Raw genomic sequence first — 115343 nt, forward strand, 5'->3', positions numbered from 1 at the left:
TGGTGCAAGGCCTGGCCGCACAAGTACAGTCATGTGTATTGATAGTGACTATCGAAACAGCCGTGGTGTTCGATTCAGGTCAGCGCCGTCATCACCGCAGCCTGGTAGGCCGGGCGTGCCTTGAGGCGTGCGTACCAGGCTTCCAGATGCTGCATGGCCGGGCGCTCAATGGGCAGCTCGAACCAGGCGTAGGCGAAGCACCCCAGTGGGATGTCGCCCATGCCGATCTGGTCACCGGAAAGATACGGCTGCTGGGCCAGGGCTGCATCGGCCATCGCCAGCAGCTCGGCACAGCGCTTGTGCGCAGCGTTGATCGCCACCCAGTCGCGCTGGTCTTCCGGGGTACGCAGCAGGCCCCAGAACAGTGGGCGGAAGGGGGTTGCCAAGGCTGAGGTGGTCCAGTCCATCCACTTGTCGGCCAGGGCGCGCTGGCGCGGGTCTTCCAGGTACCAGCCTTGCTCGGCGCCGTACTCGGCGCACAGGTAGCGGACGATGGCGTTGGATTCCCACAGGACCAGGTCGCCGTCCTCCAGCAGGGGCACCAGGCCATTGGGATTGCGCGCGCGGTAGTGCGGCTCGTTGACCACGCCGAAAGCGCCGCCGGCGTCGATGGACTCGAAGTCCAGGCCCAGTTCGTGGGCGATCCACAGCGCCTTGCGCACATTGCTCGAATTCTTGCGGCCCCAGATCTTCAGCATGGCAACGTCCTTATGAATGTGGAGGGCTGCACAGTCTACTCCAGAGTTTTCTCGCCTGTACCGGCCTCTTCGCGGGCGCGCCCGCTCCCACAGGTGTCTCACCCGTCTCGAACCCTGTGATATCCCTGTGGGAGCGGGCGTGCCCGCGAAGAGGCCGGCACAGGCTGAAAATATCCTGAAACTCCCACCGCCACACCCTGTCACTGTTCTGACCCTGCCGTTCACGGCGTTACGTCTAAGCTGTCTGGGACGGTTCAAGCTCCCCTGGTTCCAAGGAGGACCGATTATGTTGCTGTTATGGTTGGTAGTGCTGGTGATCGGCGCGGCATACCTCACGCACCGGCGCCTGGCGCCCCTGCAGATTCTCGGCATCGTGGCGGCCTACGTCCTGCTGATGAGCATTTTCAGCAGCGCCCCCGGCTGGCTGCTGGCGCTGATCTGGATCGTGCTGGCGTTCAAGGTGGCCGTGGTGGCGCTGCCCGACTGGCGCCGCAGGGTATTTACCGGCCGGGTGTTCAGCTGGTTCCAGCGCACCCTGCCGCCCATGTCGCAAACCGAGCGCGAAGCGATCGACGCAGGCACCGTCTGGTGGGACGGCGAACTGTTCAGCGGCCGCCCCGACTGGCGCACCCTGCTCGCCTACCCGGCACCGACGCTGACCGAGGAGGAACAGGCCTTCATCGACGGCCCCACCGAAGCGCTCTGCGCAATGGTCAGCGACTGGCAGATCGGCCAGGACCTGGACCTGCCGCCCGAAGCGTGGGCGCATATCAAGTCGAACGGTTTCTTTGCCCTGATCATCCCCAAGGAATATGGCGGTAAAGGTTTCTCCGCCTATGCCCACTCCCAGGTGGCGATGAAGCTGGCCACCCGCAGCGGCGACCTGGCCTCGACCGTGATGGTGCCCAACTCCCTGGGGCCCGCTGAGTTGCTGCTGCACTACGGCACCGATGAGCAACGCAACCACTACCTGCCGCGCCTGGCCCGTGGCGAAGAAATCCCTTGCTTCGCCCTCACCGGCCCACTGGCCGGCTCCGACGCTGGCGCCATGCCCGACACCGGCGTCATCTGCAAAGGCCAATGGCAAGGCGAAGAAGTCCTCGGCCTGCGCCTGAACTGGGAAAAGCGCTATATCACCCTCGGCCCGGTCGCGACCCTGCTGGGCCTGGCCTTCAAGGCCTACGACCCGGACCATTTGCTGGGCGAGCAGGAAGAACTGGGCATCAGCCTGGCCCTGATCCCTACCGACACCCCCGGCGTCGAAATCGGCAAGCGCCACCTGCCGCTGGGCGCTGCCTTCATGAACGGCCCCAACAGCGGCAAGGACGTGTTCGTGCCGCTGAGCTTCCTGATCGGTGGCCAGGCCATGCTCGGCAAGGGCTGGATGATGCTGATGAACTGCCTGTCGGTGGGCCGCTCGATTTCCCTACCCGCCGTCGGCACGGGGGCGGCCAAGTACACCAGCCTGGTCACCGGCCAGTACGCCACTATCCGTGAACAGTTCAACGTGCCGCTTGCCGCGTTCGAGGGCATCCAGGAATCCCTGGCACGCATCGGCGGCAACGCCTGGCTGATGGACAGCGCCCGCCTGCTCACCGCCAAGGCCGTGGACCTGGGCGAAAAGCCCTCGGTGCTGTCGGCGATTCTCAAGTACCACCTCACCGAGCGCGGCCGTGAATGCATCCAGCATGCCATGGACGTGCACGGCGGCAAGGGCATCATCATGGGCCCGAACAACTACCTGGGCCGGAACTGGCAGGGGGCGCCGATCTTCATCACCGTCGAGGGCGCCAATATCCTCTCGCGCAACCTGATGATCTTCGGCCAGGGCGCCATCCGTTGCCACCCGTTCGTGCTCAAGGAAATGGCCCTGGCAAGCCGTGAAGACCGCGACCAGGCCCTGAAGGAATTCGACGACCTGCTGATGAAGCACATCATGTTCGCTGCCGGCAACGCGGCAAGCACACTCGTATTCAACCTTGGGCTGGGTCGATTGGAGAATGTGCCCGGTGATGCCTTGAGCCAAGGCTACTTCCGCGCCCTCAACCGCCAGGCATCAGCCTTTGCTCTGCTGGCCGACCTGTCGATGATGCTACTGGGCGGCGCGCTCAAACGTCGCGAACGCCTGAGCGCGCGGCTGGGCGACGTCTTGAGCTACCTGTACTTGGCCAGCGCCGCGCTCAAGCGCTATCACGACCTCGGCTCACCCAAGCACATGCAGCCGCTGCTGCGCTGGGCCATGGAAGAAAGCCTGGGCCAGGCGGAAACAGCCCTGGATCGGCTGCTGGACAATTTCCCCAACCGCTTCATTGGCTGCGCCCTGCGCGTGCTTGTGTTCCCCTTTGGCCGTCGTCACACCGGGCCCAGCGATGAACTGGACGCCGAAGTGGCAGCGCTGATTGGGCGTAGCAAAGGTGACCCGGCGCTGGAAGAGCTGCTTTCCGGTTGCTTCAGGCCCAAAACCGATGGAGATCCAGTGGCGGCGCTGCAACGGGCCTGCGAGTTGCTGGAGGAAGCTGCACCCTTGCACAAGGCGCTGCATCAGGCGATCAAGGGTGGCAAGGTACAGCCGACCCCTGGGCAATCGGCAATTGATGCAGCGGTACAGGCCGGTGCGCTTCAGCCAGGTGAAGGCCTACAGCTGCATGAGGCTGAAAAAGCCCGCAGAACCGTGATTGATGTGGACGCGTTCGACAAAGCGCAGTTGCTGCCCGAGCACGGCAAGGTACGCTGAAACCAGGGGCCGTTTTGCGGCCCCCTCCCTACCGGCGTATACTCCGCGCCCGTTTGACCTACCTCGAGGACCATGCCCATGGCCACCCCCCACCTGCAATACCACCTGCAACTGCTGAACCACCTGCGCACCATCTTGGTGGCCCTGGGTGACGCCGAGCAGGTATCGGAGGAAAGCCACGCCCTGTTCCTGGAGCGCTTCGACGAACTCCTGACCCTACTGCCGCAGGACCCACTGCAAAGCCAGTATCTGGGCCAGGACCTGACCTGTCAGGTGATCCAGCGCTACCCACAGATCGCTCATCTGGTACCCCGCGATTTGCTGTGGTTCTTCGGTGGTGACTGCCTGCATTTCATGCCTGACGAAGAGTTGGACCTGTACCAGCAACTCGAGGAGCGTCGCTACGAAGCCGAGCGCAACGACGAGCCGTTCGACTGGCACCAGGAAAAGCAGTTGCTCGCCCAGACGCCTCCATCGACCCACCACTGAACGGGCCATTGCTCAACGCGAGTAGTAGTCGACCAGCGTGTCAATATCGAGCATCGGCATCGCAATGATCGTCAGCCCCCAGCGCCATTCATCCACAGCGAAGGTGTCCTCCCCCATGACGACAGAGTAAGGGCTCGGGTTGCTCACATCTGGCCTGAAAACGCCAGCAATAACCGAGCCATTACCCGCAAGAACCCGCCACGATACCTGCGAGTCCGCAACCGCTTTTTCCTCTTGACGTCCGTTTAAGTAAAACAGTGAAAGTTTAAGGCCCAGGGCGTGCCGGGCAACCCGGATAAAGTGCGTGGGATGTACCCAACGAATCACAAACGTAGCATAGGCCTCCTGCCACGTGTCTGTTACTTTAATGATATCTGTCTCGGTCGGAGTAACCAGGGACGCGCGGCAGGCGGCAGGTATGAATGTGTCTCCCCCCGTATTGAAACGCACCGCCGCTGGCAGTGATTGCGGCGGTTTGTAGTAGTGCTTGCCGTTCTGCAGGAGCAACTCGCCATGCAGCGTGCCCTCCGCGCCCCAGACTGGCTGCGCACCCGCTGACATCAGCTGGATCTCTTCCAGATCGCCTCCATAGTCGCAAAGACTAATCAGCGGAGAGCATTTCAGCGCCTGCGCCTGGGTAGTTACTTTGGTTTGCGCCGTCTCAGAGCCAGAAAGAGCGTATACGCCAAAATAAAAATTTCCCGGCGGTATGTACCCTCCCATGGTCCACTTCATTGACCAGCTGGGCGCGAACAGGCCAACTACCCAGTCTTTGTCCACTGGCGGCAGCTGGGTCAGGGTGATTGGGAATGCCCCGACCTCAAAGGCGATAGCGACGTCTTCGGATGCTGGCACCAGAATCGGATCTGATCGGGCGGCTACCTGACCCGGCCCGTTGAAGACGTTGATCCGCATTGGTGACTCGCCATATTCGAAATAAACCCATACGTCGTCAAGCGCAACAGAAACTGGCTTTGACAAGGACGCGATCTTCATGCGCTTCAAGGGCTCGAAGTGCTGCTTGAACCGGTCGGCGCTCAATCGGTCATTTGCTATCACGTAAGTGGCAGGTTGCTCCCAGTGCACCACCGCCTCACTGCCTTTCCATTTATGGTATTCGATATGGCTGCTGTTGAGACCGAGGGTCACCTCAAGTACCTTGCCCGCGCTGCCGTCCGACTGCTCGATTCTCACAGCCTGGCGCGCATTCATGCCAATAGGTGTATTCAACGATAGCCGCAGGTCGGTCAGCAGGTTCTTGTCCAGTTTCAATGTTCGCCTTGACGTATCGAACTGCAACTTTGGGTAACCCAGATGCACCAAGCTCAGCTCCCAAGTCGTTCTGTTCATCTCGCGCTCGGAAACCACCAACTCACCCCCGTCCACATCGTGACCAATGAGTGTATGGCGCTTTGCCCATAAACCGTTCAGCTGCGTTTCATCGTTAAGGGCATAGAGGAGCAATATCGCAGGCTCTGCGGCAGCCGATGGGTCCGAGGCTGCTTTTGCCACAAGCTTATTGCCATCTTTGTCTTTCTGGGTGCTCATGTTCCCACTCCCATCAACAAAGCATTGATATGCCCATAATCACGCAGCATTGAAAACTGGCATTTTTACCAGTTGTCGTGCGGTAAGAAGCGACCCAATCTTGAAGCAGAATCACGCATTAGGCTTTTACCAGGCGCCAATCAGTATTTTCCTACATGCGACCATTATCAAACGACCTAATCTCTTCTCCCCCTGCCGTCAAGTTGTTCGGCAGAAATCCAGAGGCCGAAATGCCCTGCCTACAACGGGTCCACAGTGGAGTACAACATGAAGAAGAAGCTTATCCCGCTTGCCATCTTGCTTGGCCTTGCCAGCAATGCAGCATTCGCCAATACCGGCTCGATCAATTTCTACGGCCAGGTGCACGCCGGTACTTGTCCGATCGAACTCATCGACCCGTCGACCGGCCTGCCGCTATCGCGTATCAACATGGGCAACGTCAGCGTTTCGCAGTTCGCAGCCATAGGCGATGAAGCTGCATCGCGGGCCTTCGGCATGCGCGTCACCCCAGGTAATGGCTGCGTCGTAACCCCTAGCACCAGTGCCCAGGTGACCTTCACTGCCGCCTATGGCGGTGCCGGTACTGGTGGTGCGCTGTATGCACTGGAGCCAGGCGGGGCAGCCGACCTAGCCTTGATCATCAAGGACAACGCCGGTACACCGATAAACAACGGCTCGCCTTCCAAGGATTACCCATTGGACGACACGAACCCCACCACGATGATTTTCTCTGCGGCCTATAAGTCCATTGGCACCGGGGTCACCGCCGGCACCGCCAATACCGATGTGCAATTTCTTGTCGACATCCCATGAGAAAGCACCTCAGGCGAACTGACGTCGCCTGAGGTGTCTTCATACCATTCAAAAGGTATCGCCAGATGAAGATTCACCTGCGCCGCCTTGCCTTGGGTATTTGCTTCGCGAGCATGATGCAGACCGCTCAGGCAGCGCTAACCGTCAATACCACGCGAATCGTGTTCGACAGCGACAACAGCAGCACCTCTGTAGTGATCGCCAACCCCAGCCCCCGCCCCTATGCGGTGCAAACCTGGGTCAACACCGCGAAGGACGACACCGATACTGCCGTCCCTCTGGCGACTTCGCCCGGGTTGTTCCGCCTGGACCCCGGCAAGGAGCAAATGGTGCAGATCAGCCGCCTGCCCAACAAGTTGCCCAAGGATCGGGAAACGCTGTTCTACCTCAATGTTCAGGAGATCCCCGAAGCAACGCCGGGGGATGTCAACGTACTCAATATTGCACTGCGCACGCGCCTGAAGCTTTTCTATCGCCCCAAGGAATTGAAAGACCGGCCCGCAGAGCGCATCGGTGAGCTGGAGTGGTCCGTGCGCCAACGCGCTGGGCGTGTCGAACTCGTGGTACACAACCCAACGCCCTACCATTACACATTCGGCCGCCTGGAAGTCAGCAGTGCAGGCAAAACAGAGGCAATCCAGGCCATGGCCATGGCGCGGCCATTTGATCTGCAGGTTTATGACCTGACCCAAATCAAAACGCTCACTGGCTTGCAACTGACCTTTACCACCATCAATGACTACGGGGTCGCCACCACGCCGATGCAAAAAGCACTGTCGAGCCTGCCCTGAGCCCCCTTGTGTCACCTCCAATCGAGCCCTTTGGGCTCGTTTGCTATTCCGACTTACCTGTAACAGGACAGCTTATATGAAGCCCTTAGTCGTAGCCTTTGGACTGGCAATATCCAGCCAACAAGCGCTTGCAAACACGGGTTCAATCAACTTCTTTGGTCAGGTCCACAGCGGGACCTGTGCAGTTGAAATCATCGACCCTTCAACCGGCCTGCCCGCCAGCAGGATCTACATGGGCGAAGTATCCACTGCCCAGTTCAAGCAGCCAGATGATGAGGCCGCAAACCGCGCCTTCGGTTTGCGCCTTACCCCCGGAGGCGGCTGCATACTGCTCCCCGGTGCCAATGCCAGCGTAACCTTCACCGGAAGTTACGGCGGCGCCGGCGCCAGCGGCACGTTGTACGCCCTGGAGCCAGGTGGCGCCACGGGGTTGGCCTTGATCATCAAGGACAATGTGGGTACACCGGTAGACAATGGAATCGCCTCCAAGCAATATCCCCTGCATGACAGCAAACCTACTGACATGTTGTTTTCTGCGGCTTACAAAGCGATCGATACACAGGTAACCGCTGGTTCCGCCAACAGTGATGTGCAGTTCACGGTGGCCATACCGTAAGGGTTGAAAAATCGGGCCTCACGGCCCGATGCCGGTCAGCTAAGCCTTGGTGGCAGCCCATCGCCGGCAAGCCAGCTCCCACAGGGATCGCCTTAGGGCTGACAGGTGTTTGCCACAAGGTATGGCAGCGCCTGTTAGAGCGAGCGCCGCCCGCGCGGCGCAATCGCGAGCTGCGCTCGCTCCTACGTTTGTTTCGGGCCAATTATTCCTGTGCGATTCGCGCGCGAACGCCTTGGTGCATGCCTCAATATCGCGCCGTACAAACAAGGCGGCCGCGCGCGCCTGTCACAGGCGTTACTGGCCCGAAACAAACGTAGGAGCGAGCGCAGCTCGCGATTGCGCCGCGCGGGCGGCGCTCGATCTCACAGGCGCTGAAGATGCTCCGGCTACCCTTGCCAGGAACCATAGAATCTCCCACAGGGATCGCATCAGGGCTGACAGGCGCTGAAGATGCTGCAGCTATCCTTGCCAGAAACCATAGAATCTCCCACAGGGGCCGGGCAAAACTGAGGTCTGCCCTGCTCCTGTGGAAGCCCGGCTTGCCGGCGATCGGCTGCAAAGGGGTCTCAAGCGTTTGAGTGCTCGACATTAGCTTTACACCCCGATCTTCACAGCAGCTGCTTCATGCCTCCTGGCCTGACAGCCTGTCCAGAGGGTCGTAGCTGTAACCGCCACCATCGTAGCTGCTCAGACGCCCCAAGGCGTCATATGTCAACACCTTGCCCCTGTCATCGACCTTCATGTTGCCGTCCTCATCATATTCCAGGGTGAAGTCGGCATAGTCTGCATGCGTGTTAGTCACACCCGTCAGCTGGGCAGGGTCGTCATTTTCAAACAGGTACGTGGCCTCATTTGAGTCTTTACTACCGTCCTCTTCTTCGAAATCAGTCAGTACCCAGGTGATATTGTCGAGCGCATCAAAATTGAAGTACTGCTGACGAATGGTTTTACCAGCCGGGTCTTTCGGGCTGTGGGAAAGCAATCCGTCACAGGCATACTCCTCGAGGCGACCACGCCGGTCATATCTGTAACTCTCCTCACGCAAGGCACTACCATTTTCGGACAGGCGTTTGAACGTGATCTGGTCAAGCAGGCTGTATTCCTGCTCCAGCTCCTGAATCCCTTGCACCAGCAGCCCCGCTGTGTCCACCAGCGCCTGCACACCATCATTGGCAAACTGGAAACCTTCGATCGGTGCCTCGACCACGGTATTCAGGAACACGAATCTGCGCAGGCACTCCCGCCCCTGGTGGTCATACTCAAGTTCCGTGGCCAACCCTTGTGTACCGTCGAGCGTGAGAATGCATTGGGTATTGCTCAGCCCATCGTAGAAGAACCGGCTGCTGGTAGACCCCAGCGCAGTCTGCTCCAGCAGGCCACTTGCGTAGTAGGCATAAGTCTGCGTCTGACCGAGAACATCTTTATAGAACAACTGGCGCCCCAACAGGCTGGTGCCATATTCCATTGACCAGGTCTCGTTTCCGATCGTGCGGGTTTCCTGCTTGATCTGGCCTGTACTGAAATAGGCGCGGGCAAGCTCTTCGCCCTCCTCTTTACACCAGGTGAGCCGCGCGTTATGCGGGTCGAATTCATAATCCGCCTGGCGGCCCGGAATGCGCCGCACTTGAGGCTCCTCACCCAACTGCGGAAGGTACTGGTACTCGATGACATTGCCGGCGGCCGTCTTCACTTTGCTTGGTTTGGTCTGGCCTGGCTCGTACTGCATGTGGCGAGCCCGCCCCCCGGTAATGGAGGTAATCATTCGGTTAAGGCCGTCGAAAACCTGCTCACCCAGCACGATGCCACCGACGCTGATACTGATCGGCAGGTCTTCACTGCTGTGCAAGGCATAGTCGCGATGCACCACAGACCTGTCTGCCAGGGTCTGGTCCACCAAACGCCCGAACACGTCATAACTGGAGCGGGTGGTGGTGTCGCGTGCATCGATTTCGCGCACATTTCGCCCCAGCCCGTCATAGAAATACTCATGTTTGGCATACAGCTTGTTCGCCAGGTCGAATCGCCGAACCAGGGCAGGTTGCTCAAACAAATTCAGCCAGGTAGTGGTTTTGCCCAGGCTCATTGTGCCATCGGCAGATTCACTCCACACGGTCTGGGTAGGCAGGTTGCCATTGGGGTCCGCACCGAAAGGGTTAGACCCGATCAGGTCTTGCTCTTGGTACCGCTTGACACCATCCGGACCGATTTCGCACCGCTGCTGCCCCCAGTCGTCGTATTCATACCGGGTCGCCAACGGCATTTGCTCGGCGCCTTTCCAATCGTATTCGACTGCTTCGGTCAACTGGTCAAGCTCATCGTAGGTAAACGCATTAATCGGGCGGAAGACTTGGCGCAGAAGGGCATCCCCACCGTCGACGTCGGCATCATGACGCTCCTCCCTGGCCACTCGCCCCAGGCCATCGATGTACGAGCGGACAGCAACTCCTTTAACATCCACTCGGCTCTGCAATGCCTGGCCACCGACCCCGCTCACAAGCCCGTATGCGTAGGTACGGGACGCCTTGTACTTATCGTCATTGGGCGACACTGTTTCCCGAATCACACGGCGCAGAGCGTCGTAGGCGTACTCGATCTCAATATCGTTGTCATCGCGATTCAGAATGGGCTCGCCAATCAGTATCGAATCCTTCAGCGTGATTACCTTGCAAACATTGCGCGGCAGGCCGGTCACTGGGTCGATCTCGCCATTATCGAAACCCGTCACCTGCTGCTCGGTCACCAATACAGGGTGCCCATCAAGGTCATCCGTGCTGTAAGTAAAAGCGGTATTGGTGCTTTTACCGCCCATGGTCAAGGTTTGCAGCAACGGGCGCCCATGGCGCAGCAGGTCGGTGGCAACATTGACCGGGCGCGTGGTAGTGACCTGCAAAGGCGCCTGCTCTACCCCGTCAACCACTTCCAACAGGCTTTCCTGCGTCAGCACCAACCAATCGGACGCGGGCAGTTTGGCGGAGCCAGCCGGGTAGACCACGCGGGGGAGCGTTTCAAACTCGAAGCGTCGACGCAATACCGGTGCAGGCTCGTCGCCACCCTCTGCAGGGTATTGTGTCACGCTCTTCGGGTTGCGCACGAAACCGTCCGGATCATCTTCGGCCGGGTAGTACTCGGTAACGGTACGCTGCCCGGTGGGCAAGGTCTGAGCGATCAGATTGCCGTGCAGGTCATACTCGGTTCTGGTGGCAGGCTCCTCGCGCACCCGGGAGGCGTCCCCCTGCACTGACCATCTGCTGCGTTGTTCCAGCGGTAGCTGGAAGTTGCTCGGCTGATTGTCGAATTCAGTTGCCGGATTGCCGTGGTACGTGGTGCTACTGGCGAGTTGGTTCTTGCCCTGCACAACGACCTCACTCACCTGCAAGTGGAAACGGTTGTAAGTACGCTCGGTGGTACGCAACACCTGATCCGTGCCATCCGCGCCCTTGCCCCATTGGTGGGCCGTACTTGCATACCGGTAATTGGACCTGGCGCGATAAAGGTTGTCTTCGCCATCGTCACGCCAGGTGACATTGCTGCCATTACCTACAAAATTGTGCGGGGCCTGAATACCCTCATGCAAGATGGTATAGGTGTAGGTGGTTTTCATCGACGGCTGGGCGGCGCCAGGGTTGACTGCATGAGAGGTTACCCGCGGTATCGCTGCCCGCGTCCCTCCCCCTGGCAGCAGGTGGCCGGTATCGCCATTCTCCCCATAGCGAATATCTTCCACACTACCGTAGGGTGTCGAAACCTTGGCCAGGCAAGTCAGCCCATTGGCGAGGGTGTATTCAAAACGCCAGTTGCCACCAGCCTCACCTGGCAAGTCAACTTGGCGCAACTCCCCATCGACCAGGCCGAGCTTGTACTCTGCGACCGGCTTGCCATCATTGGCATAGGGATGCAATTTGAGGTTTACCGTGCTGCCATAGCTGATTTCCAGCAATACCAGGTCCGTGCCGTCGATAATCCGCTCCAGCCGTTGATTATTGTCATACTTCAACAGGATACGATGGCCCGATGCCGCGCGAACTTCTGAAGGCAATGCAACTAGATTATCCCTGGTACCGTACTCGCTCAGGATTTCTTCCATGTGGGATTTGTGAACCACACGATACTGTTTCTTGCCTTCTACACTCTCCTCGAAAAAGCGGAACGTTTCGAGCTTTCTTTCTTTAATGCCTGGCTCGTTGCCAGACCCAGTCACCCGGAAACTTTCGCCGGTATGAAGCCGCAACATACGAGTTGCCGGAATGTATTGGGTAAGTTCGATATACCAACCCTGGCCAAAGCCAGTATTTTTGTCGCTGAATGGATTGAATACCAGGCGAATCGGCAGGTCTGGGCCAGCTTGATAGTTACCGACAAGGGGGGGCAGGTTGATACTCATCGCATACTGGCCAGTGCGCGGATCGACCGCATTCTGGACAAAACCCGACGCATTGAATGCATTGGAATGAACTACTGTTTCAATAGCCATATTATTAATCATCCGAAGGAGGTTGTGTCGCAGCTCACCCCAGTGCCCATGTGCGCTGAGGTGAGCCATTGCTCAACGAATCGAGAGTTTCAGGACGTCGCGATGGGTAATGCCCGCCCTTTCTTCTTCCGCCGTGACGGCAAACGTAAACTTCAATGGATGCGTATTACCCTCCACATCCAGCAGGGTAAACTCCAAGTCCCGTTCCAATGCCTTGCGATAACCTGGATCTTCAAGACCACAGGACAGCACAAACCCTGAATCCCGCTGCAGGGTGATCATCAATTGCCCGGCACCCGGCTTTGCGCCTAGCACACTATCTGGCAATGCATAGGCCCGATTCTTGGCCATGCGGTAGAGCAGCCCGTCGAACAACAGTTCGTCCTTTATCTGGCCATTACTCGACTCGAATGAGAACCCGGTAAAGCTGACAAAGTCGTCGTCTTGGACAGGGGGGGTAGGCGAGTCCGGCTGCCACGACCAACGCACAGCCGATTTTCTATCGGAATCCTTGATAAACAGTCGTGCAAACTTGGTTATCCGGCCTTCTTTGATAACGTGCTCAAGCAACCAGTTGTCTGTACTGGTGTCGATGTAAGCGAACTCATCCCCTTCAGACGGTGACGTATCCCCCGCCACACGCGTGCGCTTGAAAGAGTACAGCTCCTGGGTAAAGGACGGAATGTCCTGCCCGCGCAATTCCAGTTTACCCTTTTCGCCAAGGTTTTCAGACGTAACCACTTTCCCTGTCAGGGTGTTCTGTATCGAGGCAATCACCCCGATCACCCCCGGCTTACGTGAATGCAGGAAAAACCGGCGAGTTCTGGCCCGCAAAGGCGCGCTACCTCCAACTTGCAATCCAGGTTGACGCTGGATATCGTTGGCAACCCTGTTGACCGCCCAGTCTGGCGCGTCATCATCTCCGGCAGCCAAGGCTTCCTCCAGCGGCGCCAGGAACGGCAGATCGTTGTTGTTATCAGCATTCAAGAACTTCAATGTGGCCAGATCGGCGTCGGAGATCTCGACCGGGTTACCATTGCTATCATCGGCAGCAGCAACGGTGACCTCGACTTCGACTTGCTGCCAACCATTGGCGTAGCACTGCGGTGCACCGATGGCTCTAAGTTCGAAATTGGCAATGGTCTCCCATGACAATAGACCGGCTATTTTGTCCTGCCGGCTTTGGCTGAACTCCACGATGGCGTAGCCGGTGCGCTCAATGCCGTCAAACCCAGTCACCACCGCTATCGGCAACTGCGGGCTTTGCGGGGGGAGGTATACGCTGTCGTGGAATTCACCTTCCCCATGTACCGTCCAGGTCACAGCGCGACCGAGGTTTTGCTCGAACTCCCGAGACATTATCGTGAACGGTGTAGGCTGCATCGACAGCCCCTGTGCGACGTGAAACGGAACCACGTTAAGGTCCGCCTCCCAGCCAATCACTACCACCGCACCTTCGGCGCTATCCCCGGTAAGCCGGTTGGTGCAACGGATCCGCTGGACCTCGAAATCGCGGCCGCTGCTAGGCGGATAGGGCGTGAAAATGGCCCGACCATTACCTTTGTCGTCCAGCTCCCCTAGCGGCTGATCGAGCGGTTGAACCCGATTAGTGCCGTTGGACAGAAGCACCGCCTCGACCAGGCTCCACTGCAGGCTACCGCCGTCGGCACTAGAGGCGCGGAGCTCGATCGGGGCGTCCCCTGTCACCCACGTGGCAACACGCGGTGCTACATGTACCGTACGGGCGCTTTCCACTACCAACGCGTGGCTAAGCACCGGATCAGGGCCATCAGGCGAAGTCGCGGTTACCAGCACCATCTGCTGGTCCTGCACAAAACTGTCTGCAGGGGTTGGGCTGTAGCTGGCGCCATTGAATGTGCCAACCGCCTTGGGGCGCATCAGGTTGGTGGCCGACCACAGTACCTGGCCCGTTGCGCCATCAGCAGTGAACGCGATGGGCTGCCCAGTTACCACATTCGCGAAGGCAGGCTCGACCGCTAACGCGCCCGCTTTTTTTTGCCAGTTTCCGGTCAAGACAAGATCTGCGTCTGAGCTTGATGCCCGCATCACGAACTCATGGCCACTGGGCAGGCTGAAGGTACTCAGCACATCCTTTACCTCCCCCGCCCCCAGCTCCGCAATGTCCGGTACAAGGATCAGCGTACCCGGCAGATCGCTCGCACCCTCGGCAATCGGGTAAGGGAAGTCGGTGCCTGGGGGTAGCTGCCCGCCTGGGCGCAAGTCGATGCCCAACTTCATGAAAACCAGCACAGCACCGTCCCCGTACCGAGGGCTGCCTTCGCTTTGCCCCCAAGGTGCGGCCATGGTATTGACCATGAACTGCTCCGGGCTCAGCGGGTAGTAGTCGTCCATGACGAAACTGCCCAGGGAATAGGTGTGCTGGTAAGCCCGCATATAGCTGATCGATTGCTGCAGGCGCCGGCCAAGCATGGCCTGGGCATAGGGGGTTGGCCCAAGGTTGGTAGAGTAGCTGTCCGCGCTGGCAAGGTTCAGTTGCAGTTGGGTGTACCGGCTCCCCTTGGGTCGGCCGACTCGCACTTCCAGCGGCGCTTCGACGCGATAGCCCATGGCTTCGGTAAGGGTAAAGCTTTCCACCACGCGCTTGGGTCTGCCAGGAAGCCCCAGGACCCGCATGTACTCCCCGGCGATAATGTTCATCCGCAGCGTCAGGCCCGAGCCGACCCCTGTTGCATGTTCAAAGCTGACTTGGGGCCCCCCCAGCACCAGCCCTTGCAGGGTAACGCCGATTCGCTCGCCCTCATCGAGGTAGGCCTCGAGATGGATAGGGTCCATCGCACCGAAGTTAGCGAGTGCTTCCAGGTATTGTTCACGAAGTACCAGGTCAAGCAAGCTGCGGTCCAGGGCAAGCACGCCCCCCCAATCGTGCCGTACAGAGGTTTTCTGTTCTTCCGGCGAAGCAAGCCTACGTTCCATCTCACACCTCCTCCAGACCATGGGAAATCTTGACGCCATTAAGGATATTGGTGTAAGCCGGCCCGGGGACGAACGGCAGTGGCAAGATAACGTAGTCGTGGGAGTCGAACCAATCATCGTTGACATGGAAGGCCGATATGATTACGTACTGGTCGTTCCCATCGTTGCCAGGCGTATACACTTGGGTATCCTGGTCGACGGACCCACCGCCGCGAAGCACAGTCCATTCGATTGGCTCAGGAACCTTGACCTTCTCCTTATATTTGTTCAACTTGTAGAACGGAAGCGCCACCTTGCCATCGTCTCTGACTTCTGGCTCCATCCAGTAATTGGAGCTCTTGGAGCCAACGACCAGCATGTCAATCTTCGCCGAGTGGCCTCCCACAGATCGAACGGTGACCTCGTCCAGGCGCAGCTCGCCGTAGTGCCCCGGCTTGGTCCCGTCGCCAATTGGCAGTTCTAACGGTGCGGTATATTTGTAACCCCCGGGGTTCACCGGATCGTCATCCGGGCCGACTGTGCCCAGTTCGGGAGTATCCCAAGTCACTGCAGCACCGTCGGGAGTACCCGCGGACACCGCAAAGGATCTGCCTACACCCACCACCGCCACCAAGGGGCTGACCGTGATGTGGTTTGGTACTACACTAACCAGTGCTTTACTGACCAGCTCGCCACTGGTGGCCGTTACGATCAACCGGCGTTGTCCTTCTTTCAGCAACGCGGCATCGGAGGGGGCCGTATACCGCCCTACCGAGGGGTCTTTGAACGACCCTGTGTCGCCGGTTTCGCCAGGGAGGTTACTCACGGTCCAGTTGACACCGGTCGACGCAGGCGAAACGCTGAATTCGATGACCCCACCCCTTGCCACGATCGGCTCCGAAGGGCTTATCACCATCGTGGTGCGCTTGGGCGCCAGGTTGCCCAGCAGGGTCAGGTCGGTCGGCATGGACACGTCGCGCGGGTCGACAACGTTCTCGCCACGGAAGAGCAAGTTATTCAGACGCAAAGCGTCGATTTCAAACCTAATGTTTTGGAGGGCATCAAATTGCTCCTGATACCGAGGTTTCAATAGGTCCGGCAGCTCAGCTTCTATTTCTTTTGCCATCTCACGCCAACTTTTGGCTCCTTGGTCGGCAGGGATATCGACACGATAGCTTACAGATGAACTGTATTGATCCAATTCAAAAACCAGTTTCGCCCGCCCATCCACTACAGCAATATTGAACTTATACGCCAGCTCAATCGTCAGATCCGCATAGATCTCCCAAAAAGCTTGCCCCGGTCTCCATGTACTCCACCAGCTGGCGTTAACGTAACCCACGCGTCCAGACGAACGAAGGTGCCCCTTGAGCATCCTTTGTTCGAATATGAGTTCACTGCCCTCTGCAAAAACCTCTGGATAAAGATCAGTTACTTCCATATTATTTGTCCACGCTTCCGACCCCAGCCCGCCTGATCTAGTTTTAAATATCTCAAGCGTCGTACTGAAGGTGGGGCCTGAATTGGCGACCAGTTTGAAGCGTTCACCAGGCAGTGCTTCTACATTAAATCGCCCTTTCGTAATTTCATTCTGCTCAAAGCCCAACTGAAAAATCTGGCTGGCCATAAACTTGTTAGATAGTATCAGGTTACTCGTATACGGCTCTACCGCAGCGGGCAACATGTATGGCATTGCGCTATCGTCATGGGGGTACTCACCAGTCTCACTGCCTTGCATGGCAACAAGCACAAGCACCGCGCCTTCACCAAAATTCTCGGAGCCGAGCAAAGCGCCTCCCGGCGCCGCGTGAGTGCGAAGACCAAAAACCCCTGGGTTTATAGGCGAGTTAGCATCAACCACCATCTCGCTGAGCGGGAACTGCGTAATCTCCTCACTCCAGCTGTCCAATTGGCCCTTGAAATAAACACCCAACCGTATCCTCTCAGGCCCAGTCGCCCCTCCACTGAACTCATGATCTTCGCCCTCCTTCAAGTCAAGCAACACCTTGCCGCTATCATTGACGGAACCTTGTACTGCGCTCAGCTCAATGTTCATGTCCAGTATGCCGCGGGTAGCGGCATTATAGATAATCAAGGCGGTTACGCTATTGAACCTCTGGCCATTGTGAAGCGACTCAATCACTTCAAGATGCTTTCCGCCCACCAGGCGCATCTGCAACTTACCCTTGGAATACCCGATAGTTGCGTTCTCGAAAGACAGCCGAGGCTTGTCGAGTACCAGGCCATTTAGAAAATGTTTGATACCGTTACCTGAGTCAACCACGCCGTCCTTCAGCTCGGGGAAAAACCCTTCCTTGATATCGATACGATCAATGTACTCTTGCGTCAGGAGGGCATTGGTCGCCGCCCTGTCAAACACCAGCAGCGCATCCCACTTGCGGGTTTGCGCGCCCTCTTCCATTTTACGCAGAAATTCTTCAAGCGATTGAATACCCACGGCTTGAGCCCGCACAGGTGCTTTACTGTTCATTTATATTTAACTCCATGTGACACGCGTTAATCAGCGCAACGGCACATCGCCCTTAACTTGGCCAGCGCGGCCAGTTGCACCAGCCATTTATTTAGAGTGCTTGGGAATCAGGCGCAGCGAGCGAAGCTTGTGCCAACTATCACCCTGATCGAAACTGACTTCCCCATAAACGGTGTATTGTTTGTCTTCTTCCAACCCGTCATAGGTCGCAATACTTAACCACTGTTGTATACGCGCATTGCTGAGTTCGCCGGCAGTGACCGGCGCTCGATCACGTAATACGGCGCCGCTTTGAATGGCCAGCGTGAACAGTTGACCGGTTGCCGCGAAAGGCCAGAGCAGCACCCCATACACCTCAAGCATTGCACCGTTGGCCGAGAGTTTGCTCCGCCAAAGTTCACCGTTGGCCTGGGCTTGATCGCATTTGACGTTGTTGTCGATGACCAGCGGCTGGACACGCAAGTCCACCGCATCAGAGGGTGCCGAGCGCACACCGTTTTCATCGACGATGTGGTAGAACACCTTGAAACGCCTGCTGTGGTCATCGCCAGGCTGATGCATGTTCGCGGCGACTACACCAGGGTCGATCTTGAACTTGCGGCCGTCACCTACCTCCGGTGTGTCGACCACTTGCTTGCCGTTGTGCTCATAACCATCCCAGTGAACCTCGAAGCGTTCGCCTGGGCGCAGGGGCACATCCGGTACCGTTACATAGGCCCCAAGAATCGCGCTGTCCGCCAACAGCTTTTGCCTGCCGAGGCCGTCCTCTTCTGCGCGCTCGATACGTGGCGCTGCAAGGGTGCGTGCTGTTTCAAACGCTACGTCCAGGCTATGCGAAGTCAACGCGTGCCCCGCGCGGGCAACCTGGTAGAACACTTTATGATCACCCGGTTCAAGCAAAGCCGGGTCAACCCGGAATACGGTCTCATCGCTTTGCAGGCTGCTCGCATCCATGCGCGCAAACTGCACTTCAGGCTCGAGCGCCTGGGGGCTTTTCCAGTGCAGCAAATAGTGGTCACCTACTTGAACACTTGGCGCTGTAGGCACCCGAACGATCAAGCCATCGGGGAACATACCAGGGTCAAGCGGCACCCCCGTGAAGCCATCGATAGTGACAGCAGGCAACAAGTCAGCCGGGCTGGGCGCCTCTGTTACAGTCATTTCCTGCACAGGGGATGGCACTTTTTCGTCGTTAGCGGACAGCGTAATCGTGTATTGAAACGCTACCCGGCCATTGCGCACGCGGCTGAAGTCTGACTTGGCGATCTGCCATTGCAGCGGCTCACCGACATTGGCCTCGGTCACTTCATGTCGCTCAGTTGCCGGTGGCGTAATTTCGTCCCCTGCAGCGTTGAGCTTGCGCGCCACCAGCTCGATGCTGTCGCCGACCTGCATGGCCCGGTAGCTTGGCGCCAGCAGGCGCACGCCTTCAGACTCAAGGTCTGAAAGGACAATTACACGATCATGCGACTCCCGCGCCTGCGCCACCGCCAATGTTTCGGCAACCCCACCACGGTCGCGCAAACCCAGGTAACAAAAGATACGCATTGAATCCGGCGTGGCCTCATCTGCGTTTTCAACCTTGTAGGATAAAAAGGCCCACCCACCATCGTAAGGCTCGACAAAACGTTTGCCCACCTTGGCGGTCATGGTTCTTGTAGTGTCGTAATCCGCGGGCACCTCAACCACGGCATCAAGTTGATCAAACGGCGTACCGTCTGCGGCAATCCCGCGCCAGACCGGATATATGCTCTGACCGAACCGGATATCCGCGTCCTTGATAAGAAATTCCAAATGGTCGCCATTCAGGTTTTTTACGTCAATTTCCCCCCATGCGTTTCGCGCCGGGATTTCAGGAGCGGGGTTTAACTGGGGCTGATCGACCCCGCCATCGAATGGGCGTCGCATCACCATGAACATTCTCCTGGTGGGTTGAAGATGCCCTTAGTTTCACGGCGCACCGCTGCGATTGGCTACTGACAGAAATAACAGGTGGCACAGGGTACGCGGGCAAAAACCAGACCTGATAAATCTGCCAGGTGACAAAACAAAAAAACAGGTATGCCCTTGAAGCCTCCACTGATTATCCCGGCGCACCTGTTAATTCTGCCAGGTGCGGCGGTGCGGCGAGTTCAATAAGCTCCAGACAGACAAAACGCCTTGTTTGGCCCTGCAATGCAAACACCTGTCTTCTTTTATCTGTTCATACACCCTGAACAGGGAGCTTTGAGAAATGAATCAACTCAATGACCGCCGCCCCACGCTTCCGTCGGCCCTTATACAGGCGATGCTGACGATGCCGTTGTTGTTAAGCAGTGTGGCCGCCGATGCAGCCGATACCACCCGTTCGAACCTGGCGGATCCCACCCCCCTTCTCTCCCTCTACCAAACCGTGGACAACAACACCGAACCTGCTTGCGGGTTCGAGCTGCCGGAAGCGGGCAGCGGCACTACCGTGAAACTGCTCCCCAAAAAAGAGTGCCCGTCAGAAGCCAGGGAGCCTCACTCCATCCGCATTCGAAACGTGCCGATCAAATCGACGTTTCTGCTGACTGATAATGAGCGCTGTGAAAAGCTCGACAGTTCCTGGGTTGAGCTCGATACCAGCCGCGCCAATGCTTCGCTGGAAAAAATGGGCATCGACAAGATCTGGACCTACGCGGGCCGCCCGGAAAAACCGGGCTACCTGACCAACAGCGGCCTGGACAACAATGTGCCAAGCCGAGGCTTCCGAGTAATTGGTAAAGGTGACCCGATCAAGCAAGGAGATCTTACCTGCATCGTGGTCACCATCGCCCCGCGGAGCATCTGATCATGGCTGACACTCCCGGGGTACACAGCAACGCCAGCAACTTCCAGAGTTTCGTGCAAAACAATGTCGACCAACGTACGGGCCAGTACAACCTGGCCATTGACTTGCCAGTGCCGGCCGGTAACGACCTGACCGGCCCTGGGCTGCCCTTGCGCCTGTCGTACAGCCCGTTCAGCAATGAAGACTCAGGTTTCGGCACCGGCTGGCGCCTGGCAATGACCCGCTACGAGCCCGCTACCCGCATGCTTACCCTGCACACGGGGGAAAGCTACAAGGTGACAGGTACCGGGGCGCAACCCACCATTCGCGAAAAGAAAATTCACAGCTTTCATTTTTACGATGACGGCACTGCCGCCGATGAAGACAAGGGCCCCTACCGCGTGGTCCACAAGTCCGGCCTGGTGGAAATACTGACCCTGCACGATAAGCTCAACCCCATCGCCCTGCCGAGTAAAGTCCGGGCGCCTTCCGGCCAGGGGTTAACGCTCCACTACATTCCCGAGAGCCGCCGACTGGCCAGGATCGTCGATGACAATGGCACGCTGCTGCTGGAGCTGCAGTACACCGATGGCGCGGTCACCGTTGATACGCATCCAGGTGCAGGGGCTAACGGCCTGCCGTTCCTGCGCTACAGGCTCGAGCTGAAAAACCGGGCTTTGGTGGAAGTCAAACTGCCAGCTGACATCGGCGGTAACTGGCGCTTCGGCTATACCCGCGCCCATGGCCTGACCTGCCTTGCGAAAGTATCCACCCCCATGGGGGCTGTAGAAGAAATTCGCTACGGCGAGAACGGCGACCCGGGCCACGTACTGCCAAATACACAGCCGCAAAGAGTCTTGCCACGGGTAACCAGCCACGAAGTGAAGCCCCGCGCCGATCAGCCAACGCTGAAAACGACCTACACCTACAAGCACTTCGATGAGGACAACAACGTCGAGGTGGAGCACAGTTATGTAGGTAGCAACAGCAATGTCAGTTGGCGTGACGACGGCGAGGACAACCTGTACCGGGCAAGTGCTAACTACCGCTACAGCGTCACCGCCCATTACTGGAAAGCGGGCAAGGTCGCCCGCACACAGACCCAGACGTTCAACCGCTATCACCTGCTGACCCGGCAAATATTGGAAGAAGACGGCCATATCGAAGAAACCGAAACCGAGTTCCACGAACGCGCCGGCGTCAGTTTCGACGATCAACCACGCTACTTCCAGCTGCCCAAGACCGTCACCAAACGCTATAAATTACGTGCTGACGCCAGCAAGCTTCGCCTGGAAACCGCGACTACCCTGTATGACGATTATGGCAACACCACTGAAGAGGTAGCCCCCACCGGCGTACGCACCACTTACGCGTACTACGACAAGGATGGCGAAAAACAGCACGGCGATGAAGGTGGCGATAACTGGGCCTGCCCGCCCGACCCCCAGGGTTTTGTGCGCAACCTCAAATGCAAGACCGTCTACCCCCTGCCAGGGTTGCCCGGCGGCGCCCCCATTTTCCGGAGCCGGTTGACCTACAAGGCCTACCCGGCGCTGTCCAGCCTGGGCCAAGCTAGCGAATGGCTTGCGCTTTGCGCAGAACAAACCGTGCAAGTATTCGATGTTCAACAGCCCGACGAGCGCGAAGTGCTACTGCTAAACGTGGAACGGGCTTACCTGAACATGCCAGACAATGCCTTCCTGCATGGTCGGCCGAGTTATCAGGTGACCACCCGTTACGGTGACGACAGCGCCAACCCAGTGCGCCGGGCCATCGAAAGCCGCACTTCACGTGTCGACTGGAGCTACTGCAAGGTCACCGACAAGGAGCACGGCCTGGAATACTGGACCGATGAAACCGTGTGCGGCTTTGACCTGGTGCAGAAAACGACCCGTTCAGCCGCATCTGGCCTGCATGGTCAAACGGTGTACGAAGAGGATGACACCGGCAACAGCATTCGCCGCATCTACGACCCGCTCGCACGCCTGAAGGAAGAAATTATTGCACCCGGCCAAGGCGAGGACGAGAGTAAGGTCATCCACCAGTACGGGCTGGTCAGCCATCCCGAGGAGGGCGCAGCCGGGCTGGCCTCGCAGTCGTCCACCGGCAGCACGGGCGTGAGCACCATCGTCACCTTCGATGGCTGCAGCCGGGTGGTGACCGAAGAGCGCGAAACGCAAGTTACGGATACCCCGCCAGGCGCTAGACCTTTGCGGCAACGTAAAATCGTTGCTCGGCGCACGTACGATGAACTTGGCCAACTAAGCGAAGAAACCACCTTTGACTATTACGACGACAAGACCCTGGAACTGACCTCCACCTTCGAATACGATGCCTGGAGCCAACTGTGCAAGACCACGCTGCCCAATGGCGCGACGCAACACAGTGAGTTTTCGCCGTTTGGTGAATCAGGCGACATCATTACCCGCTGGGTCGAGACAGCAGACAAACCGGGGGTTCGTCAACAGCAGCAGGTTACCGAAAGCAATAACTTCGACAAGCCGGCCTATCAATACCGGTTGGACGAAGCAGGCCAGATCGTTGGCCGCCAAGACTTCAGCTACGACGGCCTGGCGCGCTGCACCCGTGAAGAACACACCTTTAACCGAAACGGCAGGCCAGTCAGCCGAGTCAATCAGTACAGCTACGATTCTGAAGGCCGGGTAACCCGTAACGAGCGGCCCGACCAATCGGCTGTGCTCAGCCGTTTCGCGCTACACAGCGCTGCCCCGCTGGCCGAGCAACTGCTGGTCGAGCGACGCAAAGGCGCCCAACCCACCCTGGCCTGGCAGCGGGAGTACGATGGTCTCGAACGCCTGAAGACGCTGGCGGCCGGTTTGCAGCAAGAAGCCTACACCTACAAGGAAAACACCTCGCTGTTAGAAAGCCGCACCACGGCGCAGCGCACGTTCACCTACCACTATCGCCCCACCCGCTCAGCCCAGCCCAGCCAGATCGATGTGGGCACAGTGCCGAGCACAACGTTCGATTACGACAGCAAAACCTCAGCCATCAGTACAGCCAGCGATGCACAAGGCAAGCACAGCTATAGCTACACCGATCAAGGCTACCTGCTGAAAGCCCAATGGGAAGATCAGGATGCCAAGGGCTACCACTGCGACTACCGCCACTCGTTCCAAGGCTTGCCATTGGGCTACACCGAAAGTGACGGCGTTGCGGTAACCCACGCCTACAACGACCTGGGCCAACTGCTACAGACCCGTCAAGGTGACCTGGTTGCCTCCTTCGAGTACGACACGCTGGGGCGGCTCTGGAAAACTACAACGCAGGACTTGATCAACAAACAGAGGCTTGTGTGCGAGCAAACTTACGACCTTCTAGGCCGCGAGCACAAACGCGAACAAACCCTCACCCGGCAGGATGGCTCCACCCTCACCCTGCACATCGTACTGACGTGGCAGGAGGATGACCAACTAAGTAGCCGCGCACTTATCCGTAGTGGCGAACAACTGTTGCTGGAAACCTTCAACTACGATGCACTCGACCGGCTGGAGGAACACCGTTGCACTGGCACCGCCCTGCCGAAAAACGCGGCTGGGCGCGCTATCAAAAATCAGTTTTTCGTCTACGACGAGCTGAATAACCTCACAGAGTGCTACACCGATTTTGCCGACGGTGCAGCAGACGAAGCTTTCTATACCTACGACGGCTTCATCCTGACACGAGCGGAGCATTCCCTGCAGCCCGACTACCCGGCCAGCCAGGGGTTTGACTCCGATGCCGAAGGCAACCTGCTGAACGACGAGCAGGGTAACCGGCTGGTGTACGACGACCGTGGCCGCCTGAGCGAAGTCAAACGGGCGAGCGACGGGCAGCCTCTGTACCGCTACCGCTATGACGGCCACAACGACCTGATCGGCGTGCGCCAGGCGCAGGAGCCGGAAGTGTTGCGCCGCTACCAGGGCTACCGGTTGAGCAGCACACGCGAAGCAGACCTGCTGACCGAGTACCTGTACGCCGGCGAGCGCCCTTTGGGCTTGCAACGCCCGGCTCAAACCGCCGATAACCGGCTATTCGTAACCGACGCGGCCAACAGCGTGCTAGGTGAATGCAGCAGTGATGAACTGCACGACAACACGTATACCGCCTACGGCGATTCACCGGACAACGACCAGTTGGTGGGCTTGCTTGGCTTCAACGGTGAAGCCCGCGAACATGCGTTGGGCTGGTCACTGCTGGGGCGTGGCTACCGTGCCTACAACCCCGGGCTGATGCGCTTCCACAGCCCGGATCTCGCGGCGCCTGAGGTTGCAGGCATCAACCCGTATGTGTACTGCGGCGGCAACCCGGTCAACTGGCACGACCCGAGTGGCCATTACGGCATGCGACACAGCATGGAGCAGCCCTACATCCCACCCAAACCCGTGAAGCCCAAAGGCGACTGGCAATCCTGGCTTGGCGTGGCGCTGAGCGCTGTGTTTGCGGCGGTCAGCATCATGCTTCTGCCGCCGGTAGGCTGGACCCTGCGCTTCCTGCTCGGCTCAGTCAGCGCTGGCATCGACATTGCCGCCCTGGAGGAGAGTATGAGGGCACTGTTGACGGGGGACGAGAAGGCCTATAACTCATCGTTTTGGCTCGGATTTATTGGTGGGGTATTCACGATGGGGACGATTTGGGAAAGGCTCATGAAGCAGGGGGGGAGCAAGGCCGCCGTTCGCCGCACGCTGCCCGGCCCTGCACCGGACCCCAGTGAAGGAGATGTTTTCTTCAGGCTGCGTGTCCCTAGAAAAGCTCCATCACGACAGCTAAATCTCAAACGCAAAATATGGCTGCCAGGCAATCCAGACGCCTCCACTCAAACAATGGCTACTGGCGTGGGCTTCGACGTGGCGACTCAGACGACCAAAAAAGTAACTTTCGGTGATGTAGCCACATCCACCTTGCCACAAAGCTCGATCAGTAGCACGAGTTCCACTGCTTCAAGTTCTTCAATTGGCTCTTACCGCTTGGAAGAGCTTTTTGCCGAACCTGCTATTCCCGCTGTTACCCCGCCTGTATCTCCTACCACTTATAAACCCAGTGTCGGCTCCATGCTGGGCTATAGAAAAGAAGAGGGCTCCCTTAACTGGACACCTTCAGGTAGATCAACCTATATACCCTTTAACTAACAGCGAAGGGTGGCCGACTTACATCCCGGCCACCCTTACATACAATAAATTATAAAGCCGGGAATTATCTGTACCTCAAATCAGGATTTTCCTACATGAATCATTCATTCAGGACCGTAATGTGCCTCCTGATTTTTCTCCCAAAGAAGCCATTAAGTTCATTCTCTAACAGAGAAAAGGCCCTCACGCTACATACACCTACGGTGCCTGAGTATGCAACAACACACACAGTATCGGCAGTTGCCGATTCGCCTTGGTGCATCCCTATGTTTCTCCATGGCAGGTTACGGCCTTTTGTTTTTGCTTACGGAAATGGCCCTTGCAGAGGACCGCCCGCTGCAATTCAACCCCAACTTCATGCGCCAAGCCCCTGGGCAATCCAGCGACGCCAGCATAGCCGCCCTGAACACCCTGGCTGCTCAAGCCTCCCTGGCGCCCGGCCGCTATCAGGTTGAAGTGCTGGTCAACCTGGCCCCTGCGGGCAAGCATGAAATCGAGTTTCGTGAAGGCAGCGACGGCAAGGGCCTGGAGCCCTGCCTGAGCGCCAGCCTGCTGCGCGAGCTTGGCCTGCGTGAGCAGGCGCTGGCCGAGCCTTTGCCCACCGACGCGCGCTGTGTAGACCTAACTACGCTGGTGCCTGATGCCACCTACGACCTCAACCCTGGCCAGCTGCAACTGGCGTTGTCCATCCCGCAAGCGGCCCTGCGCCGCGATGTGGCCGGCAGCGTAGCACCTGAGCGCTGGGATGACGGCATCAATGCCGCCTTCGTCAGCTACCAGGCCTCTGCACAGCATTTCAGCGGCCGTACCGGCACCTCCAGCAGCCAGGACCTGTACCTCAATGGCGGTATCAACCTAGGCGGCTGGCGCCTGCGCAGCAGCCAGAGCTGGCGCGACGACGGCGAAGGCCAGGATTGGGTGCATTTCAACACCTATGCCCAGCACGACCTGCCCGGGCAGTGGGGTACGCTCACCCTGGGCGAAACATTCAGCAGTGGCGACGTGTTCCGCAGCCTGCCCATCAAAGGGGTACAGCTGGCCACCGACATGGGCATGCTGCCCGACGTGATGCAAAGCTACGCACCCGTCATTCGCGGCGTAGCCCAGACCCGGGCCAAGCTCGAAGTGCTGCAGAACGGCTACCCGATCTATTCCACTTACGTTGCCCCCGGCCCATACGAAATCAACGATCTGGGCATTGGTGGCAGCAGCGGCGACCTGGAAATCGTCCTCACCGAAGCCGACGGCCAGGTGCGCCGCTTCATCCAGCCTTATTCCACCCTCAGCAACCTGCTGCGCGAAGGCGTGTGGCGCTACAACCTGGTGGCCGGGCGCTATGACGGCGCCGACGGCATCGACAACCCCGCACTCTGGCAAGCCACCCTGGCCCGTGGCGGCCAGTGGGGCACCACCCTGTATGGTGGGCTACTGGGCAGCGAGTACTACGACGCTGCCAACCTTGGCATCGCCCGCGACTTTGGTACCTTTGGCGCAGTATCGCTGGACGTGACTCAGGCCCGTACCGATCTTGGCGAGCAAGGCGGCCAGGTACAGGGGCAGAGTTATTCAGTGCGCTATGGTAAAGCCTTCCAGACCGGCACCAGCCTGCGCTTTGCCGGTTACCGCTACTCCACAGAAGGCTATCGTGAGTTCGACGAAGCCGTGCAGCAGCGCAACGCCTCCAGCCGCTACCAGGGCAACCGCCGCAGCCGCCTGGAAAGCTCGATCTACCAGTCGTTCAACAACCGCAACTCGCTGAGCCTGACCTTGTCGCAGGACGATTACTGGCACACCAACCGCCAGCGACGCCAGTACCAGTTCCAGTTCAATACTCAGTATCGCCGGGTCAGCATCAACCTGTATGCCTCGCAGTCGTTGAGCGACGACAACGGCAGCGACCGCATCGTAGGCTTGGGGGTCACCATCCCGCTGGACTGGGGCACGTCAACGACTGCCAGTTTCGACGTGCAGGAAAGCAACGGCCACTTCAGCGAACGCGCCAGCTTGAACGGCGGCTCGCAGGACAACCGCCTGAGCTACCTGGCATCGCTGGCCAACGACGAACAGCAGCGCAAGACGGCGTCGGTATCGATGGGTTACCAGACGCAAAAGGTGAACGTAGGTGCCGGCTACACCGAAGCGGACGACTTCCGCAGTGTTTCGGTCAATGCCAGTGGCGCGGTGCTGGCACATGCCGGCGGCATCGTGCTGGGGCAATACCTGGGCGAGACCACGGCGTTGGTGCATGTACCCGATGTGCCCGGCGTAGGTGTCGACAATGTGCCTGGCGGCAGCACCGACAGCAGTGGCTACATTCTTGCCCCCCACATGCGCCCCTACAGGGTCAACCAAGTCACCTTGCAAACCGACCAGCTCGGCCCTGGTGTTGAAATCGAAAACGGCGTTACGCAGGTTGTGCCCCGCCGAGGGGCGGTCGCCCTGGCGGCATTCAAGGCGCAGCAGGTAAACCGCCTGATCCTGACCCTGCAGCATGCCGACGGCCGCCCGTTGCCCTTCGGCACCCAACTCAATGACAAGCAGGGCAAGCACCTGGCCGTAGTGGGCCAGGCGGGCCAGGCGCTGATTGCAACAGATGCCCAGGCGCAAACCCTGGAAGCGCGCTGGGGCGAGCGCGCCGGACAGCGCTGCTTGTTCAGCATCGACCCTGCAACCATGCCAGAAGAGCAAGGCTATCGCCTGCAGACTTTGCGCTGCCCCACTCCATGATCCAGCCCGTGCGCGCTGCCGCACGCTTGCAACAGGAACCGACCATGCCCCTTGTTTCGCGTTTGTTCATTGGCATCGCCGCTGCTGCGACGATGCTGACACTGCCAAGCCAGGCCCATGCCCTGGGATGCGAATGGCCAACGACCACAGGCCCGATGCAGTTCACGCACAACATCTCTGGCATGAGGTGGGTGGCCCGTGATGCCCCGGTGGGTAGCAAGATCTACTCCGCGACAAGCACCGGGATAGCAGGCCCCGGTTTTGCGTTGAACTGCGACAACGACGGGAGTTTGGCACTGACGGCGAACATGGGCACGCCACTCCCTGTAGCCCCGGGGACCTTCCCTCCCGTTGACGGGAAGGATGTGACGGGCAAAGTGCTGCAAACCAGTATCCCGGGTGTAGGTCTGTACCTGGAACTGGGCGGTTTCCTCAACGGCACGGCCAGCAATACGTTCCAGGCAAACGACGGAGGTATTGGCGCTGTTCCTTATGTGGGTGAAAACCAGAGAAATATGGCACCTACACCGCTGGTGATGAGGAATCTCATCATCAAGTACATGGCCTTGATCAAGACAGGCCCCATCCCGGCTGGCATCAGCTCATTCAGTCAGGAAGTCGTCAGGGGCGTGGTCAGTGATGTCGGGGATGCCGTAAGGCTTACATTGGGCGGGCAAGTCCAGCTGGCCCAGTGCACGGTCAAGGCTGACGCGGTCAGCGCCAATCCGGTACAACTCGGTACTCACGACATCGCCGACTTCACAGGCCAGGGCAGCTCAACCAACCCAGTGGATTTCTTCATCACACTCAGCGACTGCGAGGACGACCCGGCCGGCAGCGTTGCCCGCGCGTTCATGCGCCTGGACGGCGTAGACGGTTCAGTGCCGGTGGACCGGGACCTGGGCCTGTTCACCCTGACCACCGACTCGACCGCCGCTGGCATTGGCATTCAAGTACTGCGTAGTGACAACACGCCAGTTAAGCTGGAAGAGTACGTGGATATGGTGGGCCTTACCCCCGGCATCACGCGCCTGGACCTTCGCGCCCGGTATTACCAGACCGCAGCAACGGTTACCCCAGGCGAGGCCAAGGGCGCATTGAACTTCACCATCGAATATCGCTAGCCGGCCCTGCCATGGCTTGATCGCCATGGCCAGGGTTTTGATCAGGTAAAAAAAAACGCACCAAAGGAACGTTAAAATTCCTTGGTGCGTTTCATATTGGAGCGGGAAACGAGACTCGAACTCGCGACCCCGACCTTGGCAAGGTCGTGCTCTACCAACTGAGCTATTCCCGCGTTTGATACTTTTACAACCTACTACACCGTCATGAACGCCATAGTTTTGGAAACTGGAGCGGGAAACGAGACTCGAACTCGCGACCCCGACCTTGGCAAGGTCGTGCTCTACCAACTGAGCTATTCCCGCAAATGGCGTCCCCTAGGGGACTCGAACCCCTGTTACCGCCGTGAAAGGGCGGTGTCCTAGGCCACTAGACGAAGGGGACACACGACACTTTTCAGTGCACCAGAACATGAACCTCACGATTCAGCCTGGATTTTCTTTTCCTGCCCCGCCATCAGCGTTGCCGGAGAAACTGGAGCGGGAAACGAGACTCGAACTCGCGACCCCGACCTTGGCAAGGTCGTGCTCTACCAACTGAGCTATTCCCGCAATTTGGCGTCCCCTAGGGGACTCGAACCCCTGTTACCGCCGTGAAAGGGCGGTGTCCTAGGCCACTAGACGAAGGGGACACGCTGCTGGCATCGCTGCCTGCTTTCACTCCCTGCCGCGTTTCACTGTGTGCTTTACGCTGCAAGTGGCGCGCATTCTATGGATGCTTGATACAGGCGTCAACCCCTTTGTAGAAATTTATTTAAATCAATGACTTCCGGGTGGGTCGGGGTGCAGATGCGGGCTGGCTTGTCGATATAGAGAACGGGTTTGCCTGTGCCGCTATTCGCTCCGAGGCAAACTCACTACACTCAACGCTGTAATTCTTCTTCAATGAGGCATTAACGGTGACACCACTTCTGATCACCCTGCTCATCGTAGCGGGTATCGCGTTGCTGATCGTGATCGGCTACCTCAACAATGTGGTCGAGAACGGCAAGCTGGAGCGCGCCCGCCTGAAGATCGAACTGGCCGACCGCCTGCGCCGCTGCGGCGAAATCACCGAGACCTTCCCAGGCCAGTTCATGACCCCGGCGCTGAAGCTGCTGCTGACCCGCCTGGAGCTCAACCTCAACCAGCGCCAGCTGGCGGTGGACAAGCACAATGCCCAGTTGAAGGCACGCATGGCCGAACTGGAAGGGCTGATCGCCCTGGGTGAAAAGATCCCGGTGAACAACCCGCCCAACCCGATCCAGACCGAGGTCAAGGCCAAGGATGTGCGCTTCTTGCTGGAAGCACTGCACAACCAGGTGACCCGGGCCGCGCATGAGGGCTTCCTGCCTGCGCCGGAGGCCAAGCACTGGGTCAAGGAGATCCGCCACATTCTGGTGCTGCTGCATATCGAGTTCTTCAACAACCTCGGCCAGCAGGCCCTGCAGAAAGGCCAGCCAGGCCAAGCCCGCCTGGCATTCGAACGGGGGGTGCAGTACCTGCGCAAGCAGCCGGAGCCGAAGGTGTATGAAGAGCAGCTGACGTACCTGGAGAAACTGCTGGGCCGGGCCAACGCCCAGGTGCTGGACCAGATGGAACCGGCCGAGGACGAACACAACGAACTGACCCAGGGCCTCAAGACCGATGAGGACGAGACCTGGAAGAAGAAGGTGATGTACGACTGATCCGGAATTTGTTGTGGATTTGATGGCCCTATCGCCGGCAAGCCAGCTCCCACAGGGATCGCATCAGGGCTGACAGGTGTTTGCCACAACGTATGCAGCGCCTGTTAGAGCGAGCGCCGCCCGCGCGGCGCATCGCGAGCTGCGCTCGCTCCTACGTTTGTTTCGGGCCAATTATTCCTGTGGGATTCGCGCGCGAACGCCTTGGTGCATGCCTCAATATCGCGCCGTACAAACAAGGCGGCCGCGCGCGCCTGTCACAGGCGTTACTGGCCCGAAACAAACGTAGGAGCGAGCGCAGCTCGCGATTGCGCCGCGCGGGCGGCGCCCGATCTCACAGGCGCTGAAGATGCTCCGGCTACCCTTGCCAGGAACCATAGAATCTCCCACAGGTTACTGCACAGGTCTTCGAGCCTGCGGTTACCTTGTGGGAGCTGGCTTGCCGGCGATAGGGCCAGCCCGGGCAACACGACAATCAGCAGTCAGTCAGCTCCAGGAAGATCGCCGCCAGGCGCTCCAGCCCCACCTGGTCCGCCTCGCTGAATCGCGCCAGCTTCGGGCTGTCCAGGTCCAGCACACCAATCAGCCTGCCCTCCTTCACCAGCGGTATCACCAGCTCGCTGTTCGACGCACTGTCGCAGGCAATGTGCCCCGGGAACGCATGCACGTCCTCGACCCGCTGGGTCTTGCCGGTGGCAGCCGCCGCGCCGCACACGCCTTTGCCGAACGGAATGCGCACGCACGCCACCTGGCCCTGGAACGGGCCCAGCACCAGTTGCCCGTTACGGTTGAGGTAGAAGCCCGCCCAGTTCAGGTCGCCTACCTGGTGGTAGAGAAATGCCGAAAACTGCGCGGCATTGGCGATGAAATCACGTTCGTCGGCAAACAGCGCCTGCACTTGCGCCGCCAGCAGGTGGTAGCCGTCGAGGCCGACGCCACTGGCATTGAGGTCGATCATTTACTTTTGCTCCAGCAATTGCAGCCCGACCCAGTAGCGAGCGAACTGATAGGCACAACGGCCATTACGGTTACCGCGGCCGGTAGCCCAGCGCACGGCGAGAATTTCCAGCGCTTCGTCACGCTGCCAGGCCAGCCCGGCCGGGGCCGCCAGCTGGCCGATCCAGTGCTCGACCACGTCAAGGAAGTGCGCCTGGGTGAACGGGTAGAACGACAGCCACAGGCCAAAGCGGTCGGACAGCGCGATCTTGTCCTCCACCGCTTCACTGGGGTGCAGCTCGCCGTCGACCCTTTTCCAGTTTTCGTTGTCGCTCTCCTTTTCCGGCACCAGGTGGCGGCGGTTGGAAGTGGCGTACAGCAGGACATTGTCCGGTGCCTGCTCCAGCGAGCCATCGAGCACGCTCTTGAGCACACGGTAGTCGCCCTCACCGGCCTCGAACGACAAGTCGTCGCAGAACAGGATGAAACGCTGCGGCAGCTTCTGCAGTTGCTCGACCACGCGCGGCAGGTCGGCCAGGTGGTCGCGTTCGATTTCGATCAGGCGCAAACCGGCGCTGGCGTGCTCGGCCAGCAGCGCACGCACCAGCGACGACTTGCCGGTGCCGCGCGAACCCCACAGCAAGGCGTGGTTGGCGGGCATGCCCTTGATGAACTGGTGGGTGTTGCGGCCCAGCTGGTCACGCTGTTTGTCGACGCCAATCAGGTCGGTCAGGCGGATGTCCAGGCTGACTTCCAGCGGCAGCAGGTAGCCGCTGCGGCCATCGCGCTGCCAGCGGGCAGCCAGGGTGGTGGCCCAGTCGATGTGCGGGCGCGGGGCCGGCAGCAGGGGTTCGAGGCGCGCCAGTACCGATTCGGCGCGGTCCAGGAAAGCGATCAAGCGAGCGTCCATGACGACTCCTAGCAATTTCAGTTTTTTGGGGCCGCTGCGCGCCCCTTCGCGGGCTTGCCCGCTCCTACAGGGATTGTGTTAGGCCTGGGGGCCCGCGAAGGGGCGCAAAGCGGCCCCCGCTTGGCGATCAACTGAAATGAACAGACAGACCCACCAGCAGCCGGGGATGATCGGCTATGCTTGCGCAGCGCAAGGAATGGGAAACCAGCTCGGAACTCATGGATATCAAGTTCACCAATCGCCTGTCATACAAGCAAGCCCGGTTGACAGTCCTGGTCGGCTTCATCCTGGGAACATTGCTCAGTCTCATCCAGATCGGCATCGATTATGCCAGCGTAGACGCATCCATCAACCGTGAAGTGCGGGCCTTGCTGCAAATCAGCCACAACCCGGCCTCGCGTATCGCCTACAACATCGACTCGGAACTGGCCCTGGAACTGACCCGCGGCCTGCTGCAGTCGCCGGCGGTGATCCGCGCACGGCTGATCGACAACAACCAGACGGTCCTGGCCGATGTCGAGCGCCCACGCCTGCAAGACCGTCTGCGGCCGCTGAGCGACTTCCTGTTCGGCGAACAGCGCCAGTTGAGCGAAAGCCTGTACCTTACCCATATGCCCGAGGAATACCTTGGCACCCTGTACCTGGACGTCGACACCTTCGCCTTCGGCAGCCGCTTTCTCGACCGTGCCGGCATCACCCTGCTCAACGGTTTTGCCCGCAGCCTGGTGCTGACAGGCCTGCTGCTGGCACTGTTCTACCTGATGCTGACCAAGCCACTGGTCACCGTTATCAGTGCGCTCAGCGGCAGCGACCCGCGCAAACCCCGGCAAACCCGCCTGGAATGCCCGCACGGCCACGAACTTGATGAAATCGGCGTGCTGGTGAAAGTGGCCAACCAGCAGTTCGTCAGCATGGCCACCGAAATCGAGCAGCGGCGCACCGCGGAAAACCGCCTGACCCAGTACCTCAACGAGCTGGAAGACATCGTCTCGGCACGCACCAACGAGCTGAAGGCCAGCAACAGCAGCCTGAGCCTGACCAACCAGGAGCTGGAACAGGCCCGCCGGCGGGCGCTGGACATGGCCCAGGCCCGCGCCGCCTTCCTTGCCAACATGAGCCACGAAATCCGCACCCCGCTCAACGGCATGCTCGGCATGATCGCCCTGGCGCTGGATAACCCGTTGCCCAGCGAGCAACGCCAGCAGCTGGCGATTGCCCACGACTCGGGCAAGGTACTGGTCGAACTGCTGAACGATATTCTCGACCTGTCCAAGTTCGACGCCGGCCAGCTGGAACTGGAGCGCATTGCCTTCGACATGGGCTCGATGGTCGAAGACACCGCCAACCTGCTGTCGCAGAACACCGCACAGAGCGTGGAGCTGACCTGCCTGATCGCCGGCGACTTCCCCAGCAGCGTGTTGGGCGACCCCACGCGGGTGCGGCAGATCGTCAGCAACCTGCTGTCCAATGCCTTGAAGTTCACCCGCTTCGGCCGCGTCGATATGCGCCTTGAGCGCATTGCCGGCGGCGTGCGCCTGCAAGTGCGTGACACGGGCATCGGCATCCCTGAAGAGGCCCAGGTGCGCATCTTCCAGCCCTTCACCCAGGCCGGCGCCGGCATCACCCGCCAGTACGGCGGCACCGGCCTTGGCCTGGCCCTGACCCGCAACCTGTGCAAAGCCATGCAGGGGCACCTGCAGATAAGCTCCGAAGCGGGCTTTGGCAGTTGCTTCACCGCCGAGCTGCCGCTGGCTGCGCACACTGAAGCCATCCCGCCACAGCCCCTGCAAGGCCGCGTGGCCGCCCTCAGTGCGGCGGGCAGCGGGCTGCACGAGCTCCTGCAGCGCGTGTTGCCCGCCTGGGGCTTGAGCTACCAGCGGCACGACAGCCGCATGGCCCTGCAGGCCACCGCGTTCGACCTGTTGATAACCGATGACGTGGACCATCTATTCGAACTGCGCCCGGCCCTGCAAGCGCCGATCCTGCTGGTTACCGCCTACGGCAACTTCCTTTCCCAAGAGCAGTCGCTGGCTTTGGCACCGCTGCACCAGCTGGCCCGCCCGCTGGCGCGCAACGCCTTGTACCAGACGCTGCGCCGAACCTTGCAAGGCCATGAGCCGGAACACCCGCTGGCCACGCCGCCCGTGACCCAGGGCGAAGGCCGCGCGCGCATCTTGTTGGTAGAAGACAACCCGGTGAACCAGCTGGTGGCCAAGGGGATGCTGGCCAAGCTCGGTTGCCAGGTCGAACTGGCAACCCAGGGCGCCGAGGCCCTGGCGGCGCTGGAACGGCAACCCTTCGACCTGGTGCTGATGGACTGCAACATGCCGGTGATGGACGGCTACGAGGCCAGCCGGCGCATTCGCCAGAGCGGCCGCTGGCCGCACCTGCCCATCGTCGCCCTCACCGCCAACGCCATGCCCGAAGAGCGCGAGCGCTGCCGGGCCGCGGGCATGAACGACTACCTGGCCAAACCGTTCCGCCGCGAAGAGCTGCTGGCGCTGGTCGACCACTGGGTGCCGCTCAGCGGCTGAGCAGGCGCTCGATGTCCGCTTCCAGTGCCTGCGGCTTGGTGAAAGGCGCATAACGCGTGACCTGGCCACTGGCCGGGTCGAGCAGGAACTTGGTGAAGTTCCACTTGACCTTCTGCGAGCCAAGCAAGCCTGGGGCACGCTGCTTCAGTTCGACATACAACGGGTGGGTGCCGGGGCCGTTGACGTCCACCTTGCGGAACAGCGGGAAGCTCACGCCGAAATTGCGTTCGCAGAACTGCGCAATTTCCCGCGCCTCGCCCGGCTCCTGCTGGCCGAACTGGTTGCACGGAAAGCCCAGCACTACCAGGCCACGCCCGCGGTAGGCCTGCCACAGTTGCTCCAGCCCCTTGTACTGGGGGGTAAAGCCGCACTGGCTGGCGGTATTGACCACCAGCAACGCCTTGCCGGGGTAGTCGCCGAGGGTCTTGTGCTCGCCGCCCAGGGTCACGCAGGGAATGTCCAGTATCGATCCAGCCATGGTCGGGCTCCGGTCAGTCGCGCGGGCGCAAGTCGATGCACACCGAGTTGATGCAGTAGCGCAGGCCAGTCGGTGGCGGGCCGTCGGGGAACACGTGGCCCAGGTGCGCATCGCAGCGGGCACAGGTGACTTCGGTACGGATCATGCCATGGGAGGTGTCGCGGATCTCGATCATCGCGCTGTCTTCGATCGGCGCGTAGAAGCTCGGCCAGCCACAGCCGGAATCGAACTTGGTCTGGGCGTCGAACAACGGCAGGCTGCAGCAGATGCAATGGTAAATGCCGTCGCGGCGCTCGCTGTTGTACTTGCCGCTGAACGGCCGTTCGGTGCCCTTCAGGCGGCAAACCTGGTACTGCTCGGGGTCGAGCATCGACCGCCATTCTTCCAGGGTTTTCTCGATCTTTTTCATGCAGGAACCTCGGCAGGCTGAAATTCACCCCACGCCGTCTTTTCCAGGGCGCGGGCGGCACGTATATTAGGTGGCTTCGTGTGCCAGGCGTTCAGTCTGTCACCCGCTTCCTGCCCTTTCAAACCTTTCGGCGGGGCGTAGCGCGTATTCTCAATCGGGATCCCATCATGCAGTTCAGCAAATCGAACAAGCTCGCCAATGTCTGCTATGACATTCGCGGCCCAGTGCTCAAGCACGCCAAGCGCCTGGAAGAGGAAGGCCACCGCATCCTCAAGCTGAACATCGGCAACCCAGCGCCCTTCGGCTTCGAGGCGCCCGACGAAATTCTCCAGGATGTGATCCGCAACCTGCCCACCGCGCAGGGCTACAGCGACTCCAAGGGCCTGTTCAGTGCACGCAAGGCGGTGATGCAGTACTGCCAGCAGAAAGAGATCGAAGGCGTCACCATCGAGGACATCTACCTCGGCAACGGTGTCTCCGAGCTGATCGTGATGTCGATGCAGGCGTTGCTCAACAACGGTGACGAGGTGCTGATCCCGGCGCCCGATTACCCACTGTGGACCGCTGCCGTGAGCCTGGCCGGCGGCAAGCCGGTGCACTACCTGTGCGACGAGCAGGCCGACTGGTTCCCCGACCTGGAGGACATCAAGGCCAAGATCACCCCGAACACCAAGGCCCTGGTGATCATCAACCCGAACAACCCGACGGGCGCGGTGTATTCCAGGGAGTTGCTGCTGGGCATGCTGGCGCTGGCCCGCCAGCACAACCTGGTGGTGTTCTCCGACGAGATCTACGACAAGATCCTGTACGACGAAGCCGTGCACATCAGCACCGCCTCGCTGGCGCCAGACCTGCTGTGCCTGACCTTCAACGGCCTGTCCAAGTCGTACCGGGTGGCGGGCTTCCGCTCTGGCTGGCTGATCATTTCCGGGCCCAAGCACCATGCGCAAAGCTACATCGAAGGCATCGACATGCTGGCCAACATGCGCCTGTGTGCCAACGTGCCGGCGCAGCATGCCATCCAGACTGCGCTGGGTGGTTACCAGAGCATCAATGACCTGGTGCTGCCACCCGGGCGCCTGCTGGAGCAGCGCAACCGCACCTATGAACTACTGAATGACATCCCTGGGGTAAGCTGCGTGAAGCCGATGGGTGCGCTGTATGCGTTCCCGCGGATCGACCCGAAGGTGTGCCCGATCCTCAATGACGAGAAGTTCGCCCTTGACCTGCTGCTGTCGGAGAAGCTGCTGATCGTTCAGGGTACCGCGTTCAACTGGCCGTGGCCGGACCACTTCCGCGTGGTGACCTTGCCGCGGGTCGATGACCTGGAAGCGGCGATTGGCCGGATCGGCAATTTCCTGCGCACTTACTCGCAGTAAGTAACGGCCTCATCGCCGGCAAGCCAGCTCCCACAGGGATCGCCTTAGGGCTGACAGGTGTTTGCCACAAGGTATGGCAGCGCCTGTTAGAGCGAGCGCCGCCCGCGCGGCGCAATCGCGAGCTGCGCTCGCTCCTACGTTTGTTTCGGGCCAATTATTCCTGTGGGATTTGCGCGCGAACGTCTTGGTGCATGCCTCAAAATCGCGCCGTACAAACAAGGCGGCCGCGCGCGCCTGTCACAGGCGTTACTGGCCCGAAACAAACGTAGGAGCGAGCGCAGCTCGCGATTGCGCCGCGCGGGCGGCGCTCGATCTCACAGGCGCTGAAGATGCTCCGGCTACCCTTGCCAGGAACCATAGAATCTCCCACAGGATCACCACAGGCCTGAGGATTGAGGAGTGCTTATGGGAGCCAGCCACAGGGTTATCACAGGCCTGAATTTTGTGAGGTCCCTGTGGGAGCTGGCTTGCCGGCGATGGGCTGCAAAGCAGCCCGGTTATCTGCGCCACCTGTTTCTTACATCCTGCAACGCTCTATCCCACTGCCCACGCGTCATCCTCTGCCATACTCCGCCGTACACAGTTTGAAATAGTCCCCCGATTGAAACGGCACCCCAGGCCCCTTATATACCCCGCAGTAAGCGACAATTCATCCGTCAGGAGAACGTAACAACCATGATGCGCATTCTGTTGTTTGTAGCCACCAACCTCGCGGTGGTGCTGGTTGCAAGCATTACCCTGAGCCTGTTCGGTTTCAACGGGTTCATGGCCGCCAACGGGGTCGACCTGAACCTCAGCAGCCTGCTGGTGTTCTGCGCCGTGTTCGGCTTCGCCGGCTCCCTCGTCTCGCTGTTCATCTCCAAGTGGATGGCGAAGATGACCACCGGCACCCAGATCATCACCCAGCCGCGCACCCGCCACGAGCAGTGGCTGTTGCAAACGGTCGAGGAGCTGTCCCGGGAAGCGGGCATCAAAATGCCTGAAGTGGGCATTTTCCCGGCCTACGAGGCAAACGCCTTCGCCACCGGCTGGAACCGTAACGACGCACTGGTAGCGGTGTCCCAGGGCTTGCTGGAGCGTTTCTCGCCCGACGAAGTGCGTGCGGTACTGGCCCACGAAATCGGCCACGTGGCCAACGGCGACATGGTTACCCTGGCGCTGGTTCAAGGCGTGGTGAACACCTTCGTGATGTTCTTCGCCCGGATCATCGGTAATTTCGTCGACAAGGTCATCTTCAAGAACGAAGAAGGCCAGGGCATCGCCTACTACGTGGCAACCATCGTTGCCGAGTTGGTATTGGGCATCCTGGCCAGCATGATCGTCATGTGGTTCTCGCGCCGCCGCGAATACCGCGCCGACGAAGCCGGTGCACAACTGGCCGGCACTTCGGCGATGATCGGCGCTCTGCAGCGCCTGCGGGTGGAACAAGGCCTGCCGGTGCACATGCCGGACACGCTCAAGGCCTTCGGCATCAACGGCGGCCTCAAGCATGGCCTGGCCGGCTTGCTGATGAGCCACCCGCCGCTGGAAGACCGTATCGAGGCCCTGCGCCGTCGCGGTTGATCCAACAGGCAAGCAAGGGCGACTTCGGTCGCCCTTTTTTGTGCCTGCCTGTGCAGGCTTACCCGCGCTAGCGCCGGCAGACCCGGTAGACCCGCTCCAACACACTGGATGCCCCGGCCTGCAGAAACTTCGGACTTTCCCCGAGCACCTGCGCCTGCTCCAGTTCATCCACCTGCCAGCCCGCAAAGCCCTGCCTCAGCTCCTGATCCGCCACCGAAAACGGCGGCCCGGCCAGCAGCGACTGGTCGTAATCCAACGTCACCACCACGCCAAGGCACCCGGCTGGCAACAACGCCGACAGGGCCTGCGCGTAGCGCGCACGCATGGGCGGCGGCAGGGCAATCAGCGCCGCGCGGTCGTACAGGCCCGCGCAGTCGCCGACATCTTCTGCCTGCAGGGCAAAGAAGTCCCCACACCACAGCTCCACGTCGCCACTGCGCCATACTTCAAAGTCGCCACGCTGCCGCACCTCGGCCTCAAGCCCATGCTCGCGGAAGAAACCCTCCACGGCCCGCCGCGAAAGCTCCACGCCCAATACCCGGTGCCCCTGCCCGGCCAACCAGGCCAGATCGAGGCTTTTGCCGCACAGTGGCACCAGCACGCGGCTGCCGGGCACCTGCTGCAATGTTGGCCAGTACCGCTGCAGATACGGGTTCACCTGCGCCTGGTGGAAGCCGATCTGGTTGTCGGCCCACCGTTGCTGCCAGAACGCTGGTTCCATGAACACTCCCGATTTTTAGATGGTTTGCCAGTAAAAGTTGGTTTGGATTTCGATCTTTAGTTGATCGAAGATGAGTGCATCTTAACCTTCAGGACCCCGCCATGCTGCCCAGCCTGTTCATTTCCCACGGCTCCCCCATGCTTGCCCTGCAACCTGGCGCCAGCGGCCCGGCGCTGGCAGGGCTCGCCAACGCACTGCCGCGGCCGCAAGCCATTGTGGTGGTGTCGGCGCACTGGGAAAGCCGCGAGCTGCTGATCACCGGTGGCGCACACCCAGAAACCTGGCATGACTTCTACGGCTTCCCACCGGCCTTGTATGCGGTGCAGTACCCTGCGCCCGGTGACCCTGCCCTCGCCGGCCGGGTCGGCGAGCTGCTGCAGGGCGCCGGGCTGGCCGCGCGCCTCGACCCGCAGCGGCCGTTCGACCATGGCGCCTGGGTGCCGTTGTCGTTGATGTACCCCGATGCGAGCATCCCAGTGGTGCAGGTTTCGCTGCCCACCCAGATGGGCCCGGCGCTGCAAGTGAAGGTTGGCCAGGCACTGGCGGGGCTACGCCAGGAGGGCGTGCTGCTGGTGGGTTCGGGCAGCATTACCCATAACCTTGGCGAGCTGGACTGGCATGCCGGGCCCGACGTGATCGAGCCGTGGGCGTTGGCGTTTCGAGATTGGGTAGTGGAAAAACTGCGGGCTGATGACCGGGAGGGGTTGCTGGCTTATCGGCAACAGGCGCCGTTTGCAGTGCGCAACCACCCGAGCGATGAGCATTTGTTGCCGCTGTTTTTTGCCCTTGGGGCGGGGGGGCAGTTTGGCGTTGTGCACCAAGGCTTCACCTTGGGGGCGCTGGGGATGGACATCTACCGGTTCGACTGACGATTGCGGGGGGCTGCCGCGCAACCCCACCATGGCACAGGCAAAAAAATCCCCAGCCAAGGCCGGGGATTTTTCATTGCGCCAGGATCAATCCTCGCGGTAGCGGCGCAGCTTCAGCTGCTTGCCGGCCACGCGGGTGTCCTTGAGCTTGGACAGCAGCTTCTCGAGGCCATCTTCCGGCAGCTCGACCAGGCTGAAGCTGTCGCGCACCTGGATACGACCGATCGCGTCACGCGCCAGGCCACCCTCGTTGAGGATAGCGCCCAGCAGGTTCTTGGCGGCGATGCCGTCACGGGCACCCAGGGCGGTACGGCAACGCACGCGGCCTTCGGCCAGCGGCAGCGGCGCACGACGCTCGCGGTCGCCGCGGTCAGGGCGCTCGCTGCGCTCACCACGTTCGGTACGCTCACCACGCGGGGCGAAGCTCGGCACCAGCGGCTGCTCACGCTCTACCGCCGCCAGGTCCAGCGCCTGGCCGTTGGTGGCCTTGCGCAGCAGGGCCGAGGCCAGGGCACGGGCGCTGCAACCCAGGTCGTTGGTCAGGCGGTCGAACAGGTCACCGTGGGTGGCTTCAGCCTCGGCAACCAGTGGCGCCAGGCTGTTGGTCAGCTTCTTGATGCGCGCATCGAGCACCGCCTGGGCGTTCGGCAGGCGCGCTTCGGCAACCTTCTGCCCGGTTACACGCTCGATTACCTGCAGCATGCGGCGCTCACGTGGCGTGACCAGCAGCAGCGCACGGCCTTCGCGACCGGCACGGCCGGTACGGCCGATACGGTGCACGTAGGACTCCGGGTCGTACGGCATGTCAACGTTGAATACGTGAGTGATGCGCGGTACGTCCAGGCCACGGGCCGCCACGTCGGTGGCGACAACGATGTCCAGGCGGCCATCCTTGAGCGAGTCGATCACGCGCTCACGCTGGTTCTGGGCGATGTCGCCGTTCAGCGCAGCAGCCTTGTAGCCCTTGGCTTCCAGCGCGGCGGCCAGGTCCAGGGTGGCTTGCTTGGTGCGCACGAAGGCGATCAGCGCGTCGAACTCTTCCACTTCCAGCAGACGCAGTACAGCCGGGATCTTCTGGTCGGCGTGGACCATCAGGTGGGCCTGATCGATCGCGGTAACGGTCTGGGTCTTGCTCTGGATCTTGACGTGCTTGGGTTCGCGCAGGTGGCGCTCGGCGATCGAACGGATCGACGACGGCAGGGTGGCGGAGAACAGCACGGTCTGGCGGGTAGCAGGGATGGCGTCGAAGATCACTTCGAGGTCGTCCATGAAGCCCAGCTTGAGCATCTCGTCGGCTTCGTCCAGTACCAGGTACTGCACGGTCGACAGGACTTTTTCGTCGCGACGCAGGTGGTCGCACAGACGGCCCGGGGTGGCGACGACGATTTGCGCGCCGTTGCGGATGGCGCGCAGCTGTGGGCCCATTGGGGCACCACCGTACACAGCAACCACGTTCACGCCTGGCATCTGCTTGGCGTAGGTTTCGAAAGCGGTAGCAACTTGCAGCGCCAACTCACGGGTTGGCGCCAGGATCAGGGCTTGCGGTTCGCGCTTGCTCACATCGATCTTGTTGAGGATCGGCAGGGCGAAGGCAGCGGTCTTGCCGGTGCCAGTCTGCGCCTGGCCGATCATGTCATGACCGGCGAGGATGATCGGGATAGATTGCTGCTGAATGGCGGACGGCTCTTCATAGCCGGTAGCCACTACGGCAGCAACGATATTCGGGTTGAGATCGAGAGCGGCGAAGCCGCCGGTTTCCTGGGTCATGGGTCTGCCTCTAGGTGCATCCGCAAAGACCCATGCTCCAAAGCTGCACATGCCTTGAAAGACCGTCAGGTCACCCAGGCAGCTTTGGCGGCGGGGATTTGCGAAAACGATTGAAAAAGAAAACTTGGGAAGGTCCGCCTAGCGGACGTGCAGCCGAAGCTGGACTCGGAGGATTTGCACCACCTGATTTTGAGGTCCGCTAAAAGACCGGCGCGTACTATACCTGAAATGTACGGTTAGGTGAGGAATATTTTCAGGGGCTGAAACGATAATCCCTGACGCTGCCACGATCCCCGTAGGAGCGGCCTTGTGTCGCGAAAGGGGCGCGCAGCGGCCCCGGCAATATCCGCAGCGAAGCTGAAAATGTGGGGCCGCTGCGCGCCCCTTTCGCGACACAAGGCCGCTCCTGCAGGGATCGCGACGGCTACGGCCGCACCTGCCATTCAGGTAGCCGGCCGAATCTCGCGGATCAAACCCTCGAGGCTGTAGCCCAATCGTGGCGCCAGCGCCTGCGCCCGGGCCCGCAAGCCTTCCATGTCCAGGGTCTGCTCCAGATCCGCCGGCACCAGCAGAATCACATTGCCCTCCTTCACCGGCAGTTCCCAGTAATGGCGGTGGTACAAGCCACGCAGCAACGCTGCACCCAGCGGCTTGCCATCATCGGTGGCCCACTGGTTGATCACCAGCCAGCCGCCCGGGTTGAGTTGCTGCTGGCAGCTCGCCAGGAAGTTCCACGCCAGGTGCCCTACCCCCGGCCCATGGTCGGTGTACAGGTCAACGAACAACAGGTCGGCCTTTTCTGCGCTGGGTAGCAGCTCCAGCGCATCGCCAATGCGCACGTACAGCCGCGGGTCGTCGTCCAGGCCCAGGTACTGCATGGCCAGGCGCGGGACGTCCGGGCGCAGCTCGATGGCTTCGATATCGTCCAGCGGCAGGAACTTCATGCAGGCCTGGGTCAGCGTGCCCGCGCCAAGGCCCAGGAACAGCGCGCTTTCCGGCTGTTCATGGCACAACGCGCCAACCAGCATGGCGCGGGTATAGTCGTACTCCAACCAGCTGGGGTCGGCAGTGAACACACAGCTTTGCTCGATGGCATCGCCGAATTCCAGAAAGCGGTAGTCGTCCACTTCGTACACGCTGATGACGCCAAAGGCATCCTCCACCCGCGCCAGTAGCCGCTCTTGCCGTTCCGTCGCCATGCCTGCACCCGCCCGCACAAAAACGCGCATTGTCCGCCAACGCCCCCGATGCAACAAGCGCAGCGCCAACTGTTACCATGGCCGCCAGCCGACAACCGACCAGACCGAGCCTGACATGAACCAACCGTGGAGCCCCGACAGCTGGCGCGCCCTGCCGATCCAGCAGCAACCGACCTATCCCGATGCCGCGCACCTGCTGAAGGTCGAACAGACCCTGGCCAGCTACCCGCCGCTGGTGTTCGCCGGGGAAGCGCGCGAACTGCGCCGGCAGTTTGCCGAAGTGACCGAAGGCCGCGCGTTCCTGCTGCAAGGCGGCGACTGCGCCGAGAGCTTCGCCGAGTTTTCAGCGGCAAAAATCCGCGACACCTTCAAGGTGCTGCTGCAAATGGCCATCGTCATGACATTTGCCGCGGGCTGCCCGGTGGTCAAGGTCGGGCGCATGGCCGGGCAGTTCGCCAAGCCACGCTCGGCGGGCGATGAAACCATCGGCACCGTCACCCTGCCCGCTTACCGGGGCGACATCGTCAACGGCATCGGCTTCGACGCCAAGAGCCGCATCCCCGACCCGGAGCGCCTGCTGCAGGCCTACCACCAGGCCACCGCCAGCCTCAACCTGTTGCGGGCCTTCGCCCAGGGCGGTTTTGCCGACCTGCACCAGGTGCACAAGTGGAACCTGGACTTCATCGCCAACTCGGCGCTGGCCGACAAGTACCACCAGTTGGCCAACCGCATCGACGAAACCCTGGCGTTCATGCGTGCCTGTGGCCTGGACAGCGCGCCGCAGCTGCGTGAAACCAGCTTCTTCACCGCCCACGAAGCGCTGCTGCTGAACTATGAAGAGGCCTTCGTGCGCCAGGACAGCCTGACCGGCGACTACTACGACTGCTCGGCGCACATGCTGTGGATCGGCGACCGCACTCGCCAGCTGGACGGCGCCCATGTCGAGTTCCTGCGTGGGGTGCACAACCCGATCGGGGTCAAGGTCGGCCCCAGCATGAACCCCGAGGAACTGCTCCGCCTGATCGACACCCTCAACCCGGCCAACGACCCAGGGCGCCTGAACCTGATCGTACGCATGGGCGCGGGCAAGGTCGGCGACCACCTGCCAGGGCTGATCCGCTGCGTAGAGCGCGAGGGGCGCAAGGTGCTGTGGAGCTCCGACCCCATGCACGGCAATACCATCAAGGCCAGCAGTGGCTACAAGACCCGGGATTTTGCGCAGATCCTCGACGAGGTGAAGCAGTTCTTCCAGGTGCACCAGGCCGAAGGCAGTCATGCCGGCGGCATTCATATCGAGATGACCGGGCAGAATGTGACCGAGTGCATCGGTGGCGCACGGCCGATCACCGAAGATGCCCTGTCAGACCGCTACCACACTCACTGCGACCCACGGATGAATGCCGACCAGTCGCTGGAGCTGGCGTTCCTGATTGCCGAAACACTGAAGCAAGTGCGGCGCTGACCCTCGGCGCCATACCCCCTCGGCCTGGTGCCGCGAAGCGCCGCCTGCGCGGCGCTCGCCCCCACCGGCGCGGTCAAACGCTCAAAGCTCGAACCCGAGCATCACCGCACACACCACCAGGAACACGCAGAACATCGCCCGTAGCACCTTCTCTGGCAGCGCATGGGCCAGCTTCACCCCCCAGCTGATACTGAGCAGGCCGCCCACCGCCAACGGCAACCCTACCCCCCAGTCAACACTGTGATGCACGCCATAGGTCACCAGAGTCACCAGGGTGCTCGGCGCCGCCAATGCCAGTGACAGCCCTTGGGCCACCACCTGGGTAGTGCCGAACACACTGGTCAGGATCGGTGTGGCTACCACGGCGCCACCCACCCCGAACAGCCCGCCCATGGTACCGGCAAAGCTGCCCAGCACCCCCAGCCAAGGCCAGGCATAACGCAGTTCGGCACTGGCTGGCGCCACTTTCATGAACATCCGCGCCACGTTCCACACCGCCAGCGCCACCAAAAAGCCGACAAAGCCCAGGCGCATGGAATGCGCATCCAGCCCCACGGCCCAGATCGAACCCAGCCAGGCGAACACGAAACTGCACAACGACAGCGGCACGGCGTGGCGCAACTCGATGCGGTTGCGCTGGTGATAACGCCACAACGCCAGCAACACATTCGGCACCACCATGACCAGTGCAGTGCCCTGTGCCAGTTGCTGATCCAGGCCGAACAGCACGCCCAGCGCCGGGATCGCGATCAGCCCACCGCCTATGCCGAACAGGCCCCCCATGGTGCCCAGGGCAGCGCCCAGCACGATATACAGCAACCACTCGATCATCAGGGCCTCGTTCGCCAGCAAAGTTGATAGCGGCATGCTAACCAGTGTGCGCTGGCGGGGAAACGCACAGCAGCGCACAATGGCTGTGCGTATTGTGCAAAAGCAAGGCAACCATGAGCCCCGATACTCTCACCGAGCAGCTAAGCCTGTTCCTGGACGTGCTGCAAAGCGGCAGTTTTTCTGCCGCCGCCCGCCGCTACCCGCTGACCCCGTCTGCGGTGGCGCGGCGCATTGACGCCCTCGAAGCCGCCGTGGGCAGCCGCCTGTTTACCCGCAGCACCCATGCCGTGCGCGCCACCCCGGCGGGCCACGCCTTTGCCGAGCGGGCCAAGCGCATCATCGAGGAACTGCGCCTGGCCCGTGCCGAGGCAGTGTCGCTGAGCAATGCTCCGGAAGGGCTGATCCGCATCGACGCCCCCGCCGCGTTCGGCCGCCGCCACCTGGCCCCGGCCATTGCCGACTTCCTGCTGGCCTACCCGGGCCTGGACGTGCAGCTGCGCCTGATCGACAGCTTTGTCGACCTGCATGGCAGCCACCTGGGCGAAGTGGACCTGGTGTTGCGTGCCGGCCCGTTGGCCGATACCCGCCTGGTCGCCACGCCACTGGCCTACATGGTGCGCATTGCCTGCGCCAGCCCCACCTACCTGGCCAGCCGCGGCATGCCCAGCTGCCCCAGCGAACTGCCCGGCCATGATGGCCTGGATTGGGACGGCCTGGCACCCCCGTACGCGTGGCGTTTCGAGGTCGCCGGGCAAACCCGCCTTTACCGCCCGGCCCGCATGCGCATGGCCGCCAACAACGCCGAAACCCTGTTGTTCGGTGCGCTGGCGGGCCTGGGCATCGCCCATTTGCCCACCTGGCTGATCAGCGAGTACCTGCTGCGCGGCGAACTGGTGCCACTGTTTTGTGACGCAGGCCTGCCCCAGGCTGAAAGCAGCGGCATTTACGCGCTACGCCTGGAACATGAAACGAACTCTCGCAGCCGTTTGCTGCTCGAATTTCTCAAGAGCCGCTTCAGTCCGATTCCACCCTGGGACCTGGCCCTGCGCAGCGGACTGCGCGAGTGATGCGTGCAGTGACGCTCAACGTGCCAGGATTTCCCATTGATTACCTTCAAGGACGTGCATGAACGCCGACACCCAAGCTTCCTGTGACGAGCTGCTGCTGGACAACCAGGTCTGTTTCGCCCTGCATTCCACCTCGTTGCTGATGACCAAGGTCTATAAACCGCTGCTGCAGGCCCTGGGTCTGACCTACCCGCAATACCTGGCCATGCTCGTGCTGTGGGAGCATGACGGCCTGACCGTGGGTGAAATCAGCCAGCACCTGCTGACCGACCCGGGCTCACTGACCCCGCTGCTCAAGCGCCTGGAAAGCGAAGGCCTGTTACAGCGCAACCGCAGCCGCGAGGACGAACGGGTGGTACTGGTGCAACTCACCGACAAAGGCCGCGCCCTGCAGCAGCGGGCAAAGGAAGTGCCGCAGTGCATCCTCAAGGCCAGCGGTCGCAGCCTTGAGCAGTTGCAGCAGTTGCAGGCCGAGTTGCTGGACCTGCGCGAGAACCTGCAGAAAAACCTTTAGCGGCTATGCTGGGCAATGGCCGTTCGGCTGAGCGGTGAATATTTATCTTGCGCGCTAACTAATTGCGCGCTAATTTAAATTCCACACCAACCCGCGTCCTCCCGCTAACGGGAGCGCACAGCGCATTAGCGAGGCTCAAGATGCAAAAGGTCACTCCGCTGTACATCGCAGAAGCTACCTCCACCGGTGGGCGCGACGGTAAATCCCGTTCCAGCGACGGCAAGCTGGACGTCAAGCTGAGCACCCCGAAAGAGCTGGGTGGGGCTGGCGGTGACGGCACCAACCCTGAGCAGATGTTTGCCGCCGGCTACTCGGCGTGCTTCATCGGCGCCTTGAAGTTCGTGGCAGGGCAAGAGAAAAAAGCTTTGCCGGCCGATGCTTCGATCACCGCCAAGGTGGGGATTGGCCAGATTCCGGGCGGTTTCGGCCTGGACATCGATCTGCACATCAACCTGCCCGGCCTGGCCCAGGCCGACGCCGAAGCGCTGGTGGAAAAGGCGCACAAGGTGTGCCCGTACTCCAACGCCACCCGCGGTAATGTGGATGTACGGCTGCACGTAGCCGTCTAAACCTGCCCTGCAGGTGCAGTGATGCACACTTGGCAGACACAAAAAAACCCGGCCGAAGCCGGGTTTTTTGCCTTTCACAAGAAGCATTACTTCTTGGAACGGCCCTTGAAGCTGTTGTCGCGGGTGTCGATGTCGATCCACTCGTCGATCTGGATGAAGTCAGCAACCGAAATCTCGGTACCGTTCTTCAATTTGGCAGGCTTCATGACCTTGCCCGAGGTGTCGCCGCGCGCAGCGTTCTCGGTGTAGACAACCTGACGGCTGATGGTGGTCGGCAGTTCAACCGATACCAGGCGGCCTTCGAAGAACACGGCTTCGCAGACGTCTTCCATGCCTTCTTCGATGTAAGGCAGAACAGCTTCGATGTCTTCTTCGTTCAGCTCGTACATGGTGTAGTCGCTGGTGTCCATGAAGGTGTACGAATCACCGCTGATGAACGACAGGGTCGCTTCTTTGCGGTCCAGGATCACGTCGTCCAGCTTGTCGTCTGCACCGTATACGGTTTCGGTCTTGTAGCCGGTCAGCAGGTTCTTCAGCTTGGTCTTCATGATCGCGCTGTTACGGCCCGACTTGGTGAACTCAGCTTTTTGAACCAGCCACGGGTCGTTGTCGATGCGCAGCACGGTACCGGGTTTCAGTTCTTTACCAGTTTTCATTACGAAGTATCCGAATCTGGATGGATTTATAAAAATCGAGGCCGCATATCATAGCGAATTTCCATAAAAGTGTACTAGCGCCGTGGCAAGGTCCGGCTGAGCGGCCTGTTGCGCCGCCCAGCACCGGGCGTGCTGCTGCAGTTCCGGCCAATGCCGGCGGGCTGCCTGCCAGGCCTGGCCCATGTCCTGGTCCATGTTCCAGGCCCGCCACAGGCCCAGCAACGCGGCGCCGGCATCGGTTGACAAGCCGCGTCGATAAAGCGCCAGAAACGCTTCGAGCTTTTCCCAGTGAGCATTCTCGTCCTGCACGTAGATGTGCCACAGCATGGGCTGCCCGGCCCACTGCGCCCGCACGAACGAATCCTCGCCCCGCACCGCATTGAAGTCGCAGCACCACAGCAGCCGATCGAAATCATCCTGGCTGACGAACGGCAACACCTGCACGGTCAGCGCACCACGCGTGCGCACCTGCCCGACCTGCAGCGGCGCCTCGCCGAGCCAGTGGCTGAGGCCGGCGACCACACGGCCTTGCGGCACCAGCAGGTGGCAGGCTTGGTCACCGGCAGCCAAGGCATCGAGCCAGTTGCCCAGTTGCGGGTTTTCATAGGCGAACAGGCTAATCAGCAGAGCCCCGGGCGCTGGGCTTACAGCCAACCCCTGCAGGAACGCCTGCCGGGCAGCAGCCGACTGTTGCAACGCGTCGCGCCGGGCCAGCAGCTCAGCCTCGCGCAGCAGGCCACCGGTGTTTTCGGTGAAGCCGGGGAAGAAGAACACTTTGCGCAACCCATTTGCCTGCGGCGACGGCAGACCATGGCAACCCGCTACCCAATCCTCGGCACTGAGGTATTCAAGGTTCAACCACAGGGGTGGCCGGGGGCAGACCCGCATGGCCTCGACATAAGCCGCTGGCAACTGGCAGGCGAAGGCACCGATCACCACATCGGCAGGCGCTACCGGCAACCAGGCCGCCGGCCACTGGCGTACCTCCACACCCTGCTGCCACTGCTGCGCCGCGTTGGCGTCGGCGCCGGGGCACATCGGCGTGAAGGCGTTGAGATCATCCACCCACAGGCGCACCGCCAGGCCATGCTCGGCCACCAACTGCCGGGCCAGGCGCCAGGTCACGCCAATATCGCCGTAGTTGTCGACCACGCTGCAGAAGATGTCCCAGGTGGCTTTCATGCGCCGTTCCCTTTAACTTGCGTAAAAACGCGGATTCTGCCCGACAGCATGCGACAATGCACCCCGCCCACTTTGCCAAGGAGGCCGCCATGCCCCGCCGCCGTGAATTGACCATCACCCTGAAGCCGTTGCAGTTGATACTGTGCGTGGCTTTGGGCCTATGGCTTGGCGCAATGGCGATTGCCCTTAGCCTGTGGCTGGCGCAGCAACTGTGGCCGCTCCCGCCCGAGCGGCAAGCCGCGGCCCCGGCCGTGGCACCAGCACCGGCACCGGCACCGGTGCAACCGGCCGACGCGCAAGCTGAAATGTTCGAGCGCTACAAGCACATGCTGCAGCAACAGGAACAACAACAGGCCGCTGAGGCTGCGCAGGGTAACCCGCGCAACCTGAACAGCCCCAAGTGCCAGTTCTGGCTGCAACAGAATCGCACTGCACCTACCGACAAAAGCCAGGCCAACGTGCTGGAGTTCTGTTATTGACCACGCGCAAGCACCACCTGCTGGCACAGATCGTCGCCACCCTGGAACATGACCTGGACGTGCTGACCCGTGCGGCCCAAACCGCCTATGAAGCCGCCACGGCGGAAGAGAACATCGCCGAGAACAAGTACGACACCCTGGGCCTGGAGGCCTCGTACCTGGCCACCGGGCAAGCCCGACGCAGTGCGCAAATCCGCCAGGCGCTGCTGATCTACCAGCAACTGCTGCTGCGCGACTACGACCCAGCGCGCGGGGTGCAGGTGAGCAACCTGGTGACCCTGGAGGATGAAACTGGCGAACAACGCCGGGTGTTTCTGGGGCCTGAGGCTGCCGGCCTGAAGATTGCCGCAGCAGACGGGCTGGTGACAGTGATCACGCCGCGCTCGCCGCTGGGGCAAGTATTGCTGGGTAAGCGGGTGGATGATGAGGTGAGCCTGGGGGCGCAGGTACTGTTCATCGTTGATGTTGCCTGAACAGGCCGCGCACGCCTACAAACGGTGCAGGGCATCGAAACGCCCGGCAAGACCCTGCTCAGTGAACTGCTCGACGATGAAATCGACGAATGCACGGGTCTTGCCCGGCAACAGCTTGTGCTCGGCGAAATACAGGCTGATATGCCCATCGTCCACATACCAGTCCGGCAACACCCGCTGCAACCGACCGGCCTGCAGGTAGGGCACCGCGAACGGCAAACTCACCAGCGCAATCCCCAGCCCCTGCTCGGCCACCGCGCAGGCAGCGTCCGAATCGCTCATGGTCATGGCCTGGCGCAACAGCAATGGCTGCTGTACCTGCCAGCGGCTGGTCAACGGCCACGAGCGCACCCGCCCGGTCTGCGGCGAGCGGATAAGAATGCCGTCATGGCGCTGCAACACGGGCGGCTCAGCAATCTGCGCATGCCGCTGCAGGTACGCCGGCGCGGCCACCAGCACCCGGTGCGCCGGGGTCAACTTGCGCGCCACCACCCCCGGCGGCAGTTCAAAACCACCACCAATGGCCGCATCGAAGCCCTGGCCGATCAGGTCGACCTGGCGGTTATCGAAATGCCAGTCCGGGGTAATGGCGGGGTAGCGGCGCAGAAATTCGCCCAGCAAGGGCAGCACGTACAAACGCCCGAACACCGTGCCCATGCTGACCCGCAGCAGCCCGGCCGGTTGCCCTTCGGCACTGGCCAGGTTAGCCACCGCATACTGGATGGTGCGAAAGCTGTCGCTCACCTCGCCAAGAAAACGCTGCCCTGCTTCGGTCAAGGTCAGCTTGCGGGTACTACGCTGGAACAACCGCACCCCCAGGCGCGCCTCCAACTGCGCAACGTGCTTGCCCACGGCAGCGGGCGTAATGCGCAAGCCCCTGGCCGCTTCGGCAAAGCTGCCCACCTCGGCACTGCGGATGAAGCATTCCAACGCGTTGAACGATTCCATGGCCATGATTGGCAACCAAAGGTTTACTCTGCTTATAGTGATTGCCATCTTATCAGCAGGTAATCGAGCGCCGATACTGCGCCTATCCAAGGCATTCCAGCCTGGCTTACAGCAGGAGATCAACATGTCCAAGCAACTTACACTCGAAGGCAAGGTGGCCCTGGTACAGGGCGGTTCCCGGGGTATTGGCGCGGCTATCGTGCGGCGCCTGGCCCGCGAGGGTGCGCAAGTGGCCTTCACCTATGTCAGCTCTGCCGGGCCGGCAGAAGACCTGGCACGGGAAATCGGCGACAACGGCGGCAAGGCCCTGGCCCTGCGCGCCGACAGCGCCGATGCCGCCGCCGTGCAGCTGGCCGTGGACGACACCGTGAAGGCCTTCGGCCGGCTGGATATCCTGGTCAACAATGCCGGGGTACTGACGGTCGCGCCGCTGACCGAATTCGACCTCGCCGATTTCGATCGCACGTTGGCGGTGAACGTACGCAGTGTCTTTGTCGCCAGCCAGGCCGCAGCGCGGTACATGCGCCAGGGCGGGCGCATCATCAACATTGGCAGCACCAATGCCGAGCGCATGCCGTTTGCCGGCGGCGCGCCTTATGCCATGAGCAAGTCGGCGCTGGTCGGCCTGACCCGCGGCATGGCGCGCGACCTGGGGCCGCAGGGCATTACCGTGAACAACGTGCAACCAGGGCCGGTGGACACCGACATGAACCCGGCCAGCGGCGAATTCGCCGAAAGCCTGATCCCGCTGATGGCAATCGGGCGGTATGGCGAAGCGGACGAGATTGCCAGCTTCGTGGCCTACCTGGCCGGGCCTGAAGCGGGGTATATCACGGGGGCCAGCTTGACGGTGGACGGTGGCTTTGCCGCCTGATTGCGCCGTTGGTGTGGCGGCACCCTGTAGATCGAGCGCCACCCGCCCCCGCAAATGCATTGGTGCCGTGCCCTGTGCTTGCCGATAATCCCCCTCTTGCTCCTGCCCGCTACGAGAAACACATGCCCGCCCCTACTCTCAGCCGCACCCTGATCCTGCTGATGGCCACCGCCACCGGCCTGGCCGTGGCCAGCAACTACTATGCCCAGCCGCTGTTGCACAGCATTGCCCAGCAATTCGGCCTGAGCACCGCCAGCGCCGGCAGCATCGTGATTGCCGCGCAGCTCAGCTATGGCGCCGGCCTGTTGCTGCTGGCACCGCTAGGCGACCTGTTCGAGCAGCGTCGGCTGATCACCGTGATGACCGTCATCGCCACCCTCGGCCTGGTCATCAGCGCCTGTGCCCCTGGCCTGCCATGGCTGATCCTCGGTACGGCGTTGACCGGCCTGTTCTCGGTAGTGGCACAAATTCTGGTGCCCATGGCTGCCTCGCTGAGCGAGCCGCAGCAGCGCGGCCGTGCGGTCGGCACACTGATGAGCGGGCTGCTGCTGGGCATTCTGCTGGCGCGCACCGCGGCCGGCTTCATGGCCGAACTGGGCGGCTGGCGCAGCATCTATGTGCTGGCCGCCGTGCTGATGGCGATCACCGCCGTGGCGCTGTACCGCAGCCTGCCGCAACACCACAGCCATGCCGGGCTGAAGTACCCGGCGCTGATCGGCTCGGTGTTCCGCCTGTTCCTGGAAGAGCCGGTACTGCGCCTGCGCTCGCTGCTGGGCCTGCTGGCATTCAGCCTGTTCGCCCTGTTCTGGACACCGTTGGCATTCCTGCTGGCAAACCCTCCTTACCATTATTCAGATGCGGTGATCGGCCTGTTCGGCCTGGCGGGTGCAGCCGGTGCACTGTCGGCCAACTGGGCCGGGCGCCTGGCCGACCGGGGCAAGGGCCAGCTGGGCACCACCGTGGGCCTGGTGGTACTGCTGCTGTCGTGGGTGCCGCTGGGGTTTGCCCAACAGTCACTGCTGGCCTTGCTGCTGGGCGTGCTGATGCTCGACCTGGCGGTGCAACTGGTCCACGTGAGCAACCAGAACGCCGTGATCGCCCTGCGGCCCGAAGCGCGTACCCGGCTCAACGCCGGGTATATCACCTGCTACTTCATTGGCGGGGCGCTAGGCTCTTTGTTAGGCACGCAGCTGTACCAGCGCCAAGGCTGGCTGGGCATCGTCGCGGCAGGGTTGGTCATCGGCGCCCTGGCATTGCTGGCATGGCTGCTTGCCGCGCGTAAAACCGAAGCTCGCACCTCCGCCGGGGCGGCCTAGGCGCCTGTTACAGGCAGCGATACCTGGTCGACAATCGACGGCAACTGGCGCCAGCACAACGGCCAGGCGCATCTGCCTGACAGCGTGGCGCAACGCGTGAATCGTCTTGGGGTCAAGGCGGCTGGTAAGATGCCGCCTTTTTGCCGGCCTGTCGCGCCTTCAGGAGCCCCCGCATGCCCCCGCGTCCTCCCCGCCTGCCCCTGAGCCTGCTCGGCCTGGGCCTGGCCTTGCAGTGCCCTGTCGTGCTCGCCCAGGGCAGCGTGCTGCTGGCCCCGGTGCAGGTCGTCGATACCTACGCCAACGACGGCTACCAGGCCAGCGAGGCTGCAGTGGGTGGCTTCCAGCCCGCCCCTCTGCTCGACACCCCGGCTTCGATCAGTGTGTTCAGCCAGCCACTGCTGGAAGACCGCCAGGTGCGCATGCTCAGCCAGGTGCTGCAAAGCGACGCGTCGGTTGGCGAAAGCTATGCCCCCATCGGTTACTACGAAAACTTCAATGTGCGGGGCTTTGCGCTGAACGCGGCCAGCAGCTACCGCATCAACGGCCAGACCATCGCCGGCGAACAGAGCGTGGCCCTGGAGAACAAGCAGCAGGTGGAACTGCTCAAGGGGCTGTCCGGGCTTCAGAGCGGCGTAGCGGCCCCCGGCGGCTTGATCAACTACGTGACCAAGCGCGCTGAAGCGGTGCGCAGCCTTACGCTGTCGACCAACGAACAGGGCGAGCGCTACCTGGCCACCGACCTTGGCGGCTGGTTTGGCAGCGAACAGCAGTTCGGCCTGCGCGCCAACCTGGCCCATGAAGACCTGCGCTCGTACGTCGACCATGCTGATGGCCAGCGCGACTTCGCCTCGCTGGCCTTCGACTGGCAGATCAGCCCCGACGCCACCCTGCAGCTGGACGCTGAATACCAGCACCGCGAACAGCGCTCGGTGCCCGGTTACCAGTTGCTCGGCGGCAGCGCATTGCCGCACGGCATCGACCCGGATGATCGGCTGGCCTACCAGCACTGGGCAAAGCCGGTGCAGACCGACTCGCTGAACCTGAGCGGGCGCTTCGAGTACCGCTTCAACGACAACTGGACCGGCACCCTGAGCGCTTCGCGCAGCAAAGTGGTGATCGATGACTACAGTGCGTTTGCCTGGGGCTCGAGTGAAGGCGCGTACTTCGGCAGCACGGGTGATTACGACATCTACGACTACCGCAGCCCAGACGACACCCGCCGCACCGACGAGGCCCAGGCCTTGCTCACCGGGCGCTTCGATGGCTTGGGGGTGGGCCACGAACTGACCGTGGGCAGCAGCGCCCAGCGGCGTACGCTGGACCAGCGCCCGTATTACAACGCGTGGCTGGGTACCGGCAACATCGACACCGGGGCCCCGGCTTTCGAGCCGTCCGACCAGCCGCTTGGCGCCAGCCAGCGCCGCCTGGACAGCCGCCAGTACGGCCTGTTCGTCAGCGACAGCATCCGTTTCAACGAGCATTGGCAAACCGTGCTGGGTGCCCGTGAGGTACGCCTGGACGAACAGACCTGGGACGAGACCGGCGTTGCCGGGCGCCATACCCGCCAATACCAGCTGCTGCCCAATGCTGCGCTCATCTACAAGCCGCAGCCGGAGACCACCGTGTATGCCAGCTACGCCAAGGGGTTGTCTGCTGGCGGGACGGCGCCCTGGTTCGCCAGCAACGCCGCCGAAATCCTCGCGCCGACAACGTCACACCAGCTGGAGCTGGGCCTCAAGCACGACTGGCAGGCGCTGAGCCTCAGCGCCGCGCTGTTTCAGATTCGCCAGGCCTACCAGTATGCGCGCCCCGACGGCGCCGGCAGCTTCACTTACGTGCCGCAAGGCCAGCAGAAGAACATCGGCCTGGAACTGGGTGCCAGCGGCTGGCTGACCCGCAGGCTGCAGGTGCAAGCCAGCGCAGCGGCCATTCGGGCGCGGGTGCAGGACAGCGGCACGCCCGACTATGAAGGGCACCAGGCGATCAACGTGCCACGCTTGCGCGCAGCCCTGCACGCCGAATACACCCTGCCGGTCGCAGGGCTGGCGTTGCTGGGCGGCGCACGCTACAGCGCCAGCAAGTATGCGAGCCAGGCGGGGAATGTGGCGGTTGGTGGGTACACGGTATTCGATGTAGGCAGCCGCTACCGCACGCGGGTCGGCGGGTATGACACTGTCCTGCGGCTGACGGTGGACAACCTGTTCGACAAGCGTTACTGGCGTGATGTGGGCGACTACCTGGGGGACAACTACCTGTTCCAGGGCGCGCCGCGCACTGCCCGGCTGTCAGCTTCGGTCAGCTTCTGATATTCAGGGCCGCTTGCGGCCCATCGCCGGCATGCCCGCTGCCACAGGGGCTGTGCAGCCGGCCCTGTGGGCCTTGAAACAAAAAGCCCCCGGGCTGTTCAGCGCGGGGGCTTTTCGTAGAATGTGGCGGTGAAGAAGGGATTTGAACCCTGTAAGGTTCCTTCCCAGGCCGCTCCAGACCGCTAAATTCGGGAGGAGGCCCTGAAATAAATGGTCTGCAGCGGCCCAAACCGGCCTGGGTTTTGTACTAATTTTGTCCTAAACCTCAGGTCACCTACTCATGAATCGCCCCTGGTTTCCTAGACACTCTCCAAGCTCAGGAAATAGCGTTTCTCATATTCTATTGGAGACAGCTGCATAGCACTGCTGTGTCGGCGTTTAGGGTTATAGAACATTTCGATGTAATCGAAAATATCACTTCGGGCTTCTTCACGGGTTGTGTAGATCTTTCGTCGGATTCGCTCCCGCTTCAAAAGCTGGAAAAAGCTCTCGGCTACGGCATTGTCGTGGCAGTTTCCCCGCCGGCTCATGCTGCTGATTACATTGTTAGCCTTCAAGAAGCTTTGCCAATCTGAGCTACTGAACTGACTACCTTGATCTGAGTGAATCATCACTTGCTGCTGTGGCTTGCGTCGCCACACAGCCATCAACATTGCGTCGATAGCCAGGTCGCTGCACATCCTTGGCTTCATTGACCAACCAATTACTTGGCGTGAGAACAGATCCAGCACTACCGCCAGATAGAGCCATCCTTCATAGGTGCGGATGTAAGTGATATCTGTCACCCAGACCTTGTTCGGCTCACTGACCTTGAACTGCCGCGCGAGGTGGTTGGGCGAGGCCACTGTTGGTTTTCCACCGTAAAACCCTGGACGCCGCCGATAGCCCGTTTGCGAACGCAGCCCCTCCGCCTGCATCAAGCGCCCGACTCGATTTCGTCCGCATTCCTCTCCCAGCTCACGTAGGTCATCGTGAATTTTGCGGTAGCCGTATACACCTCCGCTTTCTAGCCAAGCGTGTTTGATCAAGCCAAGCAGACGTTGATCTTCTTTTGCTCGGGCAGATTGAGGCTCGGCCAGCCAGGCGTAGTAGCCGCTGGGGTGCACCTTGAGGGTTTGGCAAAGGCGCCGCACCGGGTAATCAGTCGAGTGCTTCTTGATGAAGGCGTACTTCAGCCGCACTCCTTGGCAAAGTACGCGGCGGCCTTTTTTAAGATGTCTCGCTCTTCCGTCACGCGCTTGAGTTCAGCGCGCAGCTTGCGCAGTTCGGCCTGCTGATCGTCGTCTTGCTGACGCTGCTCTTGGGGCTTGCTGTAGACCTTGATCCAGGCGTAAAGGCTATGCACGGACACGCCCAGGCGCTGGGCGACATCGGCGACGGGTTTGCCTTTCTCGGTCACTTGCTTGACCGCTTCGATCTTGAATTCTTCGGGGTAACGCTGACGACTCATGGCACCTCCTATTTGGGCCTCATTATGAGGCTTGGAGGTGTCTACGAAACCAGGGGCGATTCAATGGTAGTGAATAATCCTGCGTCGCTGCCTGCCTGAGCATGGGCTGGGTCAGTGGAAAATCACTGTCCAAATGCTCGTGGAATCAGTGTCCAAGTGACCGTGGAATGAGTGTCCAAGTCAGCGTGGAATCACTGTCCAAGTGTTCGTGGAATGGGTGTCCAAGTGCGCGTGGAATCCGCAGCCGCCTGACTGCAGTACGAAACCGTGCACCATGGAGAGCCCTAATCCGGTGCCCTGGCCCTGCGGCTTGGTGGTGAAGAACGGGTCAAATATCCGCTTGATGTTCTCTTGGGAGATTCCGCTTCCAGAGTCAGTAACAGATATAGCGATGTATTCTCCAGCAGGTAGGTCGGCACGAGTTGCCATCAGGTCGTTGAGCTCGATTGTCTGCGTGGTGATGGAGATCGCACCACGACCCTCGGGCATCGCATCACGAGCGTTGATCGCCAAGTTGAGCAGCGAACTCTCCAACTGGGCGGGGTCAATCCGGGCCAACCCAAGATTCGGCTCTAGCTGCGTGATGACCGTAATGGCCGGCCCAACCGAGCGGTTGATCAGGTCGACCAGATCGCCGATGAGTACATTGATGTCCGTAGGGTGAGGATCAAGCGTCTGCCGTCGCGAGAATGCGAGCAGGCGCTGGGTCAGCGACGCTGCTCGCTTGGCGCTTACTTGAATACCCTCAAGCAGGCGCTCGGTACCCTCCCACTTACCCTGTTTCAATCGTCGGGACAGCAGATCAGCGCTTCCCAGTATCGCTGCCAGAATATTGTTGAAGTCGTGGGCAATTCCGCCCGTCAACTGCCCCAGCGCTTCCATTTTCTGCGCCTGACGCAGGGCTTCGTTCGCCTCCGAGAGCTCGTCTGTGCGTTGAGCGACCCGCTCTTCCAAGGTGGCCTTGGCATGCTGCACCTGGCGATAAAGTTGCGCGTTGTCGATAGCCACTGCGGCCTGGGCGGCAAGGGCAACTACCAGCCGTTCATGCCGCTCTGTAAATTTTCCCGGTTCGGGATGACCAAAAAACAGCCCCCCTAAGACATCGCCTGTTCTCGATACGACTGAAATTGCGAGGTAACTGCGCACTGGCAAATGCCCTTTGGGCATCCCACGATGCGGCTCGAATTGGCCGTAGCGAGGGTCGGCCAGGATGTCCAAGGATCGAACGACGCCCTCGTTTCGAAACGTGGGTGCAAATACGGGGTGGCGCGAGGATGGCCCAATTTTTCGAAGACCGAGCGTTCAGCTCCCGACAACGTATACAGTCTCAGATGCGCGCCGCTCTCGTCGACCTCATTGGCAAAGTACGAGCCATAAGCTGCCCCTGTAAGCGATGTTGCCGCATCCGTGAGGTCTTGCACGATCCGCTCAAGATCGAGGTCACTGGCGAACGCCGCGTTGATATCTCGGAGGATCTCAAGCGTTCGGCTTTCCTCTCGGAGCGCCCGCTCGGTTTCCACTCGCTTGGTAACGTCAAAACCCTCGCAAAAAATACCGGTCACACCCCCTGTATCGTCGAAGACTGGCTCATAGACGAAATCCAGATAACGAGTTTCAACTATCCCTGATTCACAGAGCAGCGAGATAGGCGTGCCTGTAGCAACGAACCGCTCGCCCGACTTGAACACCTCATCCAGCCAGGAGAAATAACCCTGCTCTTCAAGATCAGGGAACATCTCTTGTACAGAGCGGTTGAGGTAATCTCGATCACCAAAGCTACGCCTGAAAGCCTCATTGACGAATTCGAAAATGTGATCGGGCCCTCTGAGAATGGTGATGAACCCAGGCGCCTGTTCGAACATGCGACGATCTCGACCTAGGGTAATGTGCGAGGGCACTGGTTCCAGAACTGACGGCTGTACTTCTTGCCCTTGCACCAGGACAGCAACGATGTGTCCCTCTGGGGCTCGCAAAGGACTCAGGCTGAACGCCCACGGCTTTTCACGATCCAGGCGAACCGGAAACTCCGAATCGGAGAGTAACAGCAGGCTTGCCTTTTCCATGACAGCATCGAGCTGCAAACTGACCCGTCCCCAAACTGCCACCCAGACCTCATGCGCAGGCTTACCCAACCCCCCGGGATGACGACGCCCCATGACAGGAATCCAAGTGTCGTTGTAGAGCAGCGTTCTGTGGGCGCCCCAAAGAATTGCAGTTGGCAGATCTGAGCCAAGCAAGAAGCCTACTGCTTGCTGCAGCGGAACCGGCCAATGCCCAGGGTCACCTAGGTTGGTACCAGCCCAGTCCACTTGCCGCATCTGGGTGGCAATCTGTCCGTCGTGCGTCACGACCGATTCGATTGCTGAACGCTGATCACCGCAAGTCATATGAAAATCATCACCGGGGAAGGCCTATAACTCTAACGCAGGATCATCGTATTGGCGTGCTTATCTGACAAAACCCGCAGGGTGTGAGGGGTCATGCCAACGCTTAGCATGAACTTTCACCGTGATTTTCAGGCCTTCCGTACACAGAGGAGGGCTTACCATGACCAGCCTACGAGAAATGCATTCCACCGTGATCTGCTTGCAGAAAGGAAAGATCCTGTTAGTCCGCAAGGAAGCTCCCGAATGGTCACTGCCAGGCGGCAAAATCGATCCTGGAGAAGGACATGTTGATGCGGCAAAGCGAGAGCTGAAGGAGGAGACAAACCTGCCATTCAACGACGCTCAGTTCCTAGGTCATTACGTCTTTGATGACGAAGAGCACTATCTCTACAAGATGTCCGTTGAAACCTCGGTGCTGCCTAGCGCAGGTCACGAAATTATGGAATGCCGGTGGTTCAGCGGGCATGAATTGACGGGGATCATATTGAAGCCCACCAACATAAAACTGCTGGAGCGAGAGGGCTTGATCTTTCACGGGTAACGAAGCGCTCTGATGCTGCCCTGTCTCGTTCCGAGATGAATAGCTGTGGTTTGTAAAGGCGGTGGCCGCTGCCCCTGACGCGAAGCGACCACCCAAAGCCGAAGTTTAAGCCACCTGTTTTACGGCAGGTCGCTGATCTGTAGCAAGACGCCTTGCCCGCCCTACCCCCCAAGCCAGAGCTCGGGTCATTGATTCTCCGGGTCGCGAATCGAAGGCTTCTTCGTGTAATGCCATCCCAGAACAAGCGTACACGCCGATAAACATTTGAGTCTGACCGGTGCGCGAAAGCCTGACCTGAACGTCGATTGTAGTGCCATCGTCCAGCTCTTCGTCATGAGTCCGGTGATGAAGCGCTGGATCAGCCCAATTCCAAAAAACCTCACCGCGAATACGCATGTCGCCCTCCTTCGACTTTGGTTTCATACAGAATTCCTACCATAGCAAACAGGGAGGGCTATTCAATGACAGCGAAGGCTAGATGCTGGCTACCTGACAAGTGGACTCGATTCTTATACGTGCTCGATTTTTTGCATAAGAAATCTACCGCTCACGAAGCACGTCGAACTGGGGATGTCAGATATTCATTGTCGGAGTTTCTCCGATCGGGGATCAGAAGGCAGAGAGATGGATAATGGACGCAGGCATTAACCCGGTGAGCTGATCTCGCGTCGCAGGGCGGCTCAAACAGCGTGGGACAGCAGCTACGGATTCTCCGATCAAGTCAGCACAGACAAACTCGACATGTGCTGAAAAGTCCGCCATTCAGCCCCAGCAAGCCTTCCCCATGAGTCAGATGAGCTTCTCCGATTACGAGTACACCGGTAAGCGCAAACAGACCCGCCGTAAGCGTTTCCTGGCCGAAATGGAGCAGGTCGTGTCGTGGAGAGGGTGGTCGCGTTGTTCGAACCGCACTATCCAAAGGCCGGAGGTGGTCGTAAGCCTTAGCGGCTGCCCAGACGCTTGCCGATCAGCCCTTCATTTTCATCCGGCAGGCGCTGTTCATCAGGGCATCGACATCCTCGGTGAAGTCCTCGGAGAACCTCAGTGTCGGGTCGATGGGGTAAGGCCTGAATCTTCCTGCTCGACTGCTTACGATTTCCAGACGGCTCAGGTGACGCGTCGAAATCGCGCATCCGGTTGTATTTTTCAAGGCTGGAGACATCGGCATTGGATGGCGCATCGGGCTCGATGACGGCCTTGCCCAAAATCACCTCAACGAAGTTGGCCAGGGTTTTGAGCTGGGCCTTGGCTTCAGCACTGAGGATCTGTACGGCCATGGTTTCACGCAGATCCGGGAGTGCTTCGCCAGCCTCCAATGCCACCGCGTCTGTCAGAGCTTGTACCTGCGCAAGCACCTCAGGACGGGAGGCAGCGAACACCATGAATGCCAACATCGTGTCGTACTTCGCCACGCCCTCGCTTAATCAGCCTGGCTCTTTCGCACGGGCTCAAGATAGTTCGATACCGGTGTGACCAGGATTGTTCAGCTGGAGATGGTGGGCATCGAGAATCAGTTTAAGTACCACCGGACATGTTGGTCTGAACTTTGCCATCTGTCATGGCTTCCTCTGCATACCTATCACGGAAATATGCTGCTGCAGGAGCTGACACCCATGAGAGCACTGACCTACCACGGAGCAAACGACGTCAGGGTCGATAATGTCCCTGATCCCATCATCGAGCAAGAAGACGACATCATCCTCAGGGTCACCGCCACAGCGATATGCGGCTCCGACTTGCATCTTTATCGAGGCAAAATTCCAGAAACCGAAGCTGGCGATATCTTCGGACATGAGTTTATGGGCATCGTCGAGGACACCGGCAGTGCCGTTACCAATCTCCAGATCGGCGATCGCGTAGTAATTCCATTCGTGATTGCTTGCGGCAGCTGTTTCTTCTGCCAGCACGATCTGTTTGCTGCTTGTGAAACCACCAACACAGGTCGTGGTGCGATCATCAACAAGAAAGGCATTCCGCCGGGCGCCGCTTTGTTCGGATACAGCCATCTCTATGGCGGTATCCCTGGCGGCCAAGCGGACTACGTCAGGGTGCCCAAGGGCAATGTCGGCCCGTTCAAAGTGCCCACCAACCTGGGCGATGACAAGGTGCTGTTCCTCTCGGACATTCTGCCCACCGCCTGGCAGGCAGTCATCAATGCCGAAATCGGCCAGGGTTCGTCAGTAGCGATCTATGGCGCCGGGCCAGTGGGCTTGCTAAGCGCCGCCTGTGCTCGAATGCTTGGCGCTCAGACCATCTTCATGGTCGATGATAATGACTACCGCCTGGCCTATGCCCAAGAGGCCTACGGAGTCATAGCCATCAACTTCGAGCGGGACGACGATCCTGCAGACAGCATCATCCGCCAGACGCCAGGCATGCGCGGCGTCGATGCGGTGATCGATGCGGTCGGTTTCGAGGCCAAAGGTAGCACTGCCGAAACGGTAATGACGGCGTTGAAGATCGAAGGCAGTAGTGGCAAGGCGCTGCGCCAGAGCATTGCTGCGGTTCGACGCGGTGGGGTTGTCAGCGTGCCGGGTGTGTACGCTGGTTTCATCCACGCCTTCATGTTCGGCGATGCCTTCGACAAGGGGCTTACCTTCAAGATGGGCCAGACCCATGTGCAGAAATACCTGCCCGAACTGCTGCAGCACATCGAAGCAGGTCGCCTGCAACCGGAACTGATCGTCACTCACCGCCTGGCCCTCGAAGAAGCGCCCATGGGCTACAAGATGTTCGATCAGAAGCAGGACGACTGCCGCAAGGTCATCCTCGTGCCAGGCGCAGCGGCGGGCACCTTGGGCCCTGACTACGTGTAAAGGAGGCAAGCGCATGAACGGTCTCGCCAGCTACTTCTGGATTGCCGTGGCGGCAATCCTTCTACTCATCGATCTGTGGGCCATCGTCAGCATCTTCAGAAGCGACAAGTCAGATGCAGTCAAAGCAGCCTGGGCCCTGCTGATCTTGGCATTACCGCTGGTTGGCCTGGGAATCTGGGGCGTTGCAGGCCCGCGAGGTATCAAACGAGGCACTGGCCCCACTTCTGACGAGCACAGCAAAGGCTGACATTTCTGAGCGCCATCTACAGAGGTTTGCAAGATGATCGATCAAGCGACAGGCATGAAATCAGGTGAACGTTATCGCGTGGGAAACGTGGAGCGGGCACATCAGTTTCCAGGCTTCTTTCAAGACGGGAAGTATTACCTCGGCCCTGAGCGTCTCCTTGTAGGTTTCACAATCACACATTCATAACGCAGGGATAACTAGAGGTGGTCTGCGTACCGAGGAGTGGGCGTGATTTCATTGCGAGATCACGTTCCATCCCTCCTCTGCTGACGAACTCGTGAAATTACCCGGGCGATAATCCTCCCCAGCTACCGCTCTCAGGTAAGCAGCATCAGCCTCCAGACGAAGATCACGCCATTCCTGCCAGGAGATAAACCCTCGACGATCCATCTCATCGGCCTGGCGAAGCAACTCCTCGTGATAGTCGTCCGGGGAGTCCATGCGCAATGCCCTGTCTTCAAGCAGCCGATACCAGATCACCAAACAGTTGAGCTTCAGCAATTGGGCGGCGGAGAGGTTTTTCTCGAACTTTCGCATGAGGAGACCTCACAGGCTGATGGAGGGTTGAGTCACGAAGATTGCAGAGGTTCAGTAGAGCGGTGTCAGCGGCATGGATGTGTCTAGGTGGTCGTCCCGTTATAGATCCGCTCACGGATGGGAATGGATGACACTAACTCAAGTTGGAGTGAATTTCTTGAAACGCTAAAGATGTTGTAGTGATGGCATGCTGCTACGTCTTGCTGGAAGGCGGCAAAGATCTGGATGTCCCTCCCTTCCCGCAGCCGCATAATCCTTCCAAAACATTCGCGAACAAAGCTTGATGACGCCAAAGACGACTGCACCGGTTCTTTCGCGCAACCCGTCGGCCTGGGCCAAAACCCACGGAGTAAATACCCCGCGCCCCGACGTCCGAGTTGAACACAGACTTTCCTGTGTGACGACATGAGGTGAAAGATCATGGCTAACAACCAAACCAATCGTGGCCATCAAGGTGGTACTGCTCAGAACAATCCTGGCAATTTTGCCAATGATCGCGAGAAAGCGTCGGAGGCGGGTCGCAAAGGCGGGCAGAGCTCAGGCGGCAACTTTGCCAACGACCGTGAGCGTGCCTCCGAGGCGGGCCGTAAAGGCGGGCAGAACAGCCACGGCGGCGGTCGCGGTAGCGAAAACCGCTAACTGGCGGTGATTCAGTGCCAGGGCGATAGCTGCCCTGGCACTTTTCTGTTGAACAGCCATCAGGAAACCCTGTCCTTCCACGCTTCGTATCTCGCAAGGAGCGGCTGGACACTCAACCCATGCAGCAGAATGCTCAACGCCACCACTGACAGCACCAGGTTGATGCTCTGCGCGGCCGAGGTGGGAAGCAGTCCATGATTGAGGGCATAGAACAGGTAGTAGAAGCTGCCGATACCTCGGATGCCAAACCACCCTAAAAGTCCGCGTTGGCGGATATCTAGCATTCCTCGAGCAGGGAACAGCAGGATACTGATGGGGCGAATGACAAAAAACAAAGCGCCGGCAATCAGCACTGCACGCCAGTCCCAATGCTCAATGAGCACTACCCCGAGCATGGTCACCAGAAATACTTCCATTGCCCGCTCAATCAGGCTACCGAAAGCCAGCATGTCACCCAACATGATCCCCGCTGCTACCTGCGAGTCGTCGAGCCCTTTCACATCGCCTTTGACGGCTAGCTCCGGCGCAACGTGCTGATGATCAACCACAGGCTGTACCAGATGTTCAGCAGCCGGCTCTTCTGGGCTATTGGCGGTCTGAACCTCCGCCTGCCGTAAGCCCAGGCCCGCAGCGAACACCGCGAGGAACCCGTAAGCCTGTATCGACTCGGCGCTCACGTAAGCCAACGCAATCAGGGCAAGGGCCAGATAGTCATTGGGCGACACGTTGCTGTCGTCGTTGCGCAGACGCAAGAACAGCGAGAGCTTGCCCAGTCCACGCCCCATCCAGTAGCCAAGCAACAGGCCTGCTGTTACTGCCCACAGCATGTCCTTGAGCAACCATTCACTGAGCCAGGCCTGGTCATTGTCCTGTTGCAGGAACAGGCCGAGGATGACGAATGGAAACGCCACACCGTCGTTAAGCCCTGCCTCACCCGACAAGCTGAAACGGACAAGATCATCGTCCCGGGCATCAACCACCTGCACCAATGTTGCGAGCACGGGGTCAGTGGGTGCGAGGATCGCCGCGATCAGTAGCGAGACTCCCCACCCCAAGCTCAGGCCGTAATGCAGCACCAGCGTTACCCCACTAATGCAGATCAACATCACCGGCCCCGCTAGAAAAAAGGCGGTGCACCATCGGCGATTGTGCAAGGGCAGGCGCAATTTCAACCCACTAAAGAACAGCGAAAACAATACCGCGACCTCTGTGAGGTGTTCCATCCACCCGCTCGACTTGCTCAAGTCCAACTGAAGAAAACCCAGCCCCGATGTACCCAGGCCAATACCCAAGGCAAGGCACACTACAGACGAGGTCACAGGGATCCAGCGCAGGTAGGAGGATGAGAGCGCGAGCAGTAGCAAGACTGCGCCCAGCATGGCGAACCAAACGATGAAGGTCATTTGCGCAGGAGCCTTGGGAAAGTTTGCAAGTATTTTTTTGACTTTCCGGCACGCCACGTCGTTCCGCTGCGCTTAGTGGACTCACCCAACACGCCGGGAAATGTAAAAAAAGATTTCGGCGCTCCTCTGCGGTCTAACCCCATAGATCGCAGTGGAGACTCCGTTATGAAATTCGCACAGTTCTGCCAATGGCTCGCCAACCATGCCGGTAAACCGAGCACCTTTTTAATCGCTGTGGTGTTGATTGCCATGTGGGCTGCATCCGGGCCCTGGTTTCACTACAACGATACCTGGCAACTCATCGTTAATACGTCGACCACTATCATCACGTTCCTGATGGTTTTCCTAATTCAAAACACCCAAAACCGGGACAACGACATCATCCACGTGAAGCTCGACGAACTGATCCGTGCGACGAAATCTGCAGAGCAATCGGTACTCGATCTCGAAGCGCTCGATAATCGAGAAATCCATAAACTTCGTAAGGAGTATCAGGCGATGGGCAGTGAATGCGCTCCCCACCACCAAGCTCCTCGTGAGCGGCACGCTGATGAAGCTGCTCGGGATGACCTGCAGCGCTAGCTATCTTTTTGGTCGAGCGGCGGGAAAGTTATGGGCACATTGGCAGCGTGAAGCGCCTGGTCGATAGCTGCTGTGAGTTCGTCTATCGACCATGGCTTGAACAGATAAGTGACGGGTGGTGTGACCTGGGACGCATCAAGCTGAAAGCCCGAAGTGAGAATAGCGGGTAGACCAGGCCACCTTTCGTGGGCCATGGAAATGAACTCCATACCTTTGATGCTCCCAGGAACTCCGTGATCGACAACGATCAGCGAACATTCGCTTTTGAGCCCCATCAGGTGAATCAAGGCATCTTCGGCGTTATCAAAAGCATCGCAGACGGCGCCCAACTCGATCAAAATATTCTCCAAGAGGGTCTGAAGCGTAGGGTCGTCTTCAATGACAACGACCACCTTTTCTGATAACGACAATCCCTCTACAGCGAGTTTCATCAGCCTCTCCAAGCCGTTGGAATGACTCAGCAGTGTTTCAATCATTCGGTACCCCGTCGATGGGAGCTAAAGTGTAGTGGTCTACTAACCCCGGACACCTTTTTAGGCGAAAATGGTCGCCACACAGAGGTGTTCGATGAGCAGACAACGACGTACTTTCACCCCCGAATTCAAGCGCGAGGCAGCCGGCCTGGTGCTCGACCAGGGCTATAGCCTTACTGAAGCCGCCCGGTCGCTCGACTTGGTTGAATCGGCGCTGCGCCGCTGGGTGAATCAACTCCAGTCAGAACGTGGCGGTGCTACGCCAACGAGCAAGGCGCTGACCCCCGAGCAGCAGAAGATCCAAGAGTTGGAAGCTCGGATCAACCGGCTGGAACGGGAGAAATCGATTTTAAAAAAGGCTACCGCGCTCTTGATGGCCGAGGAACACGAGCGCTCGCGTTGATTGATCAGCTCCGCCGCGAGGAGCCTGTCGAATTACTCTGCTCGGTGTTTGAAGTCACTCGCTCGTGTTACTACGCGCATTGCCATAAACGGCGATCTCCGGACGTTGCGCGACTGGCACTGCGCGTTCGGGTTAACGAGCTATTTACACAGAGCCGTAGTGCCGCAGGTAGTCGAACCATCATGTGCATGATGCGCCAAGAAGGCATTCAGATCGGCCGCTTCAAGGTGCGCAAGTTGATGCGCGAAATGAAGCTGATCAGTAAGCAACCGGGTTCACATGCCTACAAGAAGGCCACAGTAGAGCGCCCTGACATCCCGAACGTGCTGGAGCGCGCATTCGATGTTACGGCACCGAATCAAGTATGGTGCGGCGACATCACGTATGTGTGGGCTCAAGGCCAGTGGCACTATGTGGCGGCAGTTATCGACCTTTTTGCACGTCGCATGGTGGGTTGGGCGTTTTCACCCAAACCGGACAGCGAATTGGTCATCAAGGCGCTGGACATGGCGTACGAGCACCGCGGGCGGCCGCAGAATGTACTGTTTCACAGTGATCAGGGCAGCCAGTATGGCAGCCGAGCTTTTCGTCAGCGGTTGTGGCGTTACCGCTTCAAGCAAAGCATGAGCCGCAGAGGTAATTGCCTGGACAATGCGCCTATGGAGCGTTTGTTCCGCAGCCTGAAAACGGAGTGGGTGCCAAGTGTGGGCTACATGAGTGCTGCGCAGGCACAGCAGGACATCGGCAGGTTTCTGATGCAGCGCTACAACTGGGAGCGACCGCATCAGTTCAACGGTGGGTTACCTCCGGCGATTGCCGAGGAAAAACTTAATCCGGTGTCCGGGATTAGTTGACCACTACACCTGAGAATTTGCCGACATCGATAGGTTGCGGAACGAATGCGGGGCCCTCCCCCGCAGCCTCCACTTCACCTTGGCAACGCCGTAACGCTCAGCCATCGGGCGACTGACCAGTTTGATGTTCTGCTGACTGAAGCGCGGGATGATGCCCACGCCGGCGTCGCAACTGGCCCAGTGCCAGGCGACGCCTTTGTCGATTTTCTCCAGACGGATAATGAATGTTCGAGGCTCATTGTGAAGCTCATACTCAATAACATAGAGTTGCTGTCCCACCACCAGAATTCCCTCCCTAGTCATGCTCTATTGAGCAAAGCGGGAAAGAAATAATTCCATCGATCTGGCAGGTGGTAAGGCATTCTGTGCATTTGGGGGTCTCGGCGTTATTTGTCCTCACTGCCTGTAAGGAATACGAACAAGGTCTCAGCGCAGGCCGTAATCCCCTCCAGAAGCACCATCTCGAAGCCATGGGTATTCTCGGTCGGTATCGCAATGCAGCCGGCCCGGGCATCGATCCCCGCACTCAATACCGCGCTTGCATCCGACGCAAAATCAACGAGCAACGCCGCCTGAGGCTCATAACCTGCCTTTCTACCAGCGGCGATCAGGCCCTGCACCACGTTGCGGCTGTAGTATCCCTTCTGGTCGCCGGTATTGATGATCGGGTTCGCCGAAAGCTCCGTGCCATACTCCTCAAGTACCGGGCCGACCTCGACGGCGATTGTGGTGTCGCCGGGCAGCCGGGAAGCTGCATACATGGCGCCGGCATTCGACTCTTCCTCCAGCGTCGTAAGCACGAACCAGACATCCTGCTTCAGTTTTTCTCGCCGCTCACTCAGCAGCTTCGCGCAGAGAATGACAGCGCTCAGCGGAGCTCGGTCGTCCAGGAAGTGAGCGGCAATACAGTCATGTACCTTGAAAGGCTTACGCCAGTGCTGACTGAGCACGACTCGAGTACCAGGCCGAACGCCCAGCTCCTGAAGTTCTGACCTGGTCTTGCGCGTGACGACGTAGACATCTTTCCACTGAACATTACCTGCCAGCACGTCTCTTCCATTCGAAGTCCGACCGCTGTTGTGCATAGAGCCGTAGGACAAAACCCCTGGCAGGATGTGTTCATCGCCTAGGATATCGACGGGACAGACGCCGAAGCTTATCGGTTGTGCGCCACCGAGAGCGAGCACCTCCAGGGTGCCGTTCTCCAGCACATTTTTGACGATCATTGCGATCTCATCGAGGTGGGCCATAACGCGTATGGCTGCCTCTGGATTGCAAGCGCGGCCTCCACGAATCACCCCTACCACATTACCGGCAGGGTCTATGTGCGTGTCATCGCAGAAATTTCGAAGCTCCCGCAGGCAAATGGCCCGCACCTCATCCTCCTGCCCGCCAGGCCCACGGGCATTGAGGAGCTCGGTCAGTAATCCCTCAATCTTCAAACTAAACCTCCATGATTCACGCGATCACGCCAGCTGGATGTACACCGAGTAGCTACCCAATAGCACCCAGAACACCAGAAAGATCCACGGCGTCCGTAGTGAGAACAGCAATGACTTTCGATGCCCTGCACGCGAGGTTTCCGCCTCACAGAACAGCGGCGACTCGTCGTAAGCCAACCCCATCAACGGCTCGCTGCGCAGCAGGTGGCTCTGCTTGAGCTGCCAGTGATAGATGATGTTGTACGCCGCCCGGATGCCAGGCCAGGCGTTGAGCGAGCTCAGTACCCCGAGCAAGGCGAGGAACGCGGGCACGATCAGGGTGAACATCTCGCCCCATCCTTGATTGAGGTTGCCCATGGAGGAGACGAAGGCGATGACCAGGAATGACTGCGCGGCCAGGTAGGCATCCGTGCGGTTCGCCAGGATACTGGTTTCGTACTGGATCTCACGCCGGTAAAAATCCAGACGCTCCTTGGGAGAGCCAAACATCCTGGCATTGTGCTCGCTGATTTCGTGCTCAGGGGTCGTTGGGGTAATGATTCGAGGCACTCGCTGCTCCGCAAATTGGGCTCCGAGCGACGAGATGAGCTTGGAGCTGAGTTCGGTAGAGCCGGCGCTGGGGCAGGGAATTCAATTGGATTGATGTCCTGCACCGCTCGTCGTACCAACCGCAGATTGAAACCAACACGCGGAGGGCAGGCCTCTCGAACCGGTATGAACGTTCTCAACAACAGGAGCTTCTACCATGCGCGACTTCCCTACCCCACCCTTCCCTTCGCAGCCTCAAAATGTCCCTGGCTCACAGCGCAAGATGGAGCCCTACCCGGATTGTGGTGAGCAGTCGTATACCGGCCACAATCGACTCGAAGGCAAGATTGCCCTCATCACCGGGGCTGACAGCGGCATCGGGCGGGCAGTAGCAATTGCCTATGCCCGTGAAGGTGCAGACGTCGCCATCGCTTATCTGAATGAGCATGAAGACGCGCAAGAAACCGCGCGCTGGGTTGAGTCTGCAGGCCGTAAATGCCTGCTGTTGCCCGGAGATCTAGCGCAGAAACAACACTGCTACGACATCGTCGAAAAGACAGTCAGCCAGTTCGGGCGTATCGACATCCTGGTCAACAACGCGGCGTTCCAGATGTCCCACGAGACCCTGGAGGAAATCGACGATGATGAATGGGTGAAGACCTTCGATACCAACATCACCGCCATCTTCCGTATTTGCCAGGCGGCCCTGCCTTCCATGCCCAAGGGCAGTTCGATCATCAATACGAGCTCGGTCAATTCCGACGATCCATCCCCCAGCCTGCTGGCCTATGCCACGACCAAAGGAGCCATTGCCAACTTCACCGCTGGCCTGGCTCAGTTGCTAGGCAAGAAAGGTATTCGGGTCAACAGCGTTGCGCCAGGGCCTATCTGGACGCCTTTGATTCCGGCAACCATGCCGGATGAGGCCGTCAAGAACTTTGGCTCTAGCTACCCGATGGGGCGCCCGGGGCAGCCGGTCGAAGTCGCGCCGATCTACGTGCTGCTGGGCTCCGACGAGGCCAGTTACATCAGTGGCTCACGTTACGCAGTGACTGGCGGTAAACCGATCCTTTAGCAACAAAAGGCTCGCCGTGCTGGCGAGCCTCTCCCTCTTTTTGCGTTGCAGTTTCAGCGTTTGTGCTGATCGTGATCACGGGCCGTTTTTTGCGCTGTCGAGTCATGAGCTGTACCCGTTGATCCGTCCGGACGATGGGCATCGTTGTCTCGCTCCTCTTCCCCATGCGGCCTCGTCTGCGCTCCAACCTGTTGCCTACCGCTCTCTTTCTTCATCTTGCTCTCCTACCTTTGCCTTTGAATAAAAGAAGCCAGTGTATGAGGCAAAGTTCAGGTCAGGTTCACTCCTCGAGATAGCCGAACATTAGATGCGATGAACTAAATACCCCAGCATCGCGTCCACCGCAAAACAAGCGAGTCTACTCTGAAATGGAAAACGACCCTGTACTGGCCGCCCTCGGCAATCTCAAAAACAACAAACTGATTTTGAGCACAGCAGAATCGTGCACTGCAGGCTGCCTTGTGGCTTTGCTGGCGGCGGTACCGGGTACCGGAGAGGTGCTGGAAAGCGGCTATGTCGTCTACTCACCCAGCGCCAAGAAGCGACTGCTGGGGGTCAACGCCGAAACCATCGAACGATACGGCCTGACCAGCGAAGCAGTAGCCTGGGAAATGGCCTTGGGCGCCTTGAGAGACAGCGATGCGAATGTGGTGATCGCCACCACCGGGGTAGCCGGGCCGGCGCCTGAGTCCGGGATACCACCGGGGACGATGTGCTTTGCGTGGGCCTTCGCCGGCGAGCCAATTGCCGTTTTCACGCGCACTCAACGCTTCTTCGGCGAGCGGTCTGAGGTCATGCGCCAAGGTGCCCTGTTCGGGTTGACCCGGCTTTCCCACTACCACCAGCGCTGGTTACGCGGTGAGCGCGCCTGAGGGTTGTGATCATGTCGGAAGATGAACTGCTATCCAGGCGTCATCCTGTTCAAGAAGACATGCCGATGCAGCAGCGTGTCTGGCGCTTCGAGCGCTTAGGGTGGTACGTGCTCGTGGCCATCGTATTGCTTGCCTTGGCAGGCCTGTTCGGTAATGGCCCATTGAGCGATGCGGAGGTGGTGAGCCAGGATGGACGGGTACGGGTTGAGTATCAGCGCCTCAGCCGAAGCGGCACGACAGACAACCTTTTCATCACCGTTCAGGGTATCCCTGGTCAGCCGGTGGAGGTACAACTCGAGGGATCGTTGCTCCGTGACGCCAGTATCGAGACTTTACAACCGGAGCCGCAACGGTCGATGTCGCATGGCCAGGCCATGCTGTTCCAATTGGGTACTAAGCAAGATGGGGTCGCCACCTTGTACCTAACCCTTCGAAGTGAGCACGTGGGCACTCTAGAGGGCAGCGTCAGGGCTGGCCCTGAAAGCGCCGTTCACTTCTCCACATTTCTTTACCCCTAGGAGTGCGTCATGGATTCGATCCTCCGCGCAGCCGGGATGTACGTCGCCCTTATGCTGCTGTTTCGCGTAGCCGGGCGGCGCTCACTGGCCGACCTGACAACCTTTGACTTCGTCTTGCTGCTGATCATCGGGGAGGCCACACAGCAGGCGCTTCTGGGTGACGATTTTTCATTCACCAATGCCATGCTGGTGATTGCCACGCTGATCGTTTTGGACGTCGGCCTTTCACTCGCGAAGCTGAACTCCAAGCCCTTGGCCAGGTTACTGGATGGGCACGCCACCCTGGTCGTTGAGAATGGGCGCTTTCTGCATCACCGCATGCGTCGGGCTCGCCTCACGGAGGACGATATTCTTGAGTCAGCGCGGGACAGCCAAGGCATCGAAAATATTGAGCAGGTCAAGTTCGCTATCGTCGAACGAAATGGAAAGATTTCGATCATTCCTGTCGAGTAAGGCTCGGCGCTACTCCTCGCAGAGCCCAGGCCGTTCAGAGTGCCAATATCGCCTGGCTATGGTCTATGGTAGGTACGGGCATCAGTTCGCGCCGAGATACTAGCCAGGCCCGCATCCGCTCGGTATCAAAAATCTGACCCTCTTCCATCATCAGCAGAATGAGCGCTTGGGACATTCGGTAACAGCCGCATTGAGAACAGCGTCGCTCTTCCCAACCACCGATGCATTCGACGGACTCAGCTTGCCCGGCGCAAATCAGACAGCTCATGTAAACCCCCTTTGTTCTTGTTCCCTGCAGGGTAAATGCGAGGTCACGAAGCTCCCTTGTGTCTCGCTTTACATGAGATATACATACCAATCCTAAATTCCCTCTGTTTGCGCAGCGCTCACATAAGACGAACCAGACGCCAGATAGCCATGTCGGAATCAGAACACGTGATCTCGAAGGCATACCGATGGAAAGAGAACCAGTAGAAGCTCAACAGGGTGCGCCTCAGAGAGATGAGGGTGGATGGTTGCCCCTGGAGCAGTATGGTGCGCTCGGCGATGGGCGCTCTGTGGCACTGATTGGTCTGGACGGTTCCATCGACTGGTGGTGCGTACCCCACATGGACTCCCCACCCCTGTTCGACAAACTGCTGGCCCCGCAAACAGGCGGCTGCTTCTCCATCACCCCCAGCGAATCATTCGTTGCCGAGCGCCGTTATCTTCCTGACAGCAACGTTCTCGAAACGACGTTCATCACCGGTGATGGTCGCGCTCGACTCACAGAATCTCTGAACAGCGGCCCTGCTGGCCGGTTGCCGTGGGCCGAGTTGGCCAGGCGTATCGAGGGCGTCGAGGGACAAGTGGATTTTCAGATCGCCGTCGATTTCGGAACCCAGGCTGATACGGTCAGCCCCTACGTAGCGCCGAACGACAATGCCTGCGTCTTTCATGCTGGCCGCATACTTGGCATGTTCCTGCACGACGACCAAGTACACATCGAACGCAAGAACGACATGGGCGTGCGTGCATCCCTTACCGTTGCCGCTGGGCAGCGCTCAGTGGTCGCGATCATTGCAGGTCGAGATGAGCCGCTGGTGGTACCGCCATTAGCCTTGATCGATGAACGCATCGACGGCTCGCACCGGGAGTGGTGCCAATGGTCGAAGGGTCTGGTCTACGACGGCCCGTATCAGGCCCAGGTCATCCGAAATGCGCTGGCTCTCAAACTGCTGCTTTCCTCTCCAAGTGGTTCGATTATGGCGGCAGCGACCTCATCCCTTCCCGAGCGGATTGGCGGCAGCAAAAACTACGATTACCGCTTCGCCTGGATACGCGATGCTGGCTACACCATCGAAGCGTTTCTGGGCATCGGCGCACAGCCGGAAGCCAAGGCTGCATTTACCTGGCTACTGCGCCGGTTAGATGAACATGGGCCACGGGTGTTTTATACCCTTGATGGGGCCATTGGTGATTGCGTGCGCCAGGTTGATCTCCCTGGTTATAAAAACTCGCCTCCAGTGGTTGGCAACGACGCCCGCGACCAGCTGCAGCATGGCGTGTTCGGCGACATTTTCGAAACCGCCCGTTGCTTCATCGACAGCGGCAACATTCTCGACTCGCCGAGCGCCACAATCCTGTCCAAACTTGCCGACCAGTGCGCCGACTGCTGGAGGCAGGAAGACGCTGGCATCTGGGAGTTGCCGGAAAAACAGCATTACACGATGTCCAAAATCAGCTGCTGGCAAGCCTTGAGCCGGGCCATCGAATTGGCCGATGGCGGTCACCTTCCCACTACATGCCGGGAACGCTGGGATCGCGAGAGGCAACGGATCAAAGAGTGGATTGAGGCCAACTGTTGGAGCGAGACACACCAGGCCTACCTGTTCTACCCCGAAAGTGACCGCTTGGATGCTTCGGTAGCGCTCGCCGTCCGATTTGGTTACCCCAGCGTGGAACGGCTCCGCAGCACGCTGGAGGCTGTTCAAAATGAGCTGGGCGCCGGCGCTTTCCACTATCGCTACAGCAACGCTCAGGAGGAGGAAGGTTGCTTCCTAGCCTGCACGTTCTGGTTGATCGAATCCTGGGCAATCCTTGGCCAGGAAGAGCGAGCCGAGGCTGCCTTTTCCAAGTCACTGAAAGAGCTGTCGCGGGGGGTGGGCATCTACTCGGAGATGATCGACCCGGAGAGTGGACAGTACCTTGGCAACCTACCGCAGGGTCTGACCCACTTGGCTGCGCTTCGGGCAGCACTAGCCATCGGTGGTTGTCGCCCTGATCGGTGATGCCAACCATCCTGAGTGTTGAACCCTCCCGATTGGCAACGACTCAACCACAGGCAAGTTCTTCATTCTCTCAATCCGTGATGAGGTAACGCCATGAACGCTATCGACTTGCTGATTCAAGACCACAAGCTGGTGAAGAAACTGCTTGAAGAGCTGTCGACCAACACCGAGCGAGCAGTGAAAAAACGGGCCGATCTACTCCACAGGATCGAGCAGGAGCTGCAGATTCACACCGCGCTCGAAGAAGAAATTCTCTATCCGGCCATCAAGGAAGCGGGTGGCAAGGAAGAAGCGAAGATGTACTACGAGGCCAAGGAAGAACACCGGACTGTTGACTCCCTCGTCCTACCCGACCTCCTGCATACCGAAACCGGCACCGTCGAATTCGCCGGGCGGGTAAAGGTCATGAAAGAGTTGTTGGAGCATCACATCGAGGAAGAAGAAGGCGAGCTCTTCCCCACGGCGAAGAAGCTACTCAGCAAGGACACCCTCGAGGAGCTTGGGCAAACCATGGAAATGCAGAAAAAGATGCTCAAGGGCGAGCAGCGGGCCGCCTGATAGGCCAGTCCCTGCCAGCACTCACATGGCTGGCAGGTCTCCACATTCAAACATCGAACAACGAGTTGGGAAAGGTTTCATGGAGCATTGGATCGGATTACTGGAATGGCCAGCCATGGTGATGACCGTGCTGGCAGCATGGTGCATCGGCTCCCGCCGTCCGGGCAGAAGAAAGGTGGGCTTCTGCTGCTTCATCGCGAGCAATGTCTTGTGGGCCGTCTGGGGCTGGCAAGCAGAGGCTTGGGCCCTGATCATCCTGCAGTTCTGCCTCTGCGCCATGAATTTGCGCGGTTGGAGAAAGAACACACAACTCGAGGTATGCGGCTGAGGGAGATTGGCTGAACTGACATCGAGTGATTCCCGGCAGCAAGTTGGTACTGCTTAACCACCCACCATGCTTCCCTCCCTGGAAGCATGGGTGAGCGGATCATGCCGCTGGCTTGAGCACCACCTTCGTCCAACCATCATCCCTAGCATCGAAATGCTTGTAGGCTTCTGGGCCCTCAGCAAGCTTCAGACGATGAGAGATAATCTGGGAAGGCTTGGCACGCCCATGATGGATGAGCTCTGCAAGACGACGATTGTAGGCCTTCACGTTCGCCTGACCTGTGCGGATCTGCTGGCCCTTGAACCAGAACGCACCGAAATCGAAGGCCATCTTGCCCTCTTTCGCCAGGTCGTTCTTCGCACCAGGGTCTTCAGGCACGAACACGCCCACAACGCCAATGCCACCGGTAGCCTTGGTAGAAGCGACCAGGTTGTTCATGGTGAGGTAGTTCGCTTCATGGCCATGTTTATCGCAGCACTGATAGCCGACGCACTCGCATCCCCGGTCGGTGCCTTTGCCATGGGTCAGGTTCAATATCTATTCCACAGCCTTCTGCTCGACTGCATTGATAGGCGTTGCCCCAATCTGCGCGGCAAGCTGTAGGCGATCCGGCTGATTGTCGATCACGAACACCTGTGAGGCACCTTTGATGATCGCTGAATGCGCCGCCATTAGCCCGACAGGCCCTGCACCATAGATTGCAATGCTCTCGCCTGGCTGCAAGCCGGCCAGTTCCGTAGCATGCCAACCGGTGGGGAAAATATCTGAGAGCATGACGTAGTCATCTTCTCGTTCCTGAGCGTCCTCAGGCAGCACGAGGCAATTGAAATCTGCATACGGAACGCGGAGCAGTTCCGCCTGACCGCCTTGGTAGGGCCCCATCTCGGCAAAGCCGTAAGCGGCGCCGGCAGAACCGGGGTTGGCTGTCAGACAGAATCCCTTGAGCCCTTTTTCGCAGTTCTCACAGAACCCGCAGCCGATGTTGAACGGCAGGCAGACGCGATCACCAATTTTGACCCGGTCGACTCCGGCGCCCACCTCAATCACTTCGCCGAGGTTTTCATGTCCAAAAACTCGACCTGTCTCGAAAGACGTGCGGCCTTCGTACATGTGCAGGTCTGAGCCGCATATATTGGTTGTGGTGATCCGCACCAGTACGTCTGTGGGTTTCTCAATTTTCGCGTCCGGTACATCCTTGACCGCGACATCACGAGGGCCGTTGTACACGATGGCTTTCATGCTGAACTCCCAAAGTCAGGGGCGGTAGAAATCCGCCCTACTCTGATCAGGCGAATCGGTGAGCCGATACGTTCAGCGAGGTAAAGCTTGGGTCAGACCGGTGGCACTAAAAGCTGTCGCGCCCATACTTCTAGGAGGCACATGGTTATATGCCCGGCAACGAATGGTCAGTCGCCGATCTTGTTTCAACTTCAATGGCCGCGCCGGTCGACTCGTGTTTTCTGCCAAGACGACCAAGTCGTATCAATGCTGAATCGAGGAATTCTCTCGAGCACCATGACTTGCCCAATCGCAGACCACATAGCGACTACTTAGCGTCTGCACCACCACATAGCCTTGAATTTCTTCAGAGCTCATGATGATCGAGGTTCGAATTGGATCACCATCATCGAACCTGTTCTCACGGTCACGGAAAACGATGCCTTCCAGAAAAAGCTCACCAGTGCCGTACTCGACTGATGAGAGAAAAGCTGTGATCTCCCGACCAAAATCGATTTGCATTGCCTGTTTCACGCTGCTGGGCATCGCAGCTAAAGGTGCGTCGACGATTTTTGATGAGGAAAGCGGTGTCCTGCGTCTGACCATGTAGAACCTCATGTGTTGGCAACCACTATCTCGCAAGCTTGGCTGAGAGAAGAAGGGTCACTGTATAAGCCGGCCAGCAACAGGCGATTGAGTGTGCGCATGATAACCTCAAATCATGTTTAACCTCAGGAGCGCCCTGCTTGAGCAACCCACTCGTTTCTGGCTACTACGAAACTCTTCTGAAAGCTCCCGTCTTCTCCGCCGACCCTATCGGTATCCGGCAGAGCCAGCGCTGGCAGCTGATTGTTGATGACATTCACCACAGCAAATCCGTGAGTGATCTACGTGAGGCGCGTGGAAAAGCCGAAGGCTACATTCGAGGACTTGTAGATGCTGGACACCTCTCCCACGACCGAATCCGGGACTACACAATCTTGAGCAGCATTCACCGGCGCCGATCATTGCTCTCGGACGCTTGATCGCAGCATCGTTCATCCAGCGCACGGAAGCGTCTGGCTATGCGGTTGCAATCATCCCCGCAATAAGTGCTCGCAAGCTCGCCCTTCCCAACTCCCGCTTGAAAGACGTCAGCACAAAGCGCCCCTCTGCTGTAGTGATCACCCAGTATCGCCCTACCTTCTTTAGGGATGCTCCGATCAACTTGTCGTGCAGCCGCGGCAAGTTGCAATTTTCCAGGCACCTACAGCGTTATTGGACGAAAAGTGACCGAAAAATCATGTACGGAGAGCTTTTTCGACCGGTTCTCCGTGTTAAACGCGAACCTCACCCATACCCATGAGCTGTTTTCGAACCCTCCACAGGTTTGCCAGGGCGAACAGCGTGGTCAACTGAGCCGTGTTTTTCATCAGCCCACGAAAACGTACTTTCACGTAACCAAACTGCCGCTTGATCACGCGAAACGGATGCTCGACCTTGGCCCGTGTCTGAGCCTTGCAGAACTCGATCTTGCGCTTGGCTTTGTACAGTACGCTGCGCTGGTTCAGCTTGGAATAGGTGCTGCGACGCGCTGCAATCTGCCAGATCACCCCCCGATTTTCATGCTCTTCGCGCCTTTCGACACCGGTGTAACCGGCATCTGCATACACGGCGTTTTCTTCGCCATGCAGCAGTTCAGCCACCTGCGTGACATCGGCCACATTGGCAGCGGTGCCATGGACGTGATGCACCAGGCCGGACTCGACATCGGCACCGATGTGCGCCTTCATCCCGAAGAAATACTGACCGCCTTTCTTGGTCTGGTGCATCTCGGGATCACGCTTGCCTTCTTTATTTTTGGTCGAGCTGGGGGCATGAATAATGGTGGCATCGACGATGGTGCCTTGGCGCAGCGACAGGCCTTTTTCCTGCAGATAACCATTGATGACCGCAAGGATTGCCGGTGCGAGCTGATGCTTCTCCAGCAAGTGCCGGAAGTTCATGATCGTGGTGTCTTCGGGGATTGGCGCGCTCAGCGTCAGGAGTGCGAACTGGCGCATGGGCGTGATTTCGTAGAGCGCTTCTTCCATGGCCGGGTCGCTCAGGGAGAACCAGTTCTGCAACAGATGGATGCGCAGCATGGTTTCCAGAGGATAGGGTTTTCTACCGCCGCCGGCCTTGGGGTAGAACGGTTCGATCAGCTCCAGCAGGCCTGCCCAGGGCACCACCTGATCCATTTCGGCGAGGAAGCGCTCTCGGCGGGTTTGCTTGCGCTTGCCGGCGTACTCAAAGTCGGAAAAGCTCATCTGGCTCATGGGCGGCTCGGATCAGGTGTTGCGGGGATTCTCGCATAACTGAAGGCTTGTTCGGAGATTCCTTAGATGGTCGATGCTAGACGTCTGCAGGATGTGCCCGTCCGCCCTTTGATCAAACTGCCCGGGATCATTGTGACTGAAAACGATGCCCACCGCGCACTCCGAAGAAATGAAGACTTCGCTCAAGTAGGCGGTGACAGGTGGCGAGTACCTGTAAGCCATCGCTCGTAAAATTCGTTTGAGCTGAAAATCTGACGGGCTTTTGCAGTGGTACTCGATCGTGACCTCAGCTGACATAAACTCTTCCCGCACCTGCAGGCGTAACCGAGTCAAACCTCTATAGTGAAGGCCGGCGAGAAGCCTGTGCGCTCGCGTGGATAGCCTTTTGGGTTCGATACGAGCCGGCAGCCTGAAATGACCGTGTCGATTGCGTGATGAGTGTGGCCGAAGATCCAAACATCAGCCTGAGCTACCAGGTCATGCCACTGGTTGAAATACGCCGCGCCCAGATGGCCTTCATGACCATCGCCGGCGACATCCTGGATGGGGCAATGGTGGGTAATGACCACTGTCTTGCCATCGAAGTCCTTCGCCAGCTCTGTGGCCAGGAACTCACGTGTAGCAATGTTTCGGGCGATGAGATCGACTGGGCGAAGCTTGCTGTAGCCCTCCCCTATACGAATCCTCTTGAAGTCCGTCATCCACTCCGCACAGACCCTCATCGCCGCTTTGTAGTCGCCCGTGGCGGTGTAGTCCGTCCAGGCTGTCGCGACCAGAAAGCGCGTGTTACCGATGATCAAGATCTGGTTGTCCAGGACGTGCACGTGCTCTGCAGCCGCGTCACGCATTTTGGTGAGCGTCCGGTCGATGTGGCCCTTGTAGAACTCGTGATTCCCACAGACGTAGAGCACCGGGCATTCGAAGGTTTCGTTCGCCCATGTCACTCCCCTACCACGTACCGAAATGTCGCCGGCTAGCACGACCAGATCAGCATCTGTTGCAGGTGGCTGGAAGTCAACGAACTCCAGATGGAGATCTGAATAGACCGTGATTCTCATCGTGTCGCCTGGTCTCCATATCGCAAAAGGCTAATCGCCTCTCCAGAGCCTCCAACGAAGTGGAGGCCTGGCTACAAGCAATTACTTGAAGGCTTTGCTGAAGCGCTGAGAAAGCTCAGCAATTCCGATCGTCGCCCAGCTCTCCGGGTCGTTGCTCTTCCGGATGAAGTTGATCGCAAAACCAACCATCACTAGACCGGCGATGATCCCTTCCCAGAGCGCCCAGATGAAGGTGGTAGGCACCAGGTAGTCCGGATCCTCGCTTCCCGTCACCAGGTAGATCAAATATGGAGACGCGAAGCAGCCAATGACGAAGGTGAGGATCATCAAAGGAATCGCGGAAACCATGATCAAGATCGGTACCTTGAACTGAAGCTCCTTTGCCGCGATGAGCAGGCCGCTCTCACCTTTCATGGCGTAGATGGTGCCCTTATTCTGCATCTTGTCCTTCTTCTTAGTGAAAAAGCCGTACAGGGTCACGCGCTGCCCTGGCTCCATCTCTTCGTAGACCTTCCCTGGCAAAAGCAGATTCGGCAGCACTTGGCCATCGATGGTCATGTGAGCAGTTACGGTACCCTGCTCGGTAGCCGTGACATGAACCCTCTCGATCACTCCGGTGACCTGCCTGCAATCAAATTTAATCAAAATGTGCTCCTGCAATATTGAGCGCGCATTCAACCGCACCACCTGAATGGCGGCGTGCTTGAGCTGCTGAAATAGCTACGCGCGAAACGAGAAAACGGTATCTGTACGTTTCCTAAAGCCATCGCCTAGCGAAAGGTGACGGTTCTAAATTGGACTCAAAATGCATCCCCTAAGCTTGTTGTCTTGGGCTCTCTAACATTCACTGCATCAAGTCGGTGCGCTCGTGTAGACCTCACCTGATTTGGTGATGAACTCGTAGACCGGACTGCTCTCAGTACCAGGTTTGATACGTATTTCCGACAGCAACTCCATCGAGACCCCTGCACGCTTCGTCATAGAAGCAGGTGCGAGAAGCTGAACCTGATTAACATTGAGTGCTTCCAGCCCTTCCCCTGCGCAAAGAAGATCAAGCTCCCTCACGTCTGACACCATCTGCACCCACGGGCCGAAACAACCATCGACTAACCCGCACCCTTCCACGAGGAAGTAGTAGTTAATCGGATTGAGCTCAACCGCCTTCCAGAGCAACCGCTCGTTGCCAGCAGCTTTGAAGCGCCCCTTGAGGGCATCTCCGTTGGTTACGAACACCTTCCCTACCTCGTTATCGACACTCGTTGCCAGAAAGAAGCAACCGGCAGTTGCTACTTAAAAACCGAGACTTGGCATAGCTCGTTGCTAACTCTGAGCGCCCCACCGGCTTGCTACGCTTCCGCCTTGCGGGGAAGCTTGATTTTGCGGTTATCCACCTGAGAAACCTCATCTAGAGCTGCTGTGGAAAGGTCTGACGGTGGCGTACCGACCAGCTTTGCTCCAATGCAGCGCTCTAGGGTCATTCAGCAGCACGAATAATACACTGATTCAGCGTTTATTCGTAAAGCCTGGATGTGGCTATATCCTGACTTTTGAGCGAGTCATGGATCTCAGAACCGCTTTCGCAGGGGTGCTGCGCGCACTCCGCCTCGTCCGTGGTGCCCGTTATGCCGACCTCTCGGACGCCACGCACCGTCGCAAAATCGCTGAGCTTGAGAACGCTCAAACGAGCGTCAGCCTTGAGCAGTTCGACGCTCTCGCAGAATCCCTAGGTCTTGATGCGATCGCTTTAATGGCGTTGTGCGTTTCTGTGCGAGAAGGAGTCGTGCCACGCGAAAAGATTCTCGACTCGATGGCCAAGCTGACCGACTTCATAGAGGCCGGCGGGATCGAATTGATTGGGGAGCAATTCGACGCCTCCGGTTCTCTGATCAAGAGGTCTCGTGGGAGACCACTGCACGCTAACAATGAGAAGGCGGTTCTCGCGCTTAAGACTGAAGGTCTCTCACCTCAACAGGTTGCAACCAGGCTTGAGCTGGCCCTGACGTCGGTGCTGGAGTATTGGAAAAAATGATCAGCTAAGAGGAGCGCTGGCACATGGCGATCCTTGGGATAAGGGCGGCGCTGTCTACATGATTAGGTGGGTAGCATCGCCCTTAATGCGATTCTGAAGGTGTGATGCCTTAGGGCGAGCTACCGATCGCCACATGCTATCTATCCACTGACATCTGGCTAGTCATCTGGGTCTAGCGGTTCCCCATAGCATTCGTCCAGCAGCTCAACATCTCGCACCACTGGCAATCGCTAAACGGCGCTAGGTGTGATCGAGTGTCGCAGTAGTCATCACGGTAAGCCTTGTGTAACCGTCTGGCCAACTCACCCCTCAGCACACAGACCAGCTCGGACAAGAACGGGTGGAAAACAAAGCCTTGCCCGCAGGTATACCCATTGAATAAGCCTGTATCTGACGTAGGTCATGCAGAGCCTGCCAGCGGGTCGCAATCGACGATGGCTTCATTGTATACTTCGGCTCCGCATACCCCTTGAGCTACAGGAACATCAGCATGACTGTACTCCAAACGATCTACTGGCAGCCTACGCCGCCTTAGCGCTACGCCCCCTCGCAACAACCTGCTTCCGCTAGCCTCGCTCGCGGGTGCTCACTGCTGTACGCCTGGTTTTACACCTTAAGCACACAGCAAAAAATCCTCAAAATTTGAATTTGTATCGATTCGCTCGCCACTCCCTTGGCGTGCGCGATGCTTTGCCTTGGATATTTATATGCTGCAAAAACTTAGACAAACGTGGTTTTCCAACGTCCGTGCCGACGTGCTCGCGGGGCTGGTGGTCGCACTCGCGCTGATCCCGGAAGCCATCGCCTTTTCCATCATCGCCGGGGTAGATCCCAAAGTCGGTCTCTACGCCTCCTTCTGTATCTGTGCTGTCATCGCCTTTGTCGGCGGGCGCCCCGGAATGATCTCGGCGGCGACAGGCGCCATGGCACTGCTGATGGTTACGCTGGTAAAAGAGCATGGACTCCAGTACCTGCTGGCCGCGACGCTACTATGTGGCGTACTTCAAATCCTTGCCGGCTACCTGAAGCTCGGCTCGTTGATGCGCTTTGTTTCACGCTCGGTAGTCACCGGCTTCGTAAACGCATTAGCGATTCTGATTTTTATGGCGCAATTGCCTGAGCTGACCAATGTCACCTGGCATGTCTATGCCATGACCGCTGCGGGCCTGGGAATCATCTACCTGTTCCCGTATGTACCGAAAATCGGCAAGGTGATTCCCTCTCCATTGGTGTGCATTCTGACGCTGACTGCCATCGCCATTTACCTCGGTTTGGATATCCGCACCGTCGGTGACATGGGCCAACTGCCTGATACGCTCCCGATCTTCCTCTGGCCTGAAGTTCCGCTGAATTTTGAAACCCTGCGCATCATTTTCCCGTACTCGGCTGCGTTGGCAGTAGTGGGTCTACTCGAATCAATGATGACCGCGACCATCGTCGACGACCTTACCGACACCACCAGCAACAAAAACCGCGAGTGCAAAGGCCAGGGTGTGGCCAACATCGCTGCCGGCATGCTTGGCGGCATGGCAGGTTGCGCCATGATCGGCCAGTCGATCATCAACGTGAAATCTGGTGGCCGCACCCGTCTCTCGACATTGTGTGCCGGCGTTTTCCTGCTGCTGATGGTGGTATTTCTTGGCGAGTGGCTCTCCAAAATCCCTATGGCGGCACTCGTGGCTGTGATGATCATGGTGTCCATCGGCACCTTTAGCTGGGATTCCTTGCGTAATCTGAAAGAGCATCCGCTGTCGACCAACCTCGTCATGGTGGCGACCGTCGTGGTCGTCGTGGCCACTCACAATCTGGCTTACGGCGTACTGGTAGGTGTGCTGCTGGCCTCCCTGTTCTTCGCAAACAAGGTCGGGCACTACCTGGATATCAAGAGCACTCTTGAAGAGACGAAATCGCATCGGACTTACCGCGTCGTGGGCCAGGTGTTCTTTAGCTCTGCGGACAAGTTCACTGAGGTTTTTGACTTCAAGGAGGCGCTCAACAAGGTCACCATCGATCTCACACAGGCGCATTTCTGGGATATCACCGCCGTCGCAGCGCTGGATAAGGTCGTGATCAAGTTCCGACGCGAAGGCGCTGAGGTTGAAGTGCTCGGTCTCAATGAAGCCAGCGCGACAATCGTTGACCGCTTCGGCGTGCATGACAAACCCGGTGCCATCGACAAGCTCATGAGCCACTAAGGAGAACGACAATGACCCGCGTAATGGCATGCATTGATAACTCACAATCCTCATTGGCGGTCTGCGATTACGCAGCATGGGCCTCGCAACGACTCAGCGCTCCCCTGACCTTGCTTCATGTGCTGGATAAGGAGAAATATCCTGCATCCGCTGACCTCAGCGGCAATATCGGTCTCGGTAGCAGAGAACATCTGCTGGAAGAGTTGGCCATGCTGGATGCGCAGCGGGCAAAACTGGCGTTGGAGCATGGGCAGCACATGCTTGAAAAAGCTCGCGAGCGAACAGTTCACTCTGGCGCCATGTCACCTGATATGAAGCAGCGCCATGGCCATCTCGTCGAGAGCCTGAGCGATCTCCAAGACGATATTCGGTTACTGGTGATTGGAAGAGTCGGTGAGGACAGCACGCGCAGTGCCCAAAGTCTTGGCAGCCAGATTGAAGCGATAGTCCGAACTATCCACCGCCCCACCCTGATTACAACCAGCCATTTCAGGAAACCTGAAACGGTCATGGTGGCATTTGACGGCAGCGCAACAGGCCACAAGACCTTACAGATGCTTGCTTCAAGCCCGCTGTGCGAAGGCCTGCCAATTCATATCGTCATGGTTGGAACGGATTCTGAAGACAACCAGAACGCGCTGGAGAAGGCACGAACCACGCTTGCGTCTTCCGGCTCGCTGGTGCATTCCGAGATCCGCCCAGGCGAAGTAGAGTCCACACTGCATGCGTATCAGGCAGAGCACGGCATTGACCTCTTGGTCATGGGGGCGTACGGGCACTCACGCATCAGGCAGTTTCTGATAGGCAGCACGACCACGACGATGCTGCGTACATCCACTGTACCCTTATTGCTGCTTCGCTGAGCCAGTTCCACTGGCCACAGTATTTCCAGAACTGAGGAAATACCGTGGCCACCCTGGACGATGACTAACTGATCTTGCCGCTACGAGACCACATGCAACTCATAACTGAAATTGTTCACCCCGAGCTGAAATCCAAGCAGGGCAGAGTATTCCGTCGACATGCAGCTCGCGGCATCGTGATGCGGGGTGAACAGATCCTGTTGCTGTTCACCGAGCGCTATAACGATTTCAGCTTTCCTGGAGGCGGCCTTGATGGTGACGAGGACATTGTCGCAGGCCTGAAGCGTGAGCTTGAGGAAGAGACTGGTGCTCGTGAAATACAGGTGCTCCAGCACTACGGTTACATCGAGGAGTACCGGCCCTACCAAAAGCCACAGTACGATCTGATGCACATGACCTCGCATTTTTATCAATGCGAAGTAGCGCCCCAGCTAGAGCCGGTGAGAATGGAAAGCCACGAAATCGCTAATGGTATGCGGCCTGTCTGGATCAACCTGCATGAAGCCATCGCACACAATGAAGCCGTCATGCAGCGTCACGAGTCTTCGATGGGGCAGTCAATTCTGCGCGAAACCTACATGCTGAGAAAAGTCGCTTCCGAATTGTTGATGCCAATCAGCCTTTGAGCTGACTATTTGGCGAAGTCCACTTAGCCTGCCTCAGGCAAGCATCCAATGCTGCGGGAGTAATTGCGTGATTTCGCTCGCCCGCTGTGTCGGAAGCCGCATCAGTACATCCTTGAGATAGGCATACGGATCGTGCCCATTCATACGCGCCGACTGGATCAGGCTCATGATTGCCGCCGCCCTTTTTCCACTGCGCAGCGACCCGGCAAATAACCAGTTCGAGCGCCCAAGCGCCCACGGCCGGATCAAATTCTCGATCTGGTTATTGTCGATGGGCACAGCACCATCTTCCAGGTAGCGCGTCAGCGCTACCCAGCGTTTAAGGCTGTAATCCAGGGCCTTGGCCGTGGCCGAACCCTCGGGCACAAGTTCGCGTTGGGCCAACATCCACTCATGCAGTTTTTCAGCGATGGGCACCGCTGTTTCCTGACGTAATCGCCAGCGGGCTTCGTCGCTCATTTCCTTGGCGTGTCGCTCGACTTCATACAACCCGCCAATCGAGTGAAGCGCCTGCTCCGCCAACTGGCTTTTATTGGCTGCATGCAGGTCGAAGAATTTGCGGCGTGCATGGGCCATGCAGCCGATTTCGGTGATGCCCAGCTCGAAGCTGGCCTTGTAGCCGGCGAAGTCATCGCAGACCAGCTTACCGTTCCACGTGCCCAGGAAGTTACGCGCATGTTCGCCGGCACGGCTGGGGCTGAAGTCGTAGACCACGGCCTTTAGGGCCGAGAAAGGCGTGGTGCTATAGGCCCACACGTAAGCGCGGTGGGTTTTCTTTTCGCCTGGTGCGAGCATCTGAACCGGGGTCTCATCGGCGTGGATCACGCCCTGGGCCAACACATGCTCACGCAGCGCATCGACCAGAGGCTGGAGCTGCACACCGGTCTGTCCGATCCATTGCGCCAGTGTCGAACGGGCGATGGGCAGTCCGGCCCGACCAAAAATCTTCTCCTGCCGGTACAGCGGTAAATGGTCGGCGAACTTCGCCACCATCACGTGGGCCAAAAGGCCTGCGGTCGGGATGCCCTTGTCGATCACTTGGGCCGGTACAGGCGCCTGGATCAGTGTTTCACACTGACGGCACGTCCATTTTCCACGCACATGCCGCTCAACTGTGAACACGCCCGGAGTGTAATCGAGCTTCTCGCTGACGTCTTCGCCGATTCGCTGAAGCTGGCAGCCGCACACGCACTGAGTATTCTCTGGTTCGTGACGGATCACGGTTCGCGGAAACTGCGGCGGCAGTGGTGCACGCTTGGGCTTATGACGTGGCTCGGCCGGTGCGGCCGGCGGATTGGCTGCCTTCAGCTCGGCTTCGATAGCTGCGATATCGGTATCGAGCAGATCATCAAGCAGACTGCCTTGGTCGGGGCTCAGTTGCTCGCTGCGCTTGGCGAACTTGTGTCGCTTGAGGATGGCGATTTCATGAGCCAGTTGCTCGTTGACCGTTTCGAGGCGTTGGATTTTCTGGCTCATGGAGTCGACCTGGGACAGCAACTGCATAGCCTGTTCGGCCAAGCCGCGCAGCTGTTCCGGTGTCATCTGGTCGAGATTGGGCGAGGAAGTCATGCCGCTGATTGTGTCAGAGCAGGTCGTCAACAGCGATAAACCGATGGGCTAATGGCAGGGGCTAAAGCACTGTGATCGCGCTGCCTGCGCCGACCCGCTGCCACGGCAAACCCAGTACCAAGGCTTGAAGTTGCTCGTTATCGAGTTCGACTTCCGATCCGTGACGGATGCCGGGCCAATGAAACTTGCCTTGGTTCAATCGTCGCGCTGCCAGCCAAATGCCCACACCGTCATGCACCAAGACTTTCATTCGGTTGGCACGGCGATTAGCGAAGAGGTATGCGCAGTGCGGCTTCGCCACACCGAACACCGCGATCACCCTGGCCAGCGCGGTCTCGGTACCGGCGCGCATGTCCATAGGCTCGGTGGCAAGCCAGATGGCATCGATCCGAATCATTCCAACAGGTCTCGCAGAAAGGTGGCACAGGCGACAGCGCTTTCGGTCGGCCAGTTCACTTTGACGGTGCCACGCGGGTGCTGGATTTCAATGCAGATACTTGATGAAGCTGCCTGCGAATGTCCTCCGGCTAGCGGCAAGGGCACTGGAATGAAAGCAGGTTGCAGCGCCATAGTTTTGTTCGTGAGTACCCTAATCCATTTATGTACGAGGTTCGCGTTAAGGCTGTGCTTCTGCGCGACGCTGGCAATCGATGCGCCGGGCTGGGCGCACTCTTGGACAACTTGGGCCTTGAAGGATTTTGAATAGGAACGGCGTTGTGACTGCATGGAAAGACCCGCTTAAAAGGCTAGAAATGGTGTCCACTTAAATTAGGTGGACACCATCGCCTTTGGCGTCGGGGTCAGGAAGGTGAGTTGGCCGGACGGTTACAGCCTTGTCGGCTAAGACGCAGGTGAACCAAGATTTAACGCCTCCCCTCAAAAAAGCCAGCGCAGGAGCAACGAACACCTCAAGTCACAATCGCACCCGCGAAAGTCACTTTATAGCCAGCCTTGGTCGCCAAAAGGCCTTTATTTTCAACATATTGAGAATGTCAATAGATTTATTTTTTATTTTTACCCTTGAATTCATTTTTTCAAAACGGAGTATATATATTTGTAACCAATCCAAAAGCTGAAACCTCATCCTCTAGGTAATCATTCACAAGGATGAGGGCTGCGGCCACAGCTCAATCAATGATTATGGAAATGCTCCAAAGCGAAAGCCAACAGCTGGAGCGGAGCTATTCGTTTCTTCGTCCGCAGGACGCCTACGCTTTCTTTTTGACATCAAACAAAGTCGCAATTTTTTGGGATAGCCACGCTCGTAATTTGAGAATTGACAACTTGTCAAAACCTTAAATCTGGGACGCCTAAAGCGATCATACCGGCTTAAAGAGTATAGAATAAACATACTCTTTAAGAGAGAACATTGACAACACGGCACCAAGTCAGTGATTTTTTCGTTGACATCCATATTCTTAGCAAGCACCATAAGCCCTAGCTGACCTGTTTAGAAACGCATACCAGAAGTCAATTTAACTAAAAACTAGAGATCCCACTTTCTAGCATTCAAAATTACGCCCCACTCCACCTTAGTTACCCATAAGGACTTTGTGGCGCGCTAATTATACATACTAAATTTGATGCGTCAGCCTAAGAGTCTTAAGACAAATAAATATTTAGTTGCAGCCCTAGTACAGGATGGAAGCGGCTCATCGTAACTCAGTGCTATCGACCGGGTACACGCACTGAATCGCACATGAGATATTCAATGGCCGTCACTAAAACAATCCAACTGACACCTGCCCCGAACACGCTTCGTAGCAGTTGGGTAAGACAAGAACTCCTTCCTGCAATTTTCGGTATTAGCACGGAAGCCGCAAGAAAATATCGATCACAAGGAAAATGGCTGCAAGGTAAACATTGGCGTCGAGACCCAGCCAACCGTGTCGTTTATAACACAATTGAAATTGAACTCTGGCTTGGAGGTAATTAAATGGCTTTGGTATGGCCGCGTGGAATCGAATTGAATGGACGACAGATTCGAATTTCCTTTATGCATGAGGGAAAACGCTACAAAGAACCTATCGGAAATGAGACCGTTGATCAGGCATCAATAAAGTATGCCGAAGCAAAGCGCAACACCATTTTATCTGAAATAAAGAACAACAGATTTAACTATGCTGCCCACTTTCCCAATTCACGGCGTGTACTGCCAAAGAAAGACGAAAAATCGAAAAGGACAGTAGCTCAAGGTGTAGCGCGCTATTTGGAAGTTCAAATGGCACGACACGCAACCACAACCGGGAAAAACTATGCATACAAAGCTAAGCATCTGCTGGACAAGTTTGGCTCTGACTGCATAGCGGACATCTGCAGGTCTGATCTACAACTGTTTCAGACCGGGCTATTGAAAACATTGTCGCCAAAGTCTGTGAATGATGTTTTCACAATTGTCAGGGGTGTGTGGGACGACGCTCACTCTGACGGTGTTATTTCGATCAATCCATGCAAAATGATCAAAAACATCAAGCATGACAAGGACGACGACAGCGCTGACCCGTTCACTCGCGATGAGATGGAAAAGATCTCAGTGATTCGTGAGTCCAGGGCGCAGGACGTCAACATGATCTTGTTCAATTGCTGGACGGGATTGTCAGTGTCTGAACTCATTGCGCTGTGCTGGGATGACGTAGACCTTGAGACCGGTACGATCTACGTGAGGGCGGCGCGAGTCGAGGGGGAGTACAAAGTACCGAAGGAGTCTGTTCGGGCTCGTAAGATTGAGCTGATTGACCCAGCGTTGGAGTATCTGAAGAAGCACTGGGAATTCACCGGCCACCTCCCACCTGTTGCTCTTGAAATCACGCAACGGGACAACAACACCACGCGCCTGATGCATCTCAAACTGGTATTCCGAAACTCCGTGAGCATGAAGCCCTGGTACGGAAATAGCTTGAACCGCTGGTTCACTAGCCACCTGAAAAACGTAGGTGTGAGGCATCGCGGCGTTAACCAGTGCAGGCATACATTCGCAAGCCAAGCGATCAGCTCTTATGTGCCGCTTGAGTGGATTGCGCGTCAGCTTGGGCACGCCGACACGACGATGGTGAAGAAGCATTATGGTCGCTTCCTACCGTCAGAGACGCGGAGCATGGCAGCAATGGTGTCGCAGATGATGGGGTTCCGCGACAAGCCTGAAGCGGCCTAGAGCGGACTGGAGGGACGTGATTGTGTTCTAATTTTGTCCTAATGCGGACTCCAGAAACAAAAAACCCCCGAAATACTCAATGATTTCAGGGGCTTCTCGTTAACGAATGTGGCGGTGAAGAAGGGATTTGAACCCTTGATACGATTTCTCGTATACACACTTTCCAGGCGTGCTCCTTCGACCACTCGGACACTTCACCGTTTCTCTTCAAGCCTTGCGGCCCGTCGAGGTGCGCTAATTTAGTGAAAGCGCTCCCCTTTGGCAAGCATTTTTTTCAGTTTTTTCATGTATTTGCACCAGAGCCCGGCTGGGCGCTGACCGACCAGTCAGCCTTGCTGCTTTACCTTGCCCATCGCGCTGGGTAACGTCGGTGCCACGCCAACAAAAGGACTCTGCCATGAGCGAGCTGATTACCTACCACGCCGAAGACGGCATCGCCACCCTGACCCTGAACAACGGCAAGGTCAATGCCATCTCGCCGGAGGTAGTCAGCGCGTTCAATGCCGCGCTGGACCGCGCCGCCGAGGCCCGCGCAGTGGTGATCATCACCGGGCAGCCGGGCATTCTGTCGGGCGGCTACGACCTCAAGGTGATGACCCGCGGCCCACAGGAAGCCATCAGCCTGGTCACCGCCGGGTCCACCCTCGCCCGCCGCCTGCTGGCTCACCCCTTCCCGGTGGTGGTCGCCTGCCCGGGCAATGCCGTGGCCAAGGGCGCCTTCCTGCTGCTGTCGGCCGACTACCGCATTGGCGTCGAAGGGCCGTACAAGATCTGCCTGAACGAAGTGCAGATCGGCATGACCATGCACCACGCTGGCATCGAACTGGCCCGCGACCGTCTGCGCCGCTCGGCCTTCCACCGGTCAGTGATCAACGCCGAAGTGTTTGACCCGCATGCGGCGGTGGATGCCGGCTTCCTCGACAAGGTGGTGCCCGCCGAACAACTGCAGGAAGCGGCGCTGAACGTGGCGCGGGAATTGAAGAAACTGAACATGCTGGCGCACAAGAACACCAAGCTGAAGGTGCGCAAAGGGCTGCTCGAGGCCTTGGACACCGCCATACAACTGGACCAGCAGCCTATGGGTTGACCCTGCTGGCCGCTACGCGGATCGGGCGTACCTGATCCCGCGCAGGGGCGGGCTCACCCGCGAAGTGGCCAGCACAGGCTGATACCGGTATTTGCCCCAGCCAGTGCACAGCCGTACACTGCCCAGCGACTGTCTGGTGTGAGTCGTACCATGCTTTATTCATTGCGCATGCTCCTGCTGGCGCTGCACTTTCTCGCCGTTGGCGTCCTGGGCCTGGCCATTGGCCTGTGCCGCCCCTTCAACCCCGACAACAGCCGCCTGTTCGCCCGCCTTTACAGCCGGCCGGCCACCTGGCTGTTGCGCATCAAGGTCAAGGCCGAGGTGGGCCCGCTGTGGGACCAACCACCCGGTTGCGTGATCGTGGCCAACCACCAGTCCAACTTCGATCTGTTCGTGCTGGGCCAGGTGGTGCCGCAGCGCACGGTCGCCATCGGCAAGAAAAGCCTGGGCTGGATACCGTTGTTCGGTCAGCTGTTCTGGCTGGGCGGCAACGTGTTGGTCGACCGCAACAATGCCTACCAGGCGCGCAAGGCCCTGCAGAAGACCACCCGGGTGCTACAGAACGACACCTCTATCTGGATTTTCCCCGAAGGCACACGCAATGCCGGCGAGCAGTTGCTGGCGTTCAAGAAAGGCGCGTTTCACATGGCCATCGAGGCCGGCGTGCCGATCGTGCCAGTGTGCGTCAGCCGCTATGCCCGGCGCCTGAGCCTGAACAGCTGGCGCCGCCGCACCGTGATCGTGCGCTCGCTGCCGCCCATTGCCACCGCGGGCCTGACCCAGCAGGACCTGCCAGCACTGGTGGAGCAGTGCCGTGTGCAGATGCAACAGTGCATCGAGCGCATGGAAGGGGAACTGGGCAAGAGCTAGGTTGCTCTTCAGCCGTCTACAGCCCAAGCTATGAACCGTGTTCAACCGGAATAAGCGGGCAACCATGGGTCGAGTAGTGGCGTCAGCGGTGTACAGCGCCGGCCGGAAGGTCACCAACATCAGCATCGACGAGGGCAGCGAGTGGGCACGCAAGCCTGGGCATTTTGTCTGGATCGGCCTGGAAGAGCCCAACGCCGAGGAACTGGCCACCCTGCAATGCCAGTTCAACCTGCACGAACTGGCCATTGAGGATGCCCTGGAAAAGCACAGCCGGCCCAAGCTCGAGACATTCGGCGACGCGCTGTTCATCGTCACATACTCGCCGGTACGTCACGAAGGCAAGCTGGAGTTCATCGAAACCCACATCTTCGCCGGCAACGGCTATATCATCACCTGCCGCAACGGCCACTCCAAATCCTATGCCATGGTGCGCCAGCGCTGCGAGGCTCGGCCCTTGCTGCTGGAGCACGGTGAGGACTTCGTGCTGTACGCCCTGCTCGACTTCGTCACCGAAAACTACCAGCCAGTCAGCGAAGCCATCCATGGCGAGATCGAAGCGCTGGAGCAGAGCGTGCTGGGTGGCTCACTGCAAGAGGACGACATTCGCCGCCTGCACAGCCTGCGCCGCGATATCCTGCGCCTGCGCCGCTACGTGGCGCCCATGGTTGAGGTCAGCGAAGAGCTGCAGCGCCTGAGCTTCCCGTTTATCGACAAGAACATGCGCCCGTATTTTCGTGATGTGCAAATCCACGTCACACGGCAGATGGAGGACTTGTCGGGCATTCGCGACATTGCCAGCCAGACCATCGAGATCGGCATGTTCCTGGAGTCGTCACGGCAAAGCATCGTGCAACGCAAGTTTGCCGCGTGGGCGGCGATCCTGGCGTTCCCCACGGCGATCGCCGGGGTGTATGGGATGAACTTCCAGAATATGCCGGAGCTGAGCTGGCATTACGGCTATTTTGCGGTGTTGGGGGTGATTGCTGCGGGGTGTACCGGGTTGTATGCCAGTTTCAAGAGGTCGGGCTGGCTATAAGCCGCTTGAGGTCCATCGCGACACAATGCCGCTACGGGCACCGGCGTTGCCGGCGTGGGAGCGGGCGTGCCCGCGAACACCGGCGGAGCCGGTGCCAGACACCGCGTCGCCTGCTTCGCGGGCAAGCCCGCTCCCGCAATGAATCGCGCAGGCTTTTCAATTTTTCAGAAAGACAGTTGCGCCTCCATCGGTAGCGTGAGCTTTAAGAAGCAGGCGGCGCGGTGGCTGTGCTGGGGCAGCCAAGCGGCCCTCGGCGATTTCAGGCGTTACCGGAAAGCTTGAGCCGCGCCGCCTGGGTGAAGTCCAGCATGCGGTTCAATGGCTTGATCGCCTTGGGCACCAACGCGGGGTCGACAAAAATCTCATCCCCCCCATTGCGCAGGCAGTGCAGCACGCGCTCGAGGGTGTTCATGGCCATCCACGGGCAGTGTGCGCAGCTGCGGCAGGCGGCGCCGTTGCCGGCAGTAGGCGCTTCGACGAATACCTTGTCCGGGCACAACTGCTGCATCTTGTAGAAGATGCCGCGGTCGGTAGCAACGATGAAGGTCTTGTTCGGCAAGGTCTGCGCGGCCTTGATCAATTGGCTGGTGGAACCCACCGCATCCGCCAACTCGATCACCGCTTCCGGTGATTCGGGGTGCACGAGGATGGCGGCGTCCGGGTACAACGCCTTCATGTCGGCCAACTGACGCGACTTGAATTCTTCATGGACGATACAGGCACCGTCCCACAACAGCATGTCGGCACCGGTCTGCTTCTGGATGTAACGGCCCAAGTGCTGGTCCGGGCCCCAGATGATGGTTTCGCCGTTGTCCATCAGGCTTTCGACGATTTCCAGTGCGCAGCTGGAGGTCACTACCCAGTCGGCACGGGCCTTCACCGCAGCGGAGGTATTGGCATACACCACCACGGTACGCTCCGGGTGCTGGTCGCAGAACGCCGAAAACGCTTCGACCGGGCAGCCCAGGTCGAGCGAACAGGTGGCCTCCAGGGTCGGCATCAGCACGCGCTTTTCCGGGGTGAGGATTTTTGCCGTTTCGCCCATGAAGCGCACACCGGCCACGATCACCGTTTCGGCGGGGTGGTTCTTACCAAAGCGGGCCATTTCCAGCGAGTCGGACACGCAGCCGCCGGTTTCTTCGGCCAGCGCCTGAATGACCGGGTCGCAGTAATAATGGGCGACCAGCACAGCGTTCTGGGCCTTGAGCTCGGCAGCGATGGCCGCACGGTATTCGGCCTCCTGCTCGGCTGTCAGCGGGTTGGGCTGCTTGGCGTCGAGGTGGGCCTGAACCAACAGGCGTTCGGAAATCTGGGTCATGATCGCTGGACCTGCAGGCGCGCGTGCGCATCAAATCGAGTGTATCACCCGGCCCTGACAGATCGGCTAAGGGTGCCGGACGGCGCAGGCCGCCACGGCCCTCTGCGGGCGCGGATTATTATCGGAGGCCGAAGGCTACAGAGAATCCAGCGATTACTAAAGGGGTTTTTGTGTTGCCGGCGCTGGCCTGTTCGCGGGTGAAGCCACCAGGAGACCAGCGCCGGATAACCATCACCCCCGCGGCGACAGCGCTGCGAGGTGCGCGGCCATCAGCATGGCGAATTCTTCCACGGTCATCTTCTGCCCATTGAAATCGACCATGCCATCGGCATAGTGCAGGCTGCTGACCACATCATCGCCCTGCACGGTGGCCAGGCCGCTCTGCACGGCCATCATGCCGACCATCTCCCCGGCCTGCCCCGACTGCATGGCGATCGCCTGGGCATCGGTTTGGCCATCGAGCAGCGCTTGCAGTGTCGCCAGGTCGCCAATCATGGGTTTGGACAGCGAGAGCTTGCTCTTCACCTCGGTGACGACCTGTTTGCTCAGCTGGTCCGGCGGCAGGTCGAAGCTGGCCGGCGCGGCGAAGTCCATCGCCAGGTTGAAGCGGCTCTCGCCGTTGGCGGTCTTGAACGACAGGTTTTCCACCGCCACCTTGGGCCTGGCCGCCAGCAGTTGCTGCAGGTCGCCCTGGAAGCGGGCCTTTTCAGCGTCGTCCATCTGGATTTGCGGCACAGGCTGGCCGGCAGCAGCGGCAGCTTCGAACTCCGGCAGGTGCGACTGGTACCACTTCGACAAGGCCTGCAGCGCCGGGGCATTGACCGAGGTGATGCTTACCGCCATTTGCGCCTTGCCCACCGCGCGGCCGTCCCAACTGATGTCCCCGACCTTGTACTCCACGCGGCCGCCCACGGTGTCGGGGGTTTCAAGACTCTGCAGGGCATACTGCTCCACGCCCTTGACCAGCAGGACCTGCTGTTTTGGCCCTAGCGTGACCTTGGCCTCGGCTAGCAACAGGTCGACGTTGCCCACGTAGATATTGTCGTACGGCGTGGCCGCCAGGTTGCCACCAAGCTTGAGGCCCTGAAGCTCGAATGTGGCCGGTGGCTGGTCGTCGTTCACCAGCTTCATCAGCAAACGGCCGGCATGGCCGTGGAACTTGGAGGCCTTGCCGTCCTTGTCGCCACTGACCTCCAGTTGCATCCCCGAAAAATCGAGGCGGTTGCCGTCTGCCTTGTCGAGCTTGAGCGGCGCCAGTTGAATCCGGCTGACCACATCCCCCCCGTAACCCAGGCTGGTCTGCGCGCTAAGCGGCACATTGCCGCCGGCAGCGTCGAACCAAGGCGCGACGGCATCGTCCTTCTGCAACGTGCTGTTGCTGACGGCCATCACCGGCACCAGCTTCAGCGCCTTGATCCGCGACCAGGGGAATGGGCCGTGCTCGATGTGGTCGGTCACGCCCACGTCGAAGTTGATCACCTCGCCTTCACCCACGTTGATGTCGCGGGCCTTGAGCCGGTACTGGGCAGTACTGCTGAAGAAGTGCTGCTCCAGCGACACCCGCTCGATACGCAGGCTGCCACCGGTGGTGACCAGGGCCTTTTGCAGCTCGGCGTTGCTGCGGGCAAGCGCGTTGTCCAGCTCGGCTGGCAACTGCTTGCCGGTGTACCAGGCGCCAGCGGTGGTTGCGACGGCGATGGCAACCGCCAGGCCGGAAAGAATGCCAACTGATTTCTTCATGAATTGAACCGATTGCTGTCCGTAAGGGCTGGGTAGGCGGCCACGGGCCACACAGAGTACGAAGAATATCACCCCCGCAGGCACGGGACGCAGGCCAAAGTGCCGAAATCCTGCCTTTCGGAAGCATCTAACAAACCGATTGACCACATGACCGAATCGTTGATTTTTTCGAACACACAAATTGATCAGAACCGCAAAAAACCGCGTAAAAACCGAACAAAATCCACTTAATATCGATAAATATTTCAATGTTGTAACGTCTTGTCATGTTTAACTTGACACCCACCTACCCATCGTTTTTTATTTTCACCACTTTGCGCGCCCCCTCGCGCCTTCCGCTGCTCCAACATAAAAGGTGAACAACATGGAGCCCACCCGCTCGCCCTTGCCGCATGCGCCATACCCCGTGCCCGCCGTTCGCGCCCAGCAACAGGAGCCATGCCAGCATGCAGCATGACCCTAGCGCTGCCAGCAACGGCCAACTTCGCAAAACCCTGCGCCTGTGGCACGTGATCATCATTGGCCTGGCCTACCTGACACCGATGACGGTATTCGACACCTTCGGCATCGTCAGCGGGATAACCGCCGGCCACGTGCCCAGCGCGTACATCCTGGCGCTGGCCGGCATCCTGTTCACCGCAGTCAGCTATGGCACCCTGGTGAAACGCTTCCCGCAGTCGGGTTCGGCCTACACCTACACCCAGCGCGCGATCAACCCGCACGTGGGTTTCCTGGTCGGCTGGTCGTCGTTACTGGATTACCTGCTGCTGCCAATGGTCAATGCCCTGCTGGCCAAGCTGTACCTCTCGGCGATGTTCCCGGAAGTACCCGCATGGGTGTGGGTGGCCGCTTTCGTGACCCTCATCAGCCTGATCAACATGCGCAGCGTGAACCTGGTGGCGCACTTCAACCTGCTGTTCGTGGGCGTGCAGGTGGCGATCATCGCCGTGTTCATCTACCTGTGCGTGCGTGGCCTGCACCACGGTGAAGGGCTTGGCACGGCCTGGAGCCTGATCCCGTTCGCCGACGGTCAGACCCAGTTCAGCGCACTGGCCGCCGGCGCGACCATCCTGTGCTTCTCGTTCCTGGGCTTTGACGCCGTCACCTGCCTGTCCGAAGAAACCCGCGACCCGGGCAAGACCATCCCGCGGGCGATCTTCCTCACCGCCCTGATCGGTGGCGTGGTGTTCATCACCGTGTCGTACTTCATCCAGGCCTACTTCCCGACCATGGCGCGTTTCCATGACCACGAGGCGGCCCTGCCGGAAATCGCCCTGTATGTCGGGGGCAAACTGTTCCAGTCGGTGTTCATTGCCTGCACGGTGATCAACACCATCGCCTCGGGCCTGGCCTCGCAGACCAGCGTGTCGCGCCTGCTGTACGTGATGGGCCGCGACAACGTGATCCCGGCCCGCGTTTTCGCCCGCCTGCACGCACGCTACAAGACACCGGTACTGAACATTGCCGTGGTCGGCATCATTTCGCTGTCGGCGATCTTCTTCGACCTGGTGACTGCCACCTCGATCATCAACTTCGGCGCGCTGGTGGCGTTCAGTTTCGTCAACCTGTCGGTGATCAACCATTGCTACCTGCGCGAGGGCAACCGCAAGGGCCTGGCCAACCAGCTGAAGTACCTGGTACTGCCCACCATCGGCTTCTGCATCATCGTTTCGCTGTGGCTGGACCTGAATGCCCACTCGCTGATCTTTGGCGGTATCTGGGCTGCGCTCGGCCTGCTGTACCTGGGCTGGCTGACCAAGGCGTTCCGCTCGGCGCCCCCCAACTACGTGCCTGAATGACCCACGCTACCCACAACGCCCGCGCCTGGCCGCGGGCGTTGCAGTGTTCGAAAAGGAAAGCTCCATGCTGCTGCGCCGCCTCTCCATCCAATGGAAGATCACCTTGCTGGCCGGCCTTTGCCTGCTGGCCATCGTCGCCTTGCTGGTGGCCACCTCGCTGACTCAGGCACAGCGCAGTGCCACGCTGGTCAACCAAGCCAACACCGCCATGCTCGACAGCAGCGCGCGGCAGCGCCTGGAGGCCCATGCCGAAACCCAGGCCCTGCGCATTCAGCGCTACTTCATGGACGCTTATCAATACGGCAATGGCTTTGCCCGCCTGGTGCAAGTGCTGCAAGCCCGAGGTGGCAACGACCTGCGCGCCGAACTCACCCGCCAGGCGCGAGCCAGCCTGGCCGGCAAACCTGACATGATCGGCCTGTACCTGGTGTTCCAACCCGATGCACTGGACCAGCAAGACAGCCAGTACCGCGGCCAGGACGCGGTGGGCAGCAACGAGAGCGGGCGCTTTTCGCTGTACTGGTCGCAGCCGCGCCCGGGCACCCTGGAGCGCGAAGCCATGCCAGAAGCGCTGCTCGGCGACGCCAGCATCGGCAGCAACGGCGCGGCGAAAAACCGCTGGCTGACCTGCCCACTGGAGACCGGCAAAACCTGCCTGCTGGAACCGTATCTGGACGAGGTCAACGGCAGCCAGGTACTGATGACCAGCATCGCCCTGCCCTTGCTGGAACATGGCAAAGTGGTGGGCGTGGTCGGCCTGGATATCAGCCTGGACAACCTGCAGCAACTGAGCACAAACGGCCGCCGCGAGCTGTTCGAGGGTCAGGGCCAGGTGAGCATCGCCAGCGCGGCCGGCCTGCTGGCAGGCAATAGCCGCGACGCCAGCATGCTCGGCAAACCCGTTGAGCCTGCAGTTGCCGCTGGCCAGTTACGGGTTGCGCACCCCTTCACGCCCATTCCCGACGCCGCCCCGTGGCAGGTATTGCTGGAAGTGCCGGAAAGCGTGCTGCAGGCGCCCGCGGTAGCCCTCAATCAGCGCCTGGATGCGCACAACCAGCGTGCCAACCTGACCAGCCTGCTGATCGGCCTGGGCGCGGCAGTGCTGGGCTTGCTGCTGGTGTGGCTCACGGCCCGCGGGGTAACCCGCCCGATCCTGGCGGTGGCTGCCCGGCTTGAAGACATCGCCAGCGGCGAAGGCGACCTTACCCGCCGCCTGGACTACGCCCGCCAGGACGAACTGGGCCAGCTCAGCGCGTGGTTCAACCGCTTCCTCGACAAACTGCAGCCGGTCATCGCCCAGGTCAAAGGCTCGCTGCAGGAGGCCCGAGGCACCGCCGACCAGTCGGCAGCCATCGCCAGCCAGACCAGCGCCGGCATGCAGCAGCAACACCGTGAAATCGAGCAAGTGGCCACCGCGGCCAACGAAATGAGCGCCACCGCGCTGGATGTCGCCCATAACGCCGCGCAGGCGGCCCAGGCGGCACGTGCCGCCGACCAGGCCAGCCAGGAAGGCCTGCAGTTAATCGACAGTACCCGCCAGGGCATCGACCGGCTGGCACTGGACATGGACACGGCCATGGCCGACGCACGCGCCCTGGAGAGCCGCAGCACTCAGATCGGCACGGTACTGGAAGTCATCCGTACCATCGCCGAGCAGACCAACCTGCTGGCACTGAATGCGGCCATTGAAGCAGCCCGTGCCGGGGAAGCCGGCCGTGGCTTTGCCGTAGTCGCCGACGAGGTGCGCGGGCTGGCACAGCGCACGCAGGTGTCGGTGGAGGAAATTCGCCAGGTCATCGAAGGTTTGCAGCAAGGCACCCAGGATGTCGTGGGCGCCATGCACGAGGGCCAACGCCAGGCGCAAGCCAGTGCCGCACGCATGGAGCAGGCCCTGCCGGCACTGCAACGCATTGGCGAGGCGGTGGCGGTGATCAGCGACATGAACCTGCAGATTGCCTCGGCCGCCGAGGAACAGAGCGCAGTGGCCGAAGAGGTGAACCGCAACGTAGCCGGCATTCGCGACGTTACCCAATCGCTGGCAGGCCAGGCAGACGAGTCGGCTCGCATCAGCCAGGCCTTGAACCGGCTGGCCAACCAGCAACAAGCGCTCATGGAGCAGTTCCGCGTCTAATCTGTAAGGGCTTCTTCGCGGGTAAACCCGCCCCCACAGGGACCCGCACTGGCCTTTGAAGCCATGCCCCTCTGTAGGAGCGGGTTCACCCGCGAAGAGGCCCTCACAGGCACCACAGCATCATCGTTTTTGCCGAGCACACCTTATGCAAACCGCCCCCCGATCTTCGTTCTTCGACATCGCCAGCGAACAGGGCCTGCTGCGCACCTCGATCGCCGTCACCCTGTTCATCGCCAGCATCGGCATCGCTTTCGGCGTGGCCTCCGGGTCGTTCTCGATCATGTTCGATGGCGTTTACTCACTGGTCGACGCCAGCATGAGCGGCCTGTCGCTGGTGGTGGTCAAGCTGATCACCTCGCATACCACCAGCGTGCAGATGTCGCGCAAGCTGCGCGAGCGTTTCACCATGGGCTTCTGGCACCTGGAGCCGATGGTGCTGGCACTCAATGGCATCCTGCTCAGCGGCGTGGCGGTCTATGCCCTGATCAACGCCGTCAGCAGCCTGCTGCAGGGCGGCCGACACCTGGAGTTCGGCATTGCCATGGTCTACGCGGTAGTGACCGTGATCTGCTGCGTGACCATCGCCCTGGTCGAGGCCCGCGCCAACCGCCAGCTGAAGTCGGACTTCGTGGCCATGGACGTCAAGGGCTGGGTGATGTCGGCCAGCATCACCGCGGCACTGCTGATCGCCTTCTGCTTTGGTTACGCGGTTCAGGGAACCTCATGGGAGTGGGTATCACCGTACATCGACCCGGCGGTACTGGCGCTGGTGTGCCTGGTGATTGTGCCGCTGCCGATGGCGGTGGTGCGCCAGGCCCTGGCGGACATTTTCCTGGTCACCCCAGGCGACCTCAAGCTGCACGTGGACGAAGTGGCCAAGGCCTTTGTCGCCCGCCACGGGTTGCAGTCCTACCGTGCCTATGTTGCCAAGGTCGGGCGCTCACGCGAGATCGAGCTGTACTTCATCGTACCCAAGGCCATGGCAGCGAAGACCATCGATGAATGGGACGCGTGGCGCAACGAGATTGGTGAAGCCGTGGGCGGTGAAGGGCCGAACCGCTGGTTGACGGTGGTGTTCACGGGCGACCCGGAATGGGCGGAATGAGCTTTCGAGAATGCCGGGCTGGCATGGCACGGCCAGCCCTGCATCTGAAACCCTGCGGCACCGCCCGCCACGGGCAGAGCCGCCTGGCGGCACGTGTCAGCGGTTGCCCATGCGCTGCAGGGTTGCAGGCTTGTAGCGGTCTTCGGAGGGCACTGGCTGGCTGAAGTCGAGCGTTTTGCTTTCCTCGTTTTCCAACTTCTGAACCATGTAGCGGCGCGCCTGCAAATCATAGAATGCGTCGACGGTGGTCCAGGTGGTGGGCACGTTGTAGAAGTTGCTCATGTAGCCTATCGATACCCGCCACAGTTCGCCGTGGCTGTCATAGCGGTCGGCAAGCGCGATTTGCCAGCTGTCTTCGTCGAGGTAGAACACCCGTTTCGAGTAGATATGCCGCGCCGTTGGCCGCAACGTGCCCTCTACCACCCACACCCGGTGCAACTCGAAGCGGGTCGGCGCACTGAGCAGGTGGCCGGGCTTGATGATGTCATCGTACTTGTACTGCGGGCTGGCGATTCGATAGTTGTTGTAGGGAATGTAGATTTCTTTCTTGCCGACCAGCTTCCAGTCATAGCGATCGGGGGAGCCGTTGAACATATCACGGTCATCAACGGTGATCAGGCCATCGGAACCGCTGTCCGGCGTGTCGTAGGAGATGGTAGGGGCGCGACGCACCCGCCGCAGCCCTGGCACGTAGCCCCAGGCCATGCGTGGCTCCGCCACCTGGTTCAGCGTTTCGTACACCAGCGACGCCTCACCCGCCATACGGGCCGGGCTACGGGCGGCACTGAGGTAATAGAAGAGGATGTTGTTCAGCGTCGAGTAACTGCCGCCTTTGACGTAGTACTTGAACAGGACGTCCTGGTCATAAGTGGCCAGGCTGTACTGCCCATTGGCTTGAACGGTGGCTTCCGAGAGTTTGCGGACCACATAGGTACCGCGGTAGCGAGCGATATGGTTCCACAGGGCCTCCACGCCGCTTTGCGGGATCGGGAACGGGATACCGCCAAATGCGTGGATGAAGCCGTTGCCGCCTTCGGCCAGCTCCGCCGTGGTCGCGTTTTGCCGGGTGTTGTCGTACACCCACTGTGGCTCGGCAGCACTGCGGCGAGTGGTATAGACCGGGTAAGACATGGTTTGCGGGTAGGCTTTGAGCAGGGCGATCTGCCCGGGGCTCAGTTTGCTTTTGTACTGCTCGACATTTTCCGCGGTGATGGTGAACAACGGTTTGTCGTCCGGGTACGGATCAACGTAATGCTGGCCTGGCACGTAACCGGCCGGGGGTTTGCTCAGGCCGCCGGTCCAGGCGGGGATGCTGCCATCGGCGTTGCCCGCGGTTTCGCCGCCCAGGGGGGTAAGGTCTTTACCCAGCCGGCTTGCCTGTTGTTCAGACACAGCGGCGTGTGCCGCGCCGAAGGCGAACAGCATAACGGTGCCAACGACGAGAGAAAGACACTTGGCATGCTTGACGTAGTATTTCATGGTTAGCCCTGCTTGAAAGAATGAATACCTCGTTAGAACGAGTACTTCACGTCCATGCTGACGTTGTCCCTGTCACGGATCAGGTTGCTTTGCCCCGCACCGGTAAACAGGGTGTATTGCAGGCCGGCTTCAAAGCGGCTCAGGTAATCAGCCTTGATGCCGAAGGTGTAGCCTTTTCGGCCTTCCATGAAACTGCCGGTCAGGTCGGAGTTGCCTTTGAAGTTGTTGGTGTGGACGAAGAACGGCGAGAGGTTCACGCCAGCGTATACGTTGGTCCAGGTGCCCTGCATGCTGAGCGTGTAGCCATACGCCTCGCGGGTCATGGGGTTGTCGGTGGTGTCTGGGGTGCCGGCGAACTTGCGCTTTACCGGGGTGGGGTTGTACCCGGTATAACTCAAGTCGCTGCCGTGGTAGGACTGGGTCGCGATTTCGGCAATGCCGACCAACGAGTTGAAGCCCAACGACGGGCCAAAGTTGTAGATGGTGCCCAGCGAGGCGTTGATCGACTTGACACGCTCGTAGTTGGAATAGACCCCGCCCCGGCAGAACGGCTTACCGCCCAGCGAGGCACACGCCTGCGCGCCGCCGAGGTTGGCGTCGTACAGCCCCGACGTACCCGCCACGCCTTGCGCGAGAAGGTCACCCACCAGGTCGTTGGTTGCACTGATTGCAATCGGCAGATTCGGCCGATAGGAAATTTCACCGAAAACCGACGCATTGTTTATCGTGGTATTGAAGCTGAGGCCGTACATGCGAACGTCCTCGACATACTCACGGCGCACATTGGCATTCTGTGACAGGTCCAGGGTTGCCAATGCCCGCGCGGCGCTGGGGCCGATTAGCGAATCAAGCGTGGTCAGATCGACGCCACGGTAGGCGCCGGTGTCGATCTGCTGCACGGGCTCCTTGGCGTGGTAATTGGCAAAATAGAAGCCGAAGTCGGTGGCATTCAAGGCCTCGGCAATATAGTGCAAGCTGATACCGTATTGCCCGCTGGCCCGAGCCTTGTCGTCCGACTGCACGTTGCTGACCTTGAAGATGCCAGTGGCGGGGTCGAGGTAGCGGCTGGCATTGAAGGGGCCTTGGCCAAGGCCGCCCGGGATCTGGGTGGCCATGCCGTACGCTGCCATTGCCGGAACCAATGCAGGGACCTGGGCGTACGCAGTGTTGCCACCCGGCCCGAAGATATCGGTGGTGGAGTAGTAGCTGCCAACCGGGTCAAGCGCCGTTTCTTTCCATTTCAACTGGTAGTAAGCGTCCATGGACAGGTTGTCGGTCAGGCCGAAATTCAGGCTCAGCGCCTCAACCGGCACAAGCACTTCCTTGACCTGAGAGCCAGGCAAGCGGTACTTGACCGCATCCACGGGGTTCGAAACGCTCACGCCTCGATAGAACAAGGACTCACCCCAGTTGAACACCTGCCTGCCGAAACGCACCGTCAGGGGGTGATCGGCCACGTCCCATGCCCCGTATACGTAGGCATCCAGAATGTCGGCAGAGCGGCCGGCGAGGTGTCGGGTACTGCGGGTAAAGCTGTCATCCTTTGGATAATTCTGGCTAGGCTCTACCACCGCCGGGTTGTTGTAGTAGTCACTGCGTTTATCCATTATCTGCGTGTCATAGAACGCCGACCCACGAACGAACAGCCCATAATTCTGGTACTTGGCCTCAAGCTCCGAGGTCAGTTTGAACACCTGCGAAACAAGCCCGGTATCGAAGTTGCGGTTGCCGTCGTTGCCATTGAGCGCATCGTTGTTTTTCGCCTGGCCTTGAACTCGCCATACCTGGCCGAAAGACACGGTATTATCCAGGGTGCCGGTGATATCGCCATCGGCGAGGGCAAATTCGAGCGCTGCAGCGGGCTGGGTGAAGGTGATAGCTGACGCAAAGCCGAGCCATGCAACCCTGCTTTTCGACCCACAAGGGTCAGCAAAACGGAAAGGTTTCATCAGTACTGCTCCTGGGATGTCTTTTTGTTTTTTTACGCACCGGAGTGACGCGACCAGAGCAAGGTCCAAACTCGAATTATCTGACGATGCATGTCATCAAGATGCGTCCAAGGCTGGCTGCTGTCAATCGTCTAGCGGCGCTGACCATTCAGTTTCGTACGCGGCTTTGTTGCTTAAATCAGTGCCTTTTTCCGTGACTGAACGGCACAGCGCTGTGCGACAGGGCCGCGCTTGTCGTGATTTAAAAATTTTGACTACAATGGAATTCAGTTTATTAGAAGGGTGGCCACAATGAGCAAAACCTCCGGGGGTGCCGAGCGCTCCTACCGTGGCGTCAGCCAAGAGCAGCGCATCAAGGCCCGCCGGGAGGCCTTCATGAAGGCGGGGATGCAGCTTTTCGGCACCCAGGGCTACCGCGCCACGACCGTGCGCGACCTGTGCAGCGAGGCGAAACTCACCGATCGGTACTTCTACGAGTCCTTCGAGGGCACGGAAGAGCTGCTGTGCGCGGTGTACGTATCGATCATGGACGACCTGGAACAACGCCTGAACCAGCTCTACCAGGACCACGACCAGGTACACCACCACGCAGGCCGCAAGTTCCTCGCCACGTTTTTCGAGGCCATGCAGGACCCGCTGGTGGCGAAAATCGTATTGGTCGAAGTGCTCGGGGTAAGCCAACGCGTCGACAACCTCTACCAGCAGAACAACTTGCGCTTCTGCAACTTCCTGTTGTCCGCGATCAACCGCACCTACGGTGGCTTCAAGCCGGTCGCCTCGGAACTGTACATGTGCATGGGCATACTCGGGGCAATAAACCAGATTGCCGTTTACTGGACCTTGAGCCAATACCGGGACCCTGTGAACGTGCTGATCGACACAGGGCTTGCCCTGATCGAAGGCTGCGCCAAGGTGCCTGGCGCAGCCCTGTACGATCAGCAGGGTGGGAAAACGGACTGATAGCTGCCCAGTTCAATGAATACCGATTTGGTCCGCGTGTGCTCGAGCAGTGCCTCGATGCCGTTCTCCTGGCCGATACCGGACAGCTTGCTGCCGGAAACGGGCATTTGAGGCGGCACCTGGCCCCAGGTATTGACCCAGCAGATACCCGCCTCCAGCGCGTGCACGATACGGTGCGCCTGGGAGATGTTCTGGGTTACCACGCCGCCCGCCAGGCCTAGTACCGAGGCATTGGCACGCGCGATCACCTCTTGCTCGCTGTCGAAGGTCAACAGGCTCATCACCGGCCCGAATATCTCTTCCTGAACAATCTGCATGTCGTCGCTGCAGTCCGTAAACACAGTCGGAAGCAAGTAACTGCCTGCCGCGAACGCCTGCCCTGCCGGCAGGTGCCCGCCACACAGCAATGTCGCGCCGGCGTCGCGACCGCTTTGAATGTAGGCCAGCACTTTCTCGCGGTGCGCCTGGCTGACCAAAGGGCCGAACCGCGTGCGCGGGTCACTGGGGTCGCCAATCGCAATATTTTCAACCCGTTTCAGGATTGCGCGCTGCAGCCTGGCCTGGATAGCGCGGTGCACGAACACCCGCGTACCACTGGTGCACACCTGGCCGCTGCTGAAGAAGTTAGCCATTACCGCAATATCTGCCGCTCGCTCGATATCGGCGTCGGGCAGAATGATCAACGGTGATTTGCCACCCAGTTCCATGGTGACCTTCTTCAATGTGCCGGCGGCGCTGGTCATCACTTTCATGCCGGTCGCGACGCTCCCGGTGAACGAAATCTTGGCGATACCTGGGTGCTCGCTGAGCGCCTTGCCCACGGCCTGATTGCCTTGCAGCACATTGAACAACCCTGCGGGTACGCCAGCCTCGACCAGCAGTTCGGCCAGGCGCAGGGTGGACAAGGGTGTCAACTCGCTGGGCTTGAACACCATGGCATTGCCAGCCGCAAGCGCGGGCGCCAGCTTCCACATGGCAATCTGAAGGGGGTAGTTCCAGGCGCCTACCCCGGCCACCACACCCAGCGGTTCTCGTCGGGTATAGGTGAACGCTGTTTCGCCCACAGGTGACTGCCGGCCTTCGATAGCCGCCATCAAGCCGGCAAAGTAGCGCATGACCGCTACCCCGCCTTTGATGTCGACCCTGGAGGTATCGAAGATTGGCTTGCCGGTATCGAGGGTTTCCAGCTGCGCCAGTTCGTCATTGCGCAGCAAGATCAGCTTGGCTGCATCCAGCATTATCGCAGTGCGCTCAGCCACCGGAAGCTTGACCCACTCGCGTTGCGCCGCGCTGGCCGACAGCACGGCGTCGTCGACCTGCCCTGCGCTGGCTTGCTCGACAGTGGCCAACAGCTGGCCGTTGGCTGGGTTGATCGAGTCGAATGTGCTGCAACCGCTGGCGTAGACCTGCCTGCCATCGATGAACTGCCCTATGGTTCTGTGCATGTTGGTGATCCTCTTGCTCAGGCAGGCTGAGTACGGGCCGGCAGGAATTTGCCATAGTGGTGCGCTACGCCAAGGTCCTTGGCGAACCCACCGTCCCTGGCATAGGCCACTCGCCCATTGACCAACGTGGCCAGCACTGCCTGGTCGTTGCGGTTGACCAACCGCCTGAGCGGGGTGTTTTCGATGAGGTCTTCGCTGACCGCGTCCAGGTCACTGTTCAAGCCCTGGGGGTCAACGATGGCGATATCTGCCCGGGCGCCCGGCCTCAGCCTGCCTGCGTCGAGCCCGTACCAGTCGGCCAGTTCGGAAGTGACACGCGCCACCCCCTCGCCCACACTCATGAAGTGGTTACCTTCCAGGTGGGCATCGCGGATATATTTCAGGAAGCGCAACGGGAAATTGTAGAAAGCCAGGCCACGAATATGCGCCCCGGAATCAGCGAAGCCGACATGGACGCTGCGGCTGCGCATGAGTTTGTGCATGACCTCGACCCGGCTGTTGCCCATAAGCGTGGTCCAGACAAGCTCGGATTTGTACTGCACCGCCAGATCGAGGAAGCAGTCGATAGGGTCCTGCTCGCGCGACCTGGCGATTTCGCCGAAATTGCGGCCAATCAGGTTTGGGTCCGGGCAGGCTGTGACATAAGCGTCGGAAAAGTCCCGTTGCCAGAGCCCTACTTTCAATACGCTGCCCAAACCCTGTTTGAATAATTCACGGAACTCGGGCTTGGTGGCTTCTGCGTACTGGTCCTCTTCGTTCTTCAGGTTGCGCAGCACCAGGCCGCCGGCAAATTCGTCGAAATTGTTGAAGTTCAGCCCCGCGCTGTAGACCCGCAGTGGCGCCGGTAGAAACTGCCATTTGAGGTTGCCGCGCAGCAGCTTTTGGGTAACCCAGCCACTCAGGCGAACCATCTTCTGCAGGCTGGGCTTCACCTTCAGGTCCAGCGCCGTGAGCAACGTGGTTTTCAGCTTTGGCCGGAACCAGCCCGAGGCAGCGAGCATCAGGCGTACCGCACTGGAGGGCTCGGCCACATCCGGGGCGCCCTGCAGGATCGCCCCGCGAGCGCGCAGCCGTTTGAACAGCCGGGCCATTTCGGCCCAGCTGGCAAAGGTCGAGGGCAGTGGGCGCGACCATGCACGTTCGCCGGCCACCCGGTCGATCTTGGTTTTCATGACCGACAGGCCAAGGAACCCCTGGTCCAAAGCTTCATCGAGCAGGGCCTCCATGCTGCGCAGTTCCTGCTCGGTCGGTGGCCGCGGCGTGGTGGCCTCGAGCAACCCCATGGCGGCAGCCCTGATATCGGAGTGGCCGATGTAGCACGCCACGTTCGGCCCTAACGGCAACCCTTCGAGGAAGGTGCGGTACTGGGCCGGCGATGACCAACGCTTATGTGTGGTTAGCAGGTCCAGTACATGGTCATGCGGGATGGACTCCACACGGCTGAACAGATCCGCGCAATCCTGCGCCGAAGCTGAAACCATGCTCAGCGAACAAAGACCCGTCGCCACGGTGGTGACACCGTGGCGGATGGATTCTTTCAATGCAGCAGAACTCAATATCTCCGCATCGTAGTGCGAGTGCATTTCCAGAAAACCGGGCATCACCCAGCAACCTTTCGCATCCAGTACCGCTGCCGCCACTGCCGGGTCAAGTGCTGATGCACTGACGGCAACAACACGCCCGCCCTGGATGCCAACATCCGCCGCCACGCCATTGTGGCTGACGCCATCGAAGACCAGGCCGTTCTTGATGATCAGGTCATAATGCATATTATTGTTCTCACATTTTGACTACGCTTGTCATCAGAATACAGGCGCGACTTGCCCTGTCAAGTGCCATACTTGCGTTTACTTGAAAGCCTGCATCTGCGTTGTCAGCACTTGCAGCATGCGCGCAGCCGCCGAGGACAACCGGCGCCCAACACGCGTTACCACGTGGGCTTCGGCCGTCAGGAAAAGTGGATGGCCCACATCCCGGCACAGCAGTTCCCCAGCGTCCAGCTCTGCTTTTATGGCGAATGCCGGCAGGAAGGCGATACCCAGCCCTGTCTTGGCGAACTGGGTGAGCGTGGCGATCGAGTTGGTGGTCATCATCGGGTCGAACCTGACTTTCTCGGCCAGCTCCAGCACATCCACCAGTTGCCTGACGCCATGCGTGGAATAGGTGACCGCCAGCGGATAGTCCAGCAACTCACGGGCACGCAGGGGCCCGTCGCCCTTGCGCAGCGGCGAGTCGGGGCTGAAGATCACTTTCATCGGCTGCACACGGCAGGCGCGAGAGACCAATTTGGGGTGGGTCGGCGGGTTGTAGACCAGCCCGATTTCGGCGTCGTCTTCCAGCACCTTGCGAATCAGCTCGTTGGTACCCGCCGAGTCGAGGCTGATTTTCACGCCTGGGTAGGCTTTGCAGAACCGCGGCAAGGGGCCGTTGAGGATGTCGTTGACGAACCCCTCACCCAGAACCAGGCTCACGTGGCCGGTTTTCATCTCCCGAAGCGACTGAAGCCGGCCCAGAAGGTCACCGAGATGCGCCTCCTGTTCGCGGTGAAACTCGATGACCTGCTTGCCCGCCTCCGTCAGCGCCACGCCCCGGCCACGCCGCTCGAGCAATACCGTCGCCAGTTCGGCCTCCAGCAGCTGGATCTGCCGGGTGACCGCCGATGGGGCGACGTTCAGCAGGTCGGCAGCCGCGCGAATGCTGCCGCAACGGGCAGCTTCGTGGAAATAGGCAATGCGTGAAAGGTTGATCAGTCGACTCATGCCGCGCCCTCGTTGATCTAACAATCAGAACAAAAAACAAGCTGACATTGATTGTAGTCACTTTCTAGGCGTCATAGCATCAACCCGGCAGGTGTACCTGCAGCCTTGCAGAACTTCAATAATGCAGGCGGTTGGCCGCACGCGATGATTCAAACGTGGGCATTGGTGCTCGGCAAACTCGCGCCATCCACCGCCGCGCCCACCCAATGCCGATGTACTTTGAATGAAGACCATAAGATGACTTCTGCTAATTTTTGCACTGCCTACCCATGGGTCGAGCGGCTCATCAGCATGGATACAACGAGCGCACTGTCGAACTTGGGTTTGATAGAAGTGGTGCGCGACTACTTCAAGTCTTACGGTATCGACAGCACCCTCATCTACGACCGTGACGGGCGCAAGGCCAACTTGTTCGCCACGGTCCCTGCGTGTGACGGGTCCACGACCGGCGGGTTGGTCTTGTCCGGCCATACCGATGTGGTTCCGGTCACCAGCCAGGCCTGGGCGTCCGACCCTTTCTCACCGACCGTACGCGACAACAAGCTGTACGGACGTGGCGCATGCGACATGAAGGGCTTCATTGGAGTCGCTCTGGAACAGCTGCCGAATATGCTGCGCACCGCGTTGAAAGCGCCGCTGCATTTTGCGCTGTCATATGATGAAGAGATCGGCTGTGCCGGTGCCCCCTCAATGGTGCAAGACCTGGTCAAGCGCGGCGTTGCACCGCAGGGTTGCATCGTTGGCGAGCCCACCGGCATGGGCATCGTCGTTGCCCACAAGGGCATCAATGCCTACCGCTGCAAGGTCAAAGGGCATGCTGCGCACTCGTCGCTGCAACCGGCCGGGGTGAACGCCATCGAGTATGCCGCGCGGCTGATTACCTTCATCAGCGACCTCGCACGGCAGTCTTCACATCACGGCCCGTTCGATGAGGGTTTCGACGTACCGTTCAGTACCGCGCAAACAGGCACGATCAGTGGCGGCATAGCAATCAATACGATCCCGGAACACTGCGAGTTTCAGTTCGAGTTCCGCAACCTGCCAGGCGTCGACCCCGAATCGATATACGCAAAAATAACCCGCTACGCCGAAGAGGTGCTTCAGCCGGAGATGAAGTCACGCGTGCATACCGCAGGAATCGTCTTCGAAAAAATCTCCAGGGCACCCGCGTTGAGCCCCAGCGAAAAAGAAGCAATCTGCACGCTGATTGCCGGCTTGCGGCAAGACACCCGTGTACGCCGGGTTTCCTATGCCACCGAGGCAGGCTTATTTCAGGAAGTTGGCGTGCCCACCATCGTTTGTGGGCCCGGCTACATCGAGCAGGCACACAAGGCCAATGAATACGTGTCGCTCGAGCAACTGGACCTTTGCAATAGCTTCCTGAACAAGCTGGTGCTCAGCCAGCAGGTTTGACACTGGCTGGCGGCCTTGACCGATCAATAACAACAAGGAAAACACGATGGGTGAGTTGCGCACGGATTTGAAAATGCAGCGCTGTGACCACGGGCGTGGCACCCGGGTAGGCAGGGGTTTCATTCTAGCCATGGCACTGTCACTGCTTGGCGTCTGGCTGGCGGTATTCGCCCCCATCCAAGTACTGCTTGCCCAGCAGATGGAAATATTGGCGCCCAACTCGAAAGAAAGCGCGCTGGGCATGGTGATGGGCATTGGCTCGGCCATCGCACTGGTCGCACAGCCTGTCATCGGCTTTCTGTCAGACAGAACCCGCTCAGTGTTCGGCCGCCGTCACCCGTGGAACTTTCTCGGCATTGTCGTCGGCGCGCTGGCACTTTACATGCTGGGCAAGCAAACGACCTGGACGGGCATCGTCGTTTATTGGGCCTTGGTACAAGTGGGCACCAGCGGGGTGTTGTGTGCAATCACCGCTGCAATACCGGACCGCGTGCCAGTTGAGCAACGGGCCATTGTCAGCGCCTGGAATGGCGTGATGTTGTCCGTGGCAGTTGTACTGGGCGCAGTCATCACCACCACGCTGGGTGTCGGCATAGCGCAAAGCTACACCGTCGTCGCGGCCATATTCGTGGTGCTTTCAATGCCATTTGTGTTGTTTACCGATGATCCGCTGGGGCAGCAGGTGCACACCGGTGAATGGCGTTGGAAGGCGTTGTTTTCGGCCTTCTGGATCAGCCCCAGAAAGCATCCGGATTTTGCCTGGGCATGGTCGACGCGCTTTCTGGTCGGCCTCAGCAGCGCCACGGGCACCCTGTTCTTTCTGTACTTTCTTCGCGACGGCCTGCGCTATGAGGCGCTTTACCCGGGTGAGCGGGCCGAAGACGGCTTGCTGAAGCTGGTGCTGATCTATACCGCTGCCGTGGTGGTCACCGCTTTCGCCTGCGGGGCCATATCGGATCGGACCGGCCGGCGCAAAGCCATCGTGACGGTGTCGGGGATGATCATGGGAGTGGCTTCGCTGTTGTTGGCCTTCTGGCAGAACTGGCCGATGGCTATGGTTTCCTCAGCGATACTCGGTGTTGGCTATGGTGCCTATGTCGCCGTCGATCAAGCGCTCATCAGCCAGGTGCTGCCCAGTTCGGCGGACCATGCCAAGGACCTGGGGATCATCAACGTTGCCATCGTCGGGCCACAGATCCTCGCCCCTGCCCTGTGCGCCATGCTGGTGACCCAGTTCGGAGGCTACCCTGCCCTCTACATGTTTGCAGGCCTGGCAGGCTTGATGGGCGGGCTGCTGGTGCTGAAAATCAAAAGTGTCCCCTGACGCAACAGGGCGCATCGGGTCATGCACACTTGGCGGTTGTCAGGCACCAGAGGCCTGACAACCCCTCATTTCCCACCGTGCGCTTGTCGGCTACGTACCAGCGCTGCTACTGCCTGCTGCATTTCCTGCCTGGCCACGCGACTGACGCCCATCATGTTCGCAAACCCATGAATGAGCCCAGCCGCCCTGCACAGGGTCACGTTCACCCCAGCGGCCGATAACAGGTGCGCATACGCCTCACCTTCATCGCGAAGTACGTCGAACTCGGCGGTGGCAATATACGTTGGTGGCAGCCCTTCAAAACTGTCGGCCAGCAACGGCGACACAGCCGGGTCGCTGTAGGCCCGGCTGGGGACATACAGCTCACGCGCCCAGTTCATCTGGTCCGCAGTCAACACATAGCCTGTTTCGAACAGCGAATAGGACGTCGACCTGTTTTCGTTGTCCAGGACCGGGTAGAACAGCAGTTGGAAGTCGGGCAAGCGCCGTTTCTGCTCTCTGAGCGTGTAGCACAACGCGGCAGCAATATTGCCACCCGCGCTGTCGCCCGCCACGGCAATGAATGCGCCAGGCGTATTGGCCGCCTGCATGTCCTTCAGCACATGCTCATAGGCTGCCAGTGCGTCATCGATGGCGGCAGGAAATGGATGCTCGGGTGCCAGCCTGTAGTCCACCGACAGTACGTGCAGCCTGGCTTCGCGCGCCAGATACCGGCAGATACTTTCACAGCTTGCCAGGCTTCCGGATACCCAGGCGCCACCGTGGAAGTAAATGAGTACGCCCTGCGCGCAGTCGTTCGTTACGAACGTCTTGACTGGAACAGGCCCGCCCTGCCCGTCGATCGTGAAGCTTCGCTCCAGGTCGACAGGTGCATCACAGCCGCCAAACACCCAGGCGTCATGGTCGGTCTGTTCGCGCACTTTATCCAGGGGCTGGTGCTGCGGGCGGGCAAGCTCGCGGTCCCCCATCAGCCTGAGAAACATCGCCACTTCGGCGCTTAACACGTGACCCGGCTGGTTGAGACGAGACCCGCCAATGGCAGATTGCAAGCGATGGGGCAGCCTGCCCAACGCCTCCACGACCCACT

General features: G+C 59.5%; 94 protein-coding genes, 6 tRNA genes and 5 pseudogenes. 54 read left to right on the forward strand and 51 right to left on the reverse strand.

Annotated elements, in window-relative coordinates; all coding sequences use genetic code 11:
• Positions 1 to 74: 74 nt before the first annotated feature.
• Positions 75 to 698 (reverse strand): glutathione S-transferase, encoded by a 624-nt coding sequence (locus tag AACG97_RS20285; RefSeq protein WP_054913968.1) that lies wholly within the window; start codon positions 696 to 698, stop codon positions 75 to 77.
• A gap of 286 nt (positions 699 to 984) precedes the next feature.
• Here AACG97_RS20285 and AACG97_RS20290 point away from each other — a divergent pair, with 286 nt between their 5' ends.
• On the forward strand, positions 985 to 3432 hold the full coding sequence (locus tag AACG97_RS20290) for an acyl-CoA dehydrogenase (protein WP_115294538.1): 2448 nt from the start codon (positions 985 to 987) through the stop codon (positions 3430 to 3432).
• Positions 3433 to 3510: 78 nt separating this feature from the next.
• Positions 3511 to 3921 carry a PA2817 family protein gene (locus tag AACG97_RS20295; protein WP_115294539.1) on the forward strand — a complete coding sequence of 137 codons (411 nt, stop codon included), beginning with the start codon at positions 3511 to 3513 and terminating at the stop codon, positions 3919 to 3921.
• A 12-nt stretch (positions 3922 to 3933) separates the two neighbouring features.
• On the opposite strand, the gene AACG97_RS20300 is transcribed toward AACG97_RS20295, so the two are convergent.
• The gene (locus AACG97_RS20300) at positions 3934 to 5469 is read right to left on the reverse strand and encodes a hypothetical protein (protein WP_125855471.1); all 1536 of its coding nucleotides are present in this window, start codon (positions 5467 to 5469) and stop codon (positions 3934 to 3936) included.
• Positions 5470 to 5736: 267 nt separating this feature from the next.
• Between AACG97_RS20300 and AACG97_RS20305 the strand changes: the two genes are divergently transcribed.
• From AACG97_RS20305 to AACG97_RS20315, 3 genes are all read left to right on the forward strand, one after another.
• Positions 5737 to 6282 (forward strand): fimbrial protein, encoded by a 546-nt coding sequence (locus AACG97_RS20305; protein WP_009681877.1) that lies wholly within the window; start codon positions 5737 to 5739, stop codon positions 6280 to 6282.
• Between the two features lie 65 nt (positions 6283 to 6347).
• The gene (locus AACG97_RS20310) at positions 6348 to 7073 is read left to right on the forward strand and encodes a fimbrial biogenesis chaperone (RefSeq protein ID WP_009681876.1); all 726 of its coding nucleotides are present in this window, start codon (positions 6348 to 6350) and stop codon (positions 7071 to 7073) included.
• A 76-nt stretch (positions 7074 to 7149) separates the two neighbouring features.
• Positions 7150 to 7689 carry a fimbrial protein gene (locus AACG97_RS20315; protein WP_115294541.1) on the forward strand — a complete coding sequence of 180 codons (540 nt, stop codon included), beginning with the start codon at positions 7150 to 7152 and terminating at the stop codon, positions 7687 to 7689.
• A 622-nt stretch (positions 7690 to 8311) separates the two neighbouring features.
• On the opposite strand, the gene AACG97_RS20320 is transcribed toward AACG97_RS20315, so the two are convergent.
• From AACG97_RS20320 to AACG97_RS20335, 4 genes are all read right to left on the reverse strand, one after another.
• Positions 8312 to 12160 (reverse strand): sugar-binding protein, encoded by a 3849-nt coding sequence (locus tag AACG97_RS20320; protein WP_232555034.1) that lies wholly within the window; start codon positions 12158 to 12160, stop codon positions 8312 to 8314.
• A gap of 72 nt (positions 12161 to 12232) precedes the next feature.
• Positions 12233 to 15115, reverse strand: coding sequence for a hypothetical protein (locus tag AACG97_RS20325; protein ID WP_125855288.1), 2883 nt, complete (start codon positions 15113 to 15115; stop codon positions 12233 to 12235).
• A gap of 1 nt (position 15116) precedes the next feature.
• Positions 15117 to 17585, reverse strand: coding sequence for a hypothetical protein (locus AACG97_RS20330; protein ID WP_115294544.1), 2469 nt, complete (start codon positions 17583 to 17585; stop codon positions 15117 to 15119).
• Between the two features lie 87 nt (positions 17586 to 17672).
• On the reverse strand, positions 17673 to 19499 hold the full coding sequence (locus AACG97_RS20335) for a hypothetical protein (RefSeq protein ID WP_125855287.1): 1827 nt from the start codon (positions 19497 to 19499) through the stop codon (positions 17673 to 17675).
• A gap of 319 nt (positions 19500 to 19818) precedes the next feature.
• Between AACG97_RS20335 and AACG97_RS20340 the strand changes: the two genes are divergently transcribed.
• From AACG97_RS20340 to AACG97_RS20355, 4 genes are all read left to right on the forward strand, one after another.
• Positions 19819 to 20397 carry a hypothetical protein gene (locus AACG97_RS20340; protein ID WP_125855286.1) on the forward strand — a complete coding sequence of 193 codons (579 nt, stop codon included), beginning with the start codon at positions 19819 to 19821 and terminating at the stop codon, positions 20395 to 20397.
• A 2-nt stretch (positions 20398 to 20399) separates the two neighbouring features.
• On the forward strand, positions 20400 to 25505 hold the full coding sequence (locus AACG97_RS20345; RefSeq protein ID WP_197886101.1) for an RHS repeat domain-containing protein: 5106 nt from the start codon (positions 20400 to 20402) through the stop codon (positions 25503 to 25505).
• A gap of 312 nt (positions 25506 to 25817) precedes the next feature.
• Positions 25818 to 28232 carry a fimbria/pilus outer membrane usher protein gene (locus AACG97_RS20350; RefSeq protein WP_115294547.1) on the forward strand — a complete coding sequence of 805 codons (2415 nt, stop codon included), beginning with the start codon at positions 25818 to 25820 and terminating at the stop codon, positions 28230 to 28232.
• Between the two features lie 44 nt (positions 28233 to 28276).
• Positions 28277 to 29356: a fimbrial protein gene (locus AACG97_RS20355; RefSeq protein ID WP_197886102.1), complete on the forward strand. Its 1080-nt coding sequence runs from the start codon at positions 28277 to 28279 to the stop codon at positions 29354 to 29356.
• Positions 29357 to 29453: 97 nt separating this feature from the next.
• Here the strand turns inward: AACG97_RS20355 and AACG97_RS20360 are convergent.
• The 5 genes from AACG97_RS20360 to AACG97_RS20380 form a co-directional block, all read right to left on the reverse strand.
• Positions 29454 to 29529, reverse strand: a tRNA-Gly gene (locus AACG97_RS20360).
• 54 nt (positions 29530 to 29583) lie between these two features.
• Positions 29584 to 29659, reverse strand: a tRNA-Gly gene (locus tag AACG97_RS20365).
• 3 nt (positions 29660 to 29662) lie between these two features.
• Positions 29663 to 29738 (reverse strand) — tRNA-Glu (locus AACG97_RS20370).
• Between the two features lie 91 nt (positions 29739 to 29829).
• Positions 29830 to 29905, reverse strand: a tRNA-Gly gene (locus AACG97_RS20375).
• A gap of 4 nt (positions 29906 to 29909) precedes the next feature.
• Positions 29910 to 29985 (reverse strand) — tRNA-Glu (locus tag AACG97_RS20380).
• Positions 29986 to 30252: 267 nt separating this feature from the next.
• Between AACG97_RS20380 and AACG97_RS20385 the strand changes: the two genes are divergently transcribed.
• Positions 30253 to 31020, forward strand: a complete 768-nt coding sequence (locus AACG97_RS20385) for a hypothetical protein (RefSeq protein ID WP_009683625.1) — start codon at positions 30253 to 30255, stop codon at positions 31018 to 31020.
• Positions 31021 to 31492: 472 nt separating this feature from the next.
• Here the strand turns inward: AACG97_RS20385 and AACG97_RS20390 are convergent, their stop codons facing one another.
• Together AACG97_RS20390 and AACG97_RS20395 are read right to left on the reverse strand one after the other, a co-directional pair.
• Positions 31493 to 31975, reverse strand: coding sequence for a GAF domain-containing protein (locus AACG97_RS20390; protein WP_047149784.1), 483 nt, complete (start codon positions 31973 to 31975; stop codon positions 31493 to 31495).
• Entirely contained in the window at positions 31976 to 32863 is an 888-nt protein-coding gene (locus AACG97_RS20395) for an ATP-binding protein (RefSeq protein WP_029887959.1), read from the reverse strand.
• Positions 32864 to 33039: 176 nt separating this feature from the next.
• Between AACG97_RS20395 and AACG97_RS20400 the strand changes: the two genes are divergently transcribed.
• On the forward strand, positions 33040 to 35397 hold the full coding sequence (locus AACG97_RS20400; protein WP_047149783.1) for a hybrid sensor histidine kinase/response regulator: 2358 nt from the start codon (positions 33040 to 33042) through the stop codon (positions 35395 to 35397).
• Here the strand turns inward: AACG97_RS20400 and AACG97_RS20405 are convergent.
• Positions 35387 to 35875: a glutathione peroxidase gene (locus AACG97_RS20405; RefSeq protein ID WP_009682840.1), complete on the reverse strand. Its 489-nt coding sequence runs from the start codon at positions 35873 to 35875 to the stop codon at positions 35387 to 35389. The genes AACG97_RS20400 and AACG97_RS20405 overlap by 11 nt on opposite strands.
• 13 nt (positions 35876 to 35888) lie before the next feature.
• Positions 35889 to 36284, reverse strand: a complete 396-nt coding sequence (msrB, locus tag AACG97_RS20410; protein WP_009682839.1) for a peptide-methionine (R)-S-oxide reductase MsrB — start codon at positions 36282 to 36284, stop codon at positions 35889 to 35891.
• A gap of 167 nt (positions 36285 to 36451) precedes the next feature.
• Between msrB and AACG97_RS20415 the strand changes: the two genes are divergently transcribed.
• Together AACG97_RS20415 and htpX are read left to right on the forward strand one after the other, a co-directional pair.
• A complete protein-coding gene (locus tag AACG97_RS20415) occupies positions 36452 to 37663 on the forward strand; it encodes a pyridoxal phosphate-dependent aminotransferase (RefSeq protein ID WP_009682838.1) in 1212 nt (403 codons plus the stop codon).
• Between the two features lie 675 nt (positions 37664 to 38338).
• A complete protein-coding gene (htpX, locus tag AACG97_RS20420) occupies positions 38339 to 39226 on the forward strand; it encodes a protease HtpX (protein WP_047150248.1) in 888 nt (295 codons plus the stop codon).
• 67 nt (positions 39227 to 39293) lie between these two features.
• Here the strand turns inward: htpX and AACG97_RS20425 are convergent, their stop codons facing one another.
• Complete coding sequence (locus tag AACG97_RS20425) at positions 39294 to 39947, reverse strand: thiopurine S-methyltransferase (RefSeq protein WP_009683622.1); 654 nt, start codon at positions 39945 to 39947, stop codon at positions 39294 to 39296.
• Positions 39948 to 40048: 101 nt separating this feature from the next.
• On the opposite strand from AACG97_RS20425, the gene AACG97_RS20430 reads away from it, so the two are divergent.
• On the forward strand, positions 40049 to 40816 hold the full coding sequence (locus AACG97_RS20430; protein ID WP_054905502.1) for a DODA-type extradiol aromatic ring-opening family dioxygenase: 768 nt from the start codon (positions 40049 to 40051) through the stop codon (positions 40814 to 40816).
• Positions 40817 to 40903: 87 nt separating this feature from the next.
• Here AACG97_RS20430 and AACG97_RS20435 read toward each other — a convergent pair.
• A pseudogene (locus tag AACG97_RS20435) lies at positions 40904 to 42617 on the reverse strand (DEAD/DEAH box helicase).
• A 409-nt stretch (positions 42618 to 43026) separates the two neighbouring features.
• Positions 43027 to 43782 (reverse strand): spermidine synthase, encoded by a 756-nt coding sequence (locus AACG97_RS20440; RefSeq protein ID WP_029885626.1) that lies wholly within the window; start codon positions 43780 to 43782, stop codon positions 43027 to 43029.
• Between the two features lie 115 nt (positions 43783 to 43897).
• Between AACG97_RS20440 and AACG97_RS20445 the strand changes: the two genes are divergently transcribed.
• On the forward strand, positions 43898 to 45244 hold the full coding sequence (locus AACG97_RS20445) for a class II 3-deoxy-7-phosphoheptulonate synthase (RefSeq protein WP_009685228.1): 1347 nt from the start codon (positions 43898 to 43900) through the stop codon (positions 45242 to 45244).
• An 81-nt stretch (positions 45245 to 45325) separates the two neighbouring features.
• On the opposite strand, the gene AACG97_RS20450 is transcribed toward AACG97_RS20445, so the two are convergent.
• On the reverse strand, positions 45326 to 46075 hold the full coding sequence (locus AACG97_RS20450; protein ID WP_029885627.1) for a sulfite exporter TauE/SafE family protein: 750 nt from the start codon (positions 46073 to 46075) through the stop codon (positions 45326 to 45328).
• Between the two features lie 113 nt (positions 46076 to 46188).
• Here AACG97_RS20450 and AACG97_RS20455 point away from each other — a divergent pair, with 113 nt between their 5' ends.
• The 3 genes from AACG97_RS20455 to AACG97_RS20465 all read left to right on the forward strand — a co-directional run bounded on the left by AACG97_RS20455 (position 46189) and on the right by AACG97_RS20465 (position 48225).
• Positions 46189 to 47142 (forward strand): LysR family transcriptional regulator, encoded by a 954-nt coding sequence (locus tag AACG97_RS20455; protein WP_115294549.1) that lies wholly within the window; start codon positions 46189 to 46191, stop codon positions 47140 to 47142.
• A 58-nt stretch (positions 47143 to 47200) separates the two neighbouring features.
• Positions 47201 to 47656, forward strand: coding sequence for a MarR family winged helix-turn-helix transcriptional regulator (locus AACG97_RS20460; RefSeq protein ID WP_009685225.1), 456 nt, complete (start codon positions 47201 to 47203; stop codon positions 47654 to 47656).
• A 140-nt stretch (positions 47657 to 47796) separates the two neighbouring features.
• Positions 47797 to 48225, forward strand: a complete 429-nt coding sequence (locus AACG97_RS20465) for an organic hydroperoxide resistance protein (protein ID WP_009685224.1) — start codon at positions 47797 to 47799, stop codon at positions 48223 to 48225.
• A gap of 86 nt (positions 48226 to 48311) precedes the next feature.
• On the opposite strand, the gene efp is transcribed toward AACG97_RS20465, so the two are convergent.
• Together efp and earP are read right to left on the reverse strand one after the other, a co-directional pair.
• Positions 48312 to 48881 (reverse strand): elongation factor P, encoded by a 570-nt coding sequence (gene efp, locus AACG97_RS20470; protein ID WP_009685223.1) that lies wholly within the window; start codon positions 48879 to 48881, stop codon positions 48312 to 48314.
• Between the two features lie 48 nt (positions 48882 to 48929).
• Positions 48930 to 50063 carry an elongation factor P maturation arginine rhamnosyltransferase EarP gene (earP, locus tag AACG97_RS20475; RefSeq protein ID WP_054881224.1) on the reverse strand — a complete coding sequence of 378 codons (1134 nt, stop codon included), beginning with the start codon at positions 50061 to 50063 and terminating at the stop codon, positions 48930 to 48932.
• An 89-nt stretch (positions 50064 to 50152) separates the two neighbouring features.
• On the opposite strand from earP, the gene AACG97_RS20480 reads away from it, so the two are divergent.
• Both AACG97_RS20480 and AACG97_RS20485 read left to right on the forward strand, forming a co-directional pair.
• A complete protein-coding gene (locus AACG97_RS20480; protein WP_115294551.1) occupies positions 50153 to 50542 on the forward strand; it encodes a hypothetical protein in 390 nt (129 codons plus the stop codon).
• On the forward strand, positions 50539 to 51015 hold the full coding sequence (locus tag AACG97_RS20485) for a GreA/GreB family elongation factor (protein WP_115294552.1): 477 nt from the start codon (positions 50539 to 50541) through the stop codon (positions 51013 to 51015). Before AACG97_RS20480 ends, AACG97_RS20485 begins: the two co-directional genes overlap by 4 nt.
• Positions 51016 to 51030: 15 nt before the next feature.
• On the opposite strand, the gene AACG97_RS20490 is transcribed toward AACG97_RS20485, so the two are convergent.
• Positions 51031 to 51969, reverse strand: a complete 939-nt coding sequence (locus AACG97_RS20490; protein WP_197886110.1) for a LysR family transcriptional regulator — start codon at positions 51967 to 51969, stop codon at positions 51031 to 51033.
• A 118-nt stretch (positions 51970 to 52087) separates the two neighbouring features.
• Between AACG97_RS20490 and AACG97_RS20495 the strand changes: the two genes are divergently transcribed.
• From AACG97_RS20495 to AACG97_RS20505, 3 genes are all read left to right on the forward strand, one after another.
• Complete coding sequence (locus AACG97_RS20495; RefSeq protein ID WP_225786001.1) at positions 52088 to 52837, forward strand: 3-oxoacyl-ACP reductase family protein; 750 nt, start codon at positions 52088 to 52090, stop codon at positions 52835 to 52837.
• Between the two features lie 122 nt (positions 52838 to 52959).
• The gene (locus AACG97_RS20500) at positions 52960 to 54153 is read left to right on the forward strand and encodes an MFS transporter (protein ID WP_110679949.1); all 1194 of its coding nucleotides are present in this window, start codon (positions 52960 to 52962) and stop codon (positions 54151 to 54153) included.
• A 173-nt stretch (positions 54154 to 54326) separates the two neighbouring features.
• Positions 54327 to 56459: a TonB-dependent siderophore receptor gene (locus AACG97_RS20505; RefSeq protein WP_232554932.1), complete on the forward strand. Its 2133-nt coding sequence runs from the start codon at positions 54327 to 54329 to the stop codon at positions 56457 to 56459.
• Positions 56460 to 56758: 299 nt separating this feature from the next.
• On the opposite strand, the gene AACG97_RS20510 is transcribed toward AACG97_RS20505, so the two are convergent.
• The 3 genes from AACG97_RS20510 to AACG97_RS20520 form a co-directional block, all read right to left on the reverse strand.
• A protein-coding gene (locus AACG97_RS20510) for an IS3 family transposase (protein WP_182275479.1) occupies positions 56759 to 57909 on the reverse strand; the annotation gives its coding sequence in 2 pieces (ribosomal slippage) (positions 56759 to 57675 and positions 57675 to 57909; 1152 coding nt in all).
• A 180-nt stretch (positions 57910 to 58089) separates the two neighbouring features.
• Positions 58090 to 59076, reverse strand: a complete 987-nt coding sequence (locus AACG97_RS20515) for an ATP-binding protein (protein ID WP_232555145.1) — start codon at positions 59074 to 59076, stop codon at positions 58090 to 58092.
• Complete coding sequence (locus tag AACG97_RS20520; RefSeq protein ID WP_009682381.1) at positions 59004 to 60296, reverse strand: PAS domain-containing protein; 1293 nt, start codon at positions 60294 to 60296, stop codon at positions 59004 to 59006. Before AACG97_RS20520 ends, AACG97_RS20515 begins: the two co-directional genes overlap by 73 nt.
• A 160-nt stretch (positions 60297 to 60456) precedes the next feature.
• Here AACG97_RS20520 and AACG97_RS20525 point away from each other — a divergent pair, with 160 nt between their 5' ends.
• Positions 60457 to 60837: an NUDIX domain-containing protein gene (locus AACG97_RS20525; protein WP_009682380.1), complete on the forward strand. Its 381-nt coding sequence runs from the start codon at positions 60457 to 60459 to the stop codon at positions 60835 to 60837.
• 105 nt (positions 60838 to 60942) lie between these two features.
• Here the strand turns inward: AACG97_RS20525 and AACG97_RS20530 are convergent, their stop codons facing one another.
• Positions 60943 to 61233, reverse strand: coding sequence for a hypothetical protein (locus tag AACG97_RS20530; protein ID WP_084728222.1), 291 nt, complete (start codon positions 61231 to 61233; stop codon positions 60943 to 60945).
• 388 nt (positions 61234 to 61621) lie between these two features.
• Here AACG97_RS20530 and AACG97_RS20535 point away from each other — a divergent pair.
• Positions 61622 to 61779: pseudogene (locus tag AACG97_RS20535) on the forward strand (IS5/IS1182 family transposase); the annotation flags it as partial.
• Here AACG97_RS20535 and AACG97_RS20540 read toward each other — a convergent pair.
• Positions 61779 to 62249, reverse strand: coding sequence for a hypothetical protein (locus tag AACG97_RS20540; RefSeq protein WP_033690299.1), 471 nt, complete (start codon positions 62247 to 62249; stop codon positions 61779 to 61781). The pseudogene AACG97_RS20535 and the gene AACG97_RS20540 overlap by 1 nt on opposite strands.
• Positions 62250 to 62450: 201 nt before the next feature.
• Between AACG97_RS20540 and AACG97_RS20545 the strand changes: the two genes are divergently transcribed.
• Positions 62451 to 63653: a zinc-dependent alcohol dehydrogenase gene (locus tag AACG97_RS20545; protein WP_033690300.1), complete on the forward strand. Its 1203-nt coding sequence runs from the start codon at positions 62451 to 62453 to the stop codon at positions 63651 to 63653.
• Between the two features lie 13 nt (positions 63654 to 63666).
• Positions 63667 to 63900 carry a PLDc N-terminal domain-containing protein gene (locus tag AACG97_RS20550; protein ID WP_009682376.1) on the forward strand — a complete coding sequence of 78 codons (234 nt, stop codon included), beginning with the start codon at positions 63667 to 63669 and terminating at the stop codon, positions 63898 to 63900.
• Between the two features lie 234 nt (positions 63901 to 64134).
• Here the strand turns inward: AACG97_RS20550 and AACG97_RS20555 are convergent, their stop codons facing one another.
• Complete coding sequence (locus tag AACG97_RS20555; protein ID WP_009682375.1) at positions 64135 to 64437, reverse strand: hypothetical protein; 303 nt, start codon at positions 64435 to 64437, stop codon at positions 64135 to 64137.
• A 420-nt stretch (positions 64438 to 64857) separates the two neighbouring features.
• Here AACG97_RS20555 and AACG97_RS20560 point away from each other — a divergent pair, with 420 nt between their 5' ends.
• On the forward strand, positions 64858 to 65076 hold the full coding sequence (locus AACG97_RS20560) for a general stress protein (RefSeq protein ID WP_004573951.1): 219 nt from the start codon (positions 64858 to 64860) through the stop codon (positions 65074 to 65076).
• A 59-nt stretch (positions 65077 to 65135) separates the two neighbouring features.
• Here AACG97_RS20560 and AACG97_RS20565 read toward each other — a convergent pair whose 3' ends face one another.
• Positions 65136 to 66479, reverse strand: coding sequence for a cation:proton antiporter (locus AACG97_RS20565; RefSeq protein ID WP_047150242.1), 1344 nt, complete (start codon positions 66477 to 66479; stop codon positions 65136 to 65138).
• A 165-nt stretch (positions 66480 to 66644) separates the two neighbouring features.
• On the opposite strand from AACG97_RS20565, the gene AACG97_RS20570 reads away from it, so the two are divergent.
• Positions 66645 to 67061 (forward strand): low affinity iron permease family protein, encoded by a 417-nt coding sequence (locus AACG97_RS20570; protein ID WP_009682371.1) that lies wholly within the window; start codon positions 66645 to 66647, stop codon positions 67059 to 67061.
• On the opposite strand, the gene AACG97_RS20575 is transcribed toward AACG97_RS20570, so the two are convergent.
• Positions 67058 to 67492, reverse strand: coding sequence for a response regulator (locus AACG97_RS20575; RefSeq protein WP_033690298.1), 435 nt, complete (start codon positions 67490 to 67492; stop codon positions 67058 to 67060). The two genes, AACG97_RS20570 and AACG97_RS20575, sit on opposite strands and share 4 nt — an antisense overlap.
• A gap of 136 nt (positions 67493 to 67628) precedes the next feature.
• Here AACG97_RS20575 and AACG97_RS20580 point away from each other — a divergent pair.
• Positions 67629 to 68791 (forward strand): IS3 family transposase gene (locus AACG97_RS20580; protein ID WP_085982910.1). Its coding sequence is split into 2 segments (ribosomal slippage): positions 67629 to 67884 and positions 67884 to 68791, totalling 1164 coding nucleotides; the frame shifts between segments, so codons are not numbered across the junction.
• Positions 68792 to 68794: 3 nt separating this feature from the next.
• Here the strand turns inward: AACG97_RS20580 and AACG97_RS20585 are convergent.
• The 3 genes from AACG97_RS20585 to AACG97_RS20595 form a co-directional block, all read right to left on the reverse strand.
• The gene (locus tag AACG97_RS20585; RefSeq protein ID WP_318782747.1) at positions 68795 to 69070 is read right to left on the reverse strand and encodes a DUF6555 family protein; all 276 of its coding nucleotides are present in this window, start codon (positions 69068 to 69070) and stop codon (positions 68795 to 68797) included.
• Between the two features lie 107 nt (positions 69071 to 69177).
• Positions 69178 to 70233 carry a peptidase M42 gene (locus AACG97_RS20590; RefSeq protein WP_009684119.1) on the reverse strand — a complete coding sequence of 352 codons (1056 nt, stop codon included), beginning with the start codon at positions 70231 to 70233 and terminating at the stop codon, positions 69178 to 69180.
• Positions 70234 to 70257: 24 nt separating this feature from the next.
• On the reverse strand, positions 70258 to 70782 hold the full coding sequence (locus AACG97_RS20595; RefSeq protein WP_009684118.1) for a hypothetical protein: 525 nt from the start codon (positions 70780 to 70782) through the stop codon (positions 70258 to 70260).
• Between the two features lie 196 nt (positions 70783 to 70978).
• On the opposite strand from AACG97_RS20595, the gene AACG97_RS20600 reads away from it, so the two are divergent.
• The 7 genes from AACG97_RS20600 to AACG97_RS20630 all read left to right on the forward strand — a co-directional run bounded on the left by AACG97_RS20600 (position 70979) and on the right by AACG97_RS20630 (position 76835).
• A complete protein-coding gene (locus AACG97_RS20600) occupies positions 70979 to 71836 on the forward strand; it encodes an SDR family oxidoreductase (RefSeq protein WP_009684117.1) in 858 nt (285 codons plus the stop codon).
• Between the two features lie 368 nt (positions 71837 to 72204).
• The gene (locus AACG97_RS20605) at positions 72205 to 72708 is read left to right on the forward strand and encodes a CinA family protein (protein WP_009684116.1); all 504 of its coding nucleotides are present in this window, start codon (positions 72205 to 72207) and stop codon (positions 72706 to 72708) included.
• Positions 72709 to 72719: 11 nt separating this feature from the next.
• A complete protein-coding gene (locus tag AACG97_RS20610) occupies positions 72720 to 73226 on the forward strand; it encodes a hypothetical protein (RefSeq protein WP_033690632.1) in 507 nt (168 codons plus the stop codon).
• 9 nt (positions 73227 to 73235) lie between these two features.
• Complete coding sequence (locus AACG97_RS20615) at positions 73236 to 73679, forward strand: DUF421 domain-containing protein (RefSeq protein WP_225785998.1); 444 nt, start codon at positions 73236 to 73238, stop codon at positions 73677 to 73679.
• Between the two features lie 515 nt (positions 73680 to 74194).
• Complete coding sequence (locus AACG97_RS20620) at positions 74195 to 75949, forward strand: glycoside hydrolase family 15 protein (protein WP_009684111.1); 1755 nt, start codon at positions 74195 to 74197, stop codon at positions 75947 to 75949.
• Between the two features lie 93 nt (positions 75950 to 76042).
• Positions 76043 to 76507, forward strand: a complete 465-nt coding sequence (locus AACG97_RS20625) for a hemerythrin domain-containing protein (RefSeq protein WP_009684110.1) — start codon at positions 76043 to 76045, stop codon at positions 76505 to 76507.
• A 79-nt stretch (positions 76508 to 76586) separates the two neighbouring features.
• On the forward strand, positions 76587 to 76835 hold the full coding sequence (locus AACG97_RS20630) for a hypothetical protein (protein ID WP_033690626.1): 249 nt from the start codon (positions 76587 to 76589) through the stop codon (positions 76833 to 76835).
• A gap of 99 nt (positions 76836 to 76934) precedes the next feature.
• Here the strand turns inward: AACG97_RS20630 and AACG97_RS20635 are convergent.
• Positions 76935 to 78074 (reverse strand): annotated as a pseudogene (locus tag AACG97_RS20635) (glutathione-independent formaldehyde dehydrogenase).
• Positions 78075 to 78317: 243 nt separating this feature from the next.
• Entirely contained in the window at positions 78318 to 78659 is a 342-nt protein-coding gene (locus AACG97_RS20640) for a hypothetical protein (RefSeq protein WP_052960504.1), read from the reverse strand.
• Positions 78660 to 78799: 140 nt separating this feature from the next.
• Between AACG97_RS20640 and AACG97_RS20645 the strand changes: the two genes are divergently transcribed.
• Positions 78800 to 79078, forward strand: coding sequence for a hypothetical protein (locus AACG97_RS20645; protein WP_009684107.1), 279 nt, complete (start codon positions 78800 to 78802; stop codon positions 79076 to 79078).
• Positions 79079 to 79369: 291 nt separating this feature from the next.
• On the opposite strand, the gene AACG97_RS20650 is transcribed toward AACG97_RS20645, so the two are convergent.
• The 4 genes from AACG97_RS20650 to AACG97_RS20665 form a co-directional block, all read right to left on the reverse strand.
• Complete coding sequence (locus AACG97_RS20650) at positions 79370 to 80350, reverse strand: IS5-like element ISPa41 family transposase (protein WP_004576175.1); 981 nt, start codon at positions 80348 to 80350, stop codon at positions 79370 to 79372.
• 329 nt (positions 80351 to 80679) lie between these two features.
• Positions 80680 to 81408, reverse strand: coding sequence for a metallophosphoesterase (locus tag AACG97_RS20655; protein ID WP_009684105.1), 729 nt, complete (start codon positions 81406 to 81408; stop codon positions 80680 to 80682).
• Positions 81409 to 81489: 81 nt separating this feature from the next.
• Positions 81490 to 82053 carry a hypothetical protein gene (locus AACG97_RS20660; protein WP_157050331.1) on the reverse strand — a complete coding sequence of 188 codons (564 nt, stop codon included), beginning with the start codon at positions 82051 to 82053 and terminating at the stop codon, positions 81490 to 81492.
• A 207-nt stretch (positions 82054 to 82260) separates the two neighbouring features.
• Positions 82261 to 82641 carry a hypothetical protein gene (locus AACG97_RS20665; RefSeq protein ID WP_009684103.1) on the reverse strand — a complete coding sequence of 127 codons (381 nt, stop codon included), beginning with the start codon at positions 82639 to 82641 and terminating at the stop codon, positions 82261 to 82263.
• Between the two features lie 325 nt (positions 82642 to 82966).
• Here AACG97_RS20665 and AACG97_RS20670 point away from each other — a divergent pair, with 325 nt between their 5' ends.
• From AACG97_RS20670 to AACG97_RS20685, 4 genes are all read left to right on the forward strand, one after another.
• On the forward strand, positions 82967 to 83437 hold the full coding sequence (locus AACG97_RS20670) for a helix-turn-helix domain-containing protein (protein ID WP_009684102.1): 471 nt from the start codon (positions 82967 to 82969) through the stop codon (positions 83435 to 83437).
• A 707-nt stretch (positions 83438 to 84144) separates the two neighbouring features.
• Positions 84145 to 85632, forward strand: a complete 1488-nt coding sequence (locus tag AACG97_RS20675; RefSeq protein ID WP_009684101.1) for a SulP family inorganic anion transporter — start codon at positions 84145 to 84147, stop codon at positions 85630 to 85632.
• Between the two features lie 11 nt (positions 85633 to 85643).
• Positions 85644 to 86495, forward strand: a complete 852-nt coding sequence (locus tag AACG97_RS20680; RefSeq protein WP_012316922.1) for a universal stress protein — start codon at positions 85644 to 85646, stop codon at positions 86493 to 86495.
• A gap of 92 nt (positions 86496 to 86587) precedes the next feature.
• The gene (locus AACG97_RS20685) at positions 86588 to 87121 is read left to right on the forward strand and encodes an NUDIX hydrolase (protein WP_009684099.1); all 534 of its coding nucleotides are present in this window, start codon (positions 86588 to 86590) and stop codon (positions 87119 to 87121) included.
• Positions 87122 to 87154: 33 nt separating this feature from the next.
• Here AACG97_RS20685 and tnpC read toward each other — a convergent pair whose 3' ends face one another.
• The 3 genes from tnpC to tnpA form a co-directional block, all read right to left on the reverse strand.
• On the reverse strand, positions 87155 to 88690 hold the full coding sequence (gene tnpC / locus AACG97_RS20690) for an IS66 family transposase (protein WP_009684098.1): 1536 nt from the start codon (positions 88688 to 88690) through the stop codon (positions 87155 to 87157).
• Between the two features lie 61 nt (positions 88691 to 88751).
• Positions 88752 to 89087 (reverse strand): IS66 family insertion sequence element accessory protein TnpB, encoded by a 336-nt coding sequence (tnpB, locus tag AACG97_RS20695; protein WP_009684097.1) that lies wholly within the window; start codon positions 89085 to 89087, stop codon positions 88752 to 88754.
• Positions 89084 to 89416 (reverse strand): IS66-like element accessory protein TnpA, encoded by a 333-nt coding sequence (gene tnpA / locus AACG97_RS20700; RefSeq protein WP_009684096.1) that lies wholly within the window; start codon positions 89414 to 89416, stop codon positions 89084 to 89086. The genes tnpB and tnpA overlap by 4 nt, the downstream gene beginning before the upstream one ends.
• Before the next feature lie 985 nt (positions 89417 to 90401).
• On the opposite strand from tnpA, the gene AACG97_RS20705 reads away from it, so the two are divergent.
• Positions 90402 to 90626, forward strand: a complete 225-nt coding sequence (locus AACG97_RS20705; RefSeq protein ID WP_009684095.1) for an excisionase family protein — start codon at positions 90402 to 90404, stop codon at positions 90624 to 90626.
• A complete protein-coding gene (locus tag AACG97_RS20710; protein WP_033690625.1) occupies positions 90627 to 91841 on the forward strand; it encodes a tyrosine-type recombinase/integrase in 1215 nt (404 codons plus the stop codon).
• A gap of 109 nt (positions 91842 to 91950) precedes the next feature.
• On the opposite strand, the gene AACG97_RS20715 is transcribed toward AACG97_RS20710, so the two are convergent.
• Positions 91951 to 92040 (reverse strand) — tRNA-Ser (locus AACG97_RS20715).
• A 198-nt stretch (positions 92041 to 92238) separates the two neighbouring features.
• Here AACG97_RS20715 and AACG97_RS20720 point away from each other — a divergent pair.
• From AACG97_RS20720 to AACG97_RS20730, 3 genes are all read left to right on the forward strand, one after another.
• Complete coding sequence (locus tag AACG97_RS20720; protein WP_009684093.1) at positions 92239 to 92928, forward strand: crotonase/enoyl-CoA hydratase family protein; 690 nt, start codon at positions 92239 to 92241, stop codon at positions 92926 to 92928.
• A 150-nt stretch (positions 92929 to 93078) separates the two neighbouring features.
• Positions 93079 to 93798 carry a lysophospholipid acyltransferase family protein gene (locus AACG97_RS20725; RefSeq protein WP_009684092.1) on the forward strand — a complete coding sequence of 240 codons (720 nt, stop codon included), beginning with the start codon at positions 93079 to 93081 and terminating at the stop codon, positions 93796 to 93798.
• Between the two features lie 64 nt (positions 93799 to 93862).
• Positions 93863 to 94834 (forward strand): magnesium and cobalt transport protein CorA, encoded by a 972-nt coding sequence (locus tag AACG97_RS20730; RefSeq protein WP_009684091.1) that lies wholly within the window; start codon positions 93863 to 93865, stop codon positions 94832 to 94834.
• Positions 94835 to 95093: 259 nt separating this feature from the next.
• Here AACG97_RS20730 and nadA read toward each other — a convergent pair whose 3' ends face one another.
• Together nadA and AACG97_RS20740 are read right to left on the reverse strand one after the other, a co-directional pair.
• Positions 95094 to 96152, reverse strand: a complete 1059-nt coding sequence (nadA, locus tag AACG97_RS20735) for a quinolinate synthase NadA (protein ID WP_009684090.1) — start codon at positions 96150 to 96152, stop codon at positions 95094 to 95096.
• 231 nt (positions 96153 to 96383) lie between these two features.
• Positions 96384 to 97892: a YdgA family protein gene (locus AACG97_RS20740; protein WP_009684089.1), complete on the reverse strand. Its 1509-nt coding sequence runs from the start codon at positions 97890 to 97892 to the stop codon at positions 96384 to 96386.
• A gap of 446 nt (positions 97893 to 98338) precedes the next feature.
• Between AACG97_RS20740 and AACG97_RS20745 the strand changes: the two genes are divergently transcribed.
• The 4 genes and pseudogenes from AACG97_RS20745 to AACG97_RS20755 all read left to right on the forward strand — a co-directional run bounded on the left by AACG97_RS20745 (position 98339) and on the right by AACG97_RS20755 (position 102927).
• Positions 98339 to 99691, forward strand: a complete 1353-nt coding sequence (locus AACG97_RS20745; protein WP_009684088.1) for an APC family permease — start codon at positions 98339 to 98341, stop codon at positions 99689 to 99691.
• Positions 99692 to 100100: 409 nt separating this feature from the next.
• Positions 100101 to 100964: pseudogene (locus AACG97_RS28125) on the forward strand (PDC sensor domain-containing protein); the annotation flags it as partial.
• Positions 100965 to 101312: 348 nt separating this feature from the next.
• A pseudogene (locus AACG97_RS28130) lies at positions 101313 to 101822 on the forward strand (methyl-accepting chemotaxis protein); the annotation flags it as partial.
• Between the two features lie 145 nt (positions 101823 to 101967).
• Entirely contained in the window at positions 101968 to 102927 is a 960-nt protein-coding gene (locus AACG97_RS20755) for a cation diffusion facilitator family transporter (protein WP_009684086.1), read from the forward strand.
• A 96-nt stretch (positions 102928 to 103023) separates the two neighbouring features.
• Here the strand turns inward: AACG97_RS20755 and AACG97_RS20760 are convergent, their stop codons facing one another.
• The gene (locus AACG97_RS20760; protein WP_047149758.1) at positions 103024 to 104352 is read right to left on the reverse strand and encodes a DUF1329 domain-containing protein; all 1329 of its coding nucleotides are present in this window, start codon (positions 104350 to 104352) and stop codon (positions 103024 to 103026) included.
• A gap of 86 nt (positions 104353 to 104438) precedes the next feature.
• The gene (locus AACG97_RS20765; RefSeq protein ID WP_009684084.1) at positions 104439 to 106355 is read right to left on the reverse strand and encodes a DUF1302 domain-containing protein; all 1917 of its coding nucleotides are present in this window, start codon (positions 106353 to 106355) and stop codon (positions 104439 to 104441) included.
• Between the two features lie 291 nt (positions 106356 to 106646).
• Between AACG97_RS20765 and AACG97_RS20770 the strand changes: the two genes are divergently transcribed.
• On the forward strand, positions 106647 to 107315 hold the full coding sequence (locus AACG97_RS20770) for a TetR/AcrR family transcriptional regulator (RefSeq protein ID WP_009684083.1): 669 nt from the start codon (positions 106647 to 106649) through the stop codon (positions 107313 to 107315).
• Here the strand turns inward: AACG97_RS20770 and betB are convergent.
• From betB to AACG97_RS20785, 3 genes are all read right to left on the reverse strand, one after another.
• On the reverse strand, positions 107291 to 108760 hold the full coding sequence (gene betB / locus AACG97_RS20775; RefSeq protein WP_047149757.1) for a betaine-aldehyde dehydrogenase: 1470 nt from the start codon (positions 108758 to 108760) through the stop codon (positions 107291 to 107293). The genes AACG97_RS20770 and betB overlap by 25 nt on opposite strands.
• Before the next feature lie 17 nt (positions 108761 to 108777).
• Positions 108778 to 110529, reverse strand: coding sequence for an N-acyl-D-amino-acid deacylase family protein (locus tag AACG97_RS20780; protein WP_009684081.1), 1752 nt, complete (start codon positions 110527 to 110529; stop codon positions 108778 to 108780).
• A gap of 78 nt (positions 110530 to 110607) precedes the next feature.
• Complete coding sequence (locus tag AACG97_RS20785; protein ID WP_009684080.1) at positions 110608 to 111519, reverse strand: LysR family transcriptional regulator; 912 nt, start codon at positions 111517 to 111519, stop codon at positions 110608 to 110610.
• Between the two features lie 105 nt (positions 111520 to 111624).
• Between AACG97_RS20785 and argE the strand changes: the two genes are divergently transcribed.
• Together argE and AACG97_RS20795 are read left to right on the forward strand one after the other, a co-directional pair.
• Complete coding sequence (argE, locus tag AACG97_RS20790) at positions 111625 to 112932, forward strand: acetylornithine deacetylase (RefSeq protein ID WP_225785996.1); 1308 nt, start codon at positions 111625 to 111627, stop codon at positions 112930 to 112932.
• Positions 112933 to 112978: 46 nt separating this feature from the next.
• On the forward strand, positions 112979 to 114256 hold the full coding sequence (locus AACG97_RS20795) for an MFS transporter (RefSeq protein WP_009684078.1): 1278 nt from the start codon (positions 112979 to 112981) through the stop codon (positions 114254 to 114256).
• A gap of 65 nt (positions 114257 to 114321) precedes the next feature.
• Here the strand turns inward: AACG97_RS20795 and AACG97_RS20800 are convergent, their stop codons facing one another.
• Positions 114322 to 115335: an alpha/beta hydrolase gene (locus tag AACG97_RS20800; RefSeq protein ID WP_165944141.1), complete on the reverse strand. Its 1014-nt coding sequence runs from the start codon at positions 115333 to 115335 to the stop codon at positions 114322 to 114324.
• Positions 115336 to 115343: the final 8 nt, after the last annotated feature.

This window comes from Pseudomonas sp. Nvir (assembly GCF_963778085.1).
GTDB lineage: Bacteria > Pseudomonadota > Gammaproteobacteria > Pseudomonadales > Pseudomonadaceae > Aquipseudomonas > Aquipseudomonas juntendi.

Excerpts from the sequence above, each read along its gene's own strand:
- AACG97_RS20285 (WP_054913968.1), bottom strand. The coding sequence starts at position 698 with ATGCTGAAGATCTGGGGCCGCAAGAATTCGAGCAATGTGCGCAAGGCG.
- AACG97_RS20290 (WP_115294538.1), top strand. The coding sequence starts at position 985 with ATGTTGCTGTTATGGTTGGTAGTGCTGGTGATCGGCGCGGCATACCTC.
- AACG97_RS20295 (WP_115294539.1), top strand. The coding sequence starts at position 3,511 with ATGGCCACCCCCCACCTGCAATACCACCTGCAACTGCTGAACCACCTG.
- AACG97_RS20300 (WP_125855471.1), bottom strand. The coding sequence starts at position 5,469 with ATGAGCACCCAGAAAGACAAAGATGGCAATAAGCTTGTGGCAAAAGCA.
- AACG97_RS20305 (WP_009681877.1), top strand. The coding sequence starts at position 5,737 with ATGAAGAAGAAGCTTATCCCGCTTGCCATCTTGCTTGGCCTTGCCAGC.
- AACG97_RS20310 (WP_009681876.1), top strand. The coding sequence starts at position 6,348 with ATGAAGATTCACCTGCGCCGCCTTGCCTTGGGTATTTGCTTCGCGAGC.
- AACG97_RS20315 (WP_115294541.1), top strand. The coding sequence starts at position 7,150 with ATGAAGCCCTTAGTCGTAGCCTTTGGACTGGCAATATCCAGCCAACAA.
- AACG97_RS20320 (WP_232555034.1), bottom strand. The coding sequence starts at position 12,160 with ATGGCTATTGAAACAGTAGTTCATTCCAATGCATTCAATGCGTCGGGT.
- AACG97_RS20325 (WP_125855288.1), bottom strand. The coding sequence starts at position 15,115 with ATGGAACGTAGGCTTGCTTCGCCGGAAGAACAGAAAACCTCTGTACGG.
- AACG97_RS20330 (WP_115294544.1), bottom strand. The coding sequence starts at position 17,585 with ATGAACAGTAAAGCACCTGTGCGGGCTCAAGCCGTGGGTATTCAATCG.
- AACG97_RS20335 (WP_125855287.1), bottom strand. The coding sequence starts at position 19,499 with ATGGTGATGCGACGCCCATTCGATGGCGGGGTCGATCAGCCCCAGTTA.
- AACG97_RS20340 (WP_125855286.1), top strand. The coding sequence starts at position 19,819 with ATGAATCAACTCAATGACCGCCGCCCCACGCTTCCGTCGGCCCTTATA.
- AACG97_RS20345 (WP_197886101.1), top strand. The coding sequence starts at position 20,400 with ATGGCTGACACTCCCGGGGTACACAGCAACGCCAGCAACTTCCAGAGT.
- AACG97_RS20350 (WP_115294547.1), top strand. The coding sequence starts at position 25,818 with ATGGCCCTTGCAGAGGACCGCCCGCTGCAATTCAACCCCAACTTCATG.
- AACG97_RS20355 (WP_197886102.1), top strand. The coding sequence starts at position 28,277 with ATGCCCCTTGTTTCGCGTTTGTTCATTGGCATCGCCGCTGCTGCGACG.
- AACG97_RS20390 (WP_047149784.1), bottom strand. The coding sequence starts at position 31,975 with ATGATCGACCTCAATGCCAGTGGCGTCGGCCTCGACGGCTACCACCTG.
- AACG97_RS20395 (WP_029887959.1), bottom strand. The coding sequence starts at position 32,863 with ATGGACGCTCGCTTGATCGCTTTCCTGGACCGCGCCGAATCGGTACTG.
- AACG97_RS20400 (WP_047149783.1), top strand. The coding sequence starts at position 33,040 with ATGCTTGCGCAGCGCAAGGAATGGGAAACCAGCTCGGAACTCATGGAT.
- AACG97_RS20405 (WP_009682840.1), bottom strand. The coding sequence starts at position 35,875 with ATGGCTGGATCGATACTGGACATTCCCTGCGTGACCCTGGGCGGCGAG.
- msrB (WP_009682839.1), bottom strand. The coding sequence starts at position 36,284 with ATGAAAAAGATCGAGAAAACCCTGGAAGAATGGCGGTCGATGCTCGAC.
- AACG97_RS20415 (WP_009682838.1), top strand. The coding sequence starts at position 36,452 with ATGCAGTTCAGCAAATCGAACAAGCTCGCCAATGTCTGCTATGACATT.
- htpX (WP_047150248.1), top strand. The coding sequence starts at position 38,339 with ATGATGCGCATTCTGTTGTTTGTAGCCACCAACCTCGCGGTGGTGCTG.
- AACG97_RS20425 (WP_009683622.1), bottom strand. The coding sequence starts at position 39,947 with ATGGAACCAGCGTTCTGGCAGCAACGGTGGGCCGACAACCAGATCGGC.
- AACG97_RS20430 (WP_054905502.1), top strand. The coding sequence starts at position 40,049 with ATGCTGCCCAGCCTGTTCATTTCCCACGGCTCCCCCATGCTTGCCCTG.
- AACG97_RS20440 (WP_029885626.1), bottom strand. The coding sequence starts at position 43,782 with ATGGCGACGGAACGGCAAGAGCGGCTACTGGCGCGGGTGGAGGATGCC.
- AACG97_RS20445 (WP_009685228.1), top strand. The coding sequence starts at position 43,898 with ATGAACCAACCGTGGAGCCCCGACAGCTGGCGCGCCCTGCCGATCCAG.
- AACG97_RS20450 (WP_029885627.1), bottom strand. The coding sequence starts at position 46,075 with ATGATCGAGTGGTTGCTGTATATCGTGCTGGGCGCTGCCCTGGGCACC.
- AACG97_RS20455 (WP_115294549.1), top strand. The coding sequence starts at position 46,189 with ATGAGCCCCGATACTCTCACCGAGCAGCTAAGCCTGTTCCTGGACGTG.
- AACG97_RS20460 (WP_009685225.1), top strand. The coding sequence starts at position 47,201 with ATGAACGCCGACACCCAAGCTTCCTGTGACGAGCTGCTGCTGGACAAC.
- AACG97_RS20465 (WP_009685224.1), top strand. The coding sequence starts at position 47,797 with ATGCAAAAGGTCACTCCGCTGTACATCGCAGAAGCTACCTCCACCGGT.
- efp (WP_009685223.1), bottom strand. The coding sequence starts at position 48,881 with ATGAAAACTGGTAAAGAACTGAAACCCGGTACCGTGCTGCGCATCGAC.
- earP (WP_054881224.1), bottom strand. The coding sequence starts at position 50,063 with ATGAAAGCCACCTGGGACATCTTCTGCAGCGTGGTCGACAACTACGGC.
- AACG97_RS20480 (WP_115294551.1), top strand. The coding sequence starts at position 50,153 with ATGCCCCGCCGCCGTGAATTGACCATCACCCTGAAGCCGTTGCAGTTG.
- AACG97_RS20490 (WP_197886110.1), bottom strand. The coding sequence starts at position 51,969 with ATGGCCATGGAATCGTTCAACGCGTTGGAATGCTTCATCCGCAGTGCC.
- AACG97_RS20495 (WP_225786001.1), top strand. The coding sequence starts at position 52,088 with ATGTCCAAGCAACTTACACTCGAAGGCAAGGTGGCCCTGGTACAGGGC.
- AACG97_RS20500 (WP_110679949.1), top strand. The coding sequence starts at position 52,960 with ATGCCCGCCCCTACTCTCAGCCGCACCCTGATCCTGCTGATGGCCACC.
- AACG97_RS20505 (WP_232554932.1), top strand. The coding sequence starts at position 54,327 with ATGCCCCCGCGTCCTCCCCGCCTGCCCCTGAGCCTGCTCGGCCTGGGC.
- AACG97_RS20515 (WP_232555145.1), bottom strand. The coding sequence starts at position 59,076 with ATGCCCAAAGGGCATTTGCCAGTGCGCAGTTACCTCGCAATTTCAGTC.
- AACG97_RS20520 (WP_009682381.1), bottom strand. The coding sequence starts at position 60,296 with ATGACTTGCGGTGATCAGCGTTCAGCAATCGAATCGGTCGTGACGCAC.
- AACG97_RS20525 (WP_009682380.1), top strand. The coding sequence starts at position 60,457 with ATGACCAGCCTACGAGAAATGCATTCCACCGTGATCTGCTTGCAGAAA.
- AACG97_RS20530 (WP_084728222.1), bottom strand. The coding sequence starts at position 61,233 with ATGCGTATTCGCGGTGAGGTTTTTTGGAATTGGGCTGATCCAGCGCTT.
- AACG97_RS20545 (WP_033690300.1), top strand. The coding sequence starts at position 62,451 with ATGAGAGCACTGACCTACCACGGAGCAAACGACGTCAGGGTCGATAAT.
- AACG97_RS20550 (WP_009682376.1), top strand. The coding sequence starts at position 63,667 with ATGAACGGTCTCGCCAGCTACTTCTGGATTGCCGTGGCGGCAATCCTT.
- AACG97_RS20555 (WP_009682375.1), bottom strand. The coding sequence starts at position 64,437 with ATGCGAAAGTTCGAGAAAAACCTCTCCGCCGCCCAATTGCTGAAGCTC.
- AACG97_RS20560 (WP_004573951.1), top strand. The coding sequence starts at position 64,858 with ATGGCTAACAACCAAACCAATCGTGGCCATCAAGGTGGTACTGCTCAG.
- AACG97_RS20565 (WP_047150242.1), bottom strand. The coding sequence starts at position 66,479 with ATGACCTTCATCGTTTGGTTCGCCATGCTGGGCGCAGTCTTGCTACTG.
- AACG97_RS20570 (WP_009682371.1), top strand. The coding sequence starts at position 66,645 with ATGAAATTCGCACAGTTCTGCCAATGGCTCGCCAACCATGCCGGTAAA.
- AACG97_RS20575 (WP_033690298.1), bottom strand. The coding sequence starts at position 67,492 with ATGAAACTCGCTGTAGAGGGATTGTCGTTATCAGAAAAGGTGGTCGTT.
- AACG97_RS20600 (WP_009684117.1), top strand. The coding sequence starts at position 70,979 with ATGCGCGACTTCCCTACCCCACCCTTCCCTTCGCAGCCTCAAAATGTC.
- AACG97_RS20605 (WP_009684116.1), top strand. The coding sequence starts at position 72,205 with ATGGAAAACGACCCTGTACTGGCCGCCCTCGGCAATCTCAAAAACAAC.
- AACG97_RS20610 (WP_033690632.1), top strand. The coding sequence starts at position 72,720 with ATGTCGGAAGATGAACTGCTATCCAGGCGTCATCCTGTTCAAGAAGAC.
- AACG97_RS20615 (WP_225785998.1), top strand. The coding sequence starts at position 73,236 with ATGGATTCGATCCTCCGCGCAGCCGGGATGTACGTCGCCCTTATGCTG.
- AACG97_RS20625 (WP_009684110.1), top strand. The coding sequence starts at position 76,043 with ATGAACGCTATCGACTTGCTGATTCAAGACCACAAGCTGGTGAAGAAA.
- AACG97_RS20630 (WP_033690626.1), top strand. The coding sequence starts at position 76,587 with ATGGAGCATTGGATCGGATTACTGGAATGGCCAGCCATGGTGATGACC.
- AACG97_RS20640 (WP_052960504.1), bottom strand. The coding sequence starts at position 78,659 with ATGGTCAGACGCAGGACACCGCTTTCCTCATCAAAAATCGTCGACGCA.
- AACG97_RS20650 (WP_004576175.1), bottom strand. The coding sequence starts at position 80,350 with ATGAGCCAGATGAGCTTTTCCGACTTTGAGTACGCCGGCAAGCGCAAG.
- AACG97_RS20655 (WP_009684105.1), bottom strand. The coding sequence starts at position 81,408 with ATGAGAATCACGGTCTATTCAGATCTCCATCTGGAGTTCGTTGACTTC.
- AACG97_RS20670 (WP_009684102.1), top strand. The coding sequence starts at position 82,967 with ATGGATCTCAGAACCGCTTTCGCAGGGGTGCTGCGCGCACTCCGCCTC.
- AACG97_RS20675 (WP_009684101.1), top strand. The coding sequence starts at position 84,145 with ATGCTGCAAAAACTTAGACAAACGTGGTTTTCCAACGTCCGTGCCGAC.
- AACG97_RS20680 (WP_012316922.1), top strand. The coding sequence starts at position 85,644 with ATGACCCGCGTAATGGCATGCATTGATAACTCACAATCCTCATTGGCG.
- AACG97_RS20685 (WP_009684099.1), top strand. The coding sequence starts at position 86,588 with ATGCAACTCATAACTGAAATTGTTCACCCCGAGCTGAAATCCAAGCAG.
- tnpC (WP_009684098.1), bottom strand. The coding sequence starts at position 88,690 with ATGACTTCCTCGCCCAATCTCGACCAGATGACACCGGAACAGCTGCGC.
- tnpB (WP_009684097.1), bottom strand. The coding sequence starts at position 89,087 with ATGATTCGGATCGATGCCATCTGGCTTGCCACCGAGCCTATGGACATG.
- tnpA (WP_009684096.1), bottom strand. The coding sequence starts at position 89,416 with ATGCAGTCACAACGCCGTTCCTATTCAAAATCCTTCAAGGCCCAAGTT.
- AACG97_RS20705 (WP_009684095.1), top strand. The coding sequence starts at position 90,402 with ATGGCCGTCACTAAAACAATCCAACTGACACCTGCCCCGAACACGCTT.
- AACG97_RS20710 (WP_033690625.1), top strand. The coding sequence starts at position 90,627 with ATGGCTTTGGTATGGCCGCGTGGAATCGAATTGAATGGACGACAGATT.
- AACG97_RS20720 (WP_009684093.1), top strand. The coding sequence starts at position 92,239 with ATGAGCGAGCTGATTACCTACCACGCCGAAGACGGCATCGCCACCCTG.
- AACG97_RS20725 (WP_009684092.1), top strand. The coding sequence starts at position 93,079 with ATGCTTTATTCATTGCGCATGCTCCTGCTGGCGCTGCACTTTCTCGCC.
- AACG97_RS20730 (WP_009684091.1), top strand. The coding sequence starts at position 93,863 with ATGGGTCGAGTAGTGGCGTCAGCGGTGTACAGCGCCGGCCGGAAGGTC.
- nadA (WP_009684090.1), bottom strand. The coding sequence starts at position 96,152 with ATGACCCAGATTTCCGAACGCCTGTTGGTTCAGGCCCACCTCGACGCC.
- AACG97_RS20740 (WP_009684089.1), bottom strand. The coding sequence starts at position 97,892 with ATGAAGAAATCAGTTGGCATTCTTTCCGGCCTGGCGGTTGCCATCGCC.
- AACG97_RS20745 (WP_009684088.1), top strand. The coding sequence starts at position 98,339 with ATGCAGCATGACCCTAGCGCTGCCAGCAACGGCCAACTTCGCAAAACC.
- AACG97_RS20755 (WP_009684086.1), top strand. The coding sequence starts at position 101,968 with ATGCAAACCGCCCCCCGATCTTCGTTCTTCGACATCGCCAGCGAACAG.
- AACG97_RS20760 (WP_047149758.1), bottom strand. The coding sequence starts at position 104,352 with ATGCTGTTCGCCTTCGGCGCGGCACACGCCGCTGTGTCTGAACAACAG.
- AACG97_RS20765 (WP_009684084.1), bottom strand. The coding sequence starts at position 106,355 with ATGAAACCTTTCCGTTTTGCTGACCCTTGTGGGTCGAAAAGCAGGGTT.
- AACG97_RS20770 (WP_009684083.1), top strand. The coding sequence starts at position 106,647 with ATGAGCAAAACCTCCGGGGGTGCCGAGCGCTCCTACCGTGGCGTCAGC.
- betB (WP_047149757.1), bottom strand. The coding sequence starts at position 108,760 with ATGCACAGAACCATAGGGCAGTTCATCGATGGCAGGCAGGTCTACGCC.
- AACG97_RS20780 (WP_009684081.1), bottom strand. The coding sequence starts at position 110,529 with ATGCATTATGACCTGATCATCAAGAACGGCCTGGTCTTCGATGGCGTC.
- AACG97_RS20785 (WP_009684080.1), bottom strand. The coding sequence starts at position 111,519 with ATGAGTCGACTGATCAACCTTTCACGCATTGCCTATTTCCACGAAGCT.
- AACG97_RS20795 (WP_009684078.1), top strand. The coding sequence starts at position 112,979 with ATGGGTGAGTTGCGCACGGATTTGAAAATGCAGCGCTGTGACCACGGG.